The sequence below is a fragment of the Paenibacillus sp. FSL R5-0713 genome (assembly GCF_037973325.1).
GTDB lineage: Bacteria > Bacillota > Bacilli > Paenibacillales > Paenibacillaceae > Paenibacillus.
Genome location: NZ_CP150229.1, coordinates 4498377 through 4613719 on the forward strand (window position 1 = coordinate 4498377; position 115343 = coordinate 4613719).

Genomic DNA, 115343 nt, shown 5'->3' on the forward strand with positions numbered 1-115343 from the left:
TTCTGACCTTGGCCTTATCTTGCAGATCAGACTTGGTCACGCCATCAATCAACTTTTTGATACGCTCTTTAACTGCGGGGTTTTTCATCTTTAGTTTGATCCGCTCCACCAGTTGCGGACTAATTCCATATTGTTGGTAACCCAAAACGTATAGCACCTCCCAAAAAATGAACTCACTTCTTATTCATATGTCGGGAGGGCTTGTACACTTGTCTTTTTTTACAAAGGTAATATGAAAAACCAGCTATCAAAGCAAGCTTTAGTCAATCAGATCACCCTTAAATACTTGCTGTTGCTGTAGGAAATCACGCAAAGGTGCGTAGTCCACAGATGTCCAGAAATTTACTTCCGCAATCAACTGGGATACATCATCTCGGGCTTGTTCCAGCACAGCAAAATCGGCAACCATATCAGCAAGACGGAACTCAGGCAATCCGCTCTGTTTGGTACCAAAGAAATCACCCGGACCCCGGAGATCGAGGTCCCGACGAGATACCTCGAATCCATCCTCCGTTTCCGTCATGACCTTCATACGTTCCTGTCCGACCTCTGTCTTGGGATCAGCAATGAGTACACAATAGGATGCATGGGCCCCACGACCAACCCGACCACGAAGCTGATGCAGCTGGGACAGACCGAAACGGTCCGCATCCATAATGACCATTAACGTGGCATTCGGCACATCGACCCCGACCTCCACAACGGTGGTGGAGACCAGCAGCTGAATATCATTGCTATAGAAGTCACGCATCATCTCTTCTTTCTCCGCAGCCGTCATCCGTCCATGCAGCAGACCTACACGATATTTCGGAAAGTTCTGCTGCATCTGCACATGCAGATCAATCGCATTCTGCACATCCAGCTTCTCCGACTCTTCAATGAGCGGACAGATCAGATAGGCTTGACGCCCTTGATCCACTTCTCTGGAGATAAACCCGAGCACCCGCTCCATCATATCGTGCTTGACCCAATACGTGGAGATCGGAATCCGTCCCTTCGGACGTTCTGAGATCGTGGATACCTCAATATCCCCAAAAGCCGTAATCGCAAGTGTCCGTGGAATTGGCGTAGCCGTCATCGTTAACACATCTGGATTATATCCTTTGCGTCGTAAAACGCTGCGCTGATTCACCCCGAAGCGATGCTGCTCGTCCGTCACCACAAGACCCAGATCACGGAAGAAAACATCTTCCTGAATCAGGGCGTGTGTGCCCACCACGATATCCATCATGCCCATTTGCAATGACGCGATCAGATCTTTACGTTTACGCCCATTTACACTGCCTGTTAACAGGCCTACAGTTACCCCAAACGGTTCAAACAGCTTTTGCAGTGAACGCATATGCTGCTCCGCCAGAATCTCTGTAGGCACCATCAGAGCCCCTTGAAAACCGGATCGAACAGTCGTGTATAGCGCAATTGCCGCAATAACCGTTTTACCCGATCCTACATCACCCTGCAATAACCGATTCATTGCATAAGGCGAACGCATATCATGCAGAATTTCAAGCTCCACCTTTTTCTGAGCATCTGTCAGTTCAAATGGTAAACTGCGTACAAACTCACGAATCGTTGTATTGTCCGTGGTATGTACCACACCATCCATCCGATTCCGGTTGAGCGCACGATACGCCTGCATTTTCAGCTGGAACAGAAACAGTTCTTCATACACCATCCGCTGTCTGGCCTGTTGGCCTTCCCGGTTGTCCTGTGGACGATGAATTCCCGCAATCGCCTGCTTTCGCGGCATGAAGCTGTATTTCCTCATCAAGGACTGGGGCAGAATCTCGGGAATCATATCTCCGAATTGGATTAATCCCTGATTGATCGTTTTGCGCATCCATTGTTGCGTCAGCTTGCCGGTTACTGAATATACAGGTTGCAGTGTACCTGAACGCCCATCGCCTTTATCGGGAAACTCCGAGTCGGTAACTGTCATCTGCATGCGTTTTTGTTCCCACTTCCCCGTAATCACAATCTCACGATTGGGCGTAAGCTGTTCTTTGAGAAAATGGCGATTGAACCAGGTCGCTGTAATCATCCACTCTTCCGTCATGATCTTACAGGTGAGACGGGACTTTTTACCGTATCGTTGTAATACAGGAATGCCCATCACCTGTCCCTGGACTGTAATCTTGTCCCCATCCTTCACTTCACTAAGCGAACGCAGACGATAGTCCTCATAACGGAACGGATAATATTCAAGCAGGTCTTTAACAGTAGAGATGCCAAAGGCGTGAAGCTCTCCCTCTTTGAGAGCACTCACGCCGTTAATTTGCTTAACAGATATTTCTTCCAATTTCATGTCTAATCCCTCATTCCGGAACAGGCCACATAAAGATCGCAATGACACCAGGTCCAACATGACTGCCAATTACGGCTCCAATATTGGTATAGATCACTTCATTCACTGTAAAATGACCACGCAGCTGCTCTGCACAAGCGATCGCTGATCCCGGGTCAGCGGTATGACCTACCGCGAGGTTAACCCGTTTGCCTGCAAGATCCTTCTGGAACAGCTCAATAATGCGTGCCATTGCCTTTTTATGACCTCTGACTTTCTCAACTGCGTAGATAACGCCTTCTTCATCAATAGACAGGATCGGCTTAATGTTAAGCAACGTTCCCAAGATGGCTGAAGCTTTGCCAATCCGACCGCCTTTTTGCAGATACTCAAGGGTATCCACGAGAAAGAACAATTTACGAGATTTTTGCATCTCTTCAATGGCAGCAGCGATTTCGACTGCTGACTTCCCCTGTTCGGCAAGTTCAGCAGCCTGTACCACCATTAGACCGTATCCATACGATGCTGACTTCGAATCCAGCACGGTGATGTCACCCTCACGCTCCAGCAAAGACTTGCCAAGCATGGCCGATTGGTAGGTACCACTCATGCCGGATGACAGGTGGATGGATACAATCGGGCGTTCCGGGTTCTCATCCAGAAGTGATTGATATACATTCATGAAATCAGTTGGAGAAGGCTGTGAAGTTGTAGGCAACACAGAAACCTTCTTCAATTTTTCGTAGAACTGTTCCGAAGTCAGATCAACGCCATCTGCATAAGTCTCTTCACCGAACAGAACGCGTAACGGAACAATATGAATCCCGTATTTGCGAATGAGTTCTTCGGGAATATCCGCCGTACTGTCTGTTACTATCGCAACCTTGTGGCTCATGACTCTCCTCCTCTTCGCCAGAGTGCTATTGGTACCTGTTCAAAAACAAGAGACGTTTTGAACAACCTTTATTAGGACTCTACGGAGAACAAATAATAATACACAGGCTGTCCTCCACGATGTACCTCTACCTCAGCATCAGGATACTCTACTTCAAGCCATGCAGCGAGGGCAGCAGTAACCTCAGGGTCAGCTTCGTCCCCTTCAAGGATCGTCACCACTTCATCTCCGCTCTCCATCATCTGCTTGAGCAGACCTTCACATGCTTGAAGCATGACTTCATCCGTCGCTACAATTTTGGAGTTATGAATACCAATATAGTGTCCCGCCTTGATATCCAATTCATCATATTGCGTATCACGAACCGCATGAGTTACTTGACCGGACTGTACCCGGCTGATGGCCTCCAACATTTGGTCACGGTTCGTTTCCGCAGACTCATCTTCCTGGAATGCAAAAGCAGCAGCCATTCCCTGTGGAATGGTCTTGCTAGGAATAACCGTAATTCGGCGCTCATCTTCAAGCAGTTCACGTGCCTGCTCCGCAGCCAGTACAATATTCGAGTTATTCGGGAGTATGAATACCTGCTCCGCAGCAATGGAGCGAACGGCTTTTACAAAATCTTCCGTGCTCGGATTCATCGTCTGTCCACCGGACAGAACAACATCGACGCCAAGACTTTGGAAAATCTCTGCAATACCGTCACCGGAGGATACCGCAATAAAACCATACGGTGCCATCTCATCTGCAGGAAGCACAGCTTCTTCCATACTGCGTGCTGCCTCAGGTGGAATCTCTGCAAACAATTCAGGTGATGGAGCAATATCCATGCCTGCTGTCAGGAGATCCCGATGCTGTTCACGCATATTGAGAATATGAATCTGTGTAATCTCACCATAATGCAGTGCCAGATTCAACACATCGCCTGGAGTTTTGGAATGGACATGAACTTTGATAACTTCATCATCGGCAATGATAATGATCGAATCCCCGTTAACTGACAACGCTTTCCGGAATGCCTCATCATCAAATGCCACTCCTGCGTTCTCTCCAAGCTCACGATTAATGAAGAATTCCATATCATACAGGAATTCAATATCCTCCGTTTCCAATCTCGCCTGAGCAGACAATGGCATCTCCGGCGCAATCACCTGCTGCTGTGCAGGCTTCTTGATATCCACTTCTGCCGGTGCAGCCGGTTTCAAAGCAGATGCTGCCACGGATGGAGTTACTTCTTTGTTCAGCGAAGTACGATTCACACCGTCACTTTGTAGCAATACTTCCATAAAGCCCTCGTAGATATATACAAGCCCCTGACCACCTGAATCCACAACACCCACCTGTTTCAGTACAGGAAGCAATTCCGGAGTCATGGCCAGTGCTTCTTTTGCTTTTAACAAAACTTCATTCATTAATTCAGTAATATCATTCGTCCGTCTTGCGTAGTAGTTGGCATGTTTCGCCGCTTCCTTGGCTACGGTAAGAATGGTCCCTTCAACGGGTTTTACGACTGCTTTGTAAGCTGCGTCAACACCGTTCTGCAGGGCTGCTGCAAATTGGAGCGTATTCAGTTCCTCATAGGGAGCAGCTGAACGACTAAAACCACGGAACAATTGCGACAGAATAACTCCTGAATTCCCCCGTGCGCCCATAAGCAGGCCTTTCGATAGAATACCGGCAGCTTCGCCGATGGAGGCAGAACTTTTTCTTTTAATCTCTGCGACTCCTGCACTCATTGTCAAATTCATGTTCGTTCCCGTGTCACCATCCGGCACAGGGAAAACATTCAGGGAATTGACGTGCTCTGCATGCTGTCCAAGTTGTTCCGCTCCGGCAAGTACCATAGCGGTGAAATCTGTTCCATTTAAAGAACGTATACTCAAGTGAGAATTCCCCTTCCTAGCTTGATACACGAACACCTTGCACCAAGATGTGTCTGGTCTGTTCATGCGCTAACGCGGACTGCGTTATTCTTCGTCCATACCTTGTCCGGCACAGGCATACAATACAACATGTCAGCCGGATTAACGGTCTGGGCGGCCGGGCTACCAATATCCTGCACTCTCTGCACCCCTAACTTCGGGGCATACGGATATGCACCGGTATCAAGAGCCGGCATGAATGCCGCGTGGAGACTGGTGCCAATGATGGAATGCCGCAGCTCACAGCGTTGCCAAAAAGCAGACCACCGACCTCTAGGTACGGTGTATTCTCCGACTTCCTCGCGGCAACAGCCTGTTCACCACTGTATTATGGACTACTCAACATTGTACTATATTAGGCAGGAGAAATAAATAAAGTTTTTGGATCAGTTGACGAAGCTTTTTTGATTATGATATTATATTCAAGTATTGTTTTATGCAGGTTAAGTAATGGAAATGATCCGGTCATGCCGGCTTAAACAACGCCATTAGCTACTGAAGCCTGATCTTTATGATCAGGAAGAACAATTTAGTCCTTATGGAATGACTTTTCGTTTCTGAAGGCAACTGGTTATTTTAGGATAGGAGGTGTAATCTATGTCTCGCAAATGTTATGTGACAGGTAAGAAACCGGGCACCGGTAACCACGTATCCCACGCTAACAACCGTAACCGTCGTACTTGGGGCGTAAACGTTCAGAAGGTCCGCATTCTCGTTGACGGCAAACCAAAACGTGTATACGTAAGCACCCGTGCACTGAAAGCCGGTAAAGTGACTCGCGTATAATCACGCAAAGCTACTATAAATCGGGTAAGCAAAAAGCACCTTGTTCCTTGCAGGTGCTTTTTTGGTATTCAAAAAAGGGATTCTTGAATACACTCATGAACATGTGAATGGCCGCCGCATGGCGCTTCGCAGGTACGAATTCCAGATTAGCCTGAGCCAAAGCGGCGGTATTCCCTGTTGCCTTATCAATCAGATCAGTTCTTTTGAAACGTATTAAGAATCGCCTTTACAAACCCTCCCAAAAACTTCGGCAGTTTGAATGTGTAAAATTTCATAATTCACCCTCCCCATCATGCTCATGCGTCCGCCGTATCCTATGCTTCAGGCCTTCTTTACCTCAAACACGACAAAAAAGGCTACATGAGAAACCTGCTCATGTAACCATATTTATGCGGAACCATCGATCCCTATTCCACAATGACAAGCCCGAAGATCAGGTCATTTACGTTTGGGTAGGAATATATTGATAGGCAGCGATCATGAAAACACTCATTAGATAATACAGTATGCCGAAGATAACAAAAGTAACCCGATGTCCCGTACGATCAAATTTGCGGAAATACATAATAACAACACCCACCCCGATCAATGACGTAATGGCATTATACGGGGACTGAATAACCGCAAACAGAGCAAGCACAAGTCCCGTTACGAGACTCGCAGCCATCGTCCACAGCGTCTCCTTAAGAGTCATCAATTAGCCTCCGTAGCTACGGCGAATTTCAGTAATCGCTGCAGCACGATCTTCACGTCCAAATACGGCACTACCGGCAACGAGTACATCTGCTCCAGCTTCCACCACAAGCGGGGCTGTGTCGGCAGCAATTCCGCCATCCACTTCGATATGTACATCATGACGTCCCTTTTCATTCAACCAGGTACGAATTTGCTTGATTTTGTTCATGGTACCTGAGATGAAAGCCTGTCCGCCAAATCCAGGATTGACCGTCATAACAAGAACCATGTCCACATCATCCAGTACTTCAACAATAGCAGACGCTGGCGTTCCCGGATTAAGGGCAACTCCTGCTTTCACTCCCTGCTCCTTGATCAGATGAATAACGCGGTGCAGATGCACACAAGCCTCAGCATGCACGGTAATGACTGCTGCACCGGCTTTGGCAAATTCCTCAACATAACGTTCCGGATTCTCAATCATCAAGTGCACATCGAGCGGCAAGCTTGTATGCGGTGCGATCGCCTTTACAATCGCGGGTCCAAGCGTAATATTAGGGACAAAGTGACCGTCCATAACGTCAACATGGATCCAGTCTCCTCCTGCAGCTTGGGCTTCGGCAACTTCCGCACCAAGGCGGGCAAAATCAGCTGATAATATCGATGGGGCAATTTTAATCATGTTAATACCTCCGCTTCTTATCTTTCATTTCGGTAAGGAACTGCACATAGTGCTGATATCGGCTTTCGGAGATTAGACCTTCCTCCTTGGCCGCGAGCACACGACAACCTGGTTCATGGGTATGGGTACACCCCCGGAACTTGCACTGATCTGCAAACTGGGCGAATTCCCGGAAACACGTGGAGAGTTCCTCCACACCAATCTCCAGAAAGTCCAGTTGGCTGAACCCTGGCGTATCCGCCACAAATCCACCATTATCCAAGGGGATAAGTTCTACGTGCCTGGTGGTGTGTTTCCCTCGTCCAAGACGCATGCTGATCGCACTCGTCTCCAACGTTAGGCCGGGCATCAATGCATTTAACATGGACGACTTGCCTACACCGGATTGACCAGAGAATACGCTAATCTTGCCAGCGAGGCGATCTCTGAGCAGTTCACTGCCTTCACCGGTACGTGAACTTGTGGAAATCACTTCGTAACCAACCTGTTCATACAATGCTTTCACTTCAGCAACAGTGTCTTTGGCTGGATCTGCCAAATCCTGTTTGGTCAGCACAATCAGAGCATCCAGACCAGCCTGCTCGATGTGAACAAGGAACTTGTCCAACAAATTCAGGTTCATATCCGGTTCTTTCACCGAGAATAACAGAACAGCCAAACTTACATTGGCCACTGGAGGACGGATGAGTTCCGTCTCACGCTTCCGGATTTCATCCACCGTTCCTTCACCGTTCTCCGTCAACATGTAGCTGACGCGGTCACCTACAAGCGGTGATGTTCCCCGTTTTCTGAAGATACCTCTGGCTCGACATTGAACGGCGGAACCTTCAACCGAAGGAACCCCGTTGTCTTCCACTGGCATGACATAATAGTAACCGCTTAGCGCTTTAACGATGATACCTTCTGGCATAGCTCCGTCGCCCTCCTTTTGATGGTGGTACATTTAATCCAGACGCCAGCATAAGCCGCCCTTATGGACGGCTTGATGCGTTAATGACTTCCTTTTTCTTCTTCTCTTTTTCCTTGCCGGGCTCCTTACCCTTATTCATGGCAGAAGTGTCTTCATCTACGCTGTCACCTTCACCGTCTGCTGGTGTGGACTCAGGCTCACCTTCCTGATTGGGGTCACCACTGCCCTCATCAACACTGCCTTGGCCTGGATCAGGCTCATTTTCTGGCGGCGTCTGCGTGTTTGGTTCCGGGTCAATGGAAGGTACGTTTACTGTTCCGTTTTTGGCTTCACTGTAGGAGACGAGATACGTATCCAGGAACTGTCCATCACGATATACAGACACAGCCCCATTTTCATTTGGAGCGAGCACAAGTGGAATGGTCAAGGTCTGGGTTGAGTTCACGGTGCGTGTTCCCCATTCCTGATTCTTGCCGCGTGCGTCTTCATACGTGATACGAATTTTACTGTTTTTACCATCTTCTTTGGGTGATACATTGATATTAAACGGATATTTCAGCGCTTCAGGCGGATACCCTGTACTGATAAAGATTGTAATCTTATCGCCAGGATTAACCTCTGTGCCCGCTTCCACAGGCCACTGCTGCGTCACTTTCCCCTGATCCACCGTATAACTTGATTCTTCCTGCACCTGAGCAAGCACAAGTCCAGCAGATTTCAGTTTTTCTTCGGCTTCACTGCGGGTTAAATTTTTCAAATCAGGCATTTTGACCGTTTCAGTGCCTTTACTTACGGTGAGCTCAATCTGAACGGCCTCTGGATCGAATTCCTCATTGACACCCGGGGTCTGGGAAATAACAGAACCTGAAGGCACATCATTAGAGAATTCATCTTTCCGCTGAATCTGATCTTCCTTAATGCCAAGCGCAGTCAGCTTCTTGACAGCCTCATCATAAGTTTCCTGTTTGACATCAATCATCTTCACCAGTTCTTTTTCTGCACCCACACTGAGTTGGACCTCAGAACCTTCTTTCACGACATCGCCTTCTTTTCTGCTCTGGTCAAAGACAATACCGGGTTCGACACCCTCCTGATAGAGACGGATGACCTCATCACTGACGACGAGTCCTTTCTCCTCAAGCATTTCGCGAGCCTTTTCTTCCGTCTGGGTAATCACGTTAGGCACGGTTACTTCAGGTACAACCAGCATACCCTTGACATACCATACAACGCCCACCATGGCGATTAGAATAAGAACGGTTAATGAAATGAGTAGCGCTGGTTTTTTCCAGCTCTTAGCTTTCGCTTTACCCTTGCCAGTTTCTTCGTCAGACTCCATCACTGGCACCGCACCCGTCGACGTAACTCCGCGCGGTTCAGGCTTGATCGCTGGCATAACGCGGGTCTGGTCTATATCATCCTCATCCGGAAAATCAATCTTCGTTTCATTACGTCTCTCCGGCATCAGGCAAGTTTCCAGATCAGTCTGCATTTCCTTGGCCGACTGATAACGTTCCTGCGGATTTTTACGCATGGATTTCAAGATGACATTTTCCACACTTTGCGGAATCAATGGATTGAATTTGCGTGGTTCATCGAACTCTTCCTGCAAATGCTTCAATGCCACACTGATTGGACTTTCACCCAGAAACGGAAGTTGCCCAGTAAGCATTTGGTAAAGTACGATCCCAAGAGAATATAAGTCCGATTTTTCACCAGTAACGATGCCTTTGGCATGTTCCGGTGAGAAGTAATGTACAGAACCAACTACTGAACCCGTCTGCGTAATCGTTGTAGATGTAACTGCACGGGCAATCCCAAAGTCCGTTACCTTCACGCGGCCATTCCGGCCAATTAATATATTATGCGGTTTGATATCCCGATGAATGATTTGATTATGATGTGCATGATCAAGAGCATCTGCAATCTGTGAAGCAATGCGGACCGATTCGTCCACTTGCAGAGGCGCACGCTCTTTAATAATTTCATTCAGGTTTTTGCCTTCCACATACTCCATGACAATATAATGAACGTCATCTTCCTGCCCCACGTCATAAATGCTAACTACATTCGGATGAGACAGTGATGCTGCCGATTGTGCTTCTCTGCGGAAACGGCGAATAAACTCTTCGTCATGCACAAACTGTTGTCTTAGAACTTTAATCGCTACATTCCGGTTCAACAGAAGATCCTGGGCTTTGTACACAAGAGCCATGCCGCCACCGCCGACACGCTCAATCACTTCATAGCGTCCGCCTAGCTGGTGCCCAATCATGACTCACACCCCGTTTCCGTATCCACGGAACCATCCTTCTGCAACTCGAACAAGGCAACCGTGATGTTGTCGTCTCCCCCAGCAAGTAAAGCCAACTGAAGCAGTCGGTCTGCACGATCTTCAAGTGCCAGTTCCAGATTGCCGGCAACCTGAATAATCTGCTCATTGCTGACCAGGTTACTGAGACCATCACTGCACAGGAGAAGAACTTCGCCTTCCTCCAGCTTGACGGTATCCAGGTCTACCTTCACCTCGGCATCTGTTCCAAGTGCACGAGTTAACACGTTGCGACGTGGATGATGGGACACATCCTCTTTGCTAATCTGACCGTTTTTGAACAATTCATTCACCAGTGTATGGTCCTCGGTTAGCTGGATCACAGCTTTGTTCGCAATTTTGTAGGCTCTGCTATCCCCGATGTGTCCAATAACACCTTCCGTATCGTTCAATAATGCCGCAACCACGGTTGTTCCCATGTTGTGATACTTGTCATCTGTGGATGCCGTGCGGAAGATAACTTCGTTGGCATGCAAAATAGCATCGCTTAGAGCTGCAGACAGAGACGCATGTGACAGACCTGGTTCCAGTGTTCCCAAATCTTGTACCAACGTCTCCACTGCCAAGCGGCTTGCCGTATCCCCTGCAAGATGTCCACCCATGCCATCGGCAACAATACCCAGAATATATCCTGTATCCAGATTACGAATCCAGGCTGAATCTTCATTCACCGAACGCACTCGTCCGATATGGCTCACATGAACTGTTTTGATCAAAACGTTCTCACCTCAACTCCATATGCTTTGCACGAAGCTGACCGCAAGCGGCAGCAATATCATGTCCCTGTTCACGACGAATGGTTACATTAACACCCTGTTCCGAGAGAATCTTCTGAAAATTGAAAATGTCGCTTCTCGATGTTCTTACGTACTTGCGTTCAGGTACATGGTTAACCGGAATAAGATTCACGTGGCATAACATGTTCTTAAGCACACTTGCCAGTTCCGCTGCATGCTCTGGCTGATCGTTTACGCCACCAATCAGTGCATACTCAAACGTAATTCTCCGACCTGTTTTGGCCAGATAATAACGAAGGGACTCCATTACGTCTTCAAAAGGAAAACGACGGTTAACCGGCATCAATTTCGAACGAAGTGCATCATTCGGTGCATGAATCGAAATGGCGAGGTTAATCTGTGTATCTTCATCTGCAAACTTGTAGATGTTCGGAACAATTCCGCTCGTTGATACCGTGATGTGACGCTGACCAATGTTCAATCCTTTTTCATGAATCATGATGCGCAGGAAAGTCATCGTTGCTTCATAGTTTTCGAAAGGTTCACCCGAACCCATGATTACAATGCTGCTGACACGTTCGCCGCGTTCATCCAGAATTTTCTGAGCCTGTACAACCTGGGCAACAATCTCTCCAGCCGTAAGGTTACGCTTGAGTCCACCCAATGTAGATGCACAGAACGTACAACCAATACGACATCCAACCTGCGTGGTTACACAGATGCTGTTCCCATAGTTATGCTTCATAATTACGGTCTCGATGGCATGATCATCATGAAGACCAAAAAGGAATTTAACCGTTCCATCCTTGGATTCAAACTTTGTAATTTCCTTAAGCGTTACGAATTCAAATTGCTCTGTCAGCTTCTCACGCAATGGCTTGGACAGATTCGTCATTTCACTGAAATCATTCACGCGTTTTACATAAATCCAGTCAAAGATTTGACCACCGCGAAACGCCGGCTCCCCATTCTCCACAGCCCATTGCTGCAATTGTTCCAGAGAATAATCATATATAAAAGGTTTCATTTTGTTGTCAACACCTATTCCTTCTTTTCTTTTCGTTTGGCTTCCTTCTTTTCGTTCCATTCGTCCTATTCTATCACAAAGACCACGTTACATCCATGTATACCCTTGATATCTGTACTTCATGCATTATAACACCTGAATGCCGCCATCGCACCCTGTCATCCCTTTTCTCTAACCATTATGCTGAAGTCCCATCACAAAGAAATCCGCCGAAGTTCCCCTCGGCGGCCGTGCTTCCGTGCTCTATTAAACTGTTATTCCACTGTTTTTGTCAACCGTGCGATGAAAAATCCGTCGCTGTGAGCGTATTGTGGCAAAATCTGAACGCCTCCGTTCACAACCTTCAAATTCGCTGTCTCCGATTCAGTCCAGACAGCTACTTCTGCTGGACGATATTCCGGATGTCGATTCAAGAAGTCTGCGACCATATCCTCATTCTCAGCAGGCTCAATTGTACATGTGCTGTACACCAAAATACCACCTGGTTTTAACAACGGCGCAACACGATCAAGCAGTTCACGTTGCAAGCTTGCGATATCTTTGATGTCTTCTACGGATTTGGTCCATTTTACATCGGGTTTCCGCCGAATAACACCCAGGCCGGAACATGGCGCATCCAGCAAAATGCGGTCAAACGATGCTTCCGGATACCTCTCGTTCAGATCAAGAGCATCTCCAGTTACAGCATCGATGCAGCTCAGACCGAGACGCTCCGCCTGATCCAGGATCAACTGGCGCTTATGAGCATGTACATCGTTCGCGACAATACGACCGCGATCGTGCATTTTCTCCGCCATGTGAGCTGTTTTACCACCCGGAGCTGCGCAGCAATCCAATACAATTTGGTCTTCTTCTGGTGCAACTGCTTCAGCAACCAGCATGGAACTTTCGTCCTGTACAGAGAACAAGCCGTCCCGATACCAGGACGTTAGTGCCATATTCCCACCACTGCGTACAAGAATTCCATCCGAACTCAACTGAGAAGCTTCAACGACTGCACCTGTGCTTGCCATCTCATGCATCAGTTTCTCCCGTGTGGTCATTGTTGTATTAACTCGGACACTCACTGCTGGAGGCTCATTATTCGCACGGCAGATTGCTTCCGCTGTCTCCGCGCCATAATAGGCGATCCAGCGCTCAACCATCCATAACGGGTGGGAATGTTCCAGTGAAATACGTTCGGCAACCGGCAGATTCTCTGGAATACGAAGTTCATCCCGATTGCGAATCATATTGCGCAGTACACCATTCACCATTCCCGAGATTCCCTGATGGCCCAGTTTCTTCGCCAGATTAACCGCTTCGCTCACCACGGCATGCTCCGGAATACGATCCAGATATATCATCTGATATACGCTGATCCGCAGCAGACTGCGAACCCAAGGTTGCAGTTTGGATACTCCTTTGGCGACGTACCGTTCCAGATAATAATCAAGTGTATTCAATCTGGCGATTGTTCCATACACCAATTCGGTAGCTAGTCCAGCATCCGCAGGGCTCAGTTCAGCCTCTTTCAGACGACGATTCAACTCCAGATTACTGTATGCTCCATCTTGCTCAACAGCACTCAAAACCTTGACTGCCAATGCACGAGCAGATGTTTTGGGTTTCTGGGGGCGAGATGCACCACTTGTAGCTTTATGACCTTTTCCCGACGAACGACCTGGTGTGTTACCACTCATCGTAGCACCGTTCCAGATTTCAATGTACCGCCACGGGCAAAGTCAGCCGCCTTCATCACTTTTTTACCTGCAGGCTGCACCTCAGTCAACCACAGAGATCCATTACCTGTACGAACTTCAATCCCTGTCTTGTTCAATTGCAGCACTGTTCCTGGCTCTGCTTGTCCAGCATCCGAAGAGGTTTCCAGATCCACCTGATCGGGGTTAGCCGCAGCCCATACTTTGAAGACCTGATCATCCCACATCGTAAATGCACCCGAAAACGGCACAAGGCCGCGGATCTGATTGAACAATTCACGTGAAGTACGACTCCAGTCCATCTTCTCGTCATCCCGAGTCAGATTGCGAGCATACGAAGCCTCAGCATCATCCTGAGGGACTGCCGTTGTCTCGCCTGCAATCAATCGTGGCATTTCTGCCTGAAGCAGTTTGGAACCAGCCTCACTTAATTTATCAAACATCGATCCTGATGTATCTTCGTCTGTAATTGGCAGTTCCACACGCGAGATCATATCTCCGGTATCCAGGCCTTCAGCCATATACATCAATGTGACTCCTGTCACGGATTCCCCGTTAATAATGGAACGTTGGATTGGAGCTCCTCCCCGATATTTCGGCAAAAGAGAGCCATGCACATTCACACAACCGCGAACAGGCATATCCAGCACGGCTTTGGGCAGAATCTGGCCAAAAGCCGCAGTCACGATCAGGTCCGGCTTCCATTCAGCCAAGCGGGCTACCGCTTCCGGATCACGCAGTTTAACGGGTTGAAATACAGGCAGACCGTGGCGTTCTGCCGCGGCCTTAACCGGTGTTGGCGTAAGTACTTTTTTGCGTCCCTGTGGTTTATCAGGCTGAGTCACCACACCCACCACATGGTACCCCTCTGCAATCAGCATATCGAGAGAAGGAACTGCAAATTCAGGTGTTCCCATAAAAACAATATTCAAATCGATCACTCCTTAATTACGACGCGGTCCCGTTTGATCGGCTGCAATTTCGTACACTTTCTCGGCGACATCCGTAAAGAGTACGCCATCCAGATGATCAATCTCATGCTGGAATGCACGGGACAGCAAGCCACTACCCGTAATAATCAACTCTTTGCCTTCACGATCCAGACCTTTAACCGTAACGGTCTCAAAACGGCGAACATCGCCATTAATTCCAGGGATACTCAGACATCCTTCCGGTCCGAACTGTTCTCCCTCACTTGCAATGATCTCCGGGTTAATCATCTTGATCAGCCCTTGCTCATCACCTGCGTCGATAACAATCAGACGTTTCAAAATACCAACTTGCGGCGCAGCTAGACCTACACCCTCCGCATCGTACATGGTATCCGCCATATCATCCAGCAATTTTTGTACATTTGGTGTAATTTTGGTTACTTCTTTAGCTCTCTTGTGGAGCACCTCATCTGGTTCTTGCACGATAATGCGAATCGACATGTTGTAAGCACCTTCCTAATCCTCATCATAATTTCAGGACGATATTCTGTATTTTTGGGGTATTCATTTTAATCTATGTTTATACCGCTTGTTTACATCCGCATTGCTGCAAAATGCTTACATTAACATTTGCGGGTCTACATCCAGACTAATAAGCAATTTTTGCGCCTGAACATCATCGTCCATGCGTCGGGCTGTTGCCAGAGCGAGTCCTATGGCGTCTACATCCCCCCGCCATTTTATCATACATTGGAATCTGTATCTATTCTTGATCCGGGGAATCGGGGACGCTACCGGCCCTAATACATCAAAGGCCTCATTACTGAATCGATCCAGACTGCCGAGCCATCCGGCCGCATTAGCCTTCTCTTTCAGTATCCGCGTGTAGTTCTCGGCAAGACGAATCAACACCGGAAGTTGCTCATGCGAAAAGGTCACCAGAATCAGGCGACAGTATGGCGGATATTGCAAATTACGACGATGCAGCAGTTCCTCACGTACAAACGATACATAGTCATGCTTACTCGCATGGCCAATAGAGTAGTGCTCCGGCGTATAGGACTGAACAAACACCTCACCAGGCAATTGGTGCCGACCAGCTCGGCCAGCTACCTGTGTTAATAACTGAAACGTTTTTTCGGCAGCACGAAAATCAGGCAAATTCAATGCTGAATCCGCTGTTATCACGCCAACCAGAGTCACATCAGGGAAATCGAGCCCCTTCGCAACCATCTGGGTGCCAAGCAATACGTCAGCCTTTTTCTCACGAAACTGTTTCAGTAGCTTCTCGTGAGCCCCTTTTTCCGTTGTTGTATCTACATCCATCCGTATGACCCGAATACCCGGAAAGAGCTTCGCAAGCTCTTCCTCGACCCGTTGTGTACCTGTACCAAAGTATCGAATATGCTCACTTCCACAATCCGGGCACACTTCCGGAGCGGCTTCCGCATACCCACAGTAATGACAACGGAGATTATTGGAGCGCTGATGGTACGTCAGTGAAATATCACATTCGGGACAACCTGCTACATATCCACAACTGCGGCACATGACAAAGGTCGAATATCCCCGGCGATTCAGCAGGAGCACCGTCTGTTCACCACGCTCCAAGCGCTCCTCCAGCCCTTTGTGCAAAGCCCTGCTGAACATGGAGCGGTTACCATCCTTCAACTCCTCGCGCATGTCAACAATTCGCACCTCGGGCAGCTTGTTACCCAGTGCGCGTGTTGGCATCTCCAGCAAGAGTGGTGCAAAATCATCGTTACTCTGCGAGCGTGCCGCATAGTAACTTTCCAGCGAAGGTGTCGCTGAACCCAGAACAACCACGGCCTGATGCTGCTGTGCTCTTTTAACCGCTACATCCCGGGCATGATATTTCGGCGTTTCCTCCTGTTTGTAGGAAGTCTCGTGCTCCTCATCCATAATGATCAACCCAAGCCGACTGAATGGAGCAAATACGGCTGAACGCGCCCCAATCGCAACCTTCACCTGGCCCTCACGAATTTTGCGCCATTCATCATAACGTTCACCGCCGGACAGACGACTGTGCATGACCGCAACCTGGTCGCCGAATCGCCCTTTAAAACGTTCCACCATCTGTGGTGTCAATGCAATCTCGGGTACCAGTACGATGGCCTGCCGATCCTGCTCGATGCATTGTTGAATGGTTTGAAGGTAGACTTCCGTCTTGCCGCTGCCTGTGACACCATGTAGCAAAAATACCCCGTGGCGTTGTTCCTGCAATCGGCCATTGATATTGTTGTAGACATGCTTTTGCTCATCGGTCAGAACCAGCGGCTCCGTTGCTTGGAACTTCCTGCCCTGATAAGGGTCACGAAAGACCTCTACGTCCTCGGTGACGATTAATCCCTTTTCCTCAAGTCCCTTCATCGTCGCCGCCGATACCTGCAGGGTGGATAACACTTCTTTCATCGGCATGGGCAGCAGCTCTTTCATTTCCAGCAAAAAAGCCAGAATCTCCTTCTGCCGCTGTGCTTTCGCCGGGAATGAAGCAAGTGCTTCCTGAGCAGCAGCAATATCTACAGCCAGATCAACGGATTTCATCGTTTTTTTATTCAGCTTGTCCTTGATCGCCTGACTCTCAAGCAGCACACCACCAAGTAATAGTTTCTTAATTAGTGCAGCATGATTGGGATATTTTCGACTCAATTGTTGCAACGGTACCTGACCCCGACTTTTGACAAAACGGATGATATCCTGCTGCACTTTCTCGTTCGTAGACTCTTCTCCCCAAACAAATAACACCTCATCATCCGGTTGTGCACCCGCCATCTGTCCATCAAGTGCATCTCCCAGCGAGATGTATCGCTCTGCTTTTCCTTTCAATGCGGTCGGTACCATGACCTGCAAAGACAGAATCCGGTTACTGGCATAACGCCCACTCATCCATTCAGCCAACTCCACCAAATCCTTTGACAATGGGGGGACAATGTCCAGTAACTCCTGAATCTGCTTGAGCTTGAATGTTTCCTCTCCGGTACGCGGCACAAGATCAATCACGAATCCCTGCACCGTCCGATGTCCAAAAGGTACACCCACCCGGCTGCCAATCTCGATCCATTCCCTCATCGATTCAGGTACCAGGTAATCAAACGGCCGGTCTGTATCCTTCACGGGAACATCGACAATGACCTTGGCAATCTCCATATCCTAATTCCTCCCGGCAATGCGCTCCGCCGCAATCCGGAGCAACCGATGAGCCACATCGTCCTTGGCCATCACTGGTAGCTCCTCCACCAAACCTTCCCGGTCATAGATATGTACCGCGTTGGTGTCTGTTCCAAATCCTGCACCCGTGTGGGTTACGTCATTGGCTACGATCAGATCACAGTTTTTCCGTTCCAATTTCTCACGTGCATACATCTCAACGGACTGAGTCTCCGCAGCAAAACCAATCAAAAACTGATGGGTTTTCTGTTTGCCCAGCGTTTCAAGAATATCTATATTTTTAACAAGTTCGAGCGACAACGTGTCGCCTTTCTTCTTGATCTTCTCGGTGTAAACTTCCTTAGGGCGATAATCGGCAACAGCCGCCGCCTTAACCACGATATCAGCATCGTCCCACTCGCGTGTTACGGCTTCATACATATCCTGTGCTGACTGCACAGGGATCAACTCAACGTTCTCTGGCGGCTTGGCTTGTGTATTGCCCATGACCAATTTCACGTTGGCCCCCAGATCACGCGCAGCTGCAGCGATGGCAAATCCCATTTTGCCAGACGAATCATTCGTAATGTATCGTACGGGGTCAATTCGCTCAATTGTACCTCCAGCCGTAACAACTACCTTCTTGCCTTGTAATAGTGAAGCTTGTTCTTTCCTTGTACGGTCTGCGGACTCGCGCTGTTCAAAGAAACGTTCCACCACATTCACAATGCTCTCCGGTTCTTCCAGACGGCCCTTGCCTACATAACCACACGCAAGCAGGCCTTCGCCCGGCTCAATCATCATGGCACCCCGTTCAACAAGCAGGTTCATATTATGCTTTACCGCTGGATGATCATACATATGTACATTCATCGCTGGAGCAATCATGACAGGAGCTGTCGTGGCAAGCAGCGTTGTTGAGAGCATATCATCGGCCATGCCATGTGCCATCTTGGCAATTACATTGGCGGTAGCCGGGGCAACCAGAACAAGATCAGCCAGATCAGCCAGATGAATATGAGATACGACTGCTGGCTCACGCTCATCAAATGTATCGGTATATACGGTGTTTCGGGTTAACGTTTGCAGCGTTAATTCGGTAATAAACTGTGTAGCAGAAGCTGTCATAATGACATGAACATCCGCACCCTTCTGCACCAGTCTGCTGCATAATGTTGCTGCTTTGTATGCGGCTATGCCGCCTGTCACACCAAGCACGATTTTTTTACCGTTCAACATGTTTATTTCCCCCGATATTTATACGACATCTAAACAATGAGTTCATTGAAATATGCTTATTCGTAAAAAAATAACAACCTCGCGGTTGTCAATTAATCCGGCTTACGCCGTATGCAGTTGAAGAGCAGCCGCAGGCGGCTTACTCTTCTTCTTCGTCCTGTCCTTTGATGACAACGAGCAGGTCTCCATAGATTTCTTCCAGTGCAACGCCAACTTGTTTATGGGATCTCGCACCTCTTAAATCCGTTTTTTCACCTTCACGTAGCTGTCTAGCCCGGCGGGAAGCAGCAACAACAAGGGAATACTTGCTGTCGACTTTGTTCATCATTTCATCAATAGAAGGATACAGCATATTAACAAACACCTCTTCGCATTAGTATAATCGCAAGTTGCCGCCTGACAGAACGGATGTGGCATGTCTTCTCATCCAGGCATTCCCCGAAGGGAGTGCTTCAGTACATGATATGACAACTGCCCCACTTATATCGCATTCTGCAGCGGCAAAAGGGATTATTTATTGATCTTACAATGTTCGGCGATTATGATGCTTTCTATTCTCTTGCACGCCAAATCAATTTCATCATTAACAACAGCGTAATCATACTGCTCCAGCAGACTGATCTCATCGACCGCCACGGACATCCGGTGATCAATGGTCGCTTGGCTCTCGGTACCACGGCCCTGAATGCGATCTTTCAGCTCGTCCAATGAAGGAGGAAGCAGGAAAACAAAGATGCCTTCCGGGAATTTCTCTTTCACTTTTAACGCGCCTTGAACCTCAATCTCCAGAATGATGTCACGGCCTTCGTTAATCGTTTTCTCTACAAAATCACGCGGTGTTCCGTAATAATTACCGACATACTCCGCATGTTCCAACAATTGATCTTCAGCAATCATGTTCTGGAACTCTTCATGACTTCTGAAGAAATAGTTCACACCATGTTCTTCACCCAGACGAGGCTGACGGGTTGTCGCCGATACGGAATAGATCAATTCCGGCACCCGTTTGCGTAAAGCGCTGCATACCGTACCCTTCCCGACCCCAGATGGGCCGGACAACACTACCAGTAATCCTTTAGACATATTACACTCCATTTTATTCGTCGTTATCATCATCTTTCGAAGAAAGACGATGGGCGACCGTCTCAGGCTGAACTGCAGACAAAATGACATGATCGCTATCCGTAATAATTACGGCACGAGTACGTCTTCCGTACGTTGCATCAATCAGCATGTGACGATCTCTTGCCTCTTGTATAATTCTCTTGATCGGCGCCGATTCCGGACTCACGATGGATATAATCCGGTTCGCCGATACGATGTTACCGAATCCAATGTTAATGAGTTTGATTGCCATAATCAGGTTCTTCCCCCTATACATGCGACTCTTTTGCCGAAATGTGGCCGTTCATTCGATATTCGCAGCTTGCTCACGAATCTTCTCCAGTTCCGCCTTCATTTCGACAACACGATTCACCAGAGCCAAATGGTTGGCTTTTGATCCAATCGTATTGACTTCCCGATTCATCTCTTGAATTAGAAAGTCCAACTTACGACCTACGGGCTCATCACTCTTCAGCAGTTCCCTGCTCTGTCCAAAGTGACTCTGTAGACGCGTAAGCTCCTCTTCTATGTTAGAACGATCGGCAAACATTGCAATTTCCATACCCAATTTATGCTCATCAAAAGGGAAAGAGCCTTCTTCCTGCATTTCCGTAAGCCTCTGTCTTAGCTTGTTGCGATAATCACTTACCACAGTCGGTGCAAGATCAAGCATCTCGGTATGCAGTGACTCCAGACGGGTAATACGCCGTTCCAGATCACTGGCCAGATGAAGACCCTCGCGAGCGCGCATCTGTTCAAGGCTGGACAGTGCCTCTTTCAATCCTTCCTGCAAAACTCGCTCCCATTCGTCCTTCTGCTCTTCGGGAATGGAACTTGTCCCATCCGAATGAACCATAACGTCCGGCAGCCCAAGCATATCCACAATACTTGGTTTGCCCTGCATTCCATATTGGGTCTCCAGTTGCTCTGCAGCTTGCAGATAGGCCCTGACCGTCTGTTCATTCAGAACAGCGGGAAGAGCCTGGTCTTCCTCTTTTTCTTTCATTACATAAACATCAATCCGCCCACGTTTCAAACGACTCTGTACGATTTTCCTCAAACCGTCTTCATAATACGTCCACTCTCTTGGCAGACGCATCATCACTTCGCAATAACGATGATTAACAGATTTGATCTCTAATTGTACCTTATAGCCGCCAAAATGAAAGGCGGATTGACCGTATCCGGTCATACTGAATGACATCGGCATCACATCCGTTTTACTATTGTAATTGATTATTAGGGTTGAAACAAGTAGGACATTGATGCTCCGACTTCTCCCATACGTATTGAGTCAGTTCGGCCGTCATGCCGTAGAACATAAACGGTGTCATAAGATAGATGCCTTTGAAATGTGCTGTTGCTACGTCCAGCAGTTCCTTGGCAATTTTTACCCCCATCGCACGGCCCTCTTCGCCTTCCAGACCTGCCATACGGGAACGCACTTCATCCGAAAGCTGAATTCCGGGAACTTCGTTGTGCAGATATTCTGCATTCCGTCCACTTGCCAGTGGCATTACACCTACAAAAATAGGCACATCCAGGTGTTTGGTCGCTTCGTGCATTGCCACAATCAACTCCGGATCATAGACAGGCTGAGTCATGATGTAATCTGCACCAGAGGCAATTTTCTTCTCCAGACGTTGTACAGCTTTATCCAAATATTTCACATTGGGATTAAATGCGGCTCCGATAACAAAGCCAGCTTTCTGCTTCAACGGTTTACCCGAGAAGGCCACCCCGTCGTTCAACTGTTTGATCATGCGTATGATTTCAAAAGAGGTCAGATCGTATACCGAGCTTGAACCCGGCAGATCGCCAAATCTTGCAGGATCACCTGTCACAGCCAGTACGTGATTAATGCCCAGAGCATCAAACCCCATCATGTGGGACTGCGTTCCAATCAGATTCCGGTCACGGCAGGCAATATGCACCAATGGACGGAGACCCGTGCGATCCTGAACGAGGTGACCCAGCGCCATGTTGCTCATTCGTGTAACCGCTAATGAATTATCGGCCAGTGTCAGAGCGTCTGCTCCTGCTGCCTTTAGGGTCTCGGCACCTTTCATGAACTTGGCAATGTCCAAATCACGCGGCGGATCAAGTTCAACAATGACCGTGTGACGCTGCTTGACCAGATCAACAATCGTAGGCTGGCCTCCACGTCCGGAGCGCTCATCCACATGCTCATGCAGTACAATACGCGGTTTGGATTCTGATGGATCAGGCTCCAAAATAGGCGAAGGTACGTAATCTGCGAGCGCCTCTTTCATGGCGGTAATATGATCGGGCGTTGTACCACAGCATCCGCCAATAATACGGGCACCGAGTTCCGCAAATTGCACTGCCGTCTGACCAAAGTACTCCGGAGTCGCACCATAACGGAACTGACCATCCACATAATCTGCTGCACCCGCGTTCGGATAAACAGACATTGGAATACCAATACGTCCGGAGACGGTTTCCATGGCACGCATAATTCCATTTGGACCTGAGCGACAGTTAAAACCAATCACGTCCGCACCCTGCTCCCGCATGATCCGGAATGCTTCGGGCATTGTGTATCCGTCCAGTGTGTGTCCTACATCCTCTACCGCGAACTGTCCAATCACGGGTAGATCACTTAGCTTGCGCGCTTGCAAAAGGGCAATATCCATTTCCTCGATATCATAGAAGGTCTCAAGCAGAATACCATCCACGCCTTCATCAAGCAGTGCAAAGATCTGTTGTTGATAAAAGCGTTTCAGTTCACTTGTGGAGACGTTTGTCCGTTTGCCTCCGCGAATAGAGCCTACTGCACCAAGAACATAACCGTTAGCTCCAGCCACCTCTTTGGCAATACGAACGCCGGTCCGGTTCACATCCTCCACCTTGGACTCCAAACCGAACTTGGACAACTTGTCATAGTTGGCAGAGTACGTATTCGTTTCAAATATCTCTGTACCTGCGTCCCGATAACGGCGATGTACTTCTGCCACTACTTCAGGTGAAATCAAGTTTAACTCTTCATATGAAATCCCTACCGGGAATCCCATTTGGTACAGATAGGTTCCCATGGCCCCATCTCCAATGAGAACTCGTTCCTGCATAACTTTGCGCAAATCCGCCTTCATCCCTTTTCCCCCCGCCTAGCTGTGATCATTTTCATACTAATGTAACACAAAAAACGCTAAAAAACGAAGAAAAACACAGGTTTTTGTTGAATATCCAGCTCATATGGACTTTCTTTCCACATAACACCCAATATGTCTCTGTACAGGAGACACGCACTGTCCTTTAACAAAAAAAAGAGGCCCGCAGGCCTCTTGGGTTACACCGTTCTCTTATTTATGAAGTGATTCCCTTGAAAACAACTTCAGCCGGTCCAGTCATGTACACATGATTGTCAGCTTCATTCCACTCAATGTGGAGATCCCCACCCTTGAGGCTGATGACTGCTGTACGATCTGTATGTCCATTCAGGACAGAGGATACCAGTGTTGCACAAGCTCCAGTTCCACAAGCAAGTGTTGGGCCTGCTCCGCGTTCCCATACACGCATGTCCACATATCCACGGTCACGAACTGTTGCGAATTCCACATTGATTTTTTTCGGGAACATGGGATGTACTTCAAGAAGCGGGCCCCACGTCGAGAGATCAAAATTAACAGCATCATCAACATAGATAACGGCATGCGGGTTACCCATGGATACGGCAGTGAATTTGAACGCATGTCCGTTCGCTTCAATGTAGTGATCAACCACCGGATTGGCATCCACTGTTGTAGGCACTTGAAGACCGTTCAGGATCGGCTCACCCATATCCACACGAACCGTTTCCACTTTACCCTCACGAATGTTGAGACTCACAGGCTGTACCCCTGCACCAATCGTCTCAATGGTAATTTGCTCCTGGTTAACATGACCATGATCGTATACATATTTGGATACACAGCGAATGGCATTACCGCACTGTTCTGCTTCCGATCCGTCCGAGTTCATGATGCGCATCTGAAAGTCCGCCTTTTCCGAAGGCAGTATATAGACCAGGCCGTCCGCACCAATGCCGAAGAAACGGTTGCACCATTTCACAGCCAATTCTGCAGCATCTGCCGGAAGCTCCTTTTCACCAAATACAACGATAAAATCGTTACCAAGTCCATGCATTTTCGTAAATTCCATCATCTTGCCCACTCCTTTTGGCAGTCTGCTGCCAAAGCTATATTCTTGCTCTTCTACAGGATTACCATAGAAATTCATATTCAACGTTTACACAAAAAAGCTATCCTGCAAAATGCCAAAGCTGCCGCTTCGAATCATTTTGAGGATAGCATAACGAAATGGGTAAGGAAAAGGTATTGATTTTATGCTGAAAACTTTGTACTTTTCGGTACGAAGCGTCCAGAACCACCCATACGGCGGCGGTTACGACGACCACCCCACACGCTGCCCGCGCCCATAAGGAACGTTGGAATGCCAGCAGCAACGATACAAATTGCCCATTCACGCAAACCTAGCGGTACGGTTTTAAAGATCGGCTGCAGCGGTTCAACGTACATGACAACCAGCATCAGTACAACCGATGAAATCACGGCAAGAACGAGATATTTGTTTTGCAGTGGATTTCGATGGAAGATGGAGCGCGAACTGCGGCAATCAAAGACATGAATGAGCTGCGCCAATACGAGTGTAGCGAAAGCCACAGACTGTGCTTTAATCAATTGACCCGGGTTATCCGGCGCAGCCTGAAGGGTAAGCCAGAACGCTCCGAGTGTACATAGTCCAATCAATACACCCCGGCTGACAATTTTCCAACCCAGTCTGCGGGCAAAAATGTTTTCTTTGGCACCACGGGGTTTGTGTTCCATCAGATCTTTTTCCGGCTGATCTACCCCGAGCGCCATTGCAGGCAAACCATCCGTCACCAGGTTAACCCATAGAATCTGAATAGGTACAAGCGGCAGTGGCAAGCCCATCATCATCGCAAAGAACATGGTTAGAATCTCACCCACGTTCGATGCCAGCAAATAACGGATAAACTTACGAATGTTCTCATAAATATTACGACCTTCTTCTATGGCCGCCACAATCGTCGAGAAGTTATCATCACTCAGAATAAGCGCCGAAGCTTCCTTCGTGACATCCGTTCCTGTAATGCCCATCGCGATCCCGATGTCAGCCGCTTTAATCGCCGGAGCGTCGTTCACCCCATCCCCCGTCATGGCAACGACATGTCCTTTGCGCTGCAAAGATTTCACGATGCGAAGCTTATGTTCAGGAGACACTCTTGAGAACACATAGATACCCTCTACCTGTTTATCCAGCTGCTCATCCGTCATGCCTGCCAGCTGCTGACCACTTAGAGAAGCACCACCGCGTGGAAGAATCCCGAGTTGATGAGCAATCGCTTCTGCCGTTGTACCATGATCACCTGTGATCATGACAGTTCGTATGCCCGCCTTGCGGCATGTGGCAATCGCATCGCGCACTTCACGACGTGGCGGATCAATCATGCCTGTAAGCCCTACAAATACAAGCTGACTCTCGGCGGCGTGTTCGTCGGCCACTTTTTCTTCCGGCCGCACTTCACGATAAGCCATTCCGAGGACACGTAGTGCCGCCCCGGCCATGCTCTCATTGGCTGCCATCACTTTCTGCCGCAGCGTTCCAGTGAAAGGTACGACCTTACCTTCCCACAAAATATAACTGCAGTGTCCGATCAACACATCCGGTGCACCTTTGGTGTAGATCATTCGACCTCCCTGATGATGAACCAGGACCGACATGCGTTTGCGCTCCGAATCAAACGGGAACTCCTGCTCCCGGGCATACAGCTCTTTGAGCCCAGCAGGGGTAAGCCCCATTTTGGAGGACAGTGTGACGAGCGCCCCCTCCGTCGGATCTCCCTTCAACTCCCAAAATACATTTTCTCGCTTAACCGTTTCTTCTTGGAAATCATCTTTTTTGGTATTTTTCTTGCCGTCTTTTTTGTTATCCTTGCCCTTTTTCTTGCTTCCAGACTCGTTTGCAATGGTCTCCACAATACTTGCATTGTTGCATAGCGCACTAATCTGAAGCATTCTGCGTAGCGACTGGTCACTCTTCAGTTCCACCGTTCGGCCATTCTCCAGCATCTGCCCTTCAGGTGCATAACCATCCCCGGTAACCTTGATGCTGCGTCCCTCCAGCCATACATCCGTTACCGTCATCTTGTTCTGGGTGAGCGTGCCTGTCTTGTCCGAACAGATTACGGATGCACAGCCAAGGGTTTCGACAGAAGGCAGTTTGCGAACAATGGCTTTACGTTTGATCATACGCTGCACGCCTAGTGCGAGTGCAATGGTTACAATGGCCGGCAGACCCTCCGGTATGGCAGCCACCGCGAGGCTGACCCCTGCCAGGAACATGCCAACGGCTGGTTGTCCGTGCAATATGCCTGCGACGACAACCATAATGGTTAATCCCAATGCGACAAAAATCAGAATTTTGCCCAGTTGTTCCAACCTGTGCTGTAAGGGTGTTTCCTGCTCCTCCGTATTCTGGATCAGATCGGCGATTTTGCCCATCTCCGTCTCCATGCCTGTACGGATAACCACACCTTTGGCCGTACCACGAGTGACCATGGTGCCCATAAAACCAATATTCTTCTGATCACCAAGCGGAACGTCCTCATCGGCAATCGGAAGGCAATGTTTGCTTACGGGAACCGATTCCCCGGTAAGAGCAGACTCCTCCACATCCAGGCTGTTCGTTTGCAGCCAGCGCACATCAGCAGGAATGCGGTCCCCACTCTCTACCATGACGATATCCCCAGGGACAAGTTGTTTGGCTGCAAGGTGTACTTCCTGGCCTGAACGAAGCACTTTGGCGAGAGGTGCAGACAACTGTTTTAATGCACGAAGTGATCGTTCAGCTCGGAATTCCTGTACAAACCCCAGAATGGCATTCAGTACGATAATGGCCACAATCGTTACCGCATCCAGATACTCACCCAGCAATCCGGATACCAACGTTGCTCCCATCAACACCAGCACCATAAAATCCTTGAACTGATTCAAGAGCAATGTAATCGGAGATATACGTTTCCCCTCGCTCAGCTCATTCGAACCGACCACTTTCCTCTTCTCTGCTACAGCTTCATCCGTCAATCCTTCCTGCGGGCTGACGCCAAGAGTGTTACGAAGCTCTTCATCACTAAGTTGATGCCACTTGGTATGTTCCATGCTTCATGTTTCCCTCCCAGTCTGTATTTCATCTGCTAAATAAGCTCACATGCTTCACCGGCGTGCTGGTCGACAGGCTGTACACAATGCCGGACAAACTACCTGCTCTATATGTATTCGGACAGGTCTGTGATTAGCACCCGGAAGGTGAATCCTTTCCCTGATGGACAGAATAGGCTAAAATAAAGGTCTGCGATGTTCTGCGCAGTACCATGTTCAGTGTTCAACAGGTAAGCAACGAAGAATCTGCATCCGGTCCTTGTTTTTTACATATCTGGTTGCACGTTTCAGTTATATAGATGAAGCATTGCGCATGACAAATGCAGGTGCTCGATAGAGAGAGGAAGTGGAAAAAATGGCATTGGACGGCATCGTAACACGGGCCATTGTTCATGAATTGCAAGGCTGCATTGGTGGACGTATCAGCAAAATCCATCAGCCGAATGGTCATGACGTAGTTCTCACACTGCGAGCTCAGCGCGGTAATAGTAAATTGCTTGTTTCGGCAAGCCCAACATATCCCCGTGTGCATTTTACGGAAAAAACATTCCTTAATCCTACGGAAGCACCCATGTTCTGCATGCTGCTCCGCAAGCACTGTGAAGGTGCAATCATTGAGGAGATCCGTCAGATTGGCATGGAACGTATCATCCACATCGATGTGCGCCAACGCGACGAATTGGGGGATGTTTCGGTTAAACGGATCATCATTGAATTGATGGGACGTCACAGTAACATTATTTTGCTTGATCCCGTTACAGGAACGATTCTGGATGGCATTCATCATGTGACTCCGTCCATCAGCAGCTACCGGGTAATCATGCCAGGTTTCGCGTATACTGCCCCACCTGAGCAACATAAGAGTAATCCGCTCGAAGTGAGTCGTACAGCATTCGAGGACAGCTATCAAGCCGTTGAAGAAGAGGCATCACGCTGGCTTGTGAACTCCTTTAGCGGTCTTAGCCCGTTAATTGCTGGCGAGATTGCTGCCCGTGGGATTGCTGCTGAAGGCAAAGGGAACACCCAGGCTGTGGTTGAGGGTGAGAGCCGAGTTGAGATTGATGCGCTCTGGAACGCTTTTGAAGCCGTGATGGGTCCTGTCAGAGATCATCGCTACACGCCTGTAACCGGAATGAATGCCAAAGGCAAAATGATTTTCTCCGCCGTTCATCTTGAGAGCATTCAAGACTTGGAGAAAACGTATGACACGATGAGCAAGTGCATGGAAGATTATTATGGAGACAAGGCTGAACGGGACACGGTTAAACAGCGAGTAAGTGATCTGCTCCGTTTTCTGCAAAATGAGCGAAGCAAGAATATCAAAAAGCTGGACAACCTGAACAAGGATCTGCTGGAAGCAGACGATGCGGACAAGTTCAGACTATGGGGTGAGTTGCTGTTTGCCTCCCTGCATCAGGTCCACAAAGGGGACAAGAGCGTGGAGCTTGTGAACTTCTACGACGAAGACCAAGCCAACATTACCATTCAGCTTGATCCGCTGCTCACACCGTCTGACAACGCACAACGTTATTTCAAGCGGTATAACAAATACAAAAACAGTCTGGCTGTCATTCATGAGCAGCTTGGCAAAACCAAAGACGAAATTGACTATCTGGATAACCTGTTACAGCAGCTATCCATTGCATCGATGAACGACATTGAGGAAATACGGGACGAGCTTGTGCAGCAAGGATACCTTCGTGACCGCAATAAAAAGGGTAAAAAGAAAAAGAAAAGTGATCGTCCGACCGTACACCAGTTTACGTCCTCAGAGGGAATTGATATTCTTGTGGGCAAAAACAACCTCCAGAACGAGTACGTGACGAATCGCCTCGCTTCTTCCAACGACACCTGGCTGCATACCAAAGACATTCCAGGTTCACATGTCGTCATTCGCAGCACGGACTTTGGTGAAGCTACATTGGAAGAAGCAGCACAGCTTGCTGCCTACTTCAGCCAAGCCAAGGAGTCCAGCAGTGTGCCTGTGGATTATACGTTTATCCGTCATGTACGCAAACCAAGTGGTGCGAAGCCTGGTTTTGTCATTTATGATCATCAAAAGACCTTGTTTGTCACGCCAAATGATGAATTGATCAAGAGTTTGCCATCCACCATTAAAAATGGATAAGGCTATATAAGTGGAACTAAAGATTAGTTCCACTTATATAGATGTAACAGTAGAAAAATCCCCTGACCATAACGGTTCAGGGGATTTTTGTGGATGCATCAAAATTGTTTCAATACTAATGTGAAGTTCATCTTATTTATCGTTTTTGTTGAATATTAATTCTTTTAAATGTATAATAATTCAATTCTCACGAATAAAACTACTTTTAAGGAAGTGTACCATGACCATACATATTCGAGAAACTCAACCTGATGATCTGAAACCCTTGATGGTATTAATGCATGACTATGTGGTGGGATTCTACAACAACCCCTGGCCTGGTGATCAATCCATCCAGCTTTTGATTAATAACCTGCTTAATCAGCAGATCGGTGCTCAATTCGTGGCAGAGCAGGACGGGGAGCTTATCGGATTTGCCACCCTGTTCTTCACTTACAGCACAATGAAAGCAGAGCGTGTCGCAATCATGAATGATTTATTTGTTACGGAAGCATTCAGAGAAGGCGAAGCAGAAGCCAAGTTATTTGCACACTGCCAGCAATATACACGTGAACATGGGTGTGCTTATATGTCCTGGATCACAGCCGTGACTAATGAACGAGCACAACAATTATTCGAGCGTCTTGGAGCTACACGCGGCGCTTGGGTCAATTATTCGATTACATAGACTCTTTTTGGCACACAAAAAAAGGACATGAATACATGCAGGTTTATCCCTTGCATGCTCCATGTCCTTTTCTCAAACGTCCCTAACATGTATCTCTCTAACGCAGAATTCATTGTGGTCATAAAAAGCGTTACCACGTTTAGCTTATACTCCCTTTTGCTGTGAGGCAGCTGCCTTCAGCCTTTCCAACACATCAACCATTACGGTCTTGCTACCCAGATCCCCGTGGAAAACGACACCTTGCCGTTCCCCATGATAATCGGATCCGCCAGTCTCAATTAACCCATAATCCTTAGCCATCTCGGCGTATCTGCGCTCATCTTCCGGTTCATGGTCCGAGTGAAACACTTCGAGTCCATCTGGACGGCAATCCTCAATGATTCGCCGTACCAATTCATCATCTTCATAGAGGCCCGGATGGGCAATCACTGCGGCTCCACCTGCGGCTCTGATCCATTCGCACGCATCCTTCGGCGCAACGCGGGGTACAGATACGAAGCCAGGCTTGCCTTCAGCAAGGTATCGATCGAATGCATCCCGCATGTCAACCGCATATCCCTTCTTCACCAGCACATCAGCCATATGAGGTCTGCCGATACTCTCGTCAGGCTCTAGTGGCCGTCCCAGCTCATCCAGTACTTCCTGCCAGCTGATATCAAGCCCAAGTTCCTGAAGCTTCGCGATAATGAGATGATTCCGCTCATCTCGCGCTTCTCGTAATCCGCGCAACCGTTGCAGGAATGGCTCATCCTCCGTATTCACATAATATCCGAGCACATGAATATCTTTTCCGCCAGCCCGAGTGCTGATCTCCACTCCGGCAACAACATCAATATCGTACTCTTTTCCCGCTTGCTGTGCTTCCGCTACACCAGCAACTGTATCATGGTCTGTTAGAGCAACCGCCGATAGCCCTTTTTGTTTGGCAAGCTTCACATTATCAGCAGGTGGCTGCATTCCATCCGATGCCTGACTATGGGTATGCAGATCACAGCGTCCTTTGCTTTGATTCATGTACAACAACTCCTTTCTTTCCAAAAGTGGTTTGTGATTACATCTTATCTATCATTAATGGTGCGAACGATTATGCCTTCCCCGTCTTGGACTCCGGCTCAGGTTGCTCCTGTTGGCGCAGATAATTCAGGAAAGCCACTGCCGACAGGGGCAACAAGGACGATTTTAGATGGATGGCATAGAATTGCCGTTTGAATTCGAGTCCTCGGATATCCACAATATGAACAAGTCCCAGAGCCAGTTCATGCTGCACGGAAGAAGGAGATAACATCGTAATGCCTACCCCTGCCTCCACGGCTGATTTTACCGCTCCTGTACTGCCAAGTTCCATCACAACATTCATTTCCTGTGGATCAATCTTTTTCTTTTGCAATTGGTCTTCCATCACCTGACGAGTACCTGAGCCCTTCTCACGCAGTACAAAGGGATAATTCATGACATCCTCAATATTCACTTTGCTACGCTTAGCCAGATCATGCCCGGCAGGTACAATCAGTTTCAGCTCGTCCTGCATGACAGGCTCTACAATCATGTCCGGATGGTGTACTGGCGCTTCAATCAGACCAAAATTAAGCTGGTGCTTTAAGATATCATCCATAATTTGCGTTGTATTCATCACTTTCATGACGATTGAAATATCCGGATATTGAAGTGCAAAAGGTCCGAGCATACGTGGAAGTACATATTCCCCGATCGTTAAACTAGCTCCAAGCTGGAGTCGGCCCTGTAACATTTGGGTAAACGCTGACATCGCTTCATCCGTCTGTCTAACCAGTTCTACACTTCGTTTGGCATGAGGTAATAATGTCCGACCCGCCTCGGATAATTCTATTTTTTTGGTGGAACGATGCAATAACTTGGTCCCGAAATAGTCCTCCAATGATTGAATCTGCATCGTCACTGCCGGTTGAGTCATATGTAATGCTTGTGCAGCAGCCGAGAAGCTTCCTTTCTCTGCTACCGTATAAAAAATATGCAATTGGTGAAAATTCATATCTTCGCCCCTCTTCGATTACACTCTCTATATTGTAGCCGATTTCCCGCTTGGCAACAAAAAAAGCATGCAGCTTGTCTGCATGCGATACGACTTGAATCTATGATTTCAACATATTGAATCTCATATTGAATCTAATCAACTTACTTATGCTTACGGCTATTTTTGACCAACGTCATTCTTCTTGAGTGTCTTAACCATGAATAGTATGACTTCAAGTCCCTTAATTCAATGGTCTCCGACATTCGTCCCAGAAACGTAACTACGATCATTTTGTGCAAGGGGTTGCCCGCAATATCATATTCCCCTTCAAGTTCGGAAAATTCGGCGACCACCACCAGATCCTCATCAATCAGGTAGACGTCCTGTTCATTACGGTAGTATGGTGTTATACGGTCCTGCTTCAGACACTCCCATAACCACGCCGCAATATGGTCATCATCACTACGTGCAGGCTCAATACGGTCTGCATACCGCATCTTGGCATGATGGGTAATGACGATGTCGGCCACTTTCTTGTCTCCAAGAGCCACGAAAAACGGCTCGTAGGTGCTCCAACGTTGCATCACCTTATCACGCATGGGAATCACTCTCCACCAGATAGGACTTTCTATCTATTTATTACCAAATATATTACAACATTAGTCCCGCAACCTCAAGGCGTAAGTGTAACTTTTTTTCACTAAAGTTCATTTGTGCATAATTTAAGAAAAGAGCGACCCCAAGGGGCCCCTCCAGTTTCTCGTCTATATTCCGTAAAAGCTCGTTTTGTCCATGGTTTTGCTGGCATACTCAGTTTTGATCTCATTACGATACGATCGTTCGATCTTGCGCACATAGGAAAGTCGCTTCACGTTTTTCATCGTATCTTCTGCCCGTTCTGCATTAACATACATGACCACATAATGCATACGGCGGGAGATATAATGCACGGTGCCATATTTTTCGAGATTACGGGCAGCCTTCAAATCACTGACCCAAATAATGAATCCTGTCCTTTCCGCAAACATCATCGTTCCCCGCCCTTCTATAATGATTACTTAACTGCAACCACACTTGCCGCCACTACCGCAGCCGCCCTTCGGATTCGGATCATTGCTCGGTACCTTAATGGTCGTTGACACTGCGAATGCAATGGTCTCTGACATCTGGAATAACATATCATCCAGGGACTTCTCTGCCTGTTTGAAGCGGACCACCGCCTCGAAATTTTCCAACTCCTGTTCCAGAGCCTTCACCTGGTCTTTCGCTGCATGATAATCCGGGTGAAAATGACCGAAACGCTGTGTTTCTTCAAACAATTCCTTCTTGGCATTCAGCTTCCGAATCCCCATCTGAATCTCAGGGGAAGTCTCGACTTGCTGCTTCCAATATAAATAATCCGATACTTCGGCAGATTGGTTAATCATGTCGCCCAGTTCATATGCGCCCGTTAACACTTGGGCCATATCGACCGTGTTCATTTCCGCTACGCTCATGAAATATTCATCCTATCTATATATAAAGTTCTACTTAACGTAGACTACCCCATCATAGCATATCCATGAATAGTTAAGAAGAGTTTTTCCTGCAATTAGAAATAGCGAGAGCTTTAAAATTCGCCTTTCAACCTGATATTCACGAAAAACAGTCAGGTTGTAACATCATCAGGCAGGATAAGACGCATTGTATCCCACTCCGACGGGGAGAATGTACGCCATTCCGTCTCTGATGTATGTTCATTTGAATCCAGCATGTACCAACCACTTAAAGTCCATTGTTCATGGCCCTCTACCTGGTGTGGAATGAGGTATCGCGTACAATTTTCCTGCTGTATCCCCAGCTTGGTCTGCCACTCAATGGCTTTGGCAGCAATCTGTCGTGCGGTTGAACTATGATATCGACGCCACTCCTTGTACCAGGTCTCCGGTATCTCCTCCAATCCGAGCAGAGAGAACTTCTTCTCAATGACAGAATGATCACGCTCCAACCCATGCAGAAGTTCAGGAACATCAACCAGTCCTTGATTATCGGGTGTGTAGAAAGAAGAAGCATATACATCGGTCAACACATCTTCTTCTAATAATTTCGAAGGCGCTTCGGTACCTGTACTTGCCTCCGTTGCCTCCATCTTCCCTTCTACAGTCAACGGTACAGCAACCGTCTCCCTTCCCCACCCTTCCAACGCAATACGTACATTCTCCGGTATGCCTGTCAGGGCATATTGATCCAGAAACTCCATCATTTCACGTAATCCACGCCCTTTGGCTAAGGCCCAAACGAATCGTTCTCTTGTCATGCGATAGATGGACATCCGGTCACGCGTTACCCGTTCTGCGCATTGCTCCAGCATCCAGATCACATCAGGCCTTGCTTCCGGTGGCACCAACATTTCGAAATCAGGCTGCATGTAAAATCCACTCGGTTCCGTCTCACTTACCATCTCTCGTTCTCGATATAAAAGGCTCTGCGGGTCGATCAGCCAACGAAATGCCAGATCTCCCGACTGATCCGCTCCAACTTCACCATAACCCCACCCAGCAAGGGCATAGAGCCAGCCCATAATTCGTGGTTTCAGCTCCGAATTCGCTATACGGCACCATATGTTCTTTTCTGGAACAAGCACTGCCAATTGATAACGGAAATGCTGTAACGCGGGTTCAACTTCTCCGTATCTTTCCATACACGCTTGATATATTTCCCTATGCATCTGTGTCCACGATAGCCCTAACCATTTTTTTAATTGATGATCTTGAATCTGGATTCGCCCATCTGACTTCTGAACCAGATTCAGACTAAGAAGTAGATCCAGAAGAATGGCAACGTGGGTCGGATACAACTCCGAATGTTCATATCGGATACCCAAACCATCAAAGTCTGTCGAAGATAACACCGTGATCATACTTAATTTTTGAACACTTTTCTTATGTATAGTGCCTTTACCTGTCAAAGGAAGTCCTTCTCTTCCGATCCAAGCAATCAGATGAAGTAACTCTCCAGCAACATCCGACTTTCCCTCCTGTATTACATGAGCAAAATTTATATCCTGTTTGACGGTTATGCCCACTCTTTGCGCATAAGCAATAGTCAATGTCTCGATCAGTGAAGCAGGAATATAGAATAGTCGCTCCCCCCAACTCTTATGCACAGATTCGATCCATTTTTGCTGCCGAAGGTGGGCGAAGGAAGAATTGGCTTCTGCGACACTTAGTCCTTCGATGGCCCATTGTTCTCGCGGCATGAGGGAGGAAAAAGGCTGACCAGCATGTTTGTGAAAAATTGCACCAAGTACTTTTTGTTCCACCCAAGTAAGCTTTGACCATGAATCAAGGTTCAGTACCACAGGTTCATTTGTTGGTCCAGATGAAGACATTTCCCAATCCCTCCTCTTTTCGCGAGTATAAATGGGCTATTCGTTCTCATGAACGATAGCATATTCATATCCCTGCTCCACCAAGAACATCTGACGGTTTAATGCAAACTCCTGTTCCTTACTATCCTTCGATACCAGCGCATAGAAATATGCTTTATTTTCCCCCGCTTTCGGTCTCAGAATTCGTCCCAACCGCTGTGCCTCTTCCTGCCTTGAACCGAAACTCCCGGATATTTCAAGCGCAACAGCAGCATCGGGCAGATCTACAGCAAAATTGGCAACCTTGGATACAACAATCGTTTTAATCTCTCCACGTCGAAAAGCGCCAAACCATTTGATTCGCTCCTGCTGTGACATGGTTCCGGAGATTAAAGGTGCTTCAATTTCCCGGGCAATCAACTCTAGTTGGTCCAGATATTGTCCAATTACTAGTGCAGGCAAATCCTGATGACGTTCCAGCAAACGCTTCACCACACGTACCTTCGCCGGATTCTCTGCAGCCAATCGAAATTGATGCTTAACCTCGGCTTGCAGATAATTCGATCTTAATTCCGGGGAGAATGGGATACGTATCTCCTGGCATTGTACATCAGCAATCCACCCTTGCTGCTCCAGTTGTTTCCACGGCATGTCATAGAGCTTCGGACCAATTAACGAAAATACATCCTGTTCACAGCCATCCTCTCGAACCAACGTGGCTGTTAATCCCAGCCTTCGCGTAGCTTGAATATCCGCAGTTGCACGAAACACCGGCGCTGGAAGCAAATGTACTTCATCATATATGATCAGCCCCCATTGCCGCTCACTGAGCAGTTTGATATGGGTAAAATCAGCATCTTTTGATTTCCGGTGTGTAAGAATCTGATATGTAGCTACAGTCACAGGTTTCACCTGTTTTTTCTGACCTGAATACTCACCAATCTGTTCGCTGGTGATCGTGGTTTTGTCTTGAATTTCCTGAATCCACTGTCGCACAGACGTTGTATTGGACGTCAAAATAAGGCATTCACATTGAAGCCGCTCCAGCACGGCCATGCCAATGACCGTTTTGCCTGCCCCACAAGGAAGTACAAGTAGCCCGCTTCCTCCCATGCCCTCACTGCCTTCGAATGCGTCCACAGCCTCTTTCTGGTAAGAACGCAGTGCAAATCGCTCAGAGTGAGCCCCTGAATCATTGGTTCGCCATTCAAATGAAAGCTCGGTTCCCTTCCGATACCCCACATAATCAAGTACGGGGTAACCCAGTCGTGTTAATTCCCTTTTTAGTAACCCTCGCTGTTCTCCCGGGAGCATAAGTTGATGAGCGTCCTTACGTTCCATACGAAAGGCAGCTATTGTTTTCAATCCACTTAATTCATCGAGCAACCGTTCATCCTCACTGTAAAGGCGCATTCTGGTGTGATCTGCTTCGGAATGCAGCTTTAATTTGCCATACTGATCCATAATTCTCCGAACATCCTGTATCAGTGCAGCAGGCACGTTCCAACGCGATACCAGCTCCAGACTTGCGATGACCTGATCTGAATTCCACCCTAGCGCAGCTGCATTCCAGAGCGACAGCGGAGTGATTCGGTAGGTATGAAATGCTGCGGGTGTCTTGACCAGTTCAGCATACATCCCAAGCTGCTCTCTTGCCCTTTCGAATCCGGGGTGGCCGACTTCCAGCAAAACTGTAAAATCTCGCTGAACAATGCAAGCATCCGTTCTACCCATATGTTCTGTTCCTTCCATTCGCGCCTTCCTCCTATCACAAAAAAGTCCAGTTCCGGCTGCTTCCGAAAATGAACCTGTATAATTCCGAGTTCAACAAGTCTTATTTCAGTAACGAAAAGTGGACTTATTGAACAAACTCTAAAAAATCCATGAAAAAACACCCTGCCCATACCTCGGTATGAACAGGATGCCCAACTGCATCTAAAGTCATTCGGCTGTGTAACCCTTAGCCATGGCGATAAATAATCTCACGGCCGTCTGCATCGCGTCTTCGTCAAAATCAAACATCGGATGATGATGCGGATAGATCGCATTTTTATCCGGGTTGCCTGCTCCAACAAACATAAAGCACCCTGGAACCTTCTGCAGATAATACGCAAAATCTTCCGCTGGCATCAGCATCGGGGAGGCTTGTACTCGTTCTGCCCCAAATAACTCTGTAGCTTCCCTGAAGAAACGTGCTGTCTCCTGTTCATCGTTCACCACAGGTGGATATCCCATAATATATTTCACTTGTGTCTCTGCTCCATAGGCTGTCCCTGTCTGGTCTACCATGGTAAGCACACGCTCTTTCATCACGTTTCGGGTCTCTTCATCAAACGTTCTAACTGTACCGCTCATTTTACATTGCTCTGCAATTACATTCTGAGCAGATCCCGCCTGCATTGTGCCAATGGTCAGCACCGCCGGCTGTAAGGGATCCACCGAACGGCTGACAACCGTCTGAAGCTGCATCACAAGCGCAGAACCGGCGATAAGACTATCTATTGTGGATTGCGGCATCCCGCCGTGTCCACCCTTGCCCTTGATCTCAATGTAAAAATCGTCCGCCGCCGCCATCATTGGTCCTGCTTTACTGGCAACCACACCTACAGGGAGCGGAGTCCACAGATGAATTCCGTATATGACATCTACACCTTCAAGCGCACCATCCGCAATAACCTGGACTGCACCGCCTGGAAGAAGTTCTTCTGCTGGTTGGAATAAAAAGCGAATCTCTCCTCGAATCTCCTGCTTGTGACGGCTGAAATACAATGCCGTACCGAGCAAGATGGAGATATGACCATCGTGGCCGCATGCATGCATTGCTCCTGCTTGTTGTGAAGCATACTCGATATTCTTTTCATCCTGAATCGGCAGTGCGTCCATATCAGCTCGCAGCATGACGACAGGACCCGGCTTGTCGCCACGGATTGTACCAATGACCCCGTGACCACCAACATGACGCCTTACTTCAACGCCAAAGCTCTCCAACATATCCGCTACAAAAGAGGATGTCTTCTCCTCATGAAAGGAAACCTCTGGATTGCGATGAAGGTGACGCCGCCATTCCACCATGTGGATCTGCAGATCTTCCCACCATATATTATTAGTCATGTCTCTCCATCCTTTCAATCTTGAACGGGACTTATATCAAGCCCGAACCTGCCTCTTCGAACCTATTGCTGTATATTGTAGCAGAATTGGAAGAAAACCGATACGAAACGCCCTTGGAAAGCTTGCACGGGAAGGGGAAACATACTATCATGAACTAGAGAAATACTCGAGAAATTATACTCGGAAGCTTATGAGGAGGATCAAACGCTTATGATTTTTGAGAATACAGGCTTGGATGGCTTGAAGAGCGACTTGGCATACCTGGATGAGAGCGCCGAGAAAGTCGGATTTGTCCGGTGGCAATGGGAATATTACCGTGCTACATACGACTACAAAATTGAAGATGAACAAACCAACTCAGAATACTTTGTACGCATTAATACCCGCGCCGTGGAAGGCAAATTGGAAAAACCGGATACCGTTCTTGCTGTTGAAGCAGTGTACCTTGGCAAAGCCACCTTCCCTCACGGCCTGGACTATGACTCTTCCGTTCCCCAACCAGTCGTGAAGCTGGCAGCCCAAAAATTACAGCAGCTTAAAGAACTGCTGGAAGCATAGGCTGGGCCAAACGATGAAACAACAAACGGCCCAAACGAAAACGAAGAGAGGCACGCCGGATTTTCAACTGCTAATCCTCACTTTATTGTTGGTGGGCTTTGGACTGGTGATGGTATTCAGCTCCAGTTCCAGCATTGCAATCGCAAGCGACAGATTTAACAATGATGCCCTTTACTTCACGAAAAAACAACTTATGTGGGCGATTATCGGTCTATTTGGCATGTTCTTTGCCATGAATATCCGCTTCAACAAGTACAAAAAGCTCTATGCACCCTTTTTCCTGATCACTACGGTCATGCTGGTGATTGTTTTGATCTCAGGCGCAGTATTGAACGGTGCACGAAGCTGGATTCACATTTTCGGCTTCAGTCTTCAGCCTGCGGAATTCGCCAAAATTGCTATCATTCTATATCTCTCTGCTCTGATCACCAAAAAAGGTGAGAAATTCAGAGTTTTCAAGACAGGTTATTTTCCCGTCTTGTTCATCGTTGGATTCATCGCAGGACTGATCATGCTGCAACCAGACTTTGGTACCACCTTCATTCTGGTGTCCACTTGTGGTCTCTTGATTTATGCCGGTGGAGCCAGTATGAAACATATCTTAGGTTCGATTCTCTTGGTTGTACTCGGTGGAGCCCTGGCGTTCGGAGCAAATTCCCTATTTTCTTCCATGTCTCCCTCCGACACGACGACCGCTACAACAGCTGTCACTGCGGAGCAGAACTACAAGATCGGACGTATCCAAGCTTTCCTGAATCCATTATCCGATATTAATGGCGGAAGTCTTAACCTCTACCGTTCCCTTGTTGCCATTGGTGATGGCGGCATGACAGGTTCCGGGATTGGACAAGGTACGATGAAGCTTCACTATTTGCCAAATGCGTATAATGACTTTATTTTCTCCGTCATTGGTGAAGAACTCGGGTTCATCGGAAGTACATTATTCCTGCTCGTTTACCTGTACTTCATCTGGCGAGGAATTATTGTCTCTCTCCGCTGTCCCGATCCATTCGGAACATTGGTCGGCATTGGCATTATGGGATTGATCGCGATTCAGGCATTTATCAACATCGGTGGTGTAACTCAAACCATTCCGGTGACGGGTGTCACGCTTCCGTTTATCAGTTATGGGGGTACCTCACTCTTTGTGATGATGGTCGCCATGGGCATTCTGCTCAGTATCTCGCGCACCAACAATCTGGACGTAATCAAGGAAGAGAAAACGAAGTCCGTGACTGTACAGACACAGACTCGTACCTCTCCTGCTCTTCGTTCACGGGAGTCCATTCGTCGGATTCGGTAAAAAACAACATAAAAAAAGGCTGTGCACCTAATGGATGCGCAGCCTTTTTGTGTGTACTCGTTTGACAATTCTGTCTATCAAGATGAAGAACAGGTTGATGTATCCTGTTCTCCATTGCGGATTGCGATGTCTACAGATCGTCGCCTTTGAAAGATACGCCTTCTACCTTTACATTGACTTCAACCACGCGTAATCCGGTCATGGTCTCTACCGCTTCTCTTACGTTCTGCTGAAGCATACGGGAAACTTCATGAATCGGGGTTTCGTACAGGACGATGATGCGCAGGTCAATGGCTGCTTCCAGCTGGCCGACCTCAACGCTCACGCCTTTCTGTACGTTTTTACCGCTGAGTCGCTTCGCCCAGCCCTCTGACAAACCTCCAGACATTGCGGCAATTCCGGGCGTTTCCATTGCAGCCATTCCGGCAATTTTCGCAACCACGTCATCGGCAATCCGGATGTTTCCGCTCTCCAGTTGAAGTTGTTCTGCCATGCCACATCCTCCTTCACTTCGTTACTCGTATTTTAAATCCTTTCCACCCCAAAAAGCAAATTAAACTCAAAAAGATGCGTTTACAACCTACCACCATTTGGTTATATTGAAATATGAAAATAATCTCATAAGCGATTTACATGCAATTCAAAACAAAATAATTTTATAACCGAGGTGTTTGTTGTGAGAAACCGGATTTCATCCATTTTGCTGATTGTGTTCTTTGCACTCAGTGCCATCGCCCACTTCTTGAAATGGGATTCGATTCTACAGTTCGTGATATCAGCCATTTCGGTTATTTTTGTGGCCGGTTTTTTAGGCAAAGCCACCGAAAATGTTGCCCACTACGCCGGACAGCGGCTGGGTGGATTCTTGAATGCGACCTTCGGCAATGCCGCCGAATTGATTATTGCCATTTTCCTCGTTAAAGAGGGACTGTTCGACATGGTCAAAGCAAGTCTGACAGGATCCATCATCGGTAATCTGCTGTTAGTGCTTGGGTTAAGTATTTTTGCCGGGGGACTCAAGTTCAAAATTCAGAATTATAATGTTTCACTCGCAGGTCTGAATGGATCCCTGATGATTGTTGCCATCATTGCGCTGTTTATTCCGGCAGTCTTTCTCAATACACATTCCATTACACAGAAAGACACCAATACACTTAGTCTCATCGTAGCCGGATTGCTCATTCTCGCGTATATTGCCTGGTTATTATTCTCCATGGTGACGCATAAGAACTACCTTGCAGACGTCACTGAGGATCGCGATGAAGAGCTGCCGCATGAACATGCTCCGGCATGGTCCAAGAAAAAGTCTATTCTCTACCTGGTGCTCGCAACGGTCATGGTTGCCTTTGTCAGTGAATGGCTGGTCGGCACGCTTGAAGTCTTCACTTCGGAATTTGGACTTAGCGAACTGTTTGTCGGTGCATTCCTGGTGGCCATCATCGGTAATGCGGCCGAACACAGTGCAGCCATCATGCTTGCCATGAAAAATAAAATTGGAGCCGCCGTCGAGATTGCGGTCGGCAGCAGTTTGCAGATCGCACTTTTCGTAGCTCCTGTACTGATTTTTGTCAGCTACTTCACAGGCAGAACCATGGATATCGTATTTACAACCATTGAACTGGTCGCCATTGGCGTATCCGTATTTATTGCCAAGTCCATTACCCAAGATGGTTCAACCAATTGGTACGAAGGCCTACTCCTGCTCGTGGTATATATCATACTCGGCGTATCCTTCTTCCTGGTGTAACAAGGCCTTACGCATCCATCATCATAATAAACAAGCCACAAGAGGCAGCCCAATGTACATTTGGAGCTGTCTCTTTGCTTGTATACGCCTTCTGGCTGGCTTGTATCCCCATCCCCTTCAGACGCACAAAAAAAGCATGCATAAACGCCTGCATGCCTTCTATTCTGACCCGCGCATTTGCAGGCTATTGCTCATTCTTCTTGTTCAAGGCTTCATATAGAATTGCCAAATTCCGCTCAAGCGCGCTAACCAGCTGCTTACCAGCACCTTCTGGAAGGAGCCCTGCACGAACAGCAAAATCAACTTCCTTGGAGAACCCATACATCTGTGTATCCAATACTTCCTCATAGAGAGGGCAGTAGCGGGTAGCCAGATTCTCCATCTGTACTTCAATAAGCTTCTGTATTTTATCTGCATCTTCTTGAAGAAGACTGATCGCTTTCAAATTCAGCTGGTCCTGCAGATCAGATGAAGTCATGCATTTTTCCCCCCTATGTCCCAAAAATCGCGTAAAGACGTTCTACCTCTAATATTAGACGAAATGAAGAGCTAATACAAGAACCTGACCAAAATAAGAACGCAAAGTTAAGCCTGCTGTTGAACCTTAATCCTCCTGTTCCAGTCCCGTCCAGATGAGTATTCAGATCCTTCCATGCCAAAAAACACCCCTGCCAAAAAGGCAAAGGTGCTTCTTGAGAGCTATTACTCAGATGCGATGCTTACATTCAGTCCATGCTTGGCAAATACTTCTGACATGGCTGCTTTTGCTTCAACTGCATCTGGACCATGAACATGCAGTTCATAGCTGTGCGTGCTGATCAGCGTTGTAAACAATCCGAGAATACTTTTTACATCGATATACTTGTTCTCCGAATGAAGCACGATTGAAGAAGTAAACTTGCCTGCTGTTTGAGCAATTTCCACTACAGCCGCGTTATTACTCGACATAGGAATCCCTCCGTCTTTTTACGATTGGTATCATCTATTAATTACCACTACATGATACCGTGAATCCGCTTTCCTAGCAACAGCAAAATCCTGTTCCTATTTCAAACGGTCCGGATTCAGGCATTCCAGCTCAGGAATCACAAAAATACCGTCTTTACGAATCAGCACATCGTCAAAATAAATCTCCCCGCCGCCATAATCCGGACGCTGGATCAACACCAGATCCCAGTGGATGGACGAGCGGTTGCCATTGTCTGTTTCTTCGTAAGCCTGACCTGGTGTAAAGTGCAAGCTGCCTGCAATTTTTTCATCGAATAGAATATCTTTCATCGGATGCAGAATATGCGGGTTAAATCCAATTGCGAACTCACCGATATGACGAGCACCCTCATCCGAATTCAGGATTTCATTCAAACGCTCAGTATCGTTGCTTGTCGCTTCAATGATTTTCCCATTCTCGAATGTGAACTTGATATTTTCAAATGTCACTCCGTTATACAACGTTGGTGTGTTATAACTGATCGTTCCGTTCACGGAATCACGTACAGGGGCGCTGTACACTTCACCATCCGGAATATTTTTTTGCCCGGAACATTTCTCTGCACCGATATCTTTAATGGAGAAACTCAGATCTGTTTCCGGTCCGGTAATACGAACTTTATCTGTACGCTTCATCAGGTTAGCGAGCGAGTCCTGCGCTTTGTCCATTTTGGCGTAATCCAGGTTACATACGTCGAAGTAGAAATCTTCAAACGCTTCTGTACTCGTATTGGCGAGTTGCGCCATACTTGCGTTAGGGTAACGAAGTACAACCCATTTCGTATGTTTGACACGTTGTTCACTATGTACCGGGTGGGAGTACAATGAATTGTACATTTTCATTTTTTCTTCCGGTACATCGGACAGATCATTCACATTTTCTCCCGCACGAATACCGATATAACAATCCATCTGCTTCATACGGTTCAGATCAATCTCTGCCCATGTTTTCATCATTTCTTCGGTCGCATTTTTCAGCATAGCACGCTGTACGGTCTTATCAGTCAACTGTACAAAGACGTTACCACCTTTTTTGCCTACCTCTTCAATGATGGCGTTAATCAGATCACGTTCTGATCCAATCATCTCAACCAATACATTTTCACCAGGCTGCACATCTACAGAATAGCCCACCAGGCTTGCTGCAAGCTTTTGAATTCTTGGGTCTTTCATCTTGGTAAAATCCTCCTGTCTTCTGCCATGCTTGAATTGAACAACGGTAAATTACGATACTATTGTAGCACGCGAACAGTCATCCCGTCAGCAGGCAGTCCCTCACTTCGTTTATTGATATGACTTGAAGTTTACATCGGTGACAAGGGCTTCTTTGTTATTTTTACGGTTGTTGTCCGTGTAACTTACCTGACTTTCAGAGGATAAGCGAAGAGGCAGACTGCTCTTCCGATCTACGGTGAGATGATATACCGTCTGTACGCTCGCTTGTTTCATCATCTGTTGCATCGTTATTTCACCTTGTTTCCAAACTTGATCCAGATCCTTCTCAAGCTTCTCTTTACGTGCGCCTTTCACCGTAGAAGCCTTATGCATATATTCTGCCCGAATGGCGTTCATTTCGTCGTTCAGCTGGGCTACAGCCCATGTTTTGGCATCTTCCGGTGCAAGTTCAATTCGTAATGTTCTGGTTCGACGACCGGCCCCATATTCGGATTGAATGGTTTTGTTCATCTTGTCTATTTTCTCCATCTGGGCAATTGGATTAAAGCGGGAAAGAGAACCACGAAGCGGCTCATGTTGCGCTGATAATGCCATCCACTGCCCTTGTTTCCGCTCGAAAGAGGCGCTAAACCCACTGGGCTGTCCATTATTTTTTACGGCAGTCGTATGAATGCCTGTGCCCACAGCAGTTACTTCTCCAGGTAATCGGGTCTGAAGGGTCAGGCGGTCATGATTCTCCAGCTTTCCTTCGAATTTGAACTGATTCTCGAACAATCCACTGTTCTCCCGTCGAAGTCCTGCTTCTCCTTCAAAACTTAATGTTTCTTTTCCCGCTATCCCCGATAAAGCCAGGGAAAAAACCTCTTCGGGCGTTCGATCTCGCTGGATGAATCCACAACCCGGGACACCAATCATCAAGATGCTCACTAATAACCATAACGTACGTACCGAATGGCGGTTAAGCATGTCTATCTTCACCCTTCCATGAACTTTCTCCATAGATTGCCCCGCCCGTATATGCTTATACTTCCTTCTATACACAACTTGATCACGAATACATAAAAAAAAGAGAACGACTCCGCAAATGGAATTGTTCTCTCTTAACGCGTTATATCCTGTTCCTCTACAACAATTCTGTTCCGACCACCATTCTTCGCGCTGTACAAGGCCATATCAGCCCGATAAAACAAAGACTCTACGCTAACCTTCTCATCCATCCAATTCCACTCTGCGATGCCACTGGATACCGTAACGAGTGGTCTGGTCTCTTCTGCAACTCTCTTTCGAATCACTTCCGCATAATCCAGCGCCTGACGTACACTCACCTGCGGCATATAGATCGCGAGTTCTTCTCCACCCCATCTGGCGCATATATCCTCCGTGCGAACCGAACTGGTGACGATCTCACTCACTTGTTTCAGTACTTGATCGCCAGTCTGGTGTCCAAAGGTATCATTCACCTGTTTGAACTGATCAATATCCACCACAATGAGGGAGCCACAGAATTCATGAGCCTGTCGCTCGTGAATGACACTATCCAGATAATGCCTCACGTACAGACCTGTCAACATATCCAGATTAGCCAAGCGCCGAACCTCGGCGTGTAACGTGGCATTTGACAGCGCTAGCCCGATATGGATGGACAACATCTGTAAGAGCCGATAATTGTCATATGAAAAATAATGCTCTCGACTGTGTCCCAGCAAAATGGCTCCCTTCACTTCACCATTAACTCTAATCGGTGAAGCAATCAGTGACATAGATCCCGTATCTTCCATGAAAAAGGAGGAGACTTTATCATATTGCGCATAATTGGTTATAATAAGCGGTTCCTCTGTTCGATACACCAAGCCTGCAATACCGTAGTCCACAGAAAAAGATTGGTGAAATACATCCTTCACATTGGATGACATGACTTCGAAGTCGTTTGTACTATCATTGAGTTGAAGAATGCAACATGTTTCAGCCTGAAATATTTCCTTCAACTCCTGCTCGGATAATTGATAAATCTCCGAAAGGTGCAGGCTCTTGTTTAAACGCTGTGTAAGATCATTGATTAGACGAAGTTCCTGAATCAACATATTGGATTGTTCGTGCAACTTGGCGTTCTCAAAGGCCGTGCCTGCAGTGTCCACCATCATGGTAATCAATTGCAAGTCCGATTCTTCCATGATCTCTTCATTCATTTCAATATGGAACACACCGTATATGCCTTGTTTTCCTTTCAGCGGAATACCTACATCTACAATGCGGTCTTCTCCATCATCGGAACGAGCAACAATCAGTTTGCCTGCCATAAATGAACGTACACAGATATCTTCTCCCCGCTCGTGGACAAGCAACGGTTTAATCCGTGGATTATAGTTGCTCTGATCCTGAGACATATAGAGTTTGATATAGGTGGCCGGGTACAGGTAGTCCATACTGTCAAATACCTCATCCAATATGGCCTCGACATCCATTTTGTCATGCATTCGCTGAACAATCTGAAAGAGGATAGACCTCCGGTGTTCCTCACGCGCTGTTTGTTCATGAGCATGTAACAGGTCCGTCATAAATATGTATTCAAATCTTCGGTAAAAGCAGGTGCGGTAATGCAATGCCTCAGATCGAACCACAGCTTCAGACGTTTCATATCGATTGGATTCATAGATCACAGCAGTGAATACGGCAAACATATCCTTGTTCGTTCTGGAGAATAAGGGGTGTGTTATCAGGAGATATTCTCCATGGTCGCTAGTCCCTCTGAGAGACAGGGCCTGTCTTTTATCCAAACATTCCAATACAAGCCTGCGTGCATCCAACCCTGGATCAGCCTCATGATCACGATCGTACCCTACACAATCGCCTTCCGTGTTCCATACGCTGTAATAGGTTGATCCCTTGTCTAGGCCTGAATCTGCTTTGGAGTTCCAGTCACTGTATGCCTGCTCTAGCAAGCTGCCCAAATATGAAAAATCAAAAGGTGTGATATCCATTTTTTGCATCCACAACACATGCTCTTCATGAGAACGAGGAGCGGAAACAGATGCGGAATCGCCCGAACTTCGTGAATTCAAGCTGGCAGGTAAACTTCTTAGATGTTCTAACATGTCAGGCGCTCCTTTGCACCGTTTTTGCATCCACCAGGATGCATTAATCTGCAGACGTTATCGCAAACCTGCAAATTCGTCACGATAACCTTATTACATAAAGATGATTTAAAGTTAAGATACAATCTATTTTACTCTGTTTAAAGCTTTTTTGCATCCATATTCCAGAAAATTGTCCCATTATTTTAGGCCCAATGACCTATCGACAAATTTAGACGTTTTTTTGCTTTTATTCTACGCTTGACTTTGGTTCTCTTAAACTGTAATATAAATTGTTGATGAAGACTACTAATGGGTCTTTAAATTTGGGCATTACCGGTTGTGTCACCCTCATTCTTTTTGTTGCTTTCAGGACAGCGGCTGAACTTTCCTGATCGTTCTATGCGAGGCCAAGCCCGCATCAACAAATTGGAGCGCAAACAGAGCCCTAATATGAACTTTAACTAAAAAGGAGCTACTTTAAACATGGCACGTTACACTGGTCCTAAATTTAAATTGAGCCGTCGCCTCGGCATTTCCCTTAGCGGAACAGGCAAAGAATTGAAACGCCCTTTCCCTCCAGGTCAGCACGGAGCTAACCAACGCAGAAAAATGAGCAACTACGGTATGCAATTGCAAGAAAAACAAAAATTGCGCCACATGTACGGTTTGGGCGAGAAGCAATTCCGCACACTGTTCTCTAAAGCTCAAAAAATGCAAGGTATTGCCGGTGAGAACTTCATGTTCTTGCTTGAGTGCCGCCTTGACAACCTCGTTTACCGCCTTGGGTTTGCTAACTCCCGCGCTGGAGCGCGTCAGTTGGTAGCACACGGTCACGTAACTGTAAACGGCAAAAAAGTCGATATCGCTTCTTACCAAGTAAGCACTGGCGATGTAATCGGCTTGCGTGAGAAGAGCCGCGCTCTTTCTTCCGTTAAAGAAGCTTTGGAAGGTCGTTCGCATCTTCCAGCATACGTTGAATACAACGAAGCAGCTGTAGAAGGTAAATTCATCCGCTTGCCTGAGCGTGCTGAATTGTCCCAAGACATCGATGAAAAACAAATCGTCGAGTTCTACAACCGTTAATCGTTGCACTCACATTAAAGTTTCAATCCAAACAGCTGTCGAGATTTCTCGGCAGCTGTTTTTCTATGCTTTTTTCTATTTATCTTCATTATAAGCCCATAATTAACGATATAAAATATAGACTCCCTTTAGGAGAAGCACACATCCATACGATCATCACAAGAGTTACATCGAGGGGGATTACACATGTATTTTTTTCGCAATCGCAAGCTCGCTGTTAAGCTGGGACTTTTACTCGGGATCGTATTGCTCTGCTGTATTGGAGCCCTGATTGCATTTAACACCAAATCGATTTACGACAAAAGCCTGCAGTACGGCGAAACTGTTGCGGGACAAGCAGCAAATCGTGCTACGAACGAGTTCATGACAGACATGAATCAGGTCAAAAACACATTGGACACTATGAGTATCACGTTATTGGATGCCGCTAAGAACGACTCACTCAATCGCGAGGAAGTTGTTAGGCTTCTTGAACAGTATCTGAAAAAGGATGAGAAAGTTTTCGGCTTTTATACGGGCTGGGAACCGAATGCCTTTGATGGAAACGATGCGAGTCACGTCAATAAAAATGATTATGATGATGCTACGGGTCGATTTGTTCCATACGCCATACGGGACGGTAACTCTCTGCATTTTGAACCGCTCACGACCTATGAGGGAAACAGTGAAACCAGTACGTATTATCAGCTGCCCAAGAAAACCAAATCCATCTATTGGTCCGAGCCTGTTACCTACACAGTTGGCGGAAAAGAAACACTACTCGTTTCAATTGTCCTCCCTCTATTAGATGAAAACAACACTTTTCTCGGCATAGTTGGGGCCGACTTTACCATTGATCGTTTTCAGCAAAATATAGCATCACTCAATCCGGATCAGGGTTATGCCATGCTGATTACTAGCGAAGGACAGATTGCCGCACACGGCTCCAAACCGGAACTGGCTAATGCAGGCGCCGTCATTCCATCTGATATGAAGACGGTCATTCAGCGTATACAGTCTGGCGATTCTCAGTTTTATGCCACTGATCCTGAAGTAGGGGAAGAACTGTTTATTGCCGAACCTGCCAGGTTACAAGGAACCGATTCGAACTGGTATCTTGTATCGGCGCTGCCAAAGAGCCACATTCTTCAACCCTTCTATGACAGCTTGAACTGGTCCATACTGATTGCCGCACTGGCTGTACTTCTGCTTGCAGGTGTAGTTACCTACACCATCATCTCCATTGTTAGACAGTTGAATCAAGTTAATATCGTGGCTGGGCAGCTGGCTGGCGGAGATTTGACACAAAAGTTACCTGTCCGATCCAAAGATGAATTTGGCATCATGGCAGGTCATATGAATCAGATGATGGATACACTGCGGCATACCATATCGGTTATATCCGAACATGCTCTATCTGTGGGCTCTACCTCTCAACAGTTGACCGCAGGTGCTGAAGAAACAGGCAAGGCTGCTGAACTGATCGCATTAACAGGAGTCGAACTTGCAGAAAAAGCAGGTAAACAGGTGCAGGAGCTGCAAGAGTCCTCCCGTTCCATGAATGAAATATCTGTAGGGATCGGAAGAATTGCAAAGGCCGCCTCCGATGTATCCGATTCATCGCGAACGGTGGCCGAACGAACAACCGTCGGAACGGATAAGATTCAGTCTGCTATGCGTATGGTCGATAGTGCCACTTCTTCTGTGCAGACCTCGATGACCGCACTGGAGAATTTCCGACAACGTTCTGAAGAAATTGGCCATATTACAGGCATGATTACGGAAGTTAGCCGTCAAACCAACCTTCTTGCACTTAATGCTTCCATTGAAGCATCACGAGCAGGTGAGCACGGACGCGGGTTCGGTGTTGTTGCTTCCGAGATTCGTAATCTGGCTGAACAATCCAGAGTATCAGCAGCGCAGATTGCAGAGTTAATTCATAGCGTTCAGCAAGAGGTCCTTTCTCTCGTTGAAAATATGGAACATGGAAATTCCGAAGTTATTCATATTGCGGACGTGATTAATGAGAGTGGTGAACTCTTCCTCTCCATCTCATCACAGATTTCAGATGTTAATGAGCAGATCGAGCACGTCTCAGCCATTGCGCAGCAGATGTCAGCTGGATCACAGCAGGTTGATGCCACGTTGGAACAACTTAAAACCATTGGTCATGAGACAGCAGATCATGCAACTCGTGTTGCTTCTGCCTCTGAAGAACAACTCGCATCCATGGAAGAGATTACGGCGGCATCTGCTTCTCTGGCTAATCTTACCCAAGAACTATTAGAACTGATTCAACGCTTCAAAACCTGATGTAGAAGACCTCCAATACGACACATCTTTCAGGCCACCCTGTGCACCTCAGCACGGAGGTGGCCTGCTTATTTGGGCTTACAACTCATGAAATGTGCTTCAATATCGCATGATATATAGCATAATGCATGGCAGAATGGCAAATTTCGACCATTACTTGTATTTCTCAGGCATGCAAACCCGCCTTTTTATGCTATAATAAGTGCTGTTAAAAGGAGGAAGACACTGAATGGTTGATGTTAATAAGAAAAAGCCCGATGAACAGCCTGTACGCAAGCGTAGCTTCGCCCGCAGACTGGGAAGTTTCGTCAGTTGGATGGTTGTCCTTGGATTTATGGGGGTACTATTTGTAGGCGGTGCTTTGATGGGATACGTCAGTTCCATTGTGAAAGACGAGCCTGTCCGTTCAAGGGCCCTGATTGAACAAAAAGTCAGCGAAAACTCCATCACAGGCTTTGCTTACTTTGCCGACGGCAGTCCGATCGGTCAATTACGTACGGAAGAAGACAGGCGTCCGGTCACTACGGACCAGATCCCACAAAAGGTTATTGATGCAGTCATTTCGATTGAAGACAATCATTTTTACGAACATAAAGGTGTAGACATGAGCGGAACACTACGTGCCGTGAAACAAAAAGTGCTGAAAGAATCAGTACAAACCGGCGGTAGTACACTGACTCAGCAATTGGCACGTCGTGTGTTTTTGAATCTGGATCGCACGGAAGATCGAAAAGTGAAAGAAATCTTGCTCTCACTTCGACTCGAACGTTTCCTGACCAAAGACGAGATCATGACAGCCTATCTGAACAAAGTTCCTTTTGGTAATGGTTCCAGCGGATACAACGTTTACGGAATCAAAGCGGCCGCCAAAGGATTGTTCAATATCAACGATCTAGAAAAAATCAACATTGCTCAGGCGGCTTATCTTGCTGGATTGCCACAACTCCCCTCCTCTTACTCCGCTTTTAACGGTAAAGGTGATTTTGTAGAGGAAAATTTTGACCGCGCAATCAACCGTCAGCATCTGGTATTACGTCGCATGCTTGAACTGGGTAAAATCAATCAATCCCAGTATGATGAAGCTCTTGCTTTTGATATCAAAAGCTCACTTGCTCCGAAGACCATCAAGGCTTACAATACTTATCCATATCTTATGATGGAAACGGAACGACAAGCTGCACAGATTTTGATGAAACAATTGAATTCCGATACAGCTGAATCTACAGACAAAGCAACGGATGCCGACACACCTCAGAAGGAAAGCAGTGCATTATTAGAGGAAGCTCAGACGCAACTGCGGACAGGTGGATATCGAATCTACACGACCATCAACAAAAGTATCTACAAAACGATGCGTACCATTGCAGAAGATGACAGCAACTTCTCAGCAGATGATCCTGTCAAAGGAAAAGAACAAACTGCTGCCATGCTGATTAATCACAAAACGGGTGCTATTCTTGGCATGATTGAGGGACGCGATTTCCAGGATGAACAGATGAACTACGCAACGCAGATGATACGTCAGCCAGGTTCAACGATGAAACCAATAGCCGCTTATCTTCCTGCGTTAGATGAAGGTCTTGTTCAGCCAGCTTCAATTATTGATGACTCACCGATCATTTTGAAAAGTGGACCGAGTGGGTACCACATTGCAAAGAACGCTAACAACCGTTACCAAGGACTTGTTACGGCCCGCAGAGCACTGAATTACTCACTTAATATACCGGCTTTGAAATTGTTCAATGAAGAAGTCGGGATCGACAAAGCGTGGGCCTTCGCCAAGAAATTAGGAATCACCACGATTCAGAAGGAAGACTACCAGGCTCAGACCGGTGTTCTCGGAGGTCTCCAATACGGTGTAACCGTTGAAGAACTGACCAGTGCCTATGGTGCCATCGCCAATAATGGTGTATATAATGATTCCTACATGATTAGCAAAATTGTAGATTCCAAAGGCAACATCGTCTACAAACACGATACTGAACCTGTCCAGGCCTTCTCGGAGCAGACAGCATACCTGATGACCGATATGCTGCGGACCGTTATTACAGAGGGAACGGCAGATAAAGTACGTGAGAATTACAAATATTCGAAGAGTGTGCCGATTGTAGGTAAAACGGGTTCCACTCAAAACTATGCAGATGTCTGGTTTGAAGGCTATACACCAGATGTCACACTTGGCGTGTGGGTTGGATACAAACAGCCGGTGAATACGCTGGAAAGCAAATCACAGCGAAAACGTGCGCAGCAACTGTGGTCAAAAATCCTGAATGAAGTGATCGATACGCAAAAAGATCTGTTCGTCACGGATTCGTTCAAAAAACCATCTGGCATCGAAACGCGCACGGTATCAGCTTACAGCGGCAAGTTGCCAACATCCATGACGGACAAATTTGTTACGGATATTTTCAACAGCAAGTTTGTTCCGAAGGATAGCGATGATGGTGTCGCCAAAGCAAAATACATCACTTACAATGGTGTAAACTATATTCCGCGTGACGGAACACCTTCGGACATGTTGAAGGAAAAAACAGTAATCAAGCGTAAAAAACCAATCTCGGATCTCATCAAAGAATTGCAAAATGCATTCTCACGTATGAGTCGACATGAATCACTTGCTTATTACCTTCCTGAAGATGCTGATGCAGACATGCCAACACAGATTGATCCAAGAACAGATAATGGCAAAACTCCTGATGCTCCAGGTAACGTACGAATCTCAACCTCGGGTGACAGAGCTGTCATTACATTCAATGCCACACCTGAAAATGATGTCGTGGGTTATCGTCTGTATCGTTCTGTAAACGGTGGAGGATTCCAGAACCAAGGTCAGGTTGTCCTGACCGGTGAATCCAGATCATTCTCTGCATATGCAGCTCAAGGCGGCAACTTCGCCTTCTATGTAACCGCAGTGGATGTTGCTGGCAGAGAGTCTTCTCCTAGCGCAACCGTAAATAGTGCTGGAAGTGTAGCTCCTCCTGTGGAAGAAGAGATTAATGAGCCGATTGAAGTTCCAGGTACAGTTGTTACTCCGGGAGAAACGCAGACCGATAATACGACAACGACAGCCCCAGGCACACCGGGTCAAGTCAGCGTATCTGCTCTCTCTCAAGGACTGCGCATTCAATGGGCGTCAACTCCAAACGCAGATAGTTATGCTGTATTTTACAGCGAAACAGGTTCGGCTCCTTACACCAAAATTGGAACGACAGCGGGAAATACCATGGATTATGGCGTACCCGCATCGACCAGTGGATGGTTCAAGGTATCTGCAAGCAACAGTGCGGGTGAGTCCGAACCTTCCGCGGCCGTACATTTTCAACCCTGATTCAGGCATAGTGATCCAAAATAAGCCGCATCCTCAGACCGTATCTGAGGGTGCGGCTTTTTATTTGTACTTGCATCAGCTAAAAAAGCCTGCTTTTATGCCATTAGCATAAAGCAGGCTTTTACAACCACAACCGATTCCTCATTGATAGAGTCACCGGATTTGGCTTCGTAGAGTATTAACGTTAGTCTTCAATGGTGGATAGATCTCCTGCCGGCAGATCAAGCTCCCAGGCTTTCAGCACACGGCGCATGATTTTGCCAGAACGTGTCTTAGGCAGTTTATCCTTAAACTCGATCTCACGTGGAGCCGCATGGGCAGACAAACCCTCTTTGACAAAACGATAAATCTCTTCTTTCAGTTCCGGTGTCGCCTCATATCCTTCACGAAGCGCCACAAAGGCCTTGATGATCTCTCCACGTGTCACATCCGGCTTACCGATTACACCCGCCTCTGCTACCGCAGGATGCTCCACGAGCTTACTCTCCACCTCAAAGGGTCCAATGCGCTCGCCTGACGAATTAATCACATCATCAATCCGTCCCTGGAACCAGAAATACCCTTCTTCATCCATATAAGCAGAGTCACCAGATACATACCAGCCTGTAAGCCTGAAATACTCCTCGTATTTCGCAGGGTTATTCCAGATCTTCGCCATCATGGATGGCCAAGGTGCCCTTATGGCCAGATTACCCATACTGTACGGCGGCAATTCCTGTCCGCGATCATCAATAATGGCTGCTTGGATGCCAGGCAACGGACGTCCCATGGAGCCAGGCTTGATCGGCATTCCGGGATAGTTACAGATCAGCTGTGCACCTGTTTCCGTCATCCACCATGTATCATGAATTCGCTGACCATAGGCTTTCCATCCCCAACGAACAACCTCCGGATTGAGCGGTTCACCGACAGACATGACATGACGCAGACTGCTCAGATCAAACTGGGCGATGGTCTCTTCTCCAGCTCCCATCAGCATACGGAAGGCCGTTGGTGCACTGTACCAGATCGTGACTTTATTCTTCTGGATGGTGTTGTACCAATCTTGAGGACTGAAACGACCGCCACGTATTACATTGGTCACTCCGTTGAGCCATGGAGCAAAGATACCGTAAGAAGTCCCTGTGACCCAACCCGGGTCTGCCGTGCACCAGTACACATCATCCTCACGTAAATCCAGAACAACCTTACCTGTATAATAGTGCTGAATCATGGCATTTTGAACATGGTACACCCCTTTGGGTTTACCCGTAGAGCCTGAGGTATAATGAATGAGCAAACCATCCTCACGATTCAACCACTCTACTTCCATCTCATCCGAAGCGGCAGACATCTCTGCATCAAAATCGATGAGTCCTTCTTCCGTCTGCTCGCCTCCACCCACAATAAAGATATGTTTGAGTTCAGGCAACTCGGAACGTTTGATGCGTTTCAGTAATTCCGGAGTTGTGACGAGCGCTACTGCTCCGCTATCCTCCAGCCGATCCTTCACTGCCGTTTCCATAAATGCTTCGAACAACGGGCCTGCGATGGCTCCAGCTTTCAATATTCCCAGCAGACTAAAATACAGTTCAGGACTTCGAGGCATAAAAATAAATACCCGCTCTCCTTTGGCTATGCCATATTTGCGGAGAACGTTCCCGAACCGACTCGACTGTTCACTCAGATCAGCAAAAGTATAGGCCTCTTCACGTGAAGCATCGCTATACAATAAAGCGGTTTTGCCGCCCCTTCCTTCCAGTACATGACGATCAATCGCTTCATGCGCCATGTTTACTTTTCCGCTGGCGTGCCACGTAAAATGCTGTTCCACCGATTCCCAATCGAACCGGCTTCTCGCCTCCGTGTAATCGCCCAGATTAGATTCAGACACAACCGTTTGCAGCATCTCACCATGTGCTTGACTCATGCTTGCCAGCCTCCTTCAACTCGACATTTCGATTCCCGTTAGGGCTCAATTCTCATTGCCTTTGTGTTGACTGAACTTCCAGTTAGCGCTTACATTAGTAGAGAGAACTTCTCATCATGTACTTGCTCGGCCAAACAGATGTTAACCATACTGTATTGAATTGTGAACATTTTTTGTCTACGCAATTATAGCAAATCTTTTCAATTGTCGTCTATGGCTTTTCAATTTTTTGGATTTTTGCTATAGCTGACACTTTGAACAACCTCTATAAGTAGGGAGAGAGAGGAGCATGAACCATGGAACATATCAAAGAACATCATATGCGTTCCATCTTCAAGTCCGGCCACCACATTACTGTTGAAGGCCCCGTGCAGGCCGAGGAGATTACCCGTCTTGCCTTCCATCCGGATCTGGATGCCTTTCGGCGACCAACGGAGCAGCAGGAAGCTCTGGCCGAGATCGCAGCATTACCTGAAGGGCGAATTATCATTGCACATGAAAATGAAACGATTATCGGTTATGTAACCTTTCACTATGCGGATGATTGTGAACGCTGGTCCGAGGGCAATATGACTGATCTGATAGAGCTTGGGGCAATCGAGGTTGCGGACGACTATCGCTCGCTTGGCATTGGACGTGAGATGTTGCTTACGGCTCTGGAAGATAAATACATGGAGAACTATATTATTTTCACCACAGAATATTATTGGCATTGGGATCTGAAGGGCAGCGGACTGAATGTATGGGATTATCGCAAGATGATGGAGAAGCTGATGCAAACGATCGACATGACTTGGTATGCAACAGACGACCCTGAAATATGTTCACATCCTGCAAACTGTTTGATGGTACGTATCGGAAGTCAGGTGCCGATCACATCGGAAGAACAGTTTGATCGTGTACGCTTCCGCCATCGGTTCATGTATTAATTCGATGATCTGTTCGAAAAAACGATATACATAACAAAAACCGCCTCTCGAAGCTTGATCCATCCTTCATGGAACAGCTAATCGATAAGCGGTTTTTCTTGATGCGCCTTTACATATTTTCTAACATATGCTCCACAATACGATGCGAACGCTGGGAAGATTCCACGGTAAATTCAGCAAAGTTGACATGCGCCGAGCCATCCGCTTTATCTGACATTCCACGCAGGACAACAAATGGTACACGATTCATGTAACAAACCTGAGCGACTGCTGCCCCTTCCATTTCGGCACATGCACCGTCCATTTCGGTATATAACATGTTAACGGTATCTTTATTGGCAATAAACTGGTCTCCTGATAATACTTTACCAATCAAATAATGGGCCCCCAGCGCTTTACATGCCTCTTCAGCCAGTGTAATAAGCGAAGCCTCGGCAGGGAATGCAGATGTCTCCTGGTAAGGAATAACCCCGCGTTTGAACCCCAATGGCGTTACATCCATGTCGTGCTGAACACATACGGATGATATAACCATATCTCCAATATTCAGCTCCGGGTTAACCGCCCCCGCAACACCTGTGAAGATAATGCGATTCACCTGAAAACGATCAATCAAAATCTGTGTCGTAACCGCTGCATTTACTTTACCTACGCCGGATTTGCACACGACAATTTGCTTGCCCAGCCATTCGCCTGCAACGTATGTAATCCCGGTCTGTTTGACCGTCTCAAGCTGTTTCATACCTGCAAGCAAAAGCGCTACTTCCTCATCCATCGCTCCGATAATGCCAATCGTTTCACGCATCTTCTGATACCTCCTGTTTTCACTTTCAACCTCATTCAGCACAAAAGCTCCGTCTCCGGAGCTTTCGCATATCCACTATGTAGAGAGAGAGGTTTCTCTCTTTCCTGTATATAATCCCGATTACACTACATCTGCATGACTTACAGACAGACGAAGAATCGTTTCATGCGGCAAAATAACCCGTGGATTCTCCACATTTTCCTTCTTCATCAGCTTGGTCAGCAAACGCATCGCAACTGCGCCAAGATCGTACATTGGCTGTGCCACTGTCGTCAACTGAGGACGCACCATGGAAGCCATACGGATGTTATCCACACTAATAATGGAGAAGTCATCCGGTACTTTCAGGCCGTCATCCTGAATGCTGTGAATGGCACCAATAGCCATTTCATCTGTTGCAGCAAAGATAGCTGATGGTTTTTTCTTGAGTCCAAGGAAATATTTCATCGCTTCAACACCGGATTCATACCGATAGTTACCGATTCGAACAAGATCCTCCTGGTATTCGATCCCGGCTGCTTCCAGTGCTTTTTTGTATCCTTGGAAACGGGCATAACCATTCGCTGGATCTTGCAGTGTACCACTGATCATCGCAATTTCCTTGTGTCCATGACGAATCAGGGTGTTTACCGCATCAAATGCAGCTGCTTCGTGGTCAATATCCACGGATGGGAATGTACCCTTCTCATCACTCGTTGCACAAAGTACGATTGGCACAGCGGCAGACTGGAACGCCTGAATGTGTTCGTCTGTTACTGTTCCGCCCATGAAGAGCAATCCGTCCACTTGTTTTTCGAGCAACGTGTTAATAACACGAATTTCTTTTTCTTTTTTCTTATCTGCATTACACAAAATAATGTTGTAGTGATACATATTCGCAATATCTTCAATTCCGCGGGCAATCTCCGCGAAGGTTGAGTTCGAAATATCCGGAATAACAACCCCGACCGTGGTTGTCTTCTTGCTTGCCAGACCTCTGGCTACCGCATTCGGACGATATCCCAATCGTTCGATGGCTTCATATACTTTTTTCCGCGTTTGCGGTTTGACATTAGGGTTATTATTAACTACCCGTGATACCGTTGCCATAGACACTCCAGCTTCACGTGCCACATCATAAATGGTTACCGTCACAGTACTTCTCTCCATTACCAGTAAATTTTCATACCATTTTCATTAAGATTTATATTACGACAAATTTTTGCATTAATCAATTAAAATAGGCTTTAGGACTCACTCAAAACATTCGTAAGTGTAGCTCTAGTAATATCTGAATGGGAAGTATGCCATACAGGAATTCCCTTTTTAATCAGGATCGCCTGTGGAGATTCATGCTTAACACCCAGTTTCTCTGCTGCTTCATTCGATACCGGGCGATCTTCCACAACATAGATGATACCGTATTTCACATTTTCATTGGCATTATTATGCAAATAGTCGTTCATCTCCTGATAAGCGTTCGAGCTGATCGGACAGCGCGTACTGTGCTTAAACAGAAGCAAGGGTTGATCCTCGGTAGCCTCTACTGCGGAGTTTAGCTGTTCAATACTTGTCATTTTAGTCATGTCAGCCATTAGATATACATCCCCCTTTACCAGGAATACCGCTATGTTGAGCGTTTTCACTCTTCGATATCTTAACAAAAAGCGCGCGAAAAAGCCAATTTTCATGAAAACAAACATTTTGCACGTCAAAATTAGACAGCATTCGAGAAGTACTCCTGCCACACAAATCCGGATAATTGACTTAACCTGCGCTCCGTGGTCTCTATCCAAACTGTATCTCCAGACTTCGTTGCGTAACCCATGATGTCCAGCAACAGATTGATACGTTCCTCTACCGCTTGCTGCATCCGATATTGCATCTCCCGATCGGTCGCATCCGGCCAGGCCAGCAGTTGCTCATGAAACAGGTCTGCCAATTCATTACGTTCACCAAAAGATACGTCCTGCTTCACGGGCTGTTCACCCAATGTACTAATGCATTCTGTTAAGTCCGGCTTGACCGGAGGAAGCACTTCGTATGATACACAGTCTGTACACGCAAATACGGGTACGTTTCGAATCTCCACTTTTTTGGCGTATACTACGGTTCTTAATTCCAACTCCATTACATGTCCACATCTGCACGACTTGCGCACACCCTCACCTCATTCGTTCTATACTCTATATAAGTACCATTCGACCTATTTCGGCTCAAATCCTGCTGCAAAAGAAAGGTTGCACAAATTACCACTCCCTCCAGATGAAGGTTGTCGAATGCAGGTAATTACTGACTTGTAATCGCTTCCTCCACACTGCATATGCACAACCATGAAGTCCCTTGTAGAATCTGTTACAATTAGAGACGCGACATACCTAATTACAGCAAAAGGAGAGATGAACATGAGATTAACCGGTAAAAAAGTCATCGCTCTGGTCGATGAAGAATTCGAGGATTTGGAATTATGGTACCCTGTGCATCGTGTTCGTGAAGAAGGTGCAGAAGTGCATCTTGCTGGAGAGAAAAAAGGAAAAACCTATATCGGCAAATACGGTGTGCCTGCTGAAGCTGAATATAGTTTCGATGAACTGGACAGTTCAGAGTACGATGGCATTCTTGTACCAGGCGGCTGGGCGCCAGATAAGCTGCGTCGTTATCCCAAAGTTCTGGAACTCGTGAAGGAAATGAATGCAGACCGGAAACCGATTGGACAGATCTGTCATGCAGGATGGGTACTAATCTCTGCCAAAATTCTGGACGGAGTTACGGTAACCTCTACACCAGGCATTCGGGATGACATGGAAAATGCAGGTGCGATCTGGAAAGATGAAGCGGTTGTTGTTGATGGACATATCATCTCGGCACGTCGTCCACCGGACCTTCCACCTTACGGCAAGGCATTCTGTGACGCCCTCGCTGACAAGTAAAAATAACCCCACTGTGCTCTCATACACAGTGGGGTTATTTTATATAACAAGCTTTCCAACAAATAATTATCACAAATGTAAATATATTAACTTAAAGGTATTTATATCCAATTATCCCAATCACGATGCATTCGAACCACTTTGTTCATCCGGGCTTCCTGTGGAGTCATTAAAGACTTGCAATCGCTCCTCAATATCTCCGCTGGTCCGCAGGGCGAAGCACTTTCGAGCTTCTTCTTTGGCGTCCGATGCTGTTGTGTTCAGCACTCGGTGCTTCACACGCAACAGAGATTGCGGAGACATACTCAAGTGGCGAATACCAAGCTCCAGCCAAAGCGGAATGGCACGCTCGTCCCCTGCCATCTCTCCGCATACACTAACATCAATTCCTGCCGTATGCGCCGCATCCGCTGTGGCACGAAGCATCCGCAGAACAGCCGGATGATAAGGATGATACATATGAGCGATCTGCTCATTCATTCGATCTACTGCCAGTACATATTGAACCAGATCGTTCGTTCCTATACTGAAGAAATCCGCCTCCTCCGCCAGCAGATCAGCAATCATCACCGCTGCAGGAACTTCAATCATGATCCCTACCTGAATATGAGGGTCGTATGATAATCCCCGCTCGTCCAGATCGGACATCGCCTCACGAAGAATCTCATTGGCTTGTTGAAGCTCTTCCACCGAAGAGATCATCGGGTACATGATTTTCACATTGCCAGCAGCGCTGGCACGCAGAATGGCTGTAAGCTGTGTTTTGAACAGGTCTTTACGGTCCAGACTAATTCGTATTGCACGGTAACCCAGAAACGGATTGTCTTCTTCCGGCAATTCGAAGTAATCCAGTTGCTTGTCACCACCGATATCCAGAGTACGAATGACAACGGATTGTCCTGCCGTCTTCTCTGCCACAAGGCGGTACACCTCATACTGCTCCTGCTCACCCGGGAATGTAGCCCGATCCATATATAGAAACTCTGTCCGGAACAAGCCTACGCCCTTGGCTCCATGTTTCAAAGCCAGATCCAGTTCCTTCACCGAACTGATATTGGAAGCGAGGTGTAATATAGCCCCGTCTTTGGTTACAGCATCCACCGTAGCAAGCACCTGAAGTTGTTCTTTTTTCTTCAGCTGTTTGCTGCGAAGCATGGTATACCGTTCAATTGTCTTGCGATCCGGGTCGGTAAATACCAAGCCATTATCACCATCCACCACAAGCATATCACCAGTCTCAACCGGCATGCCAAGACTCGCTTCCAGACCGGAAACGAGAGGAATGCCAAGCGCACGAGCCATTATTGCAGAATGTGATGTCTTCCCGCCAATCAAGGTTACAATGCCAAGGACATGACTGGGATTCAGATGTGCTAATTGAGATGGCGATAGTTCTTTGGCAACAAGTACATACGGCTGTGTATCCGAAGGGAGTGTAATCTCCGGTGCACCAAGCAGATGCTTGAGCAGACGATTACCTACATCCTTGATGTCAATGGCCCGCTCCTTCATATACTCGTCTTCCAGCAAGTCAAACATCGTGACAAAATGGTCTATGGCTTCTTTGACTGCCACTTCTGCCGCCTTGTACTGACGCTCGATAATGCCCCGAATTTCGTTCATGAATACTGGATCCTCGAGGATGGCCAGATGTGCATCAAAAATACTGGACTCCTCCGGCCCCACGACTTCCTTGAACTCATTCTTGATATATTCAATCTCATCCTTAGATGTCCGTATGCCCTCATACAGCCGTTCGAACTCTTGGGCGAGATCTACCGAATCCATCTTCTGATCCGGCAGATCCCATTCCCAACTGGGCAGGACAAATGCTTTGCCGATGGCTATGCCTGCAGCTCCGTTGATGCCTTGTATCTTCATTCTACCCCTCCAACGTTCCTGTCATAGAGCACCACGGACATGACGGATGCCTGACCTTTCTTCACTTGCTTAAATGGAGCAAAGCTCCATGATTTTACTCGATCGGGATTCGTAATTACCATTGGGGTTGTCAGTGACGCCGCTTGCTCGCGAAGTACCGCAAGATCAAACTTGATCAACAACTGCCCTGGCTCCACTGTATCGCCCTCCTGAACAAAAGCTTCAAAATGGCCTTTCAACTGAGAGGTATCGATGCCGATATGCAGTAACACCTCAAGCCCCTCTCGGGTGGAAATCCCCAAGGCATGCATGGTCGGATACAAGTGCATAATCGTTCCATACACCGGTGATACCAGCTCTCCGCGTTCTGGAACAAAGGCTACTCCATCCCCAACAAGCTTGGCTGCAAAAATCTGATCCGGCACCTCTTCAATGGGTAACATTTTTCCCTGAACGGGAGCACAGAACAGAACCTGTTGCAGATCTCTTTCCAATAGCTTCGCGATTTCTTCCCGAATCAATTCCGAATAGGTACCGAATACCACCTGTACATTACCGCCACCCAGCTTGATTAATCCAGCGGACCCCATACTCTTCATAGCACCCGTGTCGATCAGGCGGTCATCATGCACGGTCAGGCGAAGACGTGTAATACATGCCTCAACCTGTACAATATTACTCTTCCCACCCAATGCTTCGAGGATTAGAGGTGCCTGATAAGGAATGTTGCCTACCCAATCTTCCAGCATGGAGCCCTCTTCACGTCCTGGTGTTGGAATCTTGAACGTACGAATCGCCCATCGGAACAAGAAGTAATAAACTAGCCCATATAGTATGCCAATCGGAATGAGCTTCCAAGCATTCTCCGATAGATGGAAATTGAGTATGTAATCAATAATACCTGCGGAGTACGAAAATCCATGCCGGATATCGAGCCAGTAACTGATCCACATCGCAACACCGGACATGACTGCATGCACGATGAACAGATAAGGTGCGGCGAACAAAAAAGCAAACTCAATCTGTTCCGATACCCCGGTTAGAAAACAAACGAGTGCCGATGTCAGAAACGTTTTCTTGATTTTCGGTTTCAGATCTTCCCTGGCTTCCTGAATTATAGCAAAGGCTATTGCCGGAATGGCAAACATCATGATGGGAAACAAACCCGCCATAAAGAATCCTGCGGTGGGGTCTCCTGCAAAAAATCGGGGCAAATCCCCTTGTACAATGTTACCATCAGGTGTTTCGAATGTTCCTAACTGGAACCAAAATACATTGTTAAGCAGATGATGAAGTCCAAAAGCGACCAGCACCCTGTATAACACCCCGTAGATGAACAATCCAAAACCGCCGAGACTGTATTCCCATGTGGCAATGGCGTTCAATCCATGCTGTAAAATTGGAGCGAGCCATAACATAAAGCAGGAGAACAATGCCGAACAGAGTCCGACGATGAGCAAAACAAACCTTGAACCTCCGAAAAATTGTAAAATTTCGGGCAGTTTAATGCTTTTAAACCGATTATGCATCCCACCGGCAAGCGCGCCGAGTATGATTCCGATTAAGGAAGCGGGCTGAACGGTGCCGTCACCAAAGTTCCGAGTCACCTGATCATATATCACGATACCAGCCAGAGCAGCAAGTCCCGCTTGTCCGGCCTGGTTGGAGAGTCCCAGTGCTACACCGACAGCGAACAAATACGGCAAAAAATAAAAAATGCCGTGTCCGGCCACGGTAGACACTTCACCGACAACACTTAATCCCCAGGCGTCCCAAGGCAGACTGCCAACACTGAGCAAAATTGCGGCGGCGGGCAGGACCATTGTAGGCAGCATTACCGCTCGTCCGAGCTGCTGCAAGGATCCGAGCCAATTCATGGCGACCTCTCCTTTCTATCCTAGATGGTAAGCTTTGCGCAACGTTTTGTCAAAGCAAAACAGTAACCCATTGGTCATTTTATATAGCAAAAATAGAACAGAAAAAATCCCGTCAACTTCAAAGTTAACGGGATCTATCCTGCAATCATTCAATTGGGTCAGATCAGGATATTAACCGATCCGAGATGAACAGGCCTCTCAGCCACGTCCAGCGCCGCGCAGAACGATGGAATCCTCTACCTTGATACAACGATTCGTTACCGCTGTCATGCCGTTCTCCGCCGCAATCTGAACCGCCTCATCACTATGGATGCCAAGTTGAAGCCACAGGACATTGGCTTTGATGGCAGCAGCGTCACGAGCTACATCTGCACAGAACTCATCGCGACGAAACACATTGACGATGTCTACTGGCTCCGGAATATCCGCAAGCGTAGCATATACCGTCTCTCCAAGAATTTCACCTTGTACCTGTGGGTTAACCGGGATAATGCGATAGCCTCTGCTCTGCATGGCTTCGGCCACCATATAGGAAGTGCGATCTGATTTGTCTGACAAGCCGACGACTGCGATGTTGCCTGCTTTGCGCAAAAGTTGTCCAATTTCTTCACGAGTAGGGTTGTTAAATTCCATGTTCAAGCACCATCCTTTTCTGATTAAAGTGCGTGTTCAAAAGACTGATTCTCAGCTATTTACTCTTTTACCCATTGAACCGAGGCGCCAAGCGCCTGCAAATGATCGAAATATTGCGGATAAGACTTGGCTACATGGTGTGCATCCCGAATACGAAGCGGCTCCTTGGAACGCAGACCGACAACAGTGAGCGCCATAATTACGCGATGATCGAAGTGAGCGTTAATCTCAACGCCGCCTTCAACACCTTCCGGACGTCCGTGTACGATAATCTCAGCTTGACGCTCTTCAACGTTCGCTCCTGCCTTCCGCAGTTCGTTCAAGTAATCAGTGATTCGGTCACATTCCTTGTAACGCAGGTTCTCTACATTATAGAACCGAGAAGTGCCTTCCGCAAACACAGCTGCGGCTACCATAGCCAAAACGGCGTCCGTTGCGGCATCCCCGTCGAATTCAATTGCTTTCAGTCTGCCATTTCCTTGAACGTGTACGACATCGTTCTCATGTGTCAATGGCACTTCCATCATGCGCAGCACGTCAACGATGGCACGTTCGCCCTGTTTGCTCTGCTCCATCAGGCGCAGAATTTTCACATCAGACTGTGTAACCGCTGCTGCTGCAAGAACCGCTGCTGATCCAGGGTAATCCCCTTGTACGGTATAAGTCGTTGGCTGGTATGCCTGTCCACCTGGTACACGGAAGGACATGTAATCATCACTTGCATGGATAACGATGCCTGCTTGCTCCAGCACTTCCAGCGTCTGTCCAATAACGACCTTGGACTTCAGGTCATCCAGCACTTCAATGGTGCTGTCTTCTGCAAGCAAAGGCGTAACAAACAACAATGCGCTCAGATACTGGGAGCTGACGGAGCCGGATACACGAATGTGTCCACCCTTGGCATTGCCACCTTTGATTGTAATCGGTAGGCGTCCTTGTTCGTGCTGTACTTCTACACCCAGTTGACCAAGCGCATCAATCAGGTCATCATGCGGACGTTTACCCAGCGAATCCGGGTACGTATTTACAAATGTAACGTCTGGACAAAGCGCTGTAACTCCCATGAGGAAACGAAGTACAGCACCCGCATTCCCCACATTCAACTCACGCACATCACGGGGATGACTGCCGAAGCCCTTGATTACAATCTTGCTGTCGTCTTCTTCAAGTTCAGCCCCAAGATCACGAATACATCTGCGCATGGCGTCACTGTCTTCACTGTGTGCCGGGAAATGAATGGTACTTGTGCCTTCTGCCAGCGCAGCAGCCAGCAAATAGCGGGTAGTGTAGTTTTTGGAGGACAGAGCCCCGATTTCCCCGTTCAGAGTGGGGGTTGGTTTAACAATAACGTCCATGGATGAAATTCTCCTTCATTGATTATATTGTCGCCAAATTGACATTCCGTGCATCGCTTGGGTATCATTATAGGCGTTAAGTCCATACAGAAAAGAGGACCTGAATATGACACAAATAGCTGAAATTGAAACGTCTGAGCTGCGCCGCCGTTTACAGGCGGGAGAGAAGCTGCAGATGATAGACGTCCGCGAGGACGATGAAGTGGCGCAAGGCATGATCGAAGGAGCCAAGCATATCCCGCTTGGACAGATTCCGGACCGATTGTCTGAGATTGAAAAATCAGGCGAGATCGTAATCATCTGTCGTAGCGGTTACCGCAGTGAGCGTGCCTGTGAATATCTGCAGCAATTGGGATACGAAGGCTGTACAAACATGGTCGGCGGTATGCTTCAGTGGCAACAGGAAGACTAGAGTAATGTGGAGCGGATCGAAGTCATAGGTAACTTTAGACCTCTAACCTACTCTGCTCCTAGAAACGAACGGGCCAATATGGCCCGTTTTGTTATATCTGCCACCATCTATCAACCATCAAACTTCGATGATAACAAGCTTAGACGCGGTAATGCGCTAAAATTAAACGAGTCACTTCAGCAGCGGATAACTCGGTTGTATCCACCGTATAATGTGCGAACCGGTATGCGTCTTTCCGCTCTTCCATTATCGTCTTGATGCGTTCCTCCGCATTTCCTGCAAGAAGCGGACGATTGTCGCAGCCGCTAACACGCTCCACAATCACTGCCGGATCAGCAGTCAGAGCAACAACCCAACCATTTTCCAACATCACGTCACAATTATCCGAACGCAGCACTACGCCACCTCCGGTCGCTATGACCTGTGACTTTTTCTCCAGTACCGAACACAGCATGCGGCTCTCGGCATCACGGAAATATGTCTCTCCCTTGCTGGTGAACAGTTCCGGAATCGCACAGCCTTCTTCTTTTTCCACCGCGGCGTCCACATCAATCAATCGGTAACCAAGCTCGCGTGCGAGCATGTCAGCGACGGTTGATTTGCCGGTTCCCATCATGCCGATGAGAATAATATTGTTAGACTTGCTCAAGGTGTACACTCCTTTAATTCAAGCAATTCGTGAGCACTTTTGTCCTATCATAACACAGCCCTGCGGACTGGGAAAGACCAAAAGAGGCCTGGCGTTAACCGGCAATCACCGGAACGCCAAACCTCTTTTAAGCCTCTTAGCAGGCCAAACCTGCCACTTTAAGACGCTCAACCCAAATCTCATCGATTCGTATAGGTGGTACTACTCCATCCAGTTGTGGTGGAAGCTGCCTTCTTTGTCCACACGTTTGAACGTGTGAGCACCAAAGTAGTCACGTTGTGCTTGCAGCAAGTTTGCTGGCAAACGCTCTGTACGGTAGCTGTCGTAGTAAGACAACGCACTGGAGAAACCAGGTACGGGAACACCTTGTTTTACAGCAGCCGCTACAACTTCACGCCATGCGCCTTGATATGACTCAACGATGTTTTGGAAGTAAGGATCCAAGAGCAAGTTTTTCAGAGCTGCGTCTTTATCATAAGCTTCCTTGATGTTTTGCAGGAACTGCGAACGGATGATACATCCACCGCGGAAGATCATGGCAATGTTGCCGTATTTCAGATCCCAGCCATACTCATCGGAAGCTGCACGCATTTGTGCAAATCCTTGTGCATAGGATACGATTTTACTTGCAAACAATGCTTTACGAACGTTCTCGATGAACGCTTTTTTGTCGCCAGAGAATGCTTCAGTTGCTGGTCCACTCAGGATTTTGCTAGCTGCTACACGCTCGTCCTTCATGGCAGACAGGAAACGGGAGAATACGGATTCTGTAATCATGGACAATGGAACGCCGAGATCCAGCGCACTTTGGCTTGTCCATTTACCAGTTCCTTTTTGTCCTGCCGCGTCCAGAATAACGTCAACCATTGGTTTGCCTGTTTCTGGATCATATTTGGAGAAGATATCTGCTGTGATTTCGATAAGATAACTATCCAGCTCTCCTTGATTCCATTCCGTAAAGATCGCATGAAGCTCTTCAACGGAAACGTTCAATACGGATTTGAGCAAGTGGTACGCTTCACCGATCAACTGCATATCTCCGTACTCAATACCGTTATGCACCATTTTCACATAGTGTCCGGCACCATCAGGTCCAATATATGTACAACATGGATCGTCACCGACATGGGCTGAGATCGCCGTCAGGATCGGTTCAACCAGTTTATAGGCACTTTCCTGTCCACCAGGCATGATGGAAGGGCCTTTCAGTGCGCCTTCTTCACCACCGGATACACCTGTACCGATGAAGCGAATGCCTTTGTCTTCCAACTCTTTGCTGCGACGTTGCGTGTCAGGGAAGTATGCGTTCCCTCCATCGATGATGATATCACCCTCATCCAGGTGAGGAAGCAGTTGTTCAATGGTAGCGTCGGTCGCTTTGCCGGCTTGTACCATGATCAAAATTTTGCGCGGGGATTCCAGGGATGCTACGAACTCTTCAATGGAGAATGAACCTGTCAGGTTTTTACCTTCAGCTTCTTTCAGAAGATCATTGGTTTTCTCGGGGGAACGGTTATATACCGATACTGAGAAACCTTTGCTTTCAATGTTAAGGGCCAAATTTTTGCCCATGACAGCCAGGCCAATCACGCCAATTTGTTGTTTTGTCATCTGGTCCTCCATCCTTTGCTCCAATTAATTTTATTGAAATAAATTCTCAACAATACTCCCATTTTAACGGTTTTATGTATAGAAGTGAACCCCGTGACACAGCTACGCAACGAGAAAACACCCCAATCTGCTGAGGTGTTCATCGTATTTTCATAAATACAGTGGGGATCACTCTGTCTCATACCAAAGTAATCCAATATTGTACATCTGATGGTATAATCATACCCATTGAACCTGGACTCAAGAAGGAGGATTATAACACATGGCGTGGGAACAGCTTTCAAAGCAAGAACAATTTTCAATGGATATTCGCAGAACCTTTTTGCTGGGGTCTTATATCAATGAATGGGGTATGCCAGAGCTCAGAACCGTTCTTTCGAAGCCGAACCGAGGCATTTATATCGAAATTTATTATTTCCCTCCCACCGCGCATGCAGACATCGCCAGATTCGCAACAGTCGGATTGTCTCAGGCATGTCGTCCATCAGGAGAGAAGGTCGCATCGGAATGGATGCTCGCGCTGCAATCCAATCTCGGTGGTGAGTGTGTGGAGCGTGTGAACTCCTATATGGCCGATCTAATCTCCCATCACATCGAAAATGTACCGGATTCAACGGTTCCGCGTGTGATGACACCGAGCGAATTAGCACCCTCCCGTTGGACCGTAACTGCCTTTCTCCTCGATGAATTGCGAGGCGAAAGCGAATCCCTTGAACAGATATACGTTGGCCATGAAACGATTCCGTTACTATGGGCCATCCCCATCACCTCATATGAAGCCAATCTCTTGTTATCCGTAGGATTGGATGAATTCGATGCCTTCATTGAAAGCTCGGAACACTCTATCATTGACCCTTGTCGTCCCTAATGCCCTCTACATACAAATAAAACCCTGGCTTGCGCCAGGGTTTGGATATGAGTTGATGTTTTTTTCGAGAACAGTTTTCATTCACCTTACAGCGTTAACCGTTCCTCAACCTTCCAACATTAATAGATGTCCGGACAGTTGTTTTAAGACTTCACGGCAAGCATTTGCTTTGTCTACATTATCCGTCTGTATGGCAGTGTGGAGACGCTCCAATTCATCGTCCACTTCCATGCGCAACAACATGAGCCTTTCCTCGCCCTCGCGCGAGAGGAACATTTCTTCCATCTCTTCCGCCGTCGGCGCAGGTTCTTTTTGAAAGATTACACGTTGCTTGAACCCAGAAACCTCCACGAGGCGAATCACTTCACCGAATAAAATGTTCTCCACCGTCATCTGCTGATCCTTAAACCGCTTCACAACTGCATGCCCGCGTGTATCTCCAATCAGCTTCTCCAGCCATTCTGCAAGCTTTGCGTCCTTAATGATGTAATCCCCAGTCATCTTATAGTTCCCCGTGCGTGTCTGTTGAAAGCGGAGCTTTACCAGCTTGCGGCCGGTCCGGACTGACAGTATAAAAAAGGATTCGTCCTCGCTCCAATATAGTGAATATCCCTCACGAATAAGGTCTCTGATCAAATTTTGGATATGCCGACGGTTGAACCGCAGCTCCAGATTGCAATATTCAACTTCATAACTCTTATTCACGGCACTCCCTCCATCTGTACCGGATCTGCTCCGGCCCTCGTCTTCAATCGCTTCTACTCAATCGGCTTACCCTATTTTATACTTCATTTTATGTAAGGGTACTTGGTTATTTGACTATTTTTCACCGAAAGGACGGCAGCACTACAGCTTTCCGCAAGCGCACAGGGGCAAGCCCCCGATTTTCATGTTATAACAGACATCAAAAAGGGAGCTCCACAACCATGAAGGTTGACGGAACTCCCTTTTTTCTATTTTATTTGGCTGGAGCGGTGCGAAACGGATTGCGGGATAGTACAAAATGTACTACGGCAAGTCCTGCCATGACGACGGCACTGCCAATGAATGGTGCCGGATGGCTAACGTGGTCCCACAACAATCCGGAAACAATAGGACCTACAACCATACCCGATCCCTGCAAAGTGAGGAAGAATCCCCAGATCGCTCCCCGCTCCCCTTTGGGAATCAGTGTGGCTACAAACGCATTCCAGGCGGGCAGAATCATGGCATAACTGACGCCCACCAACATAACAACACCAAAGACTACCGGAATGGATGTTATGGAGGAAAATGCGAACAGACTTGCTGACGCCATCAAAAAACCAACGTTCAGGAACGGTTTCGTACCAAACCTGTCTACCATTTTACCTACAGGCAGTAACGCAATAACAGTTATTCCACCCCCCGCAATCAACAACAAACTATACAGGTTGGGTGAGATATGCAGGTCTGTGCGTGTATATAGCGTAATTACTGGACTGAGCAGCCCAATGACAAACGACTGCATAAACAAGGCAGGATACACTAACGGATTAACATTAAGCGTGCTGCGAACCCGCTGCAGTGTGCCCTTCACACTCTTTTGCAGTCGGATGAACGGCGTGAGCAAGTTTGGTTTGGCTGGATATTTCACATCTCGATTCTTCGCCGCTTGCTCGGCATGCTCCTCTCCTTCGACAATGACACGTCCAGGAAGAATCATGGCCACCAGAATAACGAGAATGGCACAACCCATCAACACAAGAAATATGGTGCGATAATCATGGTGCGTACGCTCCAGCAACCAGTTCATGCCAATTGGTCCAAGGCCTGTACCGCCCAGAGCGGCCATCTCCAGCGCTCCCATTGCTGTACCATTCTTGTTCTGTGGGCCTGACATCGCAGTCACCCCTGTCATGGCGCAAGGCCAGAGCGGTGACGTACCAATGCCAAGAATCAGACAGGCCATAGCCAGTCCAAAGGCACTTTTGAGAAAAAGGATCATAATAACAGCGATTAAGGTACAGATTAGTGCTGTGACCATCGTTGCGCGGAATCCGATCCGTTCTGCTGCCCAGCCGGAAGGCGCCCGGAACAGATTATCTCCCAGATATTGAAGAGCAAATGCCACACCAATGACGCCTGCGGACAGACCCAGAATATTATCCATATACACGGGCAAAACGGCTACCAACAGCGCTCCTTTGATAATTTCAACTAGAAAAAGTGTCAGCCACATCGCGATAAAAAATGGAGACCGCAAAATTTTGGCTGGTTTTGTATCAGTTTGCATTCTTTTTCCCCTTTCGGCGTTCATTTACCTATTCCCTATCCTTAGTGTAACCGTGGGGAATGTGCCCAAATCTCGGCAATTTAAAAAATTGTCGATTATACCTGTTGCATTCGGGTCTTAATTTGCTATACTCATCTTTGTTTACCAATTTTATTAGGAAGGGTTGTGACAGCAATAATGAATCACCACCGTACGCCGCTGTTTACCGCTTTAAAAAATCATGCGGCACTCAATCCGGTACAGTTTCATATTCCGGGCCATAAAAAAGGATTGGGAGCGGATACCGAATTCCGTGAATTTATTGGCGATAATGCCTTCTCCATAGATTTGATTAACATCGCACCGCTGGATGACCTGCATCAGCCAACCGGTGTCATTCAGGAAGCACAGATTTTGGCAGCAGATGCCTTCGGAGCCGATTATACCTATTTTAGTGTACAAGGCACAAGCAGTGCCATTATGACCATGATTCTATCTGTATGCTCACCGGGTGACAAAATTATTGTGCCCCGTAATGTGCATAAATCGGTTCTGTCCGCCATTATTTTCTCAGGCGCCAAACCCGTATTTGTTTCTCCTTCACAAGATGCCAATCTGGGTATTGACCATGGAGTGACCACACAGTCTATCCGCCGTGCACTTGAGCGTCATCCGGATGCCAAGGCATTGCTTGTCATTAACCCGACCTATTACGGCGTAGTTACAGACCTAAAAGAAATTGTTGAACTGGCACACAGCTACCAAGTCCCTGTACTTGTTGATGAAGCACATGGCGTACTCATTCATTTCCATGAGGATCTGCCGTTGTCTGCGATGGCAGCAGGTGCCGATATGGCTGCAACCAGTGTTCACAAGCTTGGTGGCTCCATGACACAGAGTTCCGTACTCAACCTGAACACGAAGAATGGATTCGTGAATCCACAGCGTGTACAGACGATCCTGAGTCTGCTCACCTCAACATCAACTTCATACATTTTGCTTGCTTCGCTCGACACATCCAGACGTAACCTGGCACTCCACGGTCATGAGATTGCACAGAAGGCGATTGAACTAGCTGAGTTTGCCAGACGTTCGATTAACGATATGGATGGACTGTATTGCTTCGGTAAAGAGCTGCTGGGTACGGAAGCGACCTTCAATTACGATCCAACCAAAGTTACGGTCCATGTTCGCCATCTAGGTATTACAGGGTATGAGACCGAGAACTGGCTGCGTGAGCATTACAACATCGAGGTCGAACTTAGTGATATGTACAATATTCTGTGTCTCATCACGCCAGGAGATACGGACGACAGCGTGGATATCTTGCTGAACGCTCTGCAGGATCTCTCCCGTACCTATTATCAAGTGAACCCGGCTCATGAACTGGTGGTCAAAGTTCCGGATATTCCACAGTTGATGTTGACGCCACGTGATGCATTCTACGGTGATACCGAAGTGATTCCGTTTAAAGAATCCGCAGGACGTATTATCTCAGAATTCATCTATGTCTATCCTCCAGGAATTCCGATCCTGTTACCGGGTGAAGTTATCACCCAAGAGAACATCGACTACATCATCGACCATGTCGAAGTTGGATTGCCTGTCAAAGGACCCGAAGATCGCAGCGTAACCAACGTTAAAGTGATCGTGGAAGCCGATGCCATTTTCTAAAACACCCCTAGCGCTGAGCAGGGATAAACTTGAAGGGCCAAGCCTTACGCTTGGTCTTTTTTTTATTTTGTCGGACAATTCATTTTATCGGACAAGTGAGTTTGCATTTTCCCGTCTATTTCGTCGTTCAATCAGGTCATAAACAGCTCGTCCACCTCTTTAAAAGCAAACAAAAGGCCCCCTGAAATCAAGGAGCCTTCATGTTATGTTCCAAAAGAATGACTATTCTTGTGATGCAACGAGTTCGTTGTAAGCCGCTTCAACGCGGTTCCACTCTTCTTCGTCTTCAATATTGTAGAGCACCATTTCCTCGTCTTCTTCTTCCATACGCAGGATGATGCCGTCAGCTTCAGGATTGTTACGTTCCAGCAGGAGCGCATAAACATGCTTCTCCACGTCAAACGTCTCCACCAAAACCATCTCCACGTCTTGGCCGTTCTCGTCTGTTAATGTGAGAAGGACTTCTTCATGCTCGTGGTCGTGGTCGTGGTCTTGCCCGCATCCGCAGCCATCGCCGTGTTCATGTGTGTGATCGCTCATTGAAATACCTCGCTTTATAAATAGAAATTGTGTAACCTTGCATATCGTAACATGTTCAATGACCCAGGTCAATTTAACTCACAGGGTTATTTCCGCTTCAATCGTTCAGCGCTGTAATGATTTTCTCCGCTACCAGGACGTAACTGCTGTTTGCATTTTCTTTAATATGAAAGCCGACTTGATACTTGCCGGCACGACTGAAATCGTACGTAAAATCGTAAGTGCGGAACCAGAAGTTATCCTTCTGTGTTGTAAGCTCCTGTGACTGGATATCCTTCACCTGACCGCTTGGATTGGTAATCGTTACTTTCACCGCAGCTACATCTGCTGTCAGACTGTCCACTTGGGAAAATACATTGAATTTCAGCTTCCCTACGTTAACGTTGCCAAATACAGTGTCTCCCTTGAAGAGAAAAATATGTACATTCGGTTTGATCACCGTTACTCTCTTGTTACTGCTATCCCATTTGACGACGCCTCCAGCTTCCCTTACAGGTACATAGGTCGTTCCATCAATGAGATAACCTCCATCAGCTGCTTCCTTGCCGTTAATGAGAACACGAATCTTCTCGTTCACCGAATCTGCAAACAATAAAGACCCGCCGAGCAAGGAGAATACCGTGACACAAAGCAATACTCGTTTCCATTTCATCCCGTCAATATTCCCTCCCCTGCTGCTAGCTGTTGTACATTTATACTGTACATTCATCCACAAAGTTGCGCTGTTTTTCATCATTTTTCATTTTTTATCCAGAATTTTTTCCACCCCTTGGAATGCACAAATAGAGGCTCTCCTCATTAAAGGATGCCTCTGTTCTATTCATGTTATAACTACGGAATTAGACGAAGGGTTATGATGAAGTATGGCGGGTCAGGATACAGGGAACACCCTTGCCTATAGCCCCTTCGATTCGCATCCGCGCAGCGTAATCCATGCCTCGTGTACATGGTGTTTTACATCTCTCGCATACATCGGAAGTGACCAACTTCATGGATACACGGATTTTGTCACTCTTTAATGCGGGAGCTTTCTTTCCCTTTGCTTTTGCCATCCCGGATTCCCCATTTCCCCAAGTGCTTACTGATGTAATGCATCATATGGGGATCCGCCCGGTTGTGTGTCTATTTAAAATACGTATTTAAATAATAAAAATATGACAAGGAGGATACCCCCGAGAATGAGCCAGTTGCTGATTTCATACCAAATGCTTTTGCCTCCGGACAGGTATTTCTGTTCATTCTCCTGATGACGCTGACGGTGTGTATCCGTCTCAGAGCCATGGGGTGGTTTGCTAAAATCCATCATAAGTACATTCCCCTTTCAGCAGTTTTGTATAATCTTAATACCATTATAACCCATAATTGAGTATGAATTTGATTTTTCTGTATAAAAGAGCTTTTTCATGCAATTGGTTCTATTGGATCGCAGATAATTCTTCTTCTATGACCCATTTGTGGTTTTTTATCAAATCTCCCCCTGTTGTCGGGGTGTAATCAACCATATATACCGTTGTTTGTTCAGCGGACTCAATTGTGGCCTTGGCACCCTTCATTCCTTTCATGTGATCAGCGCTTAACAGCACCTCAGAACCTACCTTATACGATTGATCGGTATGGTCCTGTATTTCTTCATGAATAACCCATTTATGATTCTGCACGGGATCTCCGCCTGTGGTTGGGGTATACGTCACTGCATATACCGTAGTCTCATAAGCTCCAACAATCTTTGCTGTTGCCCCCTTCATGCCCGACATGTGATCGGCACTCATCATTGCCTGGCTTCCTACTGGAAAGGTGGGATTGCTTTTCTCCAGCAATCCTTCCGGTAGCTCTCCAGATTCAGAATGGTGCATCTCACCTGCGGTGGCTGTATGACTGTCATCTTTACTCTCTATAGTCTGCTGAGTCTCCTTGCCACATCCACCCAAAATCAAACTGCTTACGATCAAGATAGTCGATATGTTCATTAAGTACTTTTTCATGTGTCCGCACTCCTTTAATTGTATTTATATCATTTATTATACCCCCTATGGGTATATCGCAATCATAATTATTGTTTTTTTCCGGATAAGGTGCATCTTACAACGGAGCAAAATAAATCAAAAAAGCCTCCGATTTCTCGGAGGCTTCTTATCAAGAACAAATCATTTCAGTGATTACACCTTACGCCAGTTCCACGTTAACATTCACGTTCCCTTTGATTCCTTTGGAATATGGGCAGTAGTCATGAGCAAGTTTCACAAATTTCTGTGCTGTCTCCTCATCCAGACCGAGAATTTTAACTTCCAAATCAACTTGAAGTTTCACGCCGTTATCCTCAGAGTCCGTCACCAACATCACGGTTGCAGCAACAGTACTTCTTTCAATTTCAACTTTGTGTTTTTTCAATTGAAACTCCAGTGCGGAGTTAAAACAAGCGCTATACCCTGCTGCAAACAACTGCTCCGGATTGGTAGCTGTCGTCACTTGTCCTCCCAGTTCAGGTGGTGCAGCAACATCCAACATAAACACGTTATCTGGAGATTGTACAATTCCTTGACGTCCACCTGTATTGATGACTGTTGTTTCATATAATGTTTTCATTTGTAAAACTCCTTTAGTTGATTGGATTTATGTTGACATAAATTCGACTTCTCTTGTATCGCTAACAATTACATTGTACACAATTTAATTGTGCATGTAAATAGTTGATGTAAAAAAATAATACAGTTTAATGCTGAGTTTAAATGAATAGCGATAATGAGGTTTATCATTGTAGGCATCAGATAACCTAAGTTGAACTTAAGGAGGAATAACACGTTTGGAGAATAATTCATTTCTAACCCCGGACAAGCCCAAACATAAATCCAGGGCTCTCTATGAGGTGCTAGCTGTATCAACCAGACTCGGCCTGACTTCATTTGGAGGACCGATCGCTCATCTTGGTTACTTTCATGAAGAATATGTTCGCCGTAGAAAATGGATGGATGAACGTAGCTATGCAGATTTAGTTGCGCTGTGTCAATTTTTGCCCGGACCTGCCAGCAGTCAAGTCGGGATTGGAATTGGCATTATCCGCGGCGGATTGCTGGGGGGACTGATGGCTTGGCTTGGTTTTACACTTCCATCTGTCATTGCGTTAGTCTTGTTCGCTTTTCTTCTGCAAGGATTTGATATTAGCAGTACTGGATGGATTCACGGTCTGAAAATTGTTGCTGTAGCTATTGTCGCTCAGGCGATATGGGGCATGGGGCAAAAACTAACTCCTGACCGCTATAGGGCAACCATCGCTATCTTTACTGCAGTGGCGACTGTTGTGTGGCAGACTGCATTCACTCCAATCCTTTTTATTGTGATAGCAGGCGTGATAGGTATGATCCTTTTTAGTAAAATGACCGAGTTTAAAACAGTAGACTTGTCTGTCCCTATGAATCGTAACTTGGCAATCGTCTGTTTGGCTACGTTCTTTGGAATTCTGATTTTTCTCCCGTTACTCACTCCCTTTGATCGTTCGGGGTGGCTGTTATTCTTTGATAGCTTCTACCGTTCAGGATCACTCGTATTTGGCGGAGGGCATGTTGTGCTTCCGTTACTGGAACGTGAATTCGTTCCTGCAGAGATGATCAACAAGTCCGACTTTCTGGCGGGATATGGAGCAGCACAAGCTGTACCCGGACCATTGTTCACTTTTGCCGGTTATTTAGGAGCGATGATGCGTGGGGTTTCAGGAGCTTTGGTTGCAACGATCGCTATCTTTTTGCCAGCTTTTCTTCTGATCGTAGGCGTATTGCCCTTCTGGAGTGCTTTATGTAAAAGCTCAAAAACCCAAGGAGCATTACGCGGAATTAATGCAGCTGTTGTAGGTATTTTGCTGGCGTCGTTGTACGATCCACTCTGGACAACTGCGATCCTGACGCCTGTTGATTTTGCACTTGTATGCATGTTGTTTCTAATGCTCGTTTTTTGGAAAGTACCACCCTGGATCGTCGTCTTTGCTGGTGCAGCAGGCGGTACAATGATGAACCTTTTCTAAATAAAAAAGGTACCCCTACACTGCACTTTTTTTTCAAAGCGTCCGTGTTTAGGTACCCTATTACTGCTAGTAAGTTATTGACCGATCCATGCAGATCATCTGTTTATTTTCTTCAGCATCCCAATTCAAGTTTCTCAAATCCGAGCTGGCCTAGCTTGTCTACACTCTTTCTTCAAATCAGGTTCCTTGTTCGTCTTCAGACTTCTCCCCAGTTTGATTAGTTACTCCAGATATCCACTTTCATCTGCGCACATTTGAAATACTTGGCCTCAGCCTTGCTTGTGGTGAGTTTCAACAGACATTGCAATTCTCCATGTTGGAACAACCCACCACTCAGGTCAGCAGCAACACCTCCATACTGATCATCCGCACCAAGCCACACGGAAGGTCTTTCGAACCCCGCCGAGAACTGTAACCCTGTGCAGAGCAGCACGGTCAGGTTCTTTCGATTCTGCGCTTCATCTCCCGCCACACCTTGCGTAGTGAAGAAAACCATGTTTTGCTTAAAATCCGTGTACGTTCCATCTGCTTTATAGGCTCGGACCATCCCATACTTCTGATTAACGTTATGAAAAAAGGTGATACCAGCCTTGCTATCCTTCGATTTGATGCCAACCTGAACCGATATTCCAATATTGCCGTTGAATTGTAGCGCTTCCAAAGTGACTGCAATTGCTGTTACTTTCGAGCTGTCAATCAGATGTTTCATTTTCAACTCTGCCGTCGCTCCTACTGTGGTCGGTGTTGTAACTGTTATGGTTCCTCTATCGGGCAAAGGCTCAAACGTAGGGGTGCCCACCACCTCCACCCAATCCGGTAACGTTCCATATAGAAAATCGGCCACAAGCTGTTTGTGGACCTTTCCAAAGGGCACGATCTTACCCGCTGCATCACGTATAACCATCTCTACACCCCCACCGAATAGGCTACACCGATATTATGATCGGTATTGTAATACACGTACACTACCCCGTCCATAACGGACACCATCAAGGATTGCATATTGGTCGTTTCCCAATTCAATGCCGGAAAATATATATCTGAAGGTTTGTCCAGCAGTTGACGGAAGTCTGCGCTGATCTTGGCAATGGCAGGCCGAGCTACAGTCGTAACCCCACCTGAAGCATAAGCCGATAACATGCCCAGCCACCACATGCTCCCTTTGTACATAAATACACCTGCATTGGGTCTCGAAATATTTTCTTCTGCTGATAAAGTCGCATCATTGCCACCCATTAATGGTCTTGGATCAGCTAACCAGCTACGTCCGTCATGAGAATGCCAGATACATTTACGGCCAAAGTCACCGCCGCCCATTACCGAAAAACCGATCCATTTGCCACCATTTCGAAAACACGAGAAGTAACCGGTATGACCATCACCTGGGAAACCTGGAGGTTTGTCCAATATCAAACCCACTCTTGTCCAGTTAATCATGTCTACAGAGGTTGCAAGTGCCGTCGATTGATTTATCCCAAGTCCGTTTTGTTGATAATACATAAAGAATAATTGTTCTTCATCGTTCCAGATCACAAATGGCGTTTCCGTCGAATTCCCAACCACAGTATCGAGATATACCTGTCCGTGTTTGGTCCATGGTCCTGTCGGACTGTTGGAATACGCAAGTCCAATTCCACCTATACGATTATGGTTGGTAGAATACGTAGCATAATAATCTGCTTTTGCACCAGGGATAAGCCCCTTCACTTTGATCGCCCGAAACCAATAGATCGATTGAAGACCCGCCATTGCAGCGGTATATATAGGATTGTCCATTTTTTTATCAAATTGAGGCGTGTACATCCGTCTGGATTCTGCATCGCAATAATCATATGGCGCAATGGCCCTGTTGGCCTTCATCGCTGCGCCCAGTGCTGCCTGAGCAATATTTTCAGTCATGGACATGGGAGCTCAACTCCTTCGTGAACGGGGTATTACCCGTTACCGGTCGCGAATATAAAACATCCGAAGCGTTCATTAATAGGATTGAAAAATCAACAACATTACCCTCATTCGCAGCTGACTCCCGAGAAATACGAATGATAGAGCGAATTCTAGCATTATATGAATACGCTTTCATTTTAGTCATTCCTTTAATGCCTTTACAGTTGTACTCAGCAATTGTGCCTTTCATTGGTACGCCCGGATAATGTTGATCCTTCATATTAATCCCTCCTATTGTTTTCTCCCGATAAGTATATTCATGAAGCTACCTTTATGTTAAAGCATTATGCCCATCTTGCAGCCTATTATTCTAAGTCTGGTTTTTCATATAACCAAACATTTGCTTATGTTAACAAGACGAAACAGGCTAACCCATAAATAATAGGCTAACCTGTTTAAATGAAGAAACTGCAAAACTAACTACTTATTTCTCTGCAAAAAGTGAAGATAAGGGATTGGCTACTTTTTTATCGGATTGCTCCTTGCCTTGGTTATTCAATACATAGAACTGGTAAAAGTCGTTACTGAATCCAATAGACTCCTGCATTTTCAGCTTAAAAGCTTCAAATACCGCATTGCTCAGATGATCCTCATTCCAGAAATAATGAAGCATTAATCGATTCTGGTTATAGGGATGTTTGATCACGTACGCACCAGCGGCAAGAGGTTGATTCATGGTATTCTTCCAAGGAAAACCAGTCTGTTTCGTCCGATCGATAATGTTGGATTTTAAAGCCTGCACCAATCCGTTTGACTTGGCATTGCCAATGACAATAAGGTTGCTGTTGCCGATCGCTTTTTTCATCTTTTGCTTCAGCTCCTTGCGATCCCGTACAACGTCGTATCTTATCCCGCTCATATCAAGGAATCCGGTCAACTGATGAACGATATCTTCCTGCTGTTTGGCTGCAAGCTTACTCACCTGATCACTGAGCACAATGGTTAATTCCTCGCCTTGAAGGACTTTGTCCATCAATCGATTCATCACTTCATAAGGCAGATGAGGGATCATACCCATGACAGCCTGATATTGCGCTTGTAAGATATCATGCACATATGCAGCGGTCTCTTCTTTGGATAATTGGTATTCAGGCTTTAAGACAAAATCAGGCTGATATAGGGCTGTTTGCATTTCTGCGCGCACTTCCTTACCAAGCACATCTTCAATGGTTTGAAGAAGCCCCTCTATTGTTGCATTTTGATACACGTAGCGTTGGAAATATGTTCTCATCAACTCGTCAAATTTCTCTTCACCGACGGAACGGTAAAGCTGATAGATCGCTTGTCGCCCCTTCTGATAATACACCAGACCGGCTAACTCCCCGGCTTCATCGTTTGTTGACGCAATCGCCATATCTACGGGCGCAGTGTCAAACTGTATGGATCTGAAACCATTTAGCTTAACTCCCTGTTTCTCGGCAAAATACACCATGGAGAAATCGGCAAAGCCCTCGTCCAGGAAGGATTCGGTCTCTGAATTATTACCAATCAATGCATGGAACCACTGATGTGCTATCTCATGAACAAATGTTGTATCTTCTTCTGGAACCTTACCCGTTTGAATCTGGCCCATCTGAATGAGTCTCGTATACTCCACGGCAACGCCTTGTACATACGTCTCGACAATTCGGAACTCTGGGTAGGGATACTTGCCATATTTCTCACTATAGAAATCAATGACCTTGAATGCCTGATTAATGTATCGGTCAACGATCTCTTTCTTGGATGGATCATCGTTGAAATAATAGTATTCCACCGTCAGACCGTTACGGGTAGCGCGCTCCACTTGAAGATTAGGACTGGCAAAGAAAACAAACTCTCTCGTATTCTCGGCTACGGCAGACACAATCTTACGCCCATGTTCTGTACTGTTTTGAGTGGAGATCATGCCAGGCATGGCTACCTGATACTCCTCAGGCACATTAAATTGGACTTCAAAGTCGGACGAGGTGTAATAATCGCTCTCGAATGTTCGACTATACGGTGCCTTATTCCACTGCTGCTTGACCTCATCGTATACAGACATCACCGGGAACCAGTGTGCACCATTAATTATATCCTTGTAATAGGATATTCGCTGTGAGCCATAAGGTATATTCAGATGGAATTCCAATTGTAATGTTATCGATTCGCCTGGTTGAACGGACTTTTTCAACTGTACAGTCAGCGCTTGATTTTCCTTATGGAAGTCCAGTGACTGGCTATCTGCTGTTACAGCCTGAATATCAATGCCACCCAGAAAGTCCTCCGCTGTCTTCTCGGGATGATCTTCACTAATCTGTTCATTGTTCTGTTGGAACATTGAAGCCTGTGTGGACTTGGAAAGGTTCGCATCAGCATATGTATGCAGGACCAGTTGCTGGAGTGTATCCTTGCTTGTGTTGCGATACGTTACCTTCTCGCTCCCCTGGATCGTCATGTCTTTCTCATTCAGCCGAGCCTGGATCTCGTATTGAATCGGGGACTGCTTTAGGGAGTCTGTGTTAGGTATATTCGTAGATACAGGTGGGACCGCTTCCGCTACCACAACCCCCATGGTGACAAGTGGGCTTGTTGCCAGTATTAAAGCCAGTGTACCCGCGATCCCTACTCTGGCTAACTTTGATGTAAATGGGTTTGAATAATTCATAAGTTCTCTCCTTCTCCTGTTCTATGTTGACCTCAGAACCAAGTATAGAAGAGGAACCTTATGATGAATTTATGTTTTATTTAAGTTTTGTTTAAAAAGAGGAAGAGAAACTGAAGTTTTCTTCAATCACATGGTTGTATGTAGAAAAAGAAAAGAAGCCTTACATCGCAAGGCTCCTCGTGTATGATCTGTAGTGGGCTCAAACCACTGACCCCTACCCTGTCAAATAAGTGAGCTCTTGGTATCCTTTCTCTCTCTGTATAGATGACCGAGTAATTCTTTTATTCCAGCCTTGATTTCGACCGATATTTTATCTTTACTAATGTAGACCACTTCTAGCAATGTGCTTAATTTAAGCCAAATTATACCATTAAGTATATTTATTTTCAACAAAACCACCTACATATATTATCGGAGGTGGCCATAATGTTATATAAAAAAACAACTCCTCTTGAGATATAATTCTCAAAAGAAGTTGCCCTTTTTTTCATATAGGACGAGTGGGGATCGAACCCACGACCCTTACCCTGTCAAGATAATGCTCTCCCGCTGAGCTATCGCCCTGTAATAAATAGGATGTATCCATCACGATCATAATGCTATCTTTAGCTGAGCTAACAGATCATGATATATAATTATTTCCCAATCAAGTAACAGTATCATATCAAGTAACCGTGTTCATTGTCAATGATTTATTTGGTTATAATTCACCCAAAATGGTGCACAATAAAGGAAGATTACCATATCTACAACGAGGTGAATTCTCTATGAGAAACTTAACAAAACGGTCAAAATCCAATACACATACATTTACCAAATGCTTCTTTTTTTTCGTTGGGCTTATGATTGTCATGACAACCCTTACCGGTTGCGGCTTGGAACGGGATGAACATACGGTTCAATTCCAACAGTTAAAACAACCCAATGAAAATGATGAATCTCTACCCGTCTGGCTGGACGTATACTCCAAATCGGTAGTTCAAGATGTATATTCTCCGCGAGGAAGCAGTGAAGTTTTGCCGTGAAGGTAAGAGGTAAATTACTCTTCTTCATCCCACTTACGTGAGTATGCTTTCTTGGTCACATAATACAACAGAATAATCATTCCCGCCGACATTAACAATGTAATGACCATGATGCCTGCCATGCCCATCACTACCCCCTCCTCTCCCAATATGTCCCAGACTTCACTATACAGGAAAAACATTTTTTTGTATAATTCAGTCTGATATGTCGCGCAAGAGCAGAAAGAAGGAATGGAATTGGCAGCTGAGATTAGTTATGTAACGACGCAAGAACAACTGGAACAAGCCCTGGGTATTCGCAATCACGTTTTTGTGATCGAGCAACAGGTTCCTGCCGAGATTGAGATTGATCAATACGATGTCATTAGTCCGGATGTGCATCACGTATTGTTAAGTACGGATGGGCAAGCTGTAGCTACAGGACGTCTGATCTATTACAGCAAGGATACGGCCAAAATGCAGCGGATCGCGGTGCTTGAGTCTCATCGTTCATTCGGTTATGGACGCGTGCTTCTGCTCGCGATGGAGGAACTGGCACGTGAACTCGGCTTATCCTATTCCGTACTGGATGCTCAATGTCAGGCGCAGAAATTCTATGAGAAACTGGGCTATGAAGTGATTTCGGAAGAACCTTTTTATGATGCAGAAATTCTGCATGTTCGTATGAAAAAGAGTCTGTAAAACTTCGGCATTGGCGGTCTTATGAGCATATAGTGCATACTTCCCAGGAATTCGGATAGGCTAATCAGGTAAACAGATTCCTATCTCGTCATATAAGGAGAGTGTGACATCATGGATCAAACAACACGCGAGAGTTTCACAGCCGTACAGAAAAATGGCGACGGTGACCTGACAGCCTTTCAGACTTCAGCAGGACGTATACTGGATTACCAACAAGCACTTGCAGAAGTAAAGGCTGGCGCTATTGCCGGCGTGAATGTATTTAAAGGCAAAGATGGCGAAATGTATATTCGCGGCGATGCCGACGGTGACCCAACCAACAACCTGGACCAACTTCCCCAATTCTAAAATAGATGCACAGATCGTTACGTGTTACACAGAAGCGCCAATTCGGTTATCCGGGTTGGCGTTTTCTTATTATGATTAATAGTCCGTAAAATATTTTACGGAGTCCCCGGAAGGCTGGCTTTTGCGAATTGGCTGTTGTACCTGTTCCCATGCCTGCAAGATCTGTATCCCTTCGAGAGTAGACCGATTCTCCCAGGCGATGTGCCCGGTTCGTTCAAGCTCCAGCAAAGACTCATGAATGTAAGCTCTGCTTCGTCCCGTCTTGGTCTCCAGTTCATCCATACGCGGCAGCCTGCGCCGTTGTCCTGCATAGTTCACCATAATCCGCAAAATCTTACGTTCAAAGTCGTTCAGCATACTTTACCTCCCCATTCATATCCGTAACAGGACGCCATGCCAGAATACCTTGCTCCAGAAATGTTCGGGGTGAGCCTTCTTTTCCCGCTGATGCTCTAATCATCCCGCCACGTACACTATTAATTCGAATCTGTCGCTGCGTAATCTGCCCTGCACGATCCATGTAGACCAGCTCCACCATCTGGCCAATATATTTCCCTAGCATAATCATCCCTCCGATAAGAACATTTGTTTGTATTTCATATTATATGCGAACATAAGTTCTTTATTCAATAGTAAAAAAAGGATTTTGCAAAATAAAAAAAACCAGACTTTCCCCTTTGATCAAGGGAGTCTGGTTCCTCTGATAATGCTGCTGATATAACAACATTTCTTGTAATAATCCGGTTCAGTAACGGATCAGTGTCGATCGGATTCCGAAAATTGCACTTTCTTTAATTGCTGTGTAGATGGATTAAAATCAACATTTACATAGACCGCGAATTGCTTGCCGTCTTTGGCACGAACCCATAGCTTGAACTGTTCCCGTGACTGATCTGCTGTTAGAGAGGTACGGCCGATGTGCTTATAGTCCAAAATATCCACATTGTACTTTGTCTGTGTTTCTTTGACCGCAATAATTCCCCACTTCGCATAATCTGGGATGGCGGCGCCCGTAGCCGAGGCAGGTGTGAATCCCGCTAAACTAAGCATAACCGTAAGTATTGTAACGATGAGCATTCTCATTTCACTCACTCCTTAGGACAATATGTTTCTGTTATATTGCCCGTCCGGGTTTCATTTTACACGAATAAACGAAAGATCCAAGCCAGTGGCCGTAGGGAAAAAGGAACCACATGAACAAGCCGGTCCAACGAATCAGGAGGCTCCGTCCGGAAACTCATTCCCCAGTCACCCGAGAAAACGTGTTGTTGTGTCTTCGGCTCCTCAGGACGATCCAACCCGTATTTCTTTTCAAGCCTTTGCCTCGTTTGTTCATCCACCTGAACCTCGTTCGAAACGTCATATGCTGTGACAGGCTCGCTGCTTATGTACATCAGCATCATCAGAAGGATCGGAATCCACACTATTTTTACCCAACGTTTGTTCATCTTTAACTCCTTTATGTACCTTAATTCTCTTGTATCTGGCAGACCCATTTAAAGGTTAGATTATACATAAAATTCACCGTATTGGAAATAACAACAGGGAGAAGATATGCAGCATTTGATATGCAATACTTAAGTCCCATTTGGTTGATTTTATGTTTAAAAAAGGGAATAACCGTGTAATAGGCCATGACAGCCTGACTTCATGATCTAACATTTCTACAGGATCTGCAATACCACTTTGAGGAGGTTACACCCCAATGTTCAAACGCTTGGATGAAATCCTGATTGAGATTCCCAATGTCGAGAAGCCCGATCCGAATGCAGCAGCAGCCATACAAGAGTTGCTCGGCGGCAAATTCGGAGAAATGTCAACGTTGAACAATTACCTCTATCAATCGTTTAATTTTCGATCCAAAGAAAAGCTGAAGCCCTTCTATGACCTCGTCATGAGCATTACGGCTGAAGAATTGGGCCATGTTGAACTCGTGTCTCATGGCATTAACAAATGTCTTAGAGGATCAACCGAGTACAAAGAACCCGACGATACGCCGCTAGGTTCGGTGAAAGATGCTCGTCTGTCGTATCACTATCTGGCAGGTGCACAAGGTGCAATGCCTTTTGACTCTATGGGTAATCCATGGACGGGAGCAAATGTCTTCAACAGTGGTAATCTGGTCGAAGATCTGTTGCACAACTTTTTCCTCGAATGTGGAGCGCGTACGCATAAAATGAAGGTATATGAGATGACAGATCACCCGGCAGCCCGGGAAGTGGTTGGTTTCCTGCTGGTACGTGGCGGCGTGCATGTTGTTGCATATGCAAAAGCCCTTGAGATTGCAACTGGCGTCAATGTAACCAAACTCGTTCCTATTCCTTCACTGAACAACAAAGCTTTCAATGAGGCTCGTAAATATGAAGAAAAAGGGGTACACACCAAGCTGTACACCTATAGTGATAAAGACTTCAATGCGATCGGTCAGATCTGGAAAGGAACTCACCCCGAAGATGGACAACCTCTTGAAGTCATCCAAGGGATACCTGAAGGATTCCCGATTCCAGAAGCCCCTGCGGTGGAAGAAGAATTCGCCCCAGGCATTTCGCAAGAAGACTTTAAGGAAATTGCTCGTCGTCTGAAGATGGCGGGAAATATTGCGGATTAAGCTAGAGTTGTACATGCACTGTTTAAAACTAATAAGCCCTCGATACTGTCAACACAGTATTGAGGGCTTTACTGTCTTCTAATCCATCAACAATCCGCGTAAGGTGATTTTGAAGGTAAATTAAATTCTCATTTTTAACTTAATCAGCGTCTTCAATGGAATGTTTGTTGATCATCTGCCATAGCTCTTCCTCACTATTTAATCGTATAGAATCTGTATATTCCCAACTGAAATAAGGGGCAAGATTTTTAACTACAACTTCCCAGGTTTCTCCTTGCTGTTTCATAAGAATTTGATTTATTTTTTCGGATATTAATTCGAAATCCAGTTTATTAACAATAAAGTGCCTTGCACCTAATACGATATCTGTTCCATCTCTAAGTTCTTTTTCTAAAGCTTTCGGAGTTATGATTGTAAAATCAAAATTATCCTCACCTTCAGAATCTTCCGTCCCAATACAGGCTGTACCTGACAAGTAAAAATCGTCTCCAATATCTTCAGATCTCGTGAATTGTAACTTGCCATGGATATTCGGATCTCCAGTAATAATAAGGTCTTTCAAAATCAGTTTAATCACGTTTCGCCCCTCTTAGGTATCTAGTTTCTTCAATTTTCTTGTTGCACCAGTTTTTATGTATGCAAACTCCCATCTCCACTTACCTCTCGTTGGTCTCCCTTCATCTTTTCCAAAAGCTCCACGATAACCTCATCCAACTCCTCTAGTATCTCGTCATGTGTAGGGGACTCCAATATCCTTACCAGATCCGTCTGTAGCATACTGGGATGAGATACAGGCAATCGATCAATTAGTCCGACCAAAATGAAATATTCCCACTGTGGATCTTGGGTTTGCAACACATCCTTAATATGAGGAATTATGTCCTCCCCCAATCTCATAATAGATCCTCTACCGGCTTAGAGATTGGCCAATTCCCGTCTTGCAACCACTGCATAAGTTCTGGAATACTGTTTCTCAACTCTTCATTACTAAATTCATTTAACTCGCTAACTGCTTCAAAATCAAACTTGTCGCGGGGAAGACGCGACCTCATATCCATTTAATTTTCCTTTCTCATCTATATTACATAATGATATACTCCCTCTTGTTACTCCTCTGGCTCTACATCCTCTACTCTGATATCAATCCGATCTTGATTCTTCGTCGTTGACATCGCATCTATCATGCGAATCGTCCACGTTCCTGCATCCTGATCAAATTGTACATCCTCAATCACAGGAACACGTAATTTTTCTCCATCTGGTGAGTATAGTCCACCCCGAATGGCGTCTGCCTCACTTAGATGGGCACCGTCTGGCGTATTTGGACAAGATACCGCTATCTTTTCTGCTCTGGCCTGTCCAGGATAGGGCTGATTTTCCGGGCCTCCATCCGTCCAGACTTCAACATAGGAGCCGATCTGTGGATCAGGTGAATTGGAGAACCATTTTGCCGGATAATATCGATCGGCTCCTCCATTGGAACTGTTATCTCGGTAGGCGGGATCAACCACAAGAATGGAATCGTCTTTACGATCAACCACATAACCAGTAAATCCATCTTCACTCGGTGCATTGGCTTGAGCCTGCTCGGAGTTGCACTCAATATGTCCTGAACATCCCGTAAGGCATACGATTAGGGTTGAGAGCAACATAACGACTTGACGAAGATTGATCATATGTAATCCCCCTTTTAACAACACCTCTTCCTAAATTTAACGTTCCATATCAGTTCATTGTTGCAAATACAGCCTTTGGCTCACCCTTAAATTTTTGACGCGCCTAGCACGATCAACCCAAATATTCACTTCCTTATATCCCTTTTGTACACATACCTGCCCCAGACCACCAATGTTGCGCATAACAAGACAGCACAGTAGGCCCAGACAAATAACATGGCAAGCCCTAACCCGATGTTGGCATCCAGGCGTTCATCAAAGATCTCTGTGAATAGCGAAAAACCAAGCGGCACAGCGCCAACAATGAGAAGTCCAATGGACCATCCACCCCAGCGTCGTAAACAGGACCCCGCACGAGTACTGGAAAGTTTGCGAATCCCTTGAGTCAGAAGCCACCAGATCAGAATAAATAATAGACAGGTTATAAGAATTTTCAACATATCGTTCATCTGCATCTCGTTCGCCTCCTACGCTATACATAATGATGAGTATATTAGCCAAGTAAAGTTTGAGACTTGATTATTATTACCCGTTTCCATGTCCCCTGATCACAGATGATCACAGGCAGACACAATTCAGCACCCCAGACCTACATCCTATTCACATCACAGAAAAAAATGCCATCGTCCTGACTCCTTCCAAGTCATGAACGATGGCATTACATCTCATTTTAGCATTGTTAAATCTACATCGAACAGGTTACGCGCCAAACTGCGCATAGTGAAGGCGGCTGTAGACCCCACCTGCTGCGAGTAATTCTTCATGACGTCCTTGCTCCGTAATGCCTTGTTCGGCTACTACAATAATGCGGTCCGCATTTTTGATCGTTGCCAGCCTGTGAGCGATGACCAGTGTAGTCCGGCCTTCGGACAGCTCAGCCAGCGATTGCTGAATGGCTGCTTCCGTTTCTGTATCCAGCGCGGATGTGGCTTCGTCCAGAATTAGAATCGGTGGGTTTTTCAGGAACATGCGGGCAATGGACAAACGCTGTTTCTGTCCACCGGACAACTTCACGCCGCGTTCACCAATCAACGTATCCAACCCTTCCGGCATCGATTGAATCAAAGACTCCATCTGTGCTCGTCTGGCAGCCATCCAGATTTCTTCTTCGGATGCATCCAGCTTACCGTAGGCTATGTTCTCCCGGATGGTTCCATCGAAGAGGAATACGTCCTGTTGTACAATTCCGATATGACTACGCAAGGAATCCAGCGTCATATTCTGAATCTCCTGCCCATCAATCGTGATGCAACCTTCCAGCACATCATAGAATCGCGGCAGCAGACTGCACAACGTTGTTTTACCCGCCCCGGATGGACCGACAAGAGCGACCGTTTCGCCAGCTTGCACGCTCAGATTGATACCTTTGAGCACAGGCTCCTGATCCGAATAACCAAAGGTCACTTGCTCATAACGAATATCTCCACGTAAATGGGATACCGATACAGCCCCTGGACGATCTTCCACATCCGGTTCCATATCAAGCAGCTCTGTATATCGTTTGAAGCCTGCAATCCCCTTCGGATACGTCTCAATAACCGAGTTGATCTTCTGAATGGGTGTCAGGAACACATTGGACAACATGATAAATGCAATGAACTGACCGTAAGTCATGCTGCCGTTAATGACAAACCATGTTCCGCATACCAGAACAAAGAGGGATACCAGCTTCATCAGCATGTAACTGACAGAGGAGTTCCAGGCCATGATTTTGTATGCAATCAGTTTGGTTTGACGGAAACGACCGTTGTTTACTGCAAATTGTGCTTTTTCATGCTCTTCATTGGCAAAAGCCTGAACAACACGGATACCTGTAATATTGTTCTCTACACGAGCGTTGAAGTCGGCAATATCTCCGAACATTCGGCTGAATGCCTTGGACATCTTGCTGCCAAAGTAGAGCGAGAGATAAATAATCAGTGGCACGATGATAAAGGTTAACACCGCCAAATTTCCGTTAATGCTCATCATGATGCTGAATGCACCGATCAGTGTCATCACCGCGATAAATACATCCTCTGGACCATGATGGGCAATCTCACCGATATCCATCAGATCGTTAGTCATGCGGGACACGAGGTGTCCTGTTTTCGTATTATCGAAGAAACGGAACGATAACTTCTGCACATGATTAAACAGACTTTTACGCATATCCGTCTCGATGTTAATCCCCAGCTTGTGTCCCCAATAGGTAACTACGAAGTTCAGAAAGGAATTCAGGAAGTAGATGCCGAGCAATGCCAGACACGCCCATAGAATCCAGTCCCAGCGTCCTCCTGGCAGCAGATCATCAACTACCCGGTTGACCGCCAGTGGAAAAGCCAGTTCAAGCAGCGCGACCAGAATCGCACAGCTAAAGTCAAGAATAAAGAGCTTTTTGTAAGGCCTGTAATAGGCAAAGAAACGGCGAAGCATGGACTCAAGTCCTCCTTATGCAATCACACAACAATGATTACGTTCTATTTCGTCTTGCTTAAGAGATACAGGAAGTATGGCGCACCAATAATGGCAACCAGGATACCCGCAGGAATCTCAGAAGGCTGCAGGATGACACGACCCAAGGTATCTGCAACCAGTACGAGCAATGAACCGATCAGGGCCGATGCAGGTAACAGGAATTGATGTTTTGGACCCACCAGACGACGCGCCAAATGCGGCCCGATCAGCCCCACAAAACCGATTCCCCCACTCACAGATACACATGAGCCGGCAAGACCTACAGCAGCGGCAAGCAAAATAAGTCGCTCACGCTCAACCGGGGTCCCGAGTCCGCTGGCAGTCTGGTCACCCAGATTCAGCACATTCAATACTCGTGCCTTATACAGAACAAGCGGTACAAGAATGATAAGAAACGGTAGTAGAGCCGTTACAAACTTCCAGTTTGAACCCCAGATGCTGCCTGCCATCCAGGTTGCTACAAATTGATACTTTTCCGGACTAAGCCGTAAGGTAAGCACGATCATGGCAGAACTGATTCCCGCAGCTACCCCGATCCCTGTAAGCAACATACGCGTAGGCAGGATGCCCTCTCCTTTTTTGTAAGAGAGAACGTAGATCAGAAATGCAGCAAAACCGGAACCGATCAGGGCCAGAATAGGCAAAAGAAATACCGGCGCTGCTGTCGTTGTCGGGAAAAAGGAAACAAATAACATAACGACCAGACCTGCACCTGCATTAATCCCGAGGATCCCCGGATCTGCCAGTGCATTCCGAGATACCCCCTGCAAAATACTACCTGATAACGCAAGTCCTGCTCCGACCAGCACCGAAATCACAATACGTGGCAAACGGAATTCAAACAGGATCAATTCCTGTTTCGCCGTGCCTCCACCAAACAGGGTACGCATCACTTCAAGCGGCGACAGCTTGGTAAAACCCGTATTCATGCTCACTACAAAAGCCGTAATAATTAATAGGGCAAGTACAATGAGAACAATCGTACTTTTGGTTCTCTTCTTGCGCTCTGCTCCAACTATTGTTGAGGATTCCATCTTTACAGAGTCCTCCTTTCTTTACGTGCCAGATATAGGAAGAATGGTACCCCGATAAGGGCAACCAATGCGCCAATTGGTGTCTCGTACGGCGGGTTAATCATACGTGCAGCCAGATCCGCAAATACAAGCAGCAAACTACCCATCACAGCGGAACATGGGATAATCCAGCGATAATCGACTCCAACCAGCTTCCGCGTAAGATGGGGAATAATGAGTCCTACAAAACCAACCGCACCAACCACCGACACAGCCGTACCCGCAAGAATCAGTACAACAATCAGACCTATGAGCTTGATCAGCCCCGTACGTTGCCCCAAGCCCACCGCAATATCTTCTCCGAGACTAAGCAGAGTAATGGAACGGGAGATAAGAAGACCTGCGATTAGTGCCGCGAGTACCCATGGGAACATGATTTCAAGTTGAGACCATTTCGTTCCCGCTACACCACCGGCTGTCCAGAATGCCAGATCTTGTCCAATTCTGAAATACAATGCAATCCCTTCACTGAGTGCCGACAACATCGCTGATACTGCTGCACCTGCAAGCACAAGGCGTAGTGGTGTTAGACCCGATTTGGAAGCTGCACCAAAACCATACACCAACAGGACACCAAGCCCTGCCCCAAGGAAGGAATACATGATGATATACATAAATGGCAATCCTGGGAAGAAAGCAAAACAAACTGCAAGCGCAAATCCAGCTCCCGCATTCAGCCCAAGCAGACCTGAATCGGCCAGCGGGTTACGAGTCATGCCCTGCATGATTGCACCAGCCACAGCGAAACATGCACCCACCATGGCTCCTCCAAGAATACGTGGTAACCGAATCTCCCATATGATCTGGTGAGGGGTCAACTCCGGATTGAAATCAAAGATGGCTTTCCAGACTACACTAAGCTTAATATCAGCAGCGCCAAAAGAAATGGACAACGCCATACCCAGAGCGAGTAGCAAAATTCCCCCTGTAAGAATAAGTGTGGCTGCCCACGGACGAGTGTGAATCTTCGCTGTGGGTGAATCCGGATTATGTTTTTCTGGTGAAGCTTGTGAACTCATACGCGCCCACCCTCGTTATGAGTGGAGCTCTTCAAACCTATGTACATAACAATCACCTCTCTATAAATACCAAACTTTAATGATATTGATTCTCATTCCCATAGACCATTGTAAGTGAATCTATAGGCTCTGGCAATGGACAAATAGGACATGTTTAATGCATATATGAAGATTTGCACATAATTTCACACGCAAAAAGGCCATGTAGGAGCCAAAAAGCTCGAACACAGCCTTGTCATTACATATGTAGAACATATAAAAAACAGACTCGTTTAACGGGCTGGTACCTTAATTAAGGAGGCCAGGACATCTGGAGCATCGGTAATGATTCCTTGCACACCCATGTCTATCATGGCCTGCATCTCGGCAGGATCATTCACTGTAAATGGATAGGTAATAATGCCATGGGCCAGTGCAGCGGCAACATCTTGTTGTGTGACTGCCAGCTTGTAGGGATGAAGGCCGGAAGCTTCGAGTTTGGCGGCATAATCATAGGGACGGTACAACTTTTCCATATATAGAAGTGCAGTACGGATCTCCGGGGCAAGACGTTTACATCTCACGAGCGAAGCATGATTGAAACTGGACAGCACGACCTGTTGCTCCAGATTCCAGTCCCGGATCGCCTGTATAACCTTCTCTTCCATCCCCTTATAACTCACAATACCATTTTTCAATTCCAGATTAAGCAGCGTTCCTTTCCCCTGTACGAGCTTGAATAACTCCTCCAGCGAAGGAATACGCTCCCCGGCAAAATCGGCATGGAACCAGGATCCGGCATCCCGGGTGCGCAATTGATCGTAAGTTGTATCCTTAACCCAGCCTTCTGCGCCGCCTGTTCGGCTTAATGTCTCATCATGAATCAGTACCAGTCTGCCATCACTTGTCATCTGCACATCAGTTTCAATACCTGTTGCTCCAAGCTCCAGACTCCGTTCAAAAGCACTCATCGTGTTCTCCGGGCATACGGCAGATGCACCGCGATGGGCAATTATCTCCACGTTCCTCATTCCAGCGCCTCCTGTGTTCAAGCTTCACTCTATGATCATCACTATAAACACAGTTTGTTAGACCTGTATTAACGGAGCGTATAATGGGTTGCCTGCTTCGCTAACACTAGCGGCCAAGTTGATTATCTAACGGGCTGGGGATTCACTCATTTTTGCGAACTCAATCTGAAAATCGACATAACATAGTATGAACGATGGAAGCACCGAACTCCGCTATAAGGAGGTTGACTATTGAATCCCTCAAAGAAAAAATCGATACCTACGCGTGCTCACACATCCCAGTTACAGTCGGCTTCCAGGCTTTCCAGATCATCTGTCCATATCAAAAACAAATCCGGCAAGACGGCTAATCAGCGTTCTTTTAACTCCACTTCATCAAGTACACTGGATCAGCTGGCTATTGTTGCAGCAATACTATCCTTAATTGCAGCTGCCATCGGGCTATATATCGCCTGGAAATCGTTAAGTGTTCCGGATCAAACTGCTGTGGTAGTGTAGACTGCTTGTTGCGCAGCTATTGGCTCAGGAGGCTTTCTCCTGCTTCTGAACTTATTCAGGGGCAGGTTTTTGCTTTTTCAATTACTCAACGTATTCTGGAAATGTCAAAAAACCGTTCCCCTGAAACGCCGGCATATACCGGCGTCTCTATGGAAAGGTCATTTTTATTCGGGCGCTGCCTCTGCAACTTCATTCCCGTCCCGGGATACTGACCGAATTACAGAATGAATGTGCGTGAGATAATAACCAACAGAATGAACAATACAAGAATTGCACCTGTCGATGTCCATGCTCCACCACCGAAGCCTCCGCAATACCCGTAACCTGTACCTTTGAGTTCGCTCATCAGTGACACTCCCCTCTTCATCAAAGTACACTATAGACTATGTCCGATAGCGCAACTTGCTTGGGCAGATCGAAAATTCTCCCGAGGAGTGATTGGGTACAGGCATTCTTCTTATGCACTCATTTCCCGTTAAGTTGTGACCACTTCTGAGTCAACTCTGCAGGAATATAGGATGACATTTGCTTGATCAGTTCAGCCGGATCCGATTCCAGACTCCACAGACTCAGATGCGAGGTGTTAGAGAATCCCTCCTGTACACTATGTTCTACCATCTTCATCAGCGGTCCATAATATCCGTTGACATTCAATAAGCCAACAGGCTTACGATGAATGCCGATCTGTGCCCAGCACAGTACCTCGAATAGTTCTTCAAATGTACCCATACCTCCGGGAAGCGCAATGAAGCCATCGGATAATTCAGCCATCGTAGCCTTGCGTTCATGCATGGTTCCCACTTCAATCAGTTGTGTGAGCCCTCCATGAACAACCTCACCCCGGAATAATCCCGTAGGCATAACCCCGATTACTTCTCCCCCTTGCTCAAGAGCAGCATCAGCTACTGCACCCATCAGACCCATGCAAGAACCACCATAAACCAGCGCATACCCACTATTGGCAATCTGTTTGCCCAGTTGAACAGCCTTCTCTGTATAATCGGGGTGATTTCCCGGATTGGAGCCTGCAAAAACAGCTATACGTTTCAATGGATTTCACTCCTTCTCATGATCTATCTTAATAGTATACAACATGAATGTTATGGGTATGTACAACAGGTTAACAGAACCCATGGACAAAAAAATACCCGACCGTTTGCAGCCGGCCGGGCTCCCATTTCAGTACACATCAATTTAGAAGGGGTTGTTACTACCTAATATACAGAACAAACATTAAATCCGTATGATTTTTGCATGAAATGAGTATTAAATCTTCGTATATCTAACGTATGCCACGGCGTGAACGTACGACAAACATATGCTTGTCTTTACGAAGAACCCGACCATCTGCAAGTTCAACCTGATCCTCGTCATGACGCAGAATCGTCGTGCATAACGCTACAATTTTGGCCCGGCGCCAGATCATAACCTGTGACTTGAAATAGATTGCATTTTCGAACTGAATCGCCTTTTTCATCACATATCCAACCTTGTGCACTTCAGAACGTGCTTTCTTTAAGGGAAGACTCTCTTCGGGAAGAGGTCTGATCATTGCGATATTGTCAAACGACACCTTAATCCGTTTCGGTCCGATCCGCACACATTCCGCTTCTTCATCCCACTCGACCAGCGTTCCCTTCAATGGCTCCCGTATGCCTGTTGCACGATATACCGCTACTTTTCGTCCTATCCAATGTCGCAATGTTCTCACCTCCATCTGTCTAGTTTTCAGGTATCTTCCAATCGATCGGTTCAATACCTTTGGAGGTCAAGAATTCATTGGCTTTGGAAAAGGGACGACTGCCGAGGAATCCGCGATGCGCAGCCAGTGGACTGGGATGTGTAGACTCCAGTACCAGGTGTTTGTCCCTGTTAATAAATGCACCTTTCTTCTGGGCATGACTGCCCCACAGCATAAAGACCATTGGCTCTGAACGTTCATTCAGCGCGCGAATGACAGCATCCGTAAACGTCTGCCAGCCCAATGCCTGATGCGAGTTCGGCTGACCTTCACGAACCGTGAGAACAGCATTTAATAACAGAACCCCCTGCTGAGCCCAGTGGACCAGAGATCCGTGATTCGGAATTGGCAGGCCCAGATCGGCCTGAAGTTCCTTATATATATTTTTCAGAGAAGGAGGTACGCGTACCCCCGGTCTAACCGAAAAGCTTAATCCATGAGCCTGACCCGCACCGTGATAAGGGTCCTGACCAATAATAACGGCCTTAACCTGATGATATGGCGTCAGCTTCAGTGCGGAGAACAAGTCTTCTTTCGGCGGAAAGACCGTCTGCGTCTTGTACTCGGCGGCGAGGGTATAACGAATTTTGTTAAAATATTCGGCTTCCGTCTCTTCCTGTAGCACCTTGTCCCAATCGTTTCCAAACATATGTATAGGCTCCTTTCCCCTGATGAATGCAATTACGTGCAGCCCAACTACCGGGCTCTTCCTTCTGAGAGCCGCATGTCATGCAACTCATAGACTATCCACCATTTTAACATAACCGGGGACAGCAGACCAGAATCGTGCATCAGGGTATACGTTCACCTCAAATTAAACCTTGTTCTTGCTGCGTTCAGTATAATCATCCGAAAAAGTCACCTCGTTGTTGCAAGATGACTTTTTCGGATGACTTGATGACGTTATACTTGAACGGGCACCTCTTCAACTTCTTTTACAAGCACACTACTGATTCTCCGTAATCCTTCCTGAAGGACAGAACGCGGACAAGCCAGATTCAACCGAATACAGCCCTCACCATTCGCTACAAACATGTGACCATCTTCGATCAATACACCCGCTTGCTCTGCGAAGAATAACGGTAAACTTACATTTTGGGGAGCATATGCCGAGATATCAATCCAGGCCAGATATGTGGCTTCCGGGATGTGAAAGACAGCCTGTGGCAGATGCTGCTTCACATACTCTTCCACGCAGGTGAAATTGGCGTCGAGATAACTTTTTAACTGTTTCAGCCATTCATCACCCATTTCATATGCCGCTTGCGTAGCAGCAATGCTCAGTGGGTTTTTGAAACCATAATGGCGTGCCTGCCAGATGTCTCGAAGTGCCTTATTCGGAATGATGACGTTGGAGAACATCAGACCAGCCATGTTAAATGTTTTGCTCGGAGACATGCATGTAATGATTCGATCCGTATCCGGGAACAGCTTCGCAAGTGGCGTATGTCTTTTGCCAGTCCGCAGCAGATCACAGTGAATTTCATCCGAAATAATCCATACATTGTTCCTCAGACAGATCTCACCCACCCGTTGTAACTCTTCCGTTGTCCAGACGCGTCCAGACGGATTATGGGGGTTGCAGAAAATACATACCCTTACCTTCTCATCCTTGGCCTTGGCTTCAAAATCCTCAAAATCAATCGAGTAACGCCCCTGCTCATTGTGCATATCTGAACATACCAGTTCAAGATCATTATGCTCCGCAGCTGACTTGAAGAAACCATAAGACGGGGTAACAATCAGTACTTTCTCATCCGATTGACAGATATACTCCACCAGTTCATACAAAGCGGGGATGATCCCGTTTGAGGTCTCCAAATGCTCCTTCGGGAAGGACCAGTCATAGTACCGTTTCATCCAATTCGAGACAGCTTCATAGTATGCCGGATCAAACACCTGGGAGTAACCCATAATTCTGCGGTCCAAACGTTCCTTCACTGCATCTAGAATCTCGGGAGGTGTGGCGAACTCCATATCTGCAATCCACATGCGAATGAATTCTTCGTCCTTAAATGGAAATGTCATATCTTCTGAAGCGTTAAAAATATATTGACGGAATCCATCCGTATTCATGGCATTTGTTCCTGTGCGATCTATAATCTCATCAAAGTCATATTTCATAGCTTCTGCTCCTCTGTCTGCTCAACTTTTCATTGTCGGTTCATGTTGTATGAGATCTATTATTCCATGACGTAGAAATTGCATCAAATGTAATACAATCTATCCTGAAGAAACAAATAAAGTTTATTGTTTCCTCAGAATAGGTTTTTTGTCGAGAAAGTGATATATTTCTCATATAACATCATTTTTATGAATGACTTTCATCATTTTCACGTACTCTCAAGAAACATTGCATAAGGAGAACCGGTTATGAACAATATCAATCAGGAAGTTGGCAAGAAAATACGAAACTTTCGGAAGTGGCGGGGACTGACCATCCAACAGCTGGCGGATCAGATCTTTAAGAGCAAGGGCACCCTGTCCAAATATGAGAGCGGAGATATTACACTTGATCTGGTCACATTACATCATATTGCGAACGCGCTCAACATTCAGGTGGAGCAACTCTTGTACCAAGAGCCCAGACACGCTTCTCCCTTGATGAATGCGGTCCCGTCCAGCTTTTTCAAGAACTCCACCCGTTTCTATTCCTACTTCTATGACGGGCGTAACAACAGTCTCATTCGTTGTGTCATTGACATGATAGCTCAATCGGATGCCAACCGTTATCGCACCGTGATGTATATGAATGTGAAGGATTTTGAGAACTATCAAGAATGCGAGAATATGTACTGGGGCCACACCGAGCATTATGATACACTCACCACGCTAATTTTGAAAAATCAGGCTACGCCGCTGGAGAATCTATATATTAATATTCTGGCATCTTTTCAGGAATCGGAGAAAAAATGGGGATTGATGGCTGGTGTCTCCTTCAGACCTTTCATGCCGATCGCGCTCAAAATGTTATTCTCCAGAACCCCGCTGCCCGAGAATCAGGAGTTGTATAATGAATTGAAAATCTCAAAGGAAGATCTGCGGACTTTAAAAATATACAACATGCTTGCTGTCACTTGAATAATGCAGCGTGTCAACCATTCTCATATGGGAGGGGATAGTCGCACCTCATTGCTACCCGTTAAAAAATGCACTTCTATAAGCTGTTAAACCAGCTCATAAAAGTGCCTTATGCATTTGACGCCTATTGAATCGAAAATCAGCGAGACTAACGTTTAGTTTTTGATTAAATCCAGCGTCTCGTCAAACATTTGCTTCTGTTCCTCAATCTTGTTCTCATTACCGATCACACAGCGCTGTTGCTGTTCAAGTATGTCTGATAAGAGCGCAGCAAAACCGATAATGTCGCTTTCCTTCGTGCTTAATACTTCGTCCCGCTCCTGTTGCAGATCCGCTTCAGTCACATTCGACAGATAACACTCCAGAGAGAATGCCCCTTCGCCATAAGGGGTTCTCGGCGTATCCAGATCCTGGATCGCACCAATAATATAACGTGTCATTTCCCGCTCGTCTGCCCGGAAATCGGTTAAATATTGCGGTATCTCTTCATATACTTTGTACGTTTTAGCGAGGTTCGGATCACGATACGATGCAACGTAGCTGTCTCCGTTCCGTCTGAAGCCTGACATACAGCCATAAGCTCCGCCTTTGGCGCGGATATTGGTCCACAAGTAATCCAAGGACAGGATGCCCTGTAAGACCCGTAACGAACCCGTGTATTGATATCCTTTGTCGATATAATTGCCCGTTTGCACCACGTACTGCACCTCTGACGGGGAACGGAATCCTTCCTTATGAGTAGCAGGTAGGAACGTAAACTCTTCCTTGGCAACCTCATGTGTGAATAGCTTCGCTTTCAGATCGGATACCTGTTGCTCCAGTCCTTCATATCCCTGCTCATCGGCAGTGTAACTAACAAGCAAGTTCTCCGGTCTGAAAATATACCCCGTCAACTCTTGCAGCTTGGAAGATAACTCTTCTTTTCTAGCCTCAAAGTTCGCTTGAAGATCCTCAAGCCATTGGTAAAAGGCAATGCCACTTACCGCTTCTCTGAAATCCGCTACGGCTGAATGTTTGGACGAAGACCGTCCAATTCCCGCAGAGTGTCCGCTGTTGATCAGATTACGTTGCAGATTACCTTTCATCTGAGAGATGATCTCATATAATCGCTTCGAATTATCGAATCGGGATGTGAAGACAATTTCCTGGATCATGTCAAAGGCAAATCCAAGCTTGTCATACAACACTTTTGCGTTGAACTCATAGGTAGCCTTGAATTCATTGTGCTTATGCGCGTTGGCATACGATCCAATCCCGCTATGAATACCGCCCGAATGGATATGAATCTCATTGGACAATTCATTGAAGGAGTAGTTTTGAGTATCCACGTAACCCAGTACATTTTTCAGCAATCCTGCATACGGCAGCAGATGACGTGGCACTTCTTTGATATCGAACAGCAGTCTCAGATAACCAATCCCGTTCGTGTAGAGGTTATGGTGCAGAATGGTTGTGCCGTCGACCTGGTTCACCGTTTGATGCAACGTAGAGGCCTTCGGTTCAATATCTTCAATCGATAACGTCGGAATGACCTGCTGCTGCTCTTTGGTTGAAGGTGTATTCTGATATTCGGCGAGTGCTTCCGTTTTCTGAATCAGTGTCTGAACTTCTTCCTCGCTAAGTCCGGCCTGGATGGTTTTCAGCCGTTTTTTCAACGCTTCCTCCTTGCGTGAGTTCAGCCCCTTATCCGGGGTAAGCGCTACGAAGGAAGTATGTGTGTTCTGCAAAATATATTTCTCAATCAGTTGCTCGAAGTAACCTTCGTTCATTTTTGTCCGCAGCTCAGCAAATACGTCATTAGCCTCCAGATGAGTGAATGGTGCCTCCTCATCGTACAGCCAGCTTTGCAGGGAGGAGAATCCGTAGATCAGACCCTTCGGCATTCTGCCATAGTCTGCTTCTCTGTGATTGAACTCATACGAGTTAATGCCTGCAAGGAGCGCCTTAGGATCGAAGCCTTCTTTCACCACACGCTCAAGCACTTCTTGGACCGTTCCCAGGAAATCCTCTTTGCTCTCCAGATTGCTCTTCTTCAGTCCCACCGTGAACACAGGCTGATACAGGCTGTCATCATACGAACCATAGACGTCCTTCGCAATTCCTTTATCCAGCAACGCCTGTTTCAATACCGCTCCCGGGGCGTTCAGCAAGGCGTATAACAAAATCTGGAACGAAATGTTCAGTTCCTTGTCCAGACTTGTGCCAATCACCGCATTATAGGTCAAGAAGCTATTATCCACTTCGGATTCCGTACTTCCCGCAGAGTAAGTCTTAACTGTGTCTACCCGTTCTCCAAAGGCAGGTTGAAGTTGGATAGCCGAATCAATCTCGATTCGATCATATGCACTCAGATAGTTCTCATCAAGCCATTGCAACTTCTCTTCCATATCCATATCCCCGTAGAGATAGATGTAACTGTTGGAAGGATGATAGTATCTCGTGTGGAAATCCAGCAGCCCCTGATAGGTAAGATCCAGAATAGCTTCCGGGAATCCGCCAGACTCGGAGGAATATGTGGTATCCGGGAAAAGGGAGTTCAGCACTTCTCTGCGCACCATACGTTCCGGTGAAGAAAAGGCGCCCTTCATCTCGTTATATACAACTCCGTTGTAAGTTAACTCATCATCAGCCGAGGTCAGATTGTAATTCCAACCTTCCTGCAAAAATATCTTTTCATTCTCATAAATATTCGTATTCAATACCGCGTCCAGATAAATATCCATCAGATTATGGAAGTCATGATCATTACGACTCGCGATCGGGTAGATCGTCTTATCGGGATACGTCATGGCGTTAAGGAATGTATTCAATGAACCTTTCAGCAACTCAACAAAAGAATCCTTGGCCGGAAATTTCTTGGACCCACAGAGCACGGAGTGTTCGAGGATATGGGCTACCCCTGTATCATCTTCCGGAGGTGTGCGGAAACCGATACTGAATACTTTGTTGTCGTCCTGATTGGACAAAAGTACGATTTTGGCTCCGGATTTCTGGTGCTCCAACAGATACGCATCCGATTTCAGTTCTTCAATTCTGCGCTCCTGTAACACCTTGTATGGCTTAAGCTGTTTCAACATAAACTTGAGTCCTCCGTCCATAAGATTGTTTTATTGGTTTTGTGACTCTACATAAGTTCAAATATGGTTATTTACACAGGCACTCCGATGACAGAACAACCTTCCGATCGCTGTTATCCCCAGATTTTTTTGATTCCCTATTAAACGGGAAAATCCGGGGATAAAGGCGCCCGCTTCACTTCTTCAGGTTATTTCTGTCCTCTCCGTTATCGTGTAAATGTGTAGTTGAACTTATATCGTTCAGCAAAGTAAAGGTAATATATGCCTATGGATAGTATACACCATTGTTCCGTCTCTTCATAAAAGTCAGATAAATGTACCTTCTGATATGTATTATGCAGTGTTTATGTTTATGAACTGCATGGTGAAGTGGTCAGCTATGATATCACATTCATATTAAAGAACAAAAAAAAAAGCTCGCATGCAGCTTGGTTAACAAGCGTCATGCGAGCTTTCTTTTTAAGATGCCGAGGACCGGGATCGAACCGGTACGGTAGTCACCTACCGCAGGATTTTAAGTCCTGTGCGTCTACATTGTAGGACACTCGGTCAAAAATTCTTTAACCATATGGGTTATAGACTCTTCTTTATGTTCCAAGTACGCTACTTTCAGGAAGTATATGGCAATGCAGAAGAAATATACTTCTGTGTAAATGGAACCATACCGGATTACTAAACAAATGGGGAAAACTGGGGAAATACAAAACTTTCCTCAGGATTACTGTTCGACAATATCGATTGGAAGTTTTCCAAAAAATATGACACATACTCAGGATATTTTTTTGACTCAGAATACCTATTTAATCTGTAACACTGATTAATAGGGTTGAGTAAATTTTCAAAATATTTATTTAGCTCATTTTTTTTGTGCAATCTATCAATCTTGGCTTTTAGAGAACTTATAACCAATGAGTCTTTTGATAAAACTGCACGATACTCATATTCGTCAAAAACAAGAATAATAAAATCAATAATATGATCTTCGATCCAAGTGGACTCACCAAATGTTTTTATGTACTTTTTTTCCAGGAAATAATTTTTCACATCAGATACGTCTTTTAATAAATATAGAATAATACTTCTGAATCTATATTTATAATTTAACAAGAAGTCCTTTTCGATAAACTGAATGAATAAATTTTTGAATTTTTCCATAAATATTTCGTGATGATAGTAAAAGAACTGATTCTCAAGTAGAAATAACTTTGAAGAGACATATCCTAAGTACGGTTTAATTAATATCTCTAGATACCGGTCACAAGTTTGCACATTCTTAAAATAGTCATCATTCAAGGAGCATTCTGATAATATAAATTTAAGTTTGATAAATTTAACGTAGCTCAAATAATTAAACTTGTCAATTTCTGTAACCAAGTCACTCGTAAGGTTATTTTTTATATTTTTCAAAATCCAATAAATCAAATCAGCCTTAACTCTGTGCCCAATATTGGTTGATTCTACAATCTCACCTATTTCAGATAGTGAGTTATCATTTTCAAGTATACTAGGACTATTTCGGGTCAATTCTTTAAAAAATAATATTTCTTCTTGCATTTCTATTTCATATCCAGACCCTGTATGTAAAATTTTGTAACATATAAAAGAATAAAGATATTTGGTATTAAGCAACGAAAATATAAACTTTAAAAATTCTTTATTTTTGTTGTTATTTTCTAAGGTATGATTATATGAATATTTAAATATTTCTTTTTGGTATTTATCAATGCCATTGTAATAAACAGACTTCATATTTTGTATTTCATCTTTATTAAAGTTCTCAATATTTTTGTGAATTGAGTCCATCATTGAACATATAACTTGATTTAAAGAAATCTTGTCATTAAAAGAGTTATTACTTGTATTATCAATATTATTGAAATATTGAGTTTTATTTAAAATTCTCATAAATTCACTAATTTCGTCACTTGATTCAATTTGTGCTGCTAAATCATAAAAAGGTCTAAGTACGTCTTTAACCCATTTTAAGCTTTGGTTAAATCTTTCTTCGTTTTCAATACAAGATCTTTTAAATGTATTAATAATATTAACTTCATTATCTAGAAGCTTAAGTTTTTCAATAACGGTTAAATAATTTAAATTTCTCCATTTATTATTCATAAATCTCACAAAATATCCAATACGTTTATCCATTTTTTTTGAATTATATCGACTTTTGCTTATATCCTTAGTAAGGATTGAAAGTACTTTTTCAAAAATAGATTTTGTGAAATCAAAAAGTTGATCTGATTCTACTAATTTTGCTTTATATTTAAAATATTCCCAAAATGAATCTCTCCTAATATAATAAATCGATTTCCTAAAAAATTCCACTTTGATTTTATATTTGATTCTATAATCATAATTTAGACTTATATCAAAAATTATGAACATCATGCTTATTGATTGAATTAGTAAAAATCCAAAAAGAATAATTAAATAACATACGCAAAATTGCCATAAATTATGTAAGTATACCTCAAATTGAAAATAAAATTTCAGTTGTATTGCGATCTTTTCAACTAAAACACCCAATATAGGAAGAATAACAAGTATAATAATTATTAACTTAGTCAAAAAACTATTTGTCACTAAGTATACACGTCTTTTAAAAAATGAAAAAGCTAATTTATTGACACCCCAAAATTCATTCTTGCTATTATTAACAATAGTAAGGATGAATTGCAAAAAAGCAAAAAATATCCCGTACAAGGTAAGTATATAAATAGTTAAAGTTATCTGATCTAATAATTCCATGTTATCTAAAATACTCAAGCTGAATCTTCTAGATAAATAAATAAAACTCGCTATAACTGTTAATATAATTCCATTAAATAAAACACTTCTAATATGTCTTTTAAACGCTGTTCTTAAAAAAAACGATATTTCCCACACCAAAGAAGCGATAATATTTTTCATGTTTTTACGTTCCCCTTAAAAGATTCATTATGTAACTCTGTGATCATCATAGATATTTAACATCTCTATAGTCTCTTTGAATGATTGTCCTTCGCTTAAAGAGTCTTATTTCAGGAACTTGAAATCTGCAAAAGTTTTCTACACTCCTGCTTTGAGCACCTAACTTCCCCTCAGAATGCAAAAAAAACGCCGGCCAATTTTATCATGATCGTTGATCGTGGGAATTTTCTGATCAATGCGTATTCAAGGATACGTTTTCTTGTTTATAAAGCATAAAATTTGTAATATGTATCTAATATCTCCCCTTGCTTGCCTAATACATTTATGTTCTCAACCGGAATCAAAATACAATGACGCAGAGGAGTCATTTTCCCTACTATGAACATTTTAAAATCCCCAAATTCATCAACACAGAATATACCATCGGTATATATCTCATCAAAAAGACAAAAAAGTTATTCTAATGTCATCTCATCATCCACAGTATTCATAAACCATCCAAAATTAAATGAAAATATGAATTCACACCAGAAATATATCACATTCCCAAATTATTTCCTATATTATTTTTAATTTGTCGATGAACAAAATTCTAGTCAGTTAGGAAATATCAATTCACTTGATTCACAATAGACAGAGGCAACCACACTCCTGTCTTTTTCATATCCAATTAAATCATAGAAGGTCCAAGCACTTGAAAGGCAGCTTATGCAAACGCAATAAATACTGGTACATCATTGTTGAACCTAAGGACGAGTACGGGAAACGGAGAAGAAATCAGATACAGAGAAATCTCGAGAAGCACTTACGAAGATGGTCCACAACAGTTCCGTTCACCCACAACGAAAACTCAAATTTACCTGTCATAAAGAAGTCATTAGAGCAGAAATCCTGCGACTGATAATGGAGCGTGACAGAATCCTTGAATTAAAGGAATAAGATAGAATCGTTCACCGTAAAGCCGGTTCAAGCATCATTCCGAGCGTACAAAAAAAGTACGTTAGCAAACCATCTTAAAAAGAAACAAGGGTTCCAACTCTAACGAGTTGAAACCCTTGTTCTACTGATGCCGAGGACCGGGATCGAACCGGTACGGTAGTCACCTACCGCAGGATTTTAAGTCCTGTGCGTCTGCCAATTCCGCCACCCCGGCAGAATTATGTATTTCTTGGCGACAAGAAATATCTTACCATGAACTAATCAACTTTGCAACACTTTTATTAAAAATAATAAAAAAATGAAACAGGCACTGTAAGCGTCAGCTCACAGTGCCTAGAAAGTCCGAGTTGCGGTCCCGGACTTCCGGTAAACCAATCTATATTAAGGGAGGTGTGAGATAAGAATACCTCCCCAACATTAAAGAAACCTAAAATCAGCCTTAAATTAAACTAAAAAAGTAAAATCGGTCGAACACGGGCCGCCTCTTCCTCACTGCACTCCACGATAACCAAGATATGGTCCTTTAACAACCAATCTTCATAATACCGTGCGTCTTCTTCCGAGATCCCCGCTTCAGTCAGTGTAAGCACCAAATCATCGGTCTCACTCCCAATCTCATTACCAGCGAGCCTGCGTACTGCTTTTCCGATCGACATCGTCTGATCCATCCGTTTCCCCAGACCAGCCAATATCCCTTTTAGCGCGCCAAAGGCACCATCCGTTCCTGCACCTTTTAATGGTTTGGGCAGCCCCGTCTTCTCGCTCACCAGCTCGAGATTAAGCTGTTCCTTCGCCACGGCTCCCAGATATTTATCCTTGATGCCTTCCTCTTTAGCCTTATTCAGCATGATTATAGCCTCGTTCTCGGTACGGGCCAGCCCAATAATCAATTGTGTCATTCCGTTCCCCTCCTTTTACCCTAATATAACCCCGTAATCCCCATTCAAAAACGGATCATCCACAGCTAAGACAAATCACCTAGAAGAATGTTGATTTCTCTTCTGGAAATCTATACCTAGTTCTGATAGACTAGATAAAGAAGACAAATTAACCATTGAAAACATTGACATATGGATTTAACATCTCATAATCAGGAGCAATGACTTATGAAAAAAGAGGTAGAAATTGCCATCCGGCGCAAACAACAGATCATGGTTCGCAATACAAGCGGTCAGACGGTAACCGGTTATCCCGAGCGAACCGCTGATACATCGATTCTCTCCTTACGTACCGTTCACGGAAGTCTGTGGATACCGTTTGATGAGGTTGAACATGTTACACGTCTGTTAAGCATCCGGTCTCATCATTTAAGTGGAATGCAACTCGTATAGTCGGTTCTGTAATCCTAGAAACTTAGTTCCCGTATAGATACGTTAATTAAATCTATTTATGCCAGCACATCATACCAAAAAACCAGACGCATGCACGTCTGGTTTTTCTCTTTTTGTTACTTCACTACAAACTTCACTCGCGTTCCATCCGGATATGTACTTAACTGATTCCCTACCCATGAACCTGCACCACGATTATCCTTCGGGGTAATGTATTGGATATCTGCACCTGTCCCACCCTCAGCGCACATCGCCATAGGCCACTCGTCACGATCCTTACCTTTTTTGACCGGAACACCCTTGAGTGATAGATCCCGATTGGCCTCAGCTCCACTACGATCAATGGTGCATACATCCGAATGCCCTGCCTTAATGGCAGCTTTAATATGATTGGCTGTTTCGGGATAGCGCTCAGAAGGAAACGTAATGGTATGGTCTACACTCTTATTCGTTCCTCCGAATGGGTTAGGTATCTCCTCCGGCCATTCTCCCCCCGCCCAGGCGTAGAGGGCTACCAGCAGCATCGCTACCAGTGTCAGTAACTGCTTTTTGAAGCCTTGTTTACCTTTTCGTTTTCGTCCAGTGCGTCTCTTACTCATGCTGTGTCTCCCCCATTCAACATTAGCATTATAACAGAACGCCCGTTCGCAAAACAATAAAAAAAATAAAAAAAACAGCCGAGACCTCCCGGCTGTCCTGCTTGTTTGATTATCCTACATTGGGAATGGCCTGTTGGCGCAGTAAAGGCAGTGTCACCTCAAACTGTGTACCTATTCCCTCGGTACTCTCTACTGTAATCTGGCCATTCATCAGTTCCAGCAGTTCTTTGCAGATGGTCAGCCCCAGCCCGCTTCCGCCAAATCGACGCGCATGGGAGATGTCCGTCTGGGTAAATGCATCAAACAATTGTTCGATCTGATGCTGAGGAATGCCAATTCCCGTATCACGCACAGAGAATACCAAAACTATGGTATCCATGATTTGTTTCCTCACATCCACCTGTAACTGCACTTCACCTTGTTCCGTGAACTTGATCGCATTACTCAGCAAATTATCCAGTACCTGCCGAAGTCTTAGCGGGTCGCCGATAAGCACATCGGGAACATTCAGATCAGCATGACAGAGCAAACGTATGTGTTTATTCCGCGCTGCAGGCTCATGTGTCTTTACAATCTGTTGAATCAGCTTCAGCGGTTGAAACTCAATGTTTTCGACATCCATTTTGCCTCTGCCCAGTTTCGCCATATCCAGGCTATTGTTAACGATGTTAAGCAACGCCTCACTCGATTGACGTGCAAGCTCCAGATATTCTCTCTGCTCATCCGTAATTTCACCCATACTGGCAAGTTCGATCATTCCCATAATGCCGTTGAGCGGGGTACGAAGCTCGTGATTCAGCTTTCCGATGAATTCCAATTGCCCTCTGCTGTTCATCTCAGCCATGGAAGTTGCGAATTTTAACTGTTGTTCGGCATACTTCCGTTCTGAGATATCATATTGAATGCCTACAAAATATAAACACTCTCCAGATTCATTAAAGATCGGATCAATATTCAGTTCGTTCCAGAACTTCTGGCCACTTTTTGTATAATTTAAGATATCAATCTTAATGGACTGCTGTTTCTTTAATGCGTCACGAATCTGCATTACTGTTTCGGGGTCTGTGTCCTGTCCTTGCAAGAATCGGCAATTCTGTCCTACAGACTCTTCATACGTGTATCCTGTCAGCCGAGTAAAGTGTTCGTTTACATACATGAGCGGAAGCTCAGGCAAGGTAGCATCGACCACGGTCACGGAGGATTTCACTTTCGAGATGATAAATTCCCACTGTAATGGGAGTTGATTATGTTGGCTCATGCCTTCCTCCTTCATCTCACACACGTTAATGTTTATATAGTCTGTATTCGTACATTATATGGAGATACAACTAACCAAATGGTATGTGTTGATATTGGAACAATATATTTTAATTGTAACACAGTTATTCAAGTCGTGTGGTTTATGGGTAATAGTTGATAACTAACATTCGACATTAACCTATCTGTCATCAGGAGGAATACGCATGAAATTTCTGTTAATCATCATCATTATTATTTTGATCGTAGTCTTTTTTACCAGACGTAAACGTTAAGATGAGATTGTTATGTATGTAAGTAAGAAAGGAAGATGGGTATGAGAACCCTCTTTTTTATATTCATGGTACTCTGTATCATCAATTTCTGTTTCCCAAAATTCGGCTGGTATCTGCGCTATGGCTGGATTTTCCGCGGTGAGGCCGAACCCAGCAGGCCTTATATGACGATGGTAAGAACGACCAGCCTGCTGATGTTACTTATCGCCTTCACACTCACTATGGCATGAACGTTAACCATTAGAAGATGACTGCCCTGTTGGGCAGTTTCTTTTTTTGTGCTGAAATGACGGGAAAATGATAACTTTGTTTGTGGTGTAATGATGACAATGCCCGTAATATAGATATATCGTTTCGGAAAGGACATCACTGGCATGAACATCGCATTTTATCCGTATTGGGCCGCCAAAACGCTGCTCTCGCTTATTAATGTCATATATATCATGGTCATTACTACGTTGATTTACAGTCACACTGGATCGGTACTCTATGCTGCAATGTTTCCACTAATTCAGATCATTACACATATAACAGCAGGTTTCACTTTGTCATTACTTGTGAACCATTTCCCATTCTCCAAACTATTGATCCGCATTTCCATAGCCAAAACATTCATCATGACCTGTGTAGCCATTTCATTGAGTCACTTAATTTCACAGCTACCGCTTCTATTGATCGGCATGGCCGTACTATCCTTTTTGAATGGATGGGAATCTCTGTTACTGAATGCTTTGACACCACAATTGGTTCAGGGAGAAGATCTTGCAAAAGCCAATAGCCTCCTCATTTTCTCCAACCAGACTGTAACCATTGTCGGTTACGCCATGACGGGATTCGCCGTGATGAACTGGGGGGCGTCACAGACTTTCTGGGCAGCTACAAGCCTGTCCTGGGCCGTTCTAATTTTCCAAATTGCCCTTGGCTCGCTCACACGCGGTATAGAACAATCCCAGGAATCTGATGTACCGCGTCACGAATGGAGGGAAGGCTGGAGTATGCTCCGGAAGAATCCAACATTACGACTGATCACGCTTATGGACATTGCCCAGGCACTTGCGGGTTCGATCTGGATTGGAGCTATAACGCTGGCCTTTGCAAAAGAAGTTCTGGCACGAGGAGAAGGCTGGTGGGGACTTATGAACTCGAGTTACGCTGTTGGAACCATGCTTGGAGGTATGCTGGCTCTTGCACTGGCCAAACGGATTAGGAAGCATTTAATCGCTAGCATGACCATGTGTTCTCTTCTCTTGAGCATGCTGACCATCGTTTATGGTATAAACAACCTGCCATGGCTCGCTCTGGTGTTATGCATTATCATGGGTCCAGTTCATCAGATTCGTAATCTGGCTCAGCAGACAGCGCTTCAGAACAGTGTCCCTGTCGAATCTCTAACCCAGGTATACGCCACACATGGCGTCCTGATCTCCACGGTTACGAGTGTGTCCATAGTTATCTTTGGTCTAGCCGCTGATCAGCTGGGCGTTCAATGGGTGTACCTCATTGGTGGAGCCTTATTCCTCGCGTCTGCAATATGCTCATTATTACTCGGCACGGTTCACAGGAGCCAGCCCATTGCTAAACATACGAAAAATATGTAAATCAAAAAGACGAGCATCCTCTGCTCGTCCCATACAATCTCAATCCAATCGATAATCTGTCAGCGGCTTGCCTTGTTTATAGTACAAGGTGGGTGACAATATGTTGAAGAAAATATGTACATCCGGCATGTACGCTTCTTCCAGAATAGCCTGCAACGACGATGCAATCCGGTTATGGACCTCCTGATCACGTTGAAACATCAAAATCTCTATAGAAGCCGGAGAAGGTGTTAGCGCTTGTACATCATGACGCTCTGCCTTCATTCTCTCCCGTGGAATATGAGTAATAAGGGCCATCTGCTCTGTAATTTGCGGTACAACTTCCTCTAGTTGAGGACCTGTAAATCCTTTAAAGCGAATAAACGGCATTGCTATCCCTTCAATCTCTGTTAATAGTCTCTTATGTGATTTTAAGCACATTGTTTTCAGTTGTCAAATGTCATGGATGACATATGTTGTTTCTTATTTATAGGAAAAGCCCCGCTGAAGTCTCAGCGGAGCCACTGTTTACACGTTACTATACGTGACTTACAGCCAGAAAGATTTTGTGATGATCACGAGCAGGATGAAAAGCACGAGAATCGCACTTGTAGAAGTCCATCCACCGAATCCACCAACATTGCCACAACCGTATCCAACTTGACTCATTTGATTGGCCTCCTTTGAATTTCAAGGTATGCCATAACATATGCGTATTCTGTGCAAGTGACCGGGCGAATCGGCAAGTTCAACAGCCCATTCATCTTGGATTCATACCCGTTATTTTAACTGGATGGGGCGATGGAGATTTTCAATTGTTTTTCTTCTGATTCCTTAGATGAAGGCTCCGTAATTCCTCTGTCTAGAAGGATTGTACGAGTACGTGTATCACTTCGGGATGCCAGAACAACCTCGCCATCAGGTGTTATACAATAGGAAATTGGAATGGAGATCTCGCTGTCGCGGTAGGAACCATCCGCATGGCTTGTCCCCATGACAATACAATGCTGCTGCATGGCGATCTTACTCGCCTCTTCAACCCACTCACTGTACTGCTCTTCACTGAACATCCCCACACCAATGGAATGCATCACAATATCCACATTTCCTATACTCTCGTTGGAAAATCCTTGCAGGACAAGCTCATCACACAACAACGTGCTTATTTTCCACCCCTGTTCCACGATCGTCTCAGCAGGTGTATATTTAGCTTTCTCCAATACAATCTCTCCAGCTTTACTGATGATGATCGATCGGTCCTTCGGACGTTCTTGCAACCTGCGATGACCTGATACAATCATGGTTCCGTATTCAGCCGCCAAGCGGCAAGCGTCTTCGACATTCTGGTTGAGATAACCTTCAGGATAGAATATTATATCCGCATCTGGGTGTTGCTTAAGTTCGGCTTCAAGCTGCAGCAGATGCTGTTCCAGCCTGGGTTGTCCAATGATAATTTTCATTCGGTATCCCCCGTTCAATAATAAAAACCGGTTCATACCTGAATAAGGTACGAAACCGGCTTAAAGGTTGTACGAGCAGTATTCATGCGCATCGTATTTGCTTCAAGAGTAATTGATTCTCATGTTATTGTTCGATAAATCAATTACCTTTACAGTTCAGTGCTATGTAGTTAGGCATTTCTACGTTCAATACTATCATATATAGCCTGCCCATCATAGCTTCGATCTGTACCGATGTCTTTCACAAAGAGGGCGCTGCCTGCGGCACTATTCGCATTAACAGACAGCACGCTAAACGCACCCACAATCCACATTAATGGATATAATGCAACGGATAAGGCTTTTTTCATACCGTTGTCTCCTTTTCTGTTGAAATAGTTGATTGGTTTAATATCCCATTAATACGATTAAAACCCAATTAGGTTTCAATTTTATATACAACCATCCCTATTTCTATACATATAGGAGACAAGACTACAATGCTCCGTTCAGATTAACTCAAAACTCTGGAGCAACGCTGCCGCCTCTTCATGTTGCGGTTCCAGAGCGAGCACTTGATGGGTATAGGAAAGTGTTTCTTCTTCCAGTTCAAGTTCATAACAGCACACGGCCAAGTCGTACAAGACGGCTGGATTATGGTTACTTGGATCTGCAACCAATGATATCTCCAGAAACCGTTTCGCATCCTCATACATATACATTTCATATAATAGCTGCCCTGCCAGAAATGCAAGCCCCCCTTGCTGTTCCATCACATAATAGGACGACCACATCGTATGAATACCAGACTGAATATCGAGCATTTCCTCATCACTTGCATCAGGAAGAAGACTGGAGATGTGCGTCGCACTATGGATTAAGAACTCAGCGTCATATCCACCCAGACGCCAGAACGGCAATATATGCTTCAACTCCATAGTCTCTATTTGAGAGTCTACCCATTGTTTCATGCTAAAAAAGTCATCCGGTCCGAAACGTTCCACAAATCGATGATAGGCCAGACGTGTGTTCACGAAACTGATTGGTTCATCCACCATCAACATGCACCCGACATTCAGATCTTTATAATGATGTGTTGTGAATCGAGTATGTGCTCCCTGTTGTTCCAAAACATATTGAATCGCATGGTAGTTGGCTGTCAAAGAAAAACTTCCATGAAGAACGAATTCAGGTGGCTCTGCGAACTTCCAGTTATCCAGACGATGATCCCCTTTATCAGCAGTAATCAACACATAACCTGACTGCGACAGCTTGTTTAACCGTTCAAGACAGGACAAGCCAATTGCGGGAAAAAGGATGTGCGAGTCCTCCAGCTCCTCTTTGTACAATGTGATAAGGCTCTTGTATGGATAGTTATCTGCACTGTATTCAGGCGCCCGGCGATACTCATAACTGAGCGTCATGTTCTTCAACATCTCAGCGGGATCCAGATCATGA

General features: G+C 45.9%; 110 protein-coding genes and 2 tRNA genes (2 of these 112 cut by a window edge). 23 read left to right on the plus strand and 89 right to left on the minus strand.

Annotated features, from left to right (window positions below; translation table 11 throughout):
* From MKZ12_RS20025 to MKZ12_RS20040, 4 genes are all read right to left on the minus strand, one after another.
* Nucleotides 1-145 carry the 5' portion of a stage VI sporulation protein F gene (locus MKZ12_RS20025; RefSeq protein WP_278299015.1) on the minus strand. It extends 143 nt beyond the left edge of the window, so the window shows 145 of its 288 coding nt (coding positions 1-145); the start codon lies at nucleotides 143-145; its stop codon lies beyond the left edge, outside the window.
* Nucleotides 146-259: 114 nt separating this feature from the next.
* Nucleotides 260-2305, minus strand: coding sequence for an ATP-dependent DNA helicase RecG (gene recG, locus MKZ12_RS20030; protein WP_339235664.1), 2046 nt, complete (start codon nucleotides 2303-2305; stop codon nucleotides 260-262).
* Nucleotides 2306-2315: 10 nt separating this feature from the next.
* Nucleotides 2316-3179, minus strand: coding sequence for a DegV family protein (locus tag MKZ12_RS20035; protein WP_339235667.1), 864 nt, complete (start codon nucleotides 3177-3179; stop codon nucleotides 2316-2318).
* A gap of 71 nt (nucleotides 3180-3250) precedes the next feature.
* Nucleotides 3251-5062 carry a DAK2 domain-containing protein gene (locus MKZ12_RS20040; protein ID WP_339235670.1) on the minus strand — a complete coding sequence of 604 codons (1812 nt, stop codon included), beginning with the start codon at nucleotides 5060-5062 and terminating at the stop codon, nucleotides 3251-3253.
* Between the two features lie 636 nt (nucleotides 5063-5698).
* Between MKZ12_RS20040 and rpmB the strand changes: the two genes are divergently transcribed.
* Complete coding sequence (gene rpmB / locus MKZ12_RS20045) at nucleotides 5699-5887, plus strand: 50S ribosomal protein L28 (protein ID WP_017687459.1); 189 nt, start codon at nucleotides 5699-5701, stop codon at nucleotides 5885-5887.
* A gap of 194 nt (nucleotides 5888-6081) precedes the next feature.
* Here the strand turns inward: rpmB and spoVM are convergent, their stop codons facing one another.
* From spoVM to MKZ12_RS20140, 19 genes are all read right to left on the minus strand, one after another.
* On the minus strand, nucleotides 6082-6162 hold the full coding sequence (gene spoVM / locus MKZ12_RS20050) for a stage V sporulation protein SpoVM (RefSeq protein ID WP_019424875.1): 81 nt from the start codon (nucleotides 6160-6162) through the stop codon (nucleotides 6082-6084).
* A 167-nt stretch (nucleotides 6163-6329) separates the two neighbouring features.
* Entirely contained in the window at nucleotides 6330-6581 is a 252-nt protein-coding gene (locus MKZ12_RS20055; protein ID WP_105410212.1) for a hypothetical protein, read from the minus strand.
* Between the two features lie 3 nt (nucleotides 6582-6584).
* Nucleotides 6585-7244 (minus strand): ribulose-phosphate 3-epimerase, encoded by a 660-nt coding sequence (gene rpe, locus MKZ12_RS20060; protein ID WP_339256308.1) that lies wholly within the window; start codon nucleotides 7242-7244, stop codon nucleotides 6585-6587.
* 1 nt (nucleotide 7245) lies between these two features.
* Nucleotides 7246-8154 (minus strand): ribosome small subunit-dependent GTPase A, encoded by a 909-nt coding sequence (rsgA, locus tag MKZ12_RS20065; protein ID WP_339235672.1) that lies wholly within the window; start codon nucleotides 8152-8154, stop codon nucleotides 7246-7248.
* Nucleotides 8155-8215: 61 nt separating this feature from the next.
* Nucleotides 8216-10429: a Stk1 family PASTA domain-containing Ser/Thr kinase gene (gene pknB, locus MKZ12_RS20070; protein WP_339256310.1), complete on the minus strand. Its 2214-nt coding sequence runs from the start codon at nucleotides 10427-10429 to the stop codon at nucleotides 8216-8218.
* Nucleotides 10426-11202: a Stp1/IreP family PP2C-type Ser/Thr phosphatase gene (locus MKZ12_RS20075; protein WP_339235676.1), complete on the minus strand. Its 777-nt coding sequence runs from the start codon at nucleotides 11200-11202 to the stop codon at nucleotides 10426-10428. Before MKZ12_RS20075 ends, pknB begins: the two co-directional genes overlap by 4 nt.
* Before the next feature lie 7 nt (nucleotides 11203-11209).
* Entirely contained in the window at nucleotides 11210-12250 is a 1041-nt protein-coding gene (gene rlmN / locus MKZ12_RS20080; protein WP_036614609.1) for a 23S rRNA (adenine(2503)-C(2))-methyltransferase RlmN, read from the minus strand.
* A gap of 254 nt (nucleotides 12251-12504) precedes the next feature.
* Nucleotides 12505-13932, minus strand: a complete 1428-nt coding sequence (gene rsmB, locus MKZ12_RS20085; protein WP_339256312.1) for a 16S rRNA (cytosine(967)-C(5))-methyltransferase RsmB — start codon at nucleotides 13930-13932, stop codon at nucleotides 12505-12507.
* Nucleotides 13929-14882, minus strand: coding sequence for a methionyl-tRNA formyltransferase (fmt, locus tag MKZ12_RS20090; RefSeq protein WP_339256314.1), 954 nt, complete (start codon nucleotides 14880-14882; stop codon nucleotides 13929-13931). The genes rsmB and fmt overlap by 4 nt, the downstream gene beginning before the upstream one ends.
* A 12-nt stretch (nucleotides 14883-14894) precedes the next feature.
* Nucleotides 14895-15383: a peptide deformylase gene (gene def, locus MKZ12_RS20095; RefSeq protein WP_017687449.1), complete on the minus strand. Its 489-nt coding sequence runs from the start codon at nucleotides 15381-15383 to the stop codon at nucleotides 14895-14897.
* A 117-nt stretch (nucleotides 15384-15500) separates the two neighbouring features.
* Nucleotides 15501-18050, minus strand: coding sequence for a primosomal protein N' (priA, locus tag MKZ12_RS20100; protein WP_339235682.1), 2550 nt, complete (start codon nucleotides 18048-18050; stop codon nucleotides 15501-15503).
* Between the two features lie 3 nt (nucleotides 18051-18053).
* Complete coding sequence (coaBC, locus tag MKZ12_RS20105) at nucleotides 18054-19289, minus strand: bifunctional phosphopantothenoylcysteine decarboxylase/phosphopantothenate--cysteine ligase CoaBC (RefSeq protein ID WP_339256316.1); 1236 nt, start codon at nucleotides 19287-19289, stop codon at nucleotides 18054-18056.
* 139 nt (nucleotides 19290-19428) lie between these two features.
* A complete protein-coding gene (gene rpoZ, locus MKZ12_RS20110; RefSeq protein ID WP_036614619.1) occupies nucleotides 19429-19641 on the minus strand; it encodes a DNA-directed RNA polymerase subunit omega in 213 nt (70 codons plus the stop codon).
* Between the two features lie 158 nt (nucleotides 19642-19799).
* Nucleotides 19800-20372, minus strand: a complete 573-nt coding sequence (gmk, locus tag MKZ12_RS20115; protein WP_017687445.1) for a guanylate kinase — start codon at nucleotides 20370-20372, stop codon at nucleotides 19800-19802.
* 13 nt (nucleotides 20373-20385) lie between these two features.
* Nucleotides 20386-20646 carry a DUF370 domain-containing protein gene (locus tag MKZ12_RS20120; protein WP_006209218.1) on the minus strand — a complete coding sequence of 87 codons (261 nt, stop codon included), beginning with the start codon at nucleotides 20644-20646 and terminating at the stop codon, nucleotides 20386-20388.
* Nucleotides 20647-20697: 51 nt separating this feature from the next.
* Entirely contained in the window at nucleotides 20698-21597 is a 900-nt protein-coding gene (locus MKZ12_RS20125; protein ID WP_076211386.1) for a YicC/YloC family endoribonuclease, read from the minus strand.
* Between the two features lie 19 nt (nucleotides 21598-21616).
* Entirely contained in the window at nucleotides 21617-23506 is a 1890-nt protein-coding gene (locus MKZ12_RS20130; RefSeq protein WP_339235687.1) for a bifunctional homocysteine S-methyltransferase/methylenetetrahydrofolate reductase, read from the minus strand.
* A 214-nt stretch (nucleotides 23507-23720) separates the two neighbouring features.
* Entirely contained in the window at nucleotides 23721-24554 is an 834-nt protein-coding gene (gene dapF / locus MKZ12_RS20135; RefSeq protein WP_339261474.1) for a diaminopimelate epimerase, read from the minus strand.
* Between the two features lie 182 nt (nucleotides 24555-24736).
* Nucleotides 24737-27595 carry a cation-translocating P-type ATPase gene (locus MKZ12_RS20140; protein ID WP_339256319.1) on the minus strand — a complete coding sequence of 953 codons (2859 nt, stop codon included), beginning with the start codon at nucleotides 27593-27595 and terminating at the stop codon, nucleotides 24737-24739.
* 355 nt (nucleotides 27596-27950) lie between these two features.
* Here MKZ12_RS20140 and MKZ12_RS20145 point away from each other — a divergent pair, with 355 nt between their 5' ends.
* Together MKZ12_RS20145 and MKZ12_RS20150 are read left to right on the plus strand one after the other, a co-directional pair.
* Nucleotides 27951-29723 (plus strand): NFACT RNA binding domain-containing protein, encoded by a 1773-nt coding sequence (locus MKZ12_RS20145; RefSeq protein WP_339235691.1) that lies wholly within the window; start codon nucleotides 27951-27953, stop codon nucleotides 29721-29723.
* A gap of 220 nt (nucleotides 29724-29943) precedes the next feature.
* A complete protein-coding gene (locus MKZ12_RS20150; protein ID WP_339256321.1) occupies nucleotides 29944-30390 on the plus strand; it encodes a GNAT family N-acetyltransferase in 447 nt (148 codons plus the stop codon).
* A 144-nt stretch (nucleotides 30391-30534) separates the two neighbouring features.
* Here MKZ12_RS20150 and MKZ12_RS20155 read toward each other — a convergent pair whose 3' ends face one another.
* The 8 genes from MKZ12_RS20155 to MKZ12_RS20190 all read right to left on the minus strand — a co-directional run bounded on the left by MKZ12_RS20155 (nucleotide 30535) and on the right by MKZ12_RS20190 (nucleotide 38840).
* Nucleotides 30535-31404 (minus strand): PHP domain-containing protein, encoded by an 870-nt coding sequence (locus MKZ12_RS20155; protein ID WP_339256323.1) that lies wholly within the window; start codon nucleotides 31402-31404, stop codon nucleotides 30535-30537.
* Nucleotides 31405-31474: 70 nt separating this feature from the next.
* On the minus strand, nucleotides 31475-32398 hold the full coding sequence (locus MKZ12_RS20160) for a selenium metabolism-associated LysR family transcriptional regulator (protein ID WP_339256325.1): 924 nt from the start codon (nucleotides 32396-32398) through the stop codon (nucleotides 31475-31477).
* Between the two features lie 143 nt (nucleotides 32399-32541).
* A complete protein-coding gene (locus tag MKZ12_RS20165) occupies nucleotides 32542-32979 on the minus strand; it encodes a hypothetical protein (RefSeq protein ID WP_017687436.1) in 438 nt (145 codons plus the stop codon).
* A 165-nt stretch (nucleotides 32980-33144) separates the two neighbouring features.
* Nucleotides 33145-33408: a YlbG family protein gene (locus MKZ12_RS20170; RefSeq protein ID WP_095290540.1), complete on the minus strand. Its 264-nt coding sequence runs from the start codon at nucleotides 33406-33408 to the stop codon at nucleotides 33145-33147.
* A gap of 30 nt (nucleotides 33409-33438) precedes the next feature.
* Nucleotides 33439-33876, minus strand: coding sequence for a YlbF family regulator (locus MKZ12_RS20175; RefSeq protein WP_339235702.1), 438 nt, complete (start codon nucleotides 33874-33876; stop codon nucleotides 33439-33441).
* 152 nt (nucleotides 33877-34028) lie between these two features.
* Nucleotides 34029-35750, minus strand: coding sequence for a helicase-associated domain-containing protein (locus MKZ12_RS20180; RefSeq protein WP_339256327.1), 1722 nt, complete (start codon nucleotides 35748-35750; stop codon nucleotides 34029-34031).
* A 36-nt stretch (nucleotides 35751-35786) separates the two neighbouring features.
* Nucleotides 35787-37481 carry a DNA repair helicase XPB gene (locus MKZ12_RS20185; protein ID WP_339256329.1) on the minus strand — a complete coding sequence of 565 codons (1695 nt, stop codon included), beginning with the start codon at nucleotides 37479-37481 and terminating at the stop codon, nucleotides 35787-35789.
* 189 nt (nucleotides 37482-37670) lie between these two features.
* A complete protein-coding gene (locus tag MKZ12_RS20190; protein ID WP_339256331.1) occupies nucleotides 37671-38840 on the minus strand; it encodes a M20 family metallopeptidase in 1170 nt (389 codons plus the stop codon).
* 210 nt (nucleotides 38841-39050) lie between these two features.
* Here MKZ12_RS20190 and MKZ12_RS20195 point away from each other — a divergent pair, with 210 nt between their 5' ends.
* A complete protein-coding gene (locus tag MKZ12_RS20195; RefSeq protein WP_017687430.1) occupies nucleotides 39051-39398 on the plus strand; it encodes a YugN family protein in 348 nt (115 codons plus the stop codon).
* A gap of 13 nt (nucleotides 39399-39411) precedes the next feature.
* Entirely contained in the window at nucleotides 39412-40701 is a 1290-nt protein-coding gene (gene ftsW, locus MKZ12_RS20200) for a putative lipid II flippase FtsW (RefSeq protein WP_339256333.1), read from the plus strand.
* A 130-nt stretch (nucleotides 40702-40831) separates the two neighbouring features.
* Here ftsW and MKZ12_RS20205 read toward each other — a convergent pair whose 3' ends face one another.
* Nucleotides 40832-41194 (minus strand): Asp23/Gls24 family envelope stress response protein, encoded by a 363-nt coding sequence (locus MKZ12_RS20205; protein ID WP_017687428.1) that lies wholly within the window; start codon nucleotides 41192-41194, stop codon nucleotides 40832-40834.
* A 183-nt stretch (nucleotides 41195-41377) separates the two neighbouring features.
* Here MKZ12_RS20205 and cax point away from each other — a divergent pair, with 183 nt between their 5' ends.
* On the plus strand, nucleotides 41378-42448 hold the full coding sequence (gene cax / locus MKZ12_RS20210; protein ID WP_339235714.1) for a calcium/proton exchanger: 1071 nt from the start codon (nucleotides 41378-41380) through the stop codon (nucleotides 42446-42448).
* Between the two features lie 184 nt (nucleotides 42449-42632).
* On the opposite strand, the gene MKZ12_RS20215 is transcribed toward cax, so the two are convergent.
* From MKZ12_RS20215 to MKZ12_RS20235, 5 genes are all read right to left on the minus strand, one after another.
* Nucleotides 42633-42926, minus strand: a complete 294-nt coding sequence (locus MKZ12_RS20215) for a YlaN family protein (RefSeq protein WP_017687426.1) — start codon at nucleotides 42924-42926, stop codon at nucleotides 42633-42635.
* A gap of 224 nt (nucleotides 42927-43150) precedes the next feature.
* Nucleotides 43151-43396, minus strand: coding sequence for an HPr family phosphocarrier protein (locus tag MKZ12_RS20220; RefSeq protein WP_036614658.1), 246 nt, complete (start codon nucleotides 43394-43396; stop codon nucleotides 43151-43153).
* A gap of 96 nt (nucleotides 43397-43492) precedes the next feature.
* The gene (locus tag MKZ12_RS20225) at nucleotides 43493-44608 is read right to left on the minus strand and encodes an aminopeptidase (protein ID WP_253439101.1); all 1116 of its coding nucleotides are present in this window, start codon (nucleotides 44606-44608) and stop codon (nucleotides 43493-43495) included.
* A 111-nt stretch (nucleotides 44609-44719) separates the two neighbouring features.
* On the minus strand, nucleotides 44720-45610 hold the full coding sequence (locus MKZ12_RS20230) for a hypothetical protein (RefSeq protein ID WP_339235716.1): 891 nt from the start codon (nucleotides 45608-45610) through the stop codon (nucleotides 44720-44722).
* A gap of 101 nt (nucleotides 45611-45711) precedes the next feature.
* Complete coding sequence (locus tag MKZ12_RS20235) at nucleotides 45712-47703, minus strand: sensor domain-containing diguanylate cyclase (RefSeq protein ID WP_339256335.1); 1992 nt, start codon at nucleotides 47701-47703, stop codon at nucleotides 45712-45714.
* A 465-nt stretch (nucleotides 47704-48168) separates the two neighbouring features.
* Between MKZ12_RS20235 and rpsD the strand changes: the two genes are divergently transcribed.
* The 3 genes from rpsD to MKZ12_RS20250 all read left to right on the plus strand — a co-directional run bounded on the left by rpsD (nucleotide 48169) and on the right by MKZ12_RS20250 (nucleotide 54388).
* On the plus strand, nucleotides 48169-48768 hold the full coding sequence (gene rpsD, locus MKZ12_RS20240) for a 30S ribosomal protein S4 (protein ID WP_062835377.1): 600 nt from the start codon (nucleotides 48169-48171) through the stop codon (nucleotides 48766-48768).
* A gap of 186 nt (nucleotides 48769-48954) precedes the next feature.
* Nucleotides 48955-51060, plus strand: coding sequence for a methyl-accepting chemotaxis protein (locus tag MKZ12_RS20245; RefSeq protein ID WP_339256337.1), 2106 nt, complete (start codon nucleotides 48955-48957; stop codon nucleotides 51058-51060).
* 229 nt (nucleotides 51061-51289) lie between these two features.
* Nucleotides 51290-54388 (plus strand): transglycosylase domain-containing protein, encoded by a 3099-nt coding sequence (locus tag MKZ12_RS20250; protein WP_339256339.1) that lies wholly within the window; start codon nucleotides 51290-51292, stop codon nucleotides 54386-54388.
* A gap of 184 nt (nucleotides 54389-54572) precedes the next feature.
* Here MKZ12_RS20250 and acsA read toward each other — a convergent pair whose 3' ends face one another.
* A complete protein-coding gene (gene acsA, locus MKZ12_RS20255; RefSeq protein WP_339235726.1) occupies nucleotides 54573-56297 on the minus strand; it encodes an acetate--CoA ligase in 1725 nt (574 codons plus the stop codon).
* 296 nt (nucleotides 56298-56593) lie between these two features.
* On the opposite strand from acsA, the gene MKZ12_RS20260 reads away from it, so the two are divergent.
* Nucleotides 56594-57226, plus strand: coding sequence for a GNAT family N-acetyltransferase (locus MKZ12_RS20260; RefSeq protein ID WP_339256341.1), 633 nt, complete (start codon nucleotides 56594-56596; stop codon nucleotides 57224-57226).
* A 109-nt stretch (nucleotides 57227-57335) separates the two neighbouring features.
* Here the strand turns inward: MKZ12_RS20260 and MKZ12_RS20265 are convergent, their stop codons facing one another.
* The 4 genes from MKZ12_RS20265 to MKZ12_RS20280 form a co-directional block, all read right to left on the minus strand.
* A complete protein-coding gene (locus MKZ12_RS20265) occupies nucleotides 57336-58031 on the minus strand; it encodes a 5'-methylthioadenosine/adenosylhomocysteine nucleosidase (RefSeq protein WP_339235730.1) in 696 nt (231 codons plus the stop codon).
* A 120-nt stretch (nucleotides 58032-58151) separates the two neighbouring features.
* Nucleotides 58152-59165, minus strand: a complete 1014-nt coding sequence (ccpA, locus tag MKZ12_RS20270; RefSeq protein ID WP_036614690.1) for a catabolite control protein A — start codon at nucleotides 59163-59165, stop codon at nucleotides 58152-58154.
* Nucleotides 59166-59257: 92 nt separating this feature from the next.
* Entirely contained in the window at nucleotides 59258-59605 is a 348-nt protein-coding gene (ytxJ, locus tag MKZ12_RS20275; RefSeq protein WP_339235732.1) for a bacillithiol system redox-active protein YtxJ, read from the minus strand.
* A gap of 122 nt (nucleotides 59606-59727) precedes the next feature.
* Nucleotides 59728-60141, minus strand: a complete 414-nt coding sequence (locus tag MKZ12_RS20280; protein ID WP_339235734.1) for a hypothetical protein — start codon at nucleotides 60139-60141, stop codon at nucleotides 59728-59730.
* Nucleotides 60142-60415: 274 nt separating this feature from the next.
* Between MKZ12_RS20280 and MKZ12_RS20285 the strand changes: the two genes are divergently transcribed.
* The gene (locus MKZ12_RS20285) at nucleotides 60416-60940 is read left to right on the plus strand and encodes a type 1 glutamine amidotransferase domain-containing protein (protein ID WP_339235737.1); all 525 of its coding nucleotides are present in this window, start codon (nucleotides 60416-60418) and stop codon (nucleotides 60938-60940) included.
* A 120-nt stretch (nucleotides 60941-61060) separates the two neighbouring features.
* Here the strand turns inward: MKZ12_RS20285 and ptsP are convergent, their stop codons facing one another.
* The 4 genes from ptsP to aroA all read right to left on the minus strand — a co-directional run bounded on the left by ptsP (nucleotide 61061) and on the right by aroA (nucleotide 66686).
* The gene (gene ptsP / locus MKZ12_RS20290; RefSeq protein ID WP_339235739.1) at nucleotides 61061-62821 is read right to left on the minus strand and encodes a phosphoenolpyruvate--protein phosphotransferase; all 1761 of its coding nucleotides are present in this window, start codon (nucleotides 62819-62821) and stop codon (nucleotides 61061-61063) included.
* Nucleotides 62818-64698 carry a glucose PTS transporter subunit IIA gene (locus MKZ12_RS20295; RefSeq protein ID WP_339256344.1) on the minus strand — a complete coding sequence of 627 codons (1881 nt, stop codon included), beginning with the start codon at nucleotides 64696-64698 and terminating at the stop codon, nucleotides 62818-62820. The genes ptsP and MKZ12_RS20295 overlap by 4 nt, the downstream gene beginning before the upstream one ends.
* Nucleotides 64699-64896: 198 nt before the next feature.
* The gene (locus tag MKZ12_RS20300; RefSeq protein WP_091014241.1) at nucleotides 64897-65331 is read right to left on the minus strand and encodes a CoA-binding protein; all 435 of its coding nucleotides are present in this window, start codon (nucleotides 65329-65331) and stop codon (nucleotides 64897-64899) included.
* A 59-nt stretch (nucleotides 65332-65390) separates the two neighbouring features.
* Nucleotides 65391-66686: a 3-phosphoshikimate 1-carboxyvinyltransferase gene (aroA, locus tag MKZ12_RS20305; RefSeq protein ID WP_339235745.1), complete on the minus strand. Its 1296-nt coding sequence runs from the start codon at nucleotides 66684-66686 to the stop codon at nucleotides 65391-65393.
* Nucleotides 66687-66792: 106 nt separating this feature from the next.
* Here aroA and MKZ12_RS20310 point away from each other — a divergent pair, with 106 nt between their 5' ends.
* Complete coding sequence (locus MKZ12_RS20310) at nucleotides 66793-67098, plus strand: rhodanese-like domain-containing protein (protein WP_017687407.1); 306 nt, start codon at nucleotides 66793-66795, stop codon at nucleotides 67096-67098.
* A gap of 139 nt (nucleotides 67099-67237) precedes the next feature.
* Here the strand turns inward: MKZ12_RS20310 and MKZ12_RS20315 are convergent, their stop codons facing one another.
* Complete coding sequence (locus MKZ12_RS20315; RefSeq protein ID WP_339235747.1) at nucleotides 67238-67747, minus strand: shikimate kinase; 510 nt, start codon at nucleotides 67745-67747, stop codon at nucleotides 67238-67240.
* Nucleotides 67748-67948: 201 nt separating this feature from the next.
* Nucleotides 67949-69358 carry an NADP-dependent phosphogluconate dehydrogenase gene (gene gndA, locus MKZ12_RS20320; protein WP_339256345.1) on the minus strand — a complete coding sequence of 470 codons (1410 nt, stop codon included), beginning with the start codon at nucleotides 69356-69358 and terminating at the stop codon, nucleotides 67949-67951.
* 262 nt (nucleotides 69359-69620) lie between these two features.
* Here gndA and MKZ12_RS20325 point away from each other — a divergent pair, with 262 nt between their 5' ends.
* Complete coding sequence (locus tag MKZ12_RS20325) at nucleotides 69621-70226, plus strand: suppressor of fused domain protein (RefSeq protein WP_339256347.1); 606 nt, start codon at nucleotides 69621-69623, stop codon at nucleotides 70224-70226.
* 105 nt (nucleotides 70227-70331) lie between these two features.
* Here MKZ12_RS20325 and MKZ12_RS20330 read toward each other — a convergent pair whose 3' ends face one another.
* Both MKZ12_RS20330 and MKZ12_RS20335 read right to left on the minus strand, forming a co-directional pair.
* Entirely contained in the window at nucleotides 70332-70931 is a 600-nt protein-coding gene (locus tag MKZ12_RS20330; RefSeq protein WP_339235755.1) for a hypothetical protein, read from the minus strand.
* 253 nt (nucleotides 70932-71184) lie between these two features.
* Nucleotides 71185-72480: an MFS transporter gene (locus MKZ12_RS20335; RefSeq protein ID WP_339235758.1), complete on the minus strand. Its 1296-nt coding sequence runs from the start codon at nucleotides 72478-72480 to the stop codon at nucleotides 71185-71187.
* A 177-nt stretch (nucleotides 72481-72657) separates the two neighbouring features.
* On the opposite strand from MKZ12_RS20335, the gene MKZ12_RS20340 reads away from it, so the two are divergent.
* A complete protein-coding gene (locus MKZ12_RS20340) occupies nucleotides 72658-74133 on the plus strand; it encodes an aminotransferase class I/II-fold pyridoxal phosphate-dependent enzyme (protein WP_339261476.1) in 1476 nt (491 codons plus the stop codon).
* 222 nt (nucleotides 74134-74355) lie between these two features.
* Here the strand turns inward: MKZ12_RS20340 and MKZ12_RS20345 are convergent, their stop codons facing one another.
* The 6 genes from MKZ12_RS20345 to MKZ12_RS20370 form a co-directional block, all read right to left on the minus strand.
* Entirely contained in the window at nucleotides 74356-74673 is a 318-nt protein-coding gene (locus MKZ12_RS20345; RefSeq protein ID WP_036614722.1) for a DUF1292 domain-containing protein, read from the minus strand.
* Nucleotides 74674-74770: 97 nt separating this feature from the next.
* Entirely contained in the window at nucleotides 74771-75325 is a 555-nt protein-coding gene (locus tag MKZ12_RS20350; RefSeq protein ID WP_253439155.1) for a copper amine oxidase N-terminal domain-containing protein, read from the minus strand.
* 199 nt (nucleotides 75326-75524) lie between these two features.
* Complete coding sequence (locus tag MKZ12_RS20355; protein ID WP_133385501.1) at nucleotides 75525-75725, minus strand: hypothetical protein; 201 nt, start codon at nucleotides 75723-75725, stop codon at nucleotides 75525-75527.
* Nucleotides 75726-75799: 74 nt separating this feature from the next.
* Nucleotides 75800-75979 (minus strand): hypothetical protein, encoded by a 180-nt coding sequence (locus MKZ12_RS20360; protein WP_017687398.1) that lies wholly within the window; start codon nucleotides 75977-75979, stop codon nucleotides 75800-75802.
* A 109-nt stretch (nucleotides 75980-76088) separates the two neighbouring features.
* Nucleotides 76089-76655: a YdhK family protein gene (locus MKZ12_RS20365; protein WP_339256349.1), complete on the minus strand. Its 567-nt coding sequence runs from the start codon at nucleotides 76653-76655 to the stop codon at nucleotides 76089-76091.
* Between the two features lie 181 nt (nucleotides 76656-76836).
* On the minus strand, nucleotides 76837-77256 hold the full coding sequence (locus tag MKZ12_RS20370) for an organic hydroperoxide resistance protein (protein ID WP_017687397.1): 420 nt from the start codon (nucleotides 77254-77256) through the stop codon (nucleotides 76837-76839).
* A 217-nt stretch (nucleotides 77257-77473) separates the two neighbouring features.
* On the opposite strand from MKZ12_RS20370, the gene MKZ12_RS20375 reads away from it, so the two are divergent.
* Nucleotides 77474-78685 (plus strand): chromate transporter, encoded by a 1212-nt coding sequence (locus MKZ12_RS20375; RefSeq protein ID WP_339256351.1) that lies wholly within the window; start codon nucleotides 77474-77476, stop codon nucleotides 78683-78685.
* 217 nt (nucleotides 78686-78902) lie between these two features.
* On the opposite strand, the gene MKZ12_RS20380 is transcribed toward MKZ12_RS20375, so the two are convergent.
* The 5 genes from MKZ12_RS20380 to MKZ12_RS20400 form a co-directional block, all read right to left on the minus strand.
* Entirely contained in the window at nucleotides 78903-79589 is a 687-nt protein-coding gene (locus MKZ12_RS20380) for a hypothetical protein (RefSeq protein ID WP_339256353.1), read from the minus strand.
* A 2-nt stretch (nucleotides 79590-79591) separates the two neighbouring features.
* A complete protein-coding gene (locus MKZ12_RS20385; protein ID WP_339256354.1) occupies nucleotides 79592-80590 on the minus strand; it encodes a hypothetical protein in 999 nt (332 codons plus the stop codon).
* Complete coding sequence (locus MKZ12_RS20390) at nucleotides 80577-80849, minus strand: hypothetical protein (RefSeq protein WP_339256356.1); 273 nt, start codon at nucleotides 80847-80849, stop codon at nucleotides 80577-80579. Before MKZ12_RS20390 ends, MKZ12_RS20385 begins: the two co-directional genes overlap by 14 nt.
* A 204-nt stretch (nucleotides 80850-81053) precedes the next feature.
* Complete coding sequence (locus MKZ12_RS20395) at nucleotides 81054-83258, minus strand: M1 family metallopeptidase (protein ID WP_339256358.1); 2205 nt, start codon at nucleotides 83256-83258, stop codon at nucleotides 81054-81056.
* 492 nt (nucleotides 83259-83750) lie between these two features.
* Nucleotides 83751-83822 (minus strand) — tRNA-Val (locus MKZ12_RS20400).
* 203 nt (nucleotides 83823-84025) lie between these two features.
* Here MKZ12_RS20400 and MKZ12_RS20405 point away from each other — a divergent pair.
* The 3 genes from MKZ12_RS20405 to MKZ12_RS20415 all read left to right on the plus strand — a co-directional run bounded on the left by MKZ12_RS20405 (nucleotide 84026) and on the right by MKZ12_RS20415 (nucleotide 85312).
* Entirely contained in the window at nucleotides 84026-84283 is a 258-nt protein-coding gene (locus MKZ12_RS20405; RefSeq protein ID WP_339235781.1) for a hypothetical protein, read from the plus strand.
* A gap of 237 nt (nucleotides 84284-84520) precedes the next feature.
* Nucleotides 84521-84964, plus strand: a complete 444-nt coding sequence (locus MKZ12_RS20410) for a GNAT family N-acetyltransferase (RefSeq protein ID WP_339261478.1) — start codon at nucleotides 84521-84523, stop codon at nucleotides 84962-84964.
* Nucleotides 84965-85075: 111 nt separating this feature from the next.
* Nucleotides 85076-85312: a DUF3892 domain-containing protein gene (locus MKZ12_RS20415; RefSeq protein WP_339235783.1), complete on the plus strand. Its 237-nt coding sequence runs from the start codon at nucleotides 85076-85078 to the stop codon at nucleotides 85310-85312.
* A 75-nt stretch (nucleotides 85313-85387) separates the two neighbouring features.
* On the opposite strand, the gene MKZ12_RS20420 is transcribed toward MKZ12_RS20415, so the two are convergent.
* From MKZ12_RS20420 to MKZ12_RS20435, 4 genes are all read right to left on the minus strand, one after another.
* Nucleotides 85388-85669 carry a hypothetical protein gene (locus MKZ12_RS20420; protein ID WP_339235785.1) on the minus strand — a complete coding sequence of 94 codons (282 nt, stop codon included), beginning with the start codon at nucleotides 85667-85669 and terminating at the stop codon, nucleotides 85388-85390.
* Nucleotides 85653-85874 (minus strand): hypothetical protein, encoded by a 222-nt coding sequence (locus tag MKZ12_RS20425; RefSeq protein WP_145322936.1) that lies wholly within the window; start codon nucleotides 85872-85874, stop codon nucleotides 85653-85655. Before MKZ12_RS20425 ends, MKZ12_RS20420 begins: the two co-directional genes overlap by 17 nt.
* Nucleotides 85875-86068: 194 nt before the next feature.
* Nucleotides 86069-86395, minus strand: a complete 327-nt coding sequence (locus MKZ12_RS20430; protein WP_339256360.1) for a DUF3889 domain-containing protein — start codon at nucleotides 86393-86395, stop codon at nucleotides 86069-86071.
* Between the two features lie 56 nt (nucleotides 86396-86451).
* Entirely contained in the window at nucleotides 86452-86760 is a 309-nt protein-coding gene (locus MKZ12_RS20435; RefSeq protein ID WP_339256362.1) for a hypothetical protein, read from the minus strand.
* 257 nt (nucleotides 86761-87017) lie between these two features.
* Here MKZ12_RS20435 and MKZ12_RS20440 point away from each other — a divergent pair, with 257 nt between their 5' ends.
* On the plus strand, nucleotides 87018-87920 hold the full coding sequence (locus MKZ12_RS20440) for a manganese catalase family protein (RefSeq protein ID WP_091014199.1): 903 nt from the start codon (nucleotides 87018-87020) through the stop codon (nucleotides 87918-87920).
* A 139-nt stretch (nucleotides 87921-88059) separates the two neighbouring features.
* Here the strand turns inward: MKZ12_RS20440 and MKZ12_RS20445 are convergent, their stop codons facing one another.
* From MKZ12_RS20445 to MKZ12_RS20480, 8 genes are all read right to left on the minus strand, one after another.
* On the minus strand, nucleotides 88060-88497 hold the full coding sequence (locus MKZ12_RS20445; protein ID WP_339256364.1) for an Imm8 family immunity protein: 438 nt from the start codon (nucleotides 88495-88497) through the stop codon (nucleotides 88060-88062).
* A gap of 53 nt (nucleotides 88498-88550) precedes the next feature.
* Complete coding sequence (locus MKZ12_RS20450) at nucleotides 88551-88817, minus strand: DUF5071 domain-containing protein (protein ID WP_339256366.1); 267 nt, start codon at nucleotides 88815-88817, stop codon at nucleotides 88551-88553.
* Between the two features lie 209 nt (nucleotides 88818-89026).
* Nucleotides 89027-89596, minus strand: coding sequence for a DUF3221 domain-containing protein (locus MKZ12_RS20455; RefSeq protein WP_339256368.1), 570 nt, complete (start codon nucleotides 89594-89596; stop codon nucleotides 89027-89029).
* A 125-nt stretch (nucleotides 89597-89721) separates the two neighbouring features.
* The gene (locus MKZ12_RS20460) at nucleotides 89722-90051 is read right to left on the minus strand and encodes a hypothetical protein (RefSeq protein WP_339256370.1); all 330 of its coding nucleotides are present in this window, start codon (nucleotides 90049-90051) and stop codon (nucleotides 89722-89724) included.
* Between the two features lie 244 nt (nucleotides 90052-90295).
* Entirely contained in the window at nucleotides 90296-92011 is a 1716-nt protein-coding gene (locus MKZ12_RS20465) for an ABC transporter ATP-binding protein (protein ID WP_339256372.1), read from the minus strand.
* Nucleotides 92012-92055: 44 nt separating this feature from the next.
* Nucleotides 92056-93087: an iron ABC transporter permease gene (locus tag MKZ12_RS20470; RefSeq protein ID WP_339235805.1), complete on the minus strand. Its 1032-nt coding sequence runs from the start codon at nucleotides 93085-93087 to the stop codon at nucleotides 92056-92058.
* Between the two features lie 2 nt (nucleotides 93088-93089).
* Nucleotides 93090-94145 carry an iron ABC transporter permease gene (locus tag MKZ12_RS20475; RefSeq protein WP_339235807.1) on the minus strand — a complete coding sequence of 352 codons (1056 nt, stop codon included), beginning with the start codon at nucleotides 94143-94145 and terminating at the stop codon, nucleotides 93090-93092.
* Nucleotides 94146-94417: 272 nt separating this feature from the next.
* Entirely contained in the window at nucleotides 94418-95155 is a 738-nt protein-coding gene (locus tag MKZ12_RS20480; protein WP_339256374.1) for a glycerophosphodiester phosphodiesterase, read from the minus strand.
* 231 nt (nucleotides 95156-95386) lie between these two features.
* Between MKZ12_RS20480 and MKZ12_RS20485 the strand changes: the two genes are divergently transcribed.
* Nucleotides 95387-95653: a hypothetical protein gene (locus tag MKZ12_RS20485; protein ID WP_091014158.1), complete on the plus strand. Its 267-nt coding sequence runs from the start codon at nucleotides 95387-95389 to the stop codon at nucleotides 95651-95653.
* A gap of 217 nt (nucleotides 95654-95870) precedes the next feature.
* Here the strand turns inward: MKZ12_RS20485 and MKZ12_RS20490 are convergent, their stop codons facing one another.
* From MKZ12_RS20490 to MKZ12_RS20510, 5 genes are all read right to left on the minus strand, one after another.
* Nucleotides 95871-95999: a hypothetical protein gene (locus MKZ12_RS20490; RefSeq protein WP_255319930.1), complete on the minus strand. Its 129-nt coding sequence runs from the start codon at nucleotides 95997-95999 to the stop codon at nucleotides 95871-95873.
* 119 nt (nucleotides 96000-96118) lie between these two features.
* On the minus strand, nucleotides 96119-96703 hold the full coding sequence (locus MKZ12_RS20495) for a TIGR00730 family Rossman fold protein (RefSeq protein WP_339256375.1): 585 nt from the start codon (nucleotides 96701-96703) through the stop codon (nucleotides 96119-96121).
* A gap of 232 nt (nucleotides 96704-96935) precedes the next feature.
* Nucleotides 96936-97355, minus strand: coding sequence for a hypothetical protein (locus MKZ12_RS20500; protein WP_315937091.1), 420 nt, complete (start codon nucleotides 97353-97355; stop codon nucleotides 96936-96938).
* A 19-nt stretch (nucleotides 97356-97374) separates the two neighbouring features.
* A complete protein-coding gene (gene ung, locus MKZ12_RS20505) occupies nucleotides 97375-98043 on the minus strand; it encodes a uracil-DNA glycosylase (protein WP_339235817.1) in 669 nt (222 codons plus the stop codon).
* Nucleotides 98044-98297: 254 nt separating this feature from the next.
* Complete coding sequence (locus MKZ12_RS20510) at nucleotides 98298-99518, minus strand: MalY/PatB family protein (RefSeq protein WP_339256376.1); 1221 nt, start codon at nucleotides 99516-99518, stop codon at nucleotides 98298-98300.
* 249 nt (nucleotides 99519-99767) lie between these two features.
* Here MKZ12_RS20510 and MKZ12_RS20515 point away from each other — a divergent pair, with 249 nt between their 5' ends.
* On the plus strand, nucleotides 99768-100475 hold the full coding sequence (locus MKZ12_RS20515) for a helix-turn-helix transcriptional regulator (protein ID WP_339235822.1): 708 nt from the start codon (nucleotides 99768-99770) through the stop codon (nucleotides 100473-100475).
* 155 nt (nucleotides 100476-100630) lie between these two features.
* Here the strand turns inward: MKZ12_RS20515 and MKZ12_RS20520 are convergent, their stop codons facing one another.
* From MKZ12_RS20520 to MKZ12_RS20535, 4 genes are all read right to left on the minus strand, one after another.
* The gene (locus MKZ12_RS20520; protein WP_339256377.1) at nucleotides 100631-103552 is read right to left on the minus strand and encodes an insulinase family protein; all 2922 of its coding nucleotides are present in this window, start codon (nucleotides 103550-103552) and stop codon (nucleotides 100631-100633) included.
* A gap of 672 nt (nucleotides 103553-104224) precedes the next feature.
* Entirely contained in the window at nucleotides 104225-106468 is a 2244-nt protein-coding gene (locus MKZ12_RS20525) for a hypothetical protein (protein ID WP_339256378.1), read from the minus strand.
* A 1067-nt stretch (nucleotides 106469-107535) separates the two neighbouring features.
* Nucleotides 107536-107621 (minus strand) — tRNA-Leu (locus MKZ12_RS20530).
* A gap of 235 nt (nucleotides 107622-107856) precedes the next feature.
* Nucleotides 107857-108306 carry a hypothetical protein gene (locus tag MKZ12_RS20535; RefSeq protein WP_339256380.1) on the minus strand — a complete coding sequence of 150 codons (450 nt, stop codon included), beginning with the start codon at nucleotides 108304-108306 and terminating at the stop codon, nucleotides 107857-107859.
* A 207-nt stretch (nucleotides 108307-108513) separates the two neighbouring features.
* Here MKZ12_RS20535 and MKZ12_RS20540 point away from each other — a divergent pair, with 207 nt between their 5' ends.
* Entirely contained in the window at nucleotides 108514-108738 is a 225-nt protein-coding gene (locus MKZ12_RS20540) for a hypothetical protein (RefSeq protein WP_339256381.1), read from the plus strand.
* 116 nt (nucleotides 108739-108854) lie between these two features.
* Here the strand turns inward: MKZ12_RS20540 and MKZ12_RS20545 are convergent, their stop codons facing one another.
* Both MKZ12_RS20545 and MKZ12_RS20550 read right to left on the minus strand, forming a co-directional pair.
* Nucleotides 108855-109337 carry a NucA/NucB deoxyribonuclease domain-containing protein gene (locus MKZ12_RS20545; protein WP_339256383.1) on the minus strand — a complete coding sequence of 161 codons (483 nt, stop codon included), beginning with the start codon at nucleotides 109335-109337 and terminating at the stop codon, nucleotides 108855-108857.
* 109 nt (nucleotides 109338-109446) lie between these two features.
* The gene (locus MKZ12_RS20550) at nucleotides 109447-110595 is read right to left on the minus strand and encodes an ATP-binding protein (RefSeq protein ID WP_339235832.1); all 1149 of its coding nucleotides are present in this window, start codon (nucleotides 110593-110595) and stop codon (nucleotides 109447-109449) included.
* A gap of 648 nt (nucleotides 110596-111243) precedes the next feature.
* On the opposite strand from MKZ12_RS20550, the gene MKZ12_RS20555 reads away from it, so the two are divergent.
* Nucleotides 111244-112467, plus strand: a complete 1224-nt coding sequence (locus MKZ12_RS20555) for an MFS transporter (protein ID WP_339256385.1) — start codon at nucleotides 111244-111246, stop codon at nucleotides 112465-112467.
* A gap of 39 nt (nucleotides 112468-112506) precedes the next feature.
* On the opposite strand, the gene MKZ12_RS20560 is transcribed toward MKZ12_RS20555, so the two are convergent.
* The 5 genes from MKZ12_RS20560 to MKZ12_RS20580 all read right to left on the minus strand — a co-directional run.
* Entirely contained in the window at nucleotides 112507-112836 is a 330-nt protein-coding gene (locus MKZ12_RS20560) for a DUF1904 family protein (RefSeq protein WP_339235837.1), read from the minus strand.
* Between the two features lie 159 nt (nucleotides 112837-112995).
* On the minus strand, nucleotides 112996-113115 hold the full coding sequence (locus MKZ12_RS20565) for a YjcZ family sporulation protein (RefSeq protein WP_253439256.1): 120 nt from the start codon (nucleotides 113113-113115) through the stop codon (nucleotides 112996-112998).
* Nucleotides 113116-113231: 116 nt separating this feature from the next.
* Entirely contained in the window at nucleotides 113232-113906 is a 675-nt protein-coding gene (locus MKZ12_RS20570) for a hypothetical protein (RefSeq protein WP_339235839.1), read from the minus strand.
* Nucleotides 113907-114076: 170 nt separating this feature from the next.
* The gene (locus tag MKZ12_RS20575; protein ID WP_339235841.1) at nucleotides 114077-114256 is read right to left on the minus strand and encodes a hypothetical protein; all 180 of its coding nucleotides are present in this window, start codon (nucleotides 114254-114256) and stop codon (nucleotides 114077-114079) included.
* A gap of 138 nt (nucleotides 114257-114394) precedes the next feature.
* Nucleotides 114395-115343, minus strand: partial view of a tetratricopeptide repeat protein gene (locus MKZ12_RS20580; RefSeq protein ID WP_339235844.1) — the 3' portion only. The gene runs 608 nt beyond the window's last position; 949 of the gene's 1557 nt are visible here — the last part of the coding sequence; its start codon lies off the right edge, out of view — the gene reads right to left on this strand; its stop codon occupies nucleotides 114395-114397.

Bases quoted from the DNA above. Each gene is read 5' to 3' on its own strand.
- recG (WP_339235664.1), bottom strand. From the start codon at position 2,305: ATGAAATTGGAAGAAATATCTGTTAAGCAAATTAACGGCGTGAGTGCT.
- MKZ12_RS20035 (WP_339235667.1), bottom strand. From the start codon at position 3,179: ATGAGCCACAAGGTTGCGATAGTAACAGACAGTACGGCGGATATTCCC.
- rpmB (WP_017687459.1), top strand. From the start codon at position 5,699: ATGTCTCGCAAATGTTATGTGACAGGTAAGAAACCGGGCACCGGTAAC.
- spoVM (WP_019424875.1), bottom strand. From the start codon at position 6,162: ATGAAATTTTACACATTCAAACTGCCGAAGTTTTTGGGAGGGTTTGTA.
- MKZ12_RS20055 (WP_105410212.1), bottom strand. From the start codon at position 6,581: ATGACTCTTAAGGAGACGCTGTGGACGATGGCTGCGAGTCTCGTAACG.
- rpe (WP_339256308.1), bottom strand. From the start codon at position 7,244: ATGATTAAAATTGCCCCATCGATATTATCAGCTGATTTTGCCCGCCTT.
- rsgA (WP_339235672.1), bottom strand. From the start codon at position 8,154: ATGCCAGAAGGTATCATCGTTAAAGCGCTAAGCGGTTACTATTATGTC.
- pknB (WP_339256310.1), bottom strand. From the start codon at position 10,429: ATGATTGGGCACCAGCTAGGCGGACGCTATGAAGTGATTGAGCGTGTC.
- rlmN (WP_036614609.1), bottom strand. From the start codon at position 12,250: ATGAAACCTTTTATATATGATTATTCTCTGGAACAATTGCAGCAATGG.
- rsmB (WP_339256312.1), bottom strand. From the start codon at position 13,932: ATGAGTGGTAACACACCAGGTCGTTCGTCGGGAAAAGGTCATAAAGCT.
- def (WP_017687449.1), bottom strand. From the start codon at position 15,383: ATGTCGATTCGCATTATCGTGCAAGAACCAGATGAGGTGCTCCACAAG.
- priA (WP_339235682.1), bottom strand. From the start codon at position 18,050: ATGGAGATTGCCAAGGTCATTGTCGATGTTCCCGTGAAGGATACAGAC.
- coaBC (WP_339256316.1), bottom strand. From the start codon at position 19,289: ATGTTGAACGGTAAAAAAATCGTGCTTGGTGTGACAGGCGGCATAGCC.
- rpoZ (WP_036614619.1), bottom strand. From the start codon at position 19,641: ATGCTGTATCCTTCTATTGATGAAATGATGAACAAAGTCGACAGCAAG.
- gmk (WP_017687445.1), bottom strand. From the start codon at position 20,372: ATGTCTAAAGGATTACTGGTAGTGTTGTCCGGCCCATCTGGGGTCGGG.
- MKZ12_RS20120 (WP_006209218.1), bottom strand. From the start codon at position 20,646: ATGGCAATCAAACTCATTAACATTGGATTCGGTAACATCGTATCGGCG.
- MKZ12_RS20125 (WP_076211386.1), bottom strand. From the start codon at position 21,597: ATGTCATTCAGTATGACCGGATACGGTCAATCCGCCTTTCATTTTGGC.
- MKZ12_RS20130 (WP_339235687.1), bottom strand. From the start codon at position 23,506: ATGAAGGCGGATTTGCGCAAAGTTATGCAGGAACGAGTTCTCATTGGA.
- dapF (WP_339261474.1), bottom strand. From the start codon at position 24,554: ATGGAATTTACGAAAATGCATGGACTTGGTAACGATTTTATCGTTGTA.
- MKZ12_RS20140 (WP_339256319.1), bottom strand. From the start codon at position 27,595: ATGGAACATACCAAGTGGCATCAACTTAGTGATGAAGAGCTTCGTAAC.
- MKZ12_RS20145 (WP_339235691.1), top strand. From the start codon at position 27,951: ATGGCATTGGACGGCATCGTAACACGGGCCATTGTTCATGAATTGCAA.
- MKZ12_RS20150 (WP_339256321.1), top strand. From the start codon at position 29,944: ATGACCATACATATTCGAGAAACTCAACCTGATGATCTGAAACCCTTG.
- MKZ12_RS20155 (WP_339256323.1), bottom strand. From the start codon at position 31,404: ATGAATCAAAGCAAAGGACGCTGTGATCTGCATACCCATAGTCAGGCA.
- MKZ12_RS20160 (WP_339256325.1), bottom strand. From the start codon at position 32,398: ATGAATTTTCACCAATTGCATATTTTTTATACGGTAGCAGAGAAAGGA.
- MKZ12_RS20165 (WP_017687436.1), bottom strand. From the start codon at position 32,979: ATGCGTGATAAGGTGATGCAACGTTGGAGCACCTACGAGCCGTTTTTC.
- MKZ12_RS20170 (WP_095290540.1), bottom strand. From the start codon at position 33,408: ATGTTTGCGGAAAGGACAGGATTCATTATTTGGGTCAGTGATTTGAAG.
- MKZ12_RS20175 (WP_339235702.1), bottom strand. From the start codon at position 33,876: ATGAGCGTAGCGGAAATGAACACGGTCGATATGGCCCAAGTGTTAACG.
- MKZ12_RS20180 (WP_339256327.1), bottom strand. From the start codon at position 35,750: ATGTCTTCATCTGGACCAACAAATGAACCTGTGGTACTGAACCTTGAT.
- MKZ12_RS20185 (WP_339256329.1), bottom strand. From the start codon at position 37,481: ATGGAAGGAACAGAACATATGGGTAGAACGGATGCTTGCATTGTTCAG.
- MKZ12_RS20190 (WP_339256331.1), bottom strand. From the start codon at position 38,840: ATGACTAATAATATATGGTGGGAAGATCTGCAGATCCACATGGTGGAA.
- MKZ12_RS20195 (WP_017687430.1), top strand. From the start codon at position 39,051: ATGATTTTTGAGAATACAGGCTTGGATGGCTTGAAGAGCGACTTGGCA.
- ftsW (WP_339256333.1), top strand. From the start codon at position 39,412: ATGAAACAACAAACGGCCCAAACGAAAACGAAGAGAGGCACGCCGGAT.
- MKZ12_RS20205 (WP_017687428.1), bottom strand. From the start codon at position 41,194: ATGGCAGAACAACTTCAACTGGAGAGCGGAAACATCCGGATTGCCGAT.
- MKZ12_RS20215 (WP_017687426.1), bottom strand. From the start codon at position 42,926: ATGACTTCATCTGATCTGCAGGACCAGCTGAATTTGAAAGCGATCAGT.
- MKZ12_RS20220 (WP_036614658.1), bottom strand. From the start codon at position 43,396: ATGTCGAGTAATAACGCGGCTGTAGTGGAAATTGCTCAAACAGCAGGC.
- MKZ12_RS20225 (WP_253439101.1), bottom strand. From the start codon at position 44,608: ATGAAAGACCCAAGAATTCAAAAGCTTGCAGCAAGCCTGGTGGGCTAT.
- MKZ12_RS20230 (WP_339235716.1), bottom strand. From the start codon at position 45,610: ATGGAGAAAGTTCATGGAAGGGTGAAGATAGACATGCTTAACCGCCAT.
- MKZ12_RS20235 (WP_339256335.1), bottom strand. From the start codon at position 47,703: ATGTTAGAACATCTAAGAAGTTTACCTGCCAGCTTGAATTCACGAAGT.
- rpsD (WP_062835377.1), top strand. From the start codon at position 48,169: ATGGCACGTTACACTGGTCCTAAATTTAAATTGAGCCGTCGCCTCGGC.
- MKZ12_RS20245 (WP_339256337.1), top strand. From the start codon at position 48,955: ATGTATTTTTTTCGCAATCGCAAGCTCGCTGTTAAGCTGGGACTTTTA.
- MKZ12_RS20250 (WP_339256339.1), top strand. From the start codon at position 51,290: ATGGTTGATGTTAATAAGAAAAAGCCCGATGAACAGCCTGTACGCAAG.
- acsA (WP_339235726.1), bottom strand. From the start codon at position 56,297: ATGAGTCAAGCACATGGTGAGATGCTGCAAACGGTTGTGTCTGAATCT.
- MKZ12_RS20260 (WP_339256341.1), top strand. From the start codon at position 56,594: ATGGAACATATCAAAGAACATCATATGCGTTCCATCTTCAAGTCCGGC.
- MKZ12_RS20265 (WP_339235730.1), bottom strand. From the start codon at position 58,031: ATGCGTGAAACGATTGGCATTATCGGAGCGATGGATGAGGAAGTAGCG.
- ytxJ (WP_339235732.1), bottom strand. From the start codon at position 59,605: ATGGCTGACATGACTAAAATGACAAGTATTGAACAGCTAAACTCCGCA.
- MKZ12_RS20280 (WP_339235734.1), bottom strand. From the start codon at position 60,141: ATGGAGTTGGAATTAAGAACCGTAGTATACGCCAAAAAAGTGGAGATT.
- MKZ12_RS20285 (WP_339235737.1), top strand. From the start codon at position 60,416: ATGAGATTAACCGGTAAAAAAGTCATCGCTCTGGTCGATGAAGAATTC.
- ptsP (WP_339235739.1), bottom strand. From the start codon at position 62,821: ATGAAGATACAAGGCATCAACGGAGCTGCAGGCATAGCCATCGGCAAA.
- MKZ12_RS20295 (WP_339256344.1), bottom strand. From the start codon at position 64,698: ATGAATTGGCTCGGATCCTTGCAGCAGCTCGGACGAGCGGTAATGCTG.
- MKZ12_RS20300 (WP_091014241.1), bottom strand. From the start codon at position 65,331: ATGGAATTTAACAACCCTACTCGTGAAGAAATTGGACAACTTTTGCGC.
- aroA (WP_339235745.1), bottom strand. From the start codon at position 66,686: ATGGACGTTATTGTTAAACCAACCCCCACTCTGAACGGGGAAATCGGG.
- MKZ12_RS20310 (WP_017687407.1), top strand. From the start codon at position 66,793: ATGACACAAATAGCTGAAATTGAAACGTCTGAGCTGCGCCGCCGTTTA.
- gndA (WP_339256345.1), bottom strand. From the start codon at position 69,358: ATGACAAAACAACAAATTGGCGTGATTGGCCTGGCTGTCATGGGCAAA.
- MKZ12_RS20325 (WP_339256347.1), top strand. From the start codon at position 69,621: ATGGCGTGGGAACAGCTTTCAAAGCAAGAACAATTTTCAATGGATATT.
- MKZ12_RS20335 (WP_339235758.1), bottom strand. From the start codon at position 72,480: ATGCAAACTGATACAAAACCAGCCAAAATTTTGCGGTCTCCATTTTTT.
- MKZ12_RS20340 (WP_339261476.1), top strand. From the start codon at position 72,658: ATGAATCACCACCGTACGCCGCTGTTTACCGCTTTAAAAAATCATGCG.
- MKZ12_RS20345 (WP_036614722.1), bottom strand. From the start codon at position 74,673: ATGAGCGATCACACACATGAACACGGCGATGGCTGCGGATGCGGGCAA.
- MKZ12_RS20350 (WP_253439155.1), bottom strand. From the start codon at position 75,325: ATGAAATGGAAACGAGTATTGCTTTGTGTCACGGTATTCTCCTTGCTC.
- MKZ12_RS20355 (WP_133385501.1), bottom strand. From the start codon at position 75,725: ATGGCAAAAGCAAAGGGAAAGAAAGCTCCCGCATTAAAGAGTGACAAA.
- MKZ12_RS20360 (WP_017687398.1), bottom strand. From the start codon at position 75,979: ATGATGGATTTTAGCAAACCACCCCATGGCTCTGAGACGGATACACAC.
- MKZ12_RS20365 (WP_339256349.1), bottom strand. From the start codon at position 76,655: ATGAAAAAGTACTTAATGAACATATCGACTATCTTGATCGTAAGCAGT.
- MKZ12_RS20370 (WP_017687397.1), bottom strand. From the start codon at position 77,256: ATGAAAACATTATATGAAACAACAGTCATCAATACAGGTGGACGTCAA.
- MKZ12_RS20380 (WP_339256353.1), bottom strand. From the start codon at position 79,589: ATGGTTATACGTGATGCAGCGGGTAAGATCGTGCCCTTTGGAAAGGTC.
- MKZ12_RS20385 (WP_339256354.1), bottom strand. From the start codon at position 80,590: ATGTCCATGACTGAAAATATTGCTCAGGCAGCACTGGGCGCAGCGATG.
- MKZ12_RS20390 (WP_339256356.1), bottom strand. From the start codon at position 80,849: ATGAAGGATCAACATTATCCGGGCGTACCAATGAAAGGCACAATTGCT.
- MKZ12_RS20395 (WP_339256358.1), bottom strand. From the start codon at position 83,258: ATGAATTATTCAAACCCATTTACATCAAAGTTAGCCAGAGTAGGGATC.
- MKZ12_RS20405 (WP_339235781.1), top strand. From the start codon at position 84,026: ATGAGAAACTTAACAAAACGGTCAAAATCCAATACACATACATTTACC.
- MKZ12_RS20415 (WP_339235783.1), top strand. From the start codon at position 85,076: ATGGATCAAACAACACGCGAGAGTTTCACAGCCGTACAGAAAAATGGC.
- MKZ12_RS20420 (WP_339235785.1), bottom strand. From the start codon at position 85,669: ATGCTGAACGACTTTGAACGTAAGATTTTGCGGATTATGGTGAACTAT.
- MKZ12_RS20425 (WP_145322936.1), bottom strand. From the start codon at position 85,874: ATGCTAGGGAAATATATTGGCCAGATGGTGGAGCTGGTCTACATGGAT.
- MKZ12_RS20430 (WP_339256360.1), bottom strand. From the start codon at position 86,395: ATGAGAATGCTCATCGTTACAATACTTACGGTTATGCTTAGTTTAGCG.
- MKZ12_RS20435 (WP_339256362.1), bottom strand. From the start codon at position 86,760: ATGAACAAACGTTGGGTAAAAATAGTGTGGATTCCGATCCTTCTGATG.
- MKZ12_RS20440 (WP_091014199.1), top strand. From the start codon at position 87,018: ATGTTCAAACGCTTGGATGAAATCCTGATTGAGATTCCCAATGTCGAG.
- MKZ12_RS20450 (WP_339256366.1), bottom strand. From the start codon at position 88,817: ATGAGATTGGGGGAGGACATAATTCCTCATATTAAGGATGTGTTGCAA.
- MKZ12_RS20455 (WP_339256368.1), bottom strand. From the start codon at position 89,596: ATGATCAATCTTCGTCAAGTCGTTATGTTGCTCTCAACCCTAATCGTA.
- MKZ12_RS20460 (WP_339256370.1), bottom strand. From the start codon at position 90,051: ATGCAGATGAACGATATGTTGAAAATTCTTATAACCTGTCTATTATTT.
- MKZ12_RS20465 (WP_339256372.1), bottom strand. From the start codon at position 92,011: ATGCTTCGCCGTTTCTTTGCCTATTACAGGCCTTACAAAAAGCTCTTT.
- MKZ12_RS20470 (WP_339235805.1), bottom strand. From the start codon at position 93,087: ATGGAATCCTCAACAATAGTTGGAGCAGAGCGCAAGAAGAGAACCAAA.
- MKZ12_RS20475 (WP_339235807.1), bottom strand. From the start codon at position 94,145: ATGAGTTCACAAGCTTCACCAGAAAAACATAATCCGGATTCACCCACA.
- MKZ12_RS20480 (WP_339256374.1), bottom strand. From the start codon at position 95,155: ATGAGGAACGTGGAGATAATTGCCCATCGCGGTGCATCTGCCGTATGC.
- MKZ12_RS20490 (WP_255319930.1), bottom strand. From the start codon at position 95,999: ATGAGCGAACTCAAAGGTACAGGTTACGGGTATTGCGGAGGCTTCGGT.
- ung (WP_339235817.1), bottom strand. From the start codon at position 98,043: ATGTTTGGAAACGATTGGGACAAGGTGCTACAGGAAGAGACGGAAGCC.
- MKZ12_RS20510 (WP_339256376.1), bottom strand. From the start codon at position 99,518: ATGAAATATGACTTTGATGAGATTATAGATCGCACAGGAACAAATGCC.
- MKZ12_RS20515 (WP_339235822.1), top strand. From the start codon at position 99,768: ATGAACAATATCAATCAGGAAGTTGGCAAGAAAATACGAAACTTTCGG.
- MKZ12_RS20520 (WP_339256377.1), bottom strand. From the start codon at position 103,552: ATGTTGAAACAGCTTAAGCCATACAAGGTGTTACAGGAGCGCAGAATT.
- MKZ12_RS20525 (WP_339256378.1), bottom strand. From the start codon at position 106,468: ATGAAAAATATTATCGCTTCTTTGGTGTGGGAAATATCGTTTTTTTTA.
- MKZ12_RS20535 (WP_339256380.1), bottom strand. From the start codon at position 108,306: ATGACACAATTGATTATTGGGCTGGCCCGTACCGAGAACGAGGCTATA.
- MKZ12_RS20540 (WP_339256381.1), top strand. From the start codon at position 108,514: ATGAAAAAAGAGGTAGAAATTGCCATCCGGCGCAAACAACAGATCATG.
- MKZ12_RS20545 (WP_339256383.1), bottom strand. From the start codon at position 109,337: ATGAGTAAGAGACGCACTGGACGAAAACGAAAAGGTAAACAAGGCTTC.
- MKZ12_RS20550 (WP_339235832.1), bottom strand. From the start codon at position 110,595: ATGAGCCAACATAATCAACTCCCATTACAGTGGGAATTTATCATCTCG.
- MKZ12_RS20555 (WP_339256385.1), top strand. From the start codon at position 111,244: ATGAACATCGCATTTTATCCGTATTGGGCCGCCAAAACGCTGCTCTCG.
- MKZ12_RS20560 (WP_339235837.1), bottom strand. From the start codon at position 112,836: ATGCCGTTTATTCGCTTTAAAGGATTTACAGGTCCTCAACTAGAGGAA.
- MKZ12_RS20565 (WP_253439256.1), bottom strand. From the start codon at position 113,115: ATGAGTCAAGTTGGATACGGTTGTGGCAATGTTGGTGGATTCGGTGGA.
- MKZ12_RS20570 (WP_339235839.1), bottom strand. From the start codon at position 113,906: ATGAAAATTATCATTGGACAACCCAGGCTGGAACAGCATCTGCTGCAG.
- MKZ12_RS20575 (WP_339235841.1), bottom strand. From the start codon at position 114,256: ATGAAAAAAGCCTTATCCGTTGCATTATATCCATTAATGTGGATTGTG.